At 69.7% G+C, this 102,581-nt stretch carries 84 protein-coding genes; 53 read left to right on the top strand and 31 right to left on the bottom strand.

All coding sequences use genetic code 11. The annotated features are described in order from the left end of the window. Positions 1-140 precede the first annotated feature (140 nt). Complete coding sequence (locus IPN47_21530) at positions 141-572, top strand: hypothetical protein (GenBank protein ID MBK9410580.1); 432 nt, start codon at positions 141-143, stop codon at positions 570-572. Between the two features lie 33 nt (positions 573-605). Here IPN47_21530 and IPN47_21525 read toward each other — a convergent pair whose 3' ends face one another. Further along, a complete protein-coding gene (locus IPN47_21525) occupies positions 606-1,031 on the bottom strand; it encodes a type II toxin-antitoxin system VapC family toxin (protein ID MBK9410579.1) in 426 nt (141 codons plus the stop codon). A 2-nt stretch (positions 1,032-1,033) separates the two neighbouring features. Beyond that, complete coding sequence (locus IPN47_21520; GenBank protein ID MBK9410578.1) at positions 1,034-1,327, bottom strand: type II toxin-antitoxin system prevent-host-death family antitoxin; 294 nt, start codon at positions 1,325-1,327, stop codon at positions 1,034-1,036. A 286-nt stretch (positions 1,328-1,613) separates the two neighbouring features. Here IPN47_21520 and IPN47_21515 point away from each other — a divergent pair, with 286 nt between their 5' ends. Both IPN47_21515 and IPN47_21510 read left to right on the top strand, forming a co-directional pair. Beyond that, on the top strand, positions 1,614-2,051 hold the full coding sequence (locus IPN47_21515) for a hypothetical protein (GenBank protein ID MBK9410577.1): 438 nt from the start codon (positions 1,614-1,616) through the stop codon (positions 2,049-2,051). A gap of 151 nt (positions 2,052-2,202) precedes the next feature. Further along, positions 2,203-4,170: a S9 family peptidase gene (locus IPN47_21510; protein ID MBK9410576.1), complete on the top strand. Its 1,968-nt coding sequence runs from the start codon at positions 2,203-2,205 to the stop codon at positions 4,168-4,170. 71 nt (positions 4,171-4,241) lie between these two features. Here IPN47_21510 and IPN47_21505 read toward each other — a convergent pair whose 3' ends face one another. Beyond that, positions 4,242-5,804 carry a hypothetical protein gene (locus IPN47_21505; protein ID MBK9410575.1) on the bottom strand — a complete coding sequence of 521 codons (1,563 nt, stop codon included), beginning with the start codon at positions 5,802-5,804 and terminating at the stop codon, positions 4,242-4,244. Between the two features lie 916 nt (positions 5,805-6,720). Here IPN47_21505 and IPN47_21500 point away from each other — a divergent pair. From IPN47_21500 to IPN47_21490, 3 genes are read left to right on the top strand one after another with little or no spacing between them, the layout of a single operon-like run. Beyond that, positions 6,721-7,923: a glycosyltransferase family 2 protein gene (locus IPN47_21500; GenBank protein ID MBK9410574.1), complete on the top strand. Its 1,203-nt coding sequence runs from the start codon at positions 6,721-6,723 to the stop codon at positions 7,921-7,923. Continuing rightward, the gene (locus IPN47_21495) at positions 7,920-8,777 is read left to right on the top strand and encodes a glycosyltransferase family 2 protein (GenBank protein ID MBK9410573.1); all 858 of its coding nucleotides are present in this window, start codon (positions 7,920-7,922) and stop codon (positions 8,775-8,777) included. Before IPN47_21500 ends, IPN47_21495 begins: the two co-directional genes overlap by 4 nt. Before the next feature lie 29 nt (positions 8,778-8,806). Further along, positions 8,807-9,865 carry a hypothetical protein gene (locus IPN47_21490; protein MBK9410572.1) on the top strand — a complete coding sequence of 353 codons (1,059 nt, stop codon included), beginning with the start codon at positions 8,807-8,809 and terminating at the stop codon, positions 9,863-9,865. A gap of 17 nt (positions 9,866-9,882) precedes the next feature. On the opposite strand, the gene IPN47_21485 is transcribed toward IPN47_21490, so the two are convergent. The 5 genes from IPN47_21485 to IPN47_21465 all read right to left on the bottom strand — a co-directional run bounded on the left by IPN47_21485 (position 9,883) and on the right by IPN47_21465 (position 16,212). Then, entirely contained in the window at positions 9,883-10,632 is a 750-nt protein-coding gene (locus IPN47_21485; GenBank protein MBK9410571.1) for a glycosyltransferase family 2 protein, read from the bottom strand. A gap of 30 nt (positions 10,633-10,662) precedes the next feature. After that, positions 10,663-12,444: an ABC transporter ATP-binding protein gene (locus IPN47_21480; protein ID MBK9410570.1), complete on the bottom strand. Its 1,782-nt coding sequence runs from the start codon at positions 12,442-12,444 to the stop codon at positions 10,663-10,665. 17 nt (positions 12,445-12,461) lie between these two features. Beyond that, positions 12,462-13,499, bottom strand: coding sequence for a glycosyltransferase family 1 protein (locus tag IPN47_21475; GenBank protein MBK9410569.1), 1,038 nt, complete (start codon positions 13,497-13,499; stop codon positions 12,462-12,464). A 9-nt stretch (positions 13,500-13,508) separates the two neighbouring features. Further along, positions 13,509-14,666 carry an alpha/beta hydrolase gene (locus IPN47_21470; GenBank protein ID MBK9410568.1) on the bottom strand — a complete coding sequence of 386 codons (1,158 nt, stop codon included), beginning with the start codon at positions 14,664-14,666 and terminating at the stop codon, positions 13,509-13,511. A gap of 73 nt (positions 14,667-14,739) precedes the next feature. Further along, positions 14,740-16,212 (bottom strand): Ig-like domain-containing protein, encoded by a 1,473-nt coding sequence (locus IPN47_21465; protein MBK9410567.1) that lies wholly within the window; start codon positions 16,210-16,212, stop codon positions 14,740-14,742. Between the two features lie 189 nt (positions 16,213-16,401). Here IPN47_21465 and IPN47_21460 point away from each other — a divergent pair, with 189 nt between their 5' ends. Both IPN47_21460 and IPN47_21455 read left to right on the top strand, forming a co-directional pair. Beyond that, positions 16,402-17,157 (top strand): hypothetical protein, encoded by a 756-nt coding sequence (locus IPN47_21460; GenBank protein MBK9410566.1) that lies wholly within the window; start codon positions 16,402-16,404, stop codon positions 17,155-17,157. A 103-nt stretch (positions 17,158-17,260) separates the two neighbouring features. Then, complete coding sequence (locus tag IPN47_21455) at positions 17,261-17,854, top strand: hypothetical protein (protein MBK9410565.1); 594 nt, start codon at positions 17,261-17,263, stop codon at positions 17,852-17,854. Between the two features lie 30 nt (positions 17,855-17,884). Here the strand turns inward: IPN47_21455 and IPN47_21450 are convergent, their stop codons facing one another. Next, positions 17,885-18,730, bottom strand: coding sequence for a hypothetical protein (locus IPN47_21450; protein MBK9410564.1), 846 nt, complete (start codon positions 18,728-18,730; stop codon positions 17,885-17,887). A gap of 330 nt (positions 18,731-19,060) precedes the next feature. Here IPN47_21450 and IPN47_21445 point away from each other — a divergent pair, with 330 nt between their 5' ends. Continuing rightward, positions 19,061-20,113 carry a formylglycine-generating enzyme family protein gene (locus IPN47_21445; GenBank protein ID MBK9410563.1) on the top strand — a complete coding sequence of 351 codons (1,053 nt, stop codon included), beginning with the start codon at positions 19,061-19,063 and terminating at the stop codon, positions 20,111-20,113. A 5-nt stretch (positions 20,114-20,118) separates the two neighbouring features. Next, positions 20,119-21,603 (top strand): sulfatase-like hydrolase/transferase, encoded by a 1,485-nt coding sequence (locus IPN47_21440; GenBank protein MBK9410562.1) that lies wholly within the window; start codon positions 20,119-20,121, stop codon positions 21,601-21,603. A 33-nt stretch (positions 21,604-21,636) separates the two neighbouring features. Here the strand turns inward: IPN47_21440 and IPN47_21435 are convergent, their stop codons facing one another. Together IPN47_21435 and IPN47_21430 are read right to left on the bottom strand one after the other, a co-directional pair. Next, complete coding sequence (locus IPN47_21435; protein ID MBK9410561.1) at positions 21,637-22,992, bottom strand: hypothetical protein; 1,356 nt, start codon at positions 22,990-22,992, stop codon at positions 21,637-21,639. A gap of 245 nt (positions 22,993-23,237) precedes the next feature. Next, complete coding sequence (locus IPN47_21430; protein MBK9410560.1) at positions 23,238-25,787, bottom strand: glycoside hydrolase family 95 protein; 2,550 nt, start codon at positions 25,785-25,787, stop codon at positions 23,238-23,240. 258 nt (positions 25,788-26,045) lie between these two features. On the opposite strand from IPN47_21430, the gene IPN47_21425 reads away from it, so the two are divergent. The 7 genes from IPN47_21425 (at position 26,046) to IPN47_21395 (ending at position 35,258) form a co-directional block, all read left to right on the top strand. Then, positions 26,046-27,569 (top strand): hypothetical protein, encoded by a 1,524-nt coding sequence (locus IPN47_21425; protein ID MBK9410559.1) that lies wholly within the window; start codon positions 26,046-26,048, stop codon positions 27,567-27,569. A 176-nt stretch (positions 27,570-27,745) separates the two neighbouring features. Then, the gene (locus IPN47_21420) at positions 27,746-28,261 is read left to right on the top strand and encodes a dCMP deaminase family protein (GenBank protein MBK9410558.1); all 516 of its coding nucleotides are present in this window, start codon (positions 27,746-27,748) and stop codon (positions 28,259-28,261) included. Positions 28,262-28,270: 9 nt separating this feature from the next. Next, a complete protein-coding gene (locus tag IPN47_21415) occupies positions 28,271-29,401 on the top strand; it encodes an alpha/beta hydrolase (GenBank protein ID MBK9410557.1) in 1,131 nt (376 codons plus the stop codon). Positions 29,402-29,486: 85 nt separating this feature from the next. Next, positions 29,487-31,979 (top strand): glycogen/starch/alpha-glucan phosphorylase, encoded by a 2,493-nt coding sequence (locus IPN47_21410; protein ID MBK9410556.1) that lies wholly within the window; start codon positions 29,487-29,489, stop codon positions 31,977-31,979. Between the two features lie 161 nt (positions 31,980-32,140). After that, on the top strand, positions 32,141-33,382 hold the full coding sequence (locus IPN47_21405) for a citrate transporter (GenBank protein ID MBK9410555.1): 1,242 nt from the start codon (positions 32,141-32,143) through the stop codon (positions 33,380-33,382). Positions 33,383-33,590: 208 nt separating this feature from the next. Continuing rightward, positions 33,591-34,415: a VOC family protein gene (locus IPN47_21400; protein ID MBK9410554.1), complete on the top strand. Its 825-nt coding sequence runs from the start codon at positions 33,591-33,593 to the stop codon at positions 34,413-34,415. A 168-nt stretch (positions 34,416-34,583) separates the two neighbouring features. After that, a complete protein-coding gene (locus IPN47_21395) occupies positions 34,584-35,258 on the top strand; it encodes a hypothetical protein (protein MBK9410553.1) in 675 nt (224 codons plus the stop codon). 81 nt (positions 35,259-35,339) lie between these two features. On the opposite strand, the gene IPN47_21390 is transcribed toward IPN47_21395, so the two are convergent. Continuing rightward, the gene (locus IPN47_21390; protein ID MBK9410552.1) at positions 35,340-36,113 is read right to left on the bottom strand and encodes a hypothetical protein; all 774 of its coding nucleotides are present in this window, start codon (positions 36,111-36,113) and stop codon (positions 35,340-35,342) included. 288 nt (positions 36,114-36,401) lie between these two features. Continuing rightward, positions 36,402-38,123: a gamma-glutamyltransferase gene (gene ggt, locus IPN47_21385; GenBank protein ID MBK9410551.1), complete on the bottom strand. Its 1,722-nt coding sequence runs from the start codon at positions 38,121-38,123 to the stop codon at positions 36,402-36,404. A gap of 561 nt (positions 38,124-38,684) precedes the next feature. Between ggt and IPN47_21380 the strand changes: the two genes are divergently transcribed. Beyond that, entirely contained in the window at positions 38,685-41,429 is a 2,745-nt protein-coding gene (locus IPN47_21380) for a glycoside hydrolase family 2 (GenBank protein MBK9410550.1), read from the top strand. Between the two features lie 37 nt (positions 41,430-41,466). After that, on the top strand, positions 41,467-42,627 hold the full coding sequence (locus IPN47_21375) for a galactose mutarotase (GenBank protein ID MBK9410549.1): 1,161 nt from the start codon (positions 41,467-41,469) through the stop codon (positions 42,625-42,627). A 113-nt stretch (positions 42,628-42,740) separates the two neighbouring features. Here IPN47_21375 and IPN47_21370 read toward each other — a convergent pair whose 3' ends face one another. Further along, positions 42,741-44,324 carry an amidase gene (locus IPN47_21370; protein MBK9410548.1) on the bottom strand — a complete coding sequence of 528 codons (1,584 nt, stop codon included), beginning with the start codon at positions 44,322-44,324 and terminating at the stop codon, positions 42,741-42,743. Between the two features lie 480 nt (positions 44,325-44,804). Here IPN47_21370 and IPN47_21365 point away from each other — a divergent pair, with 480 nt between their 5' ends. From IPN47_21365 to IPN47_21345, 5 genes are all read left to right on the top strand, one after another. Continuing rightward, positions 44,805-45,023 carry a hypothetical protein gene (locus IPN47_21365; GenBank protein MBK9410547.1) on the top strand — a complete coding sequence of 73 codons (219 nt, stop codon included), beginning with the start codon at positions 44,805-44,807 and terminating at the stop codon, positions 45,021-45,023. A gap of 72 nt (positions 45,024-45,095) precedes the next feature. Then, positions 45,096-45,644, top strand: coding sequence for a copper chaperone PCu(A)C (locus IPN47_21360; protein ID MBK9410546.1), 549 nt, complete (start codon positions 45,096-45,098; stop codon positions 45,642-45,644). Further along, the gene (locus tag IPN47_21355; GenBank protein MBK9410545.1) at positions 45,641-46,621 is read left to right on the top strand and encodes a copper chaperone PCu(A)C; all 981 of its coding nucleotides are present in this window, start codon (positions 45,641-45,643) and stop codon (positions 46,619-46,621) included. Before IPN47_21360 ends, IPN47_21355 begins: the two co-directional genes overlap by 4 nt. Beyond that, entirely contained in the window at positions 46,618-47,103 is a 486-nt protein-coding gene (locus IPN47_21350; protein MBK9410544.1) for a copper chaperone PCu(A)C, read from the top strand. The genes IPN47_21355 and IPN47_21350 overlap by 4 nt, the downstream gene beginning before the upstream one ends. After that, positions 47,100-47,690, top strand: a complete 591-nt coding sequence (locus IPN47_21345) for an SCO family protein (GenBank protein MBK9410543.1) — start codon at positions 47,100-47,102, stop codon at positions 47,688-47,690. The genes IPN47_21350 and IPN47_21345 overlap by 4 nt, the downstream gene beginning before the upstream one ends. Before the next feature lie 248 nt (positions 47,691-47,938). Here IPN47_21345 and IPN47_21340 read toward each other — a convergent pair whose 3' ends face one another. Beyond that, a complete protein-coding gene (locus IPN47_21340; protein MBK9410542.1) occupies positions 47,939-49,465 on the bottom strand; it encodes a M20/M25/M40 family metallo-hydrolase in 1,527 nt (508 codons plus the stop codon). 250 nt (positions 49,466-49,715) lie between these two features. On the opposite strand from IPN47_21340, the gene IPN47_21335 reads away from it, so the two are divergent. The 4 genes from IPN47_21335 to IPN47_21320 all read left to right on the top strand — a co-directional run bounded on the left by IPN47_21335 (position 49,716) and on the right by IPN47_21320 (position 57,423). Then, entirely contained in the window at positions 49,716-50,609 is an 894-nt protein-coding gene (locus IPN47_21335; protein MBK9410541.1) for an ATP-binding cassette domain-containing protein, read from the top strand. Then, positions 50,609-54,058: a hypothetical protein gene (locus IPN47_21330; protein MBK9410540.1), complete on the top strand. Its 3,450-nt coding sequence runs from the start codon at positions 50,609-50,611 to the stop codon at positions 54,056-54,058. The genes IPN47_21335 and IPN47_21330 overlap by 1 nt, the downstream gene beginning before the upstream one ends. A gap of 148 nt (positions 54,059-54,206) precedes the next feature. Beyond that, positions 54,207-56,975, top strand: coding sequence for a DUF3372 domain-containing protein (locus IPN47_21325; GenBank protein MBK9410539.1), 2,769 nt, complete (start codon positions 54,207-54,209; stop codon positions 56,973-56,975). Between the two features lie 88 nt (positions 56,976-57,063). Then, positions 57,064-57,423, top strand: a complete 360-nt coding sequence (locus tag IPN47_21320) for a hypothetical protein (protein MBK9410538.1) — start codon at positions 57,064-57,066, stop codon at positions 57,421-57,423. A gap of 182 nt (positions 57,424-57,605) precedes the next feature. Here IPN47_21320 and IPN47_21315 read toward each other — a convergent pair whose 3' ends face one another. Next, positions 57,606-59,204, bottom strand: a complete 1,599-nt coding sequence (locus IPN47_21315) for a S8 family serine peptidase (GenBank protein ID MBK9410537.1) — start codon at positions 59,202-59,204, stop codon at positions 57,606-57,608. Between the two features lie 327 nt (positions 59,205-59,531). After that, positions 59,532-60,071, bottom strand: a complete 540-nt coding sequence (locus tag IPN47_21310) for a DsrE family protein (GenBank protein ID MBK9410536.1) — start codon at positions 60,069-60,071, stop codon at positions 59,532-59,534. 219 nt (positions 60,072-60,290) lie between these two features. On the opposite strand from IPN47_21310, the gene IPN47_21305 reads away from it, so the two are divergent. The 7 genes from IPN47_21305 to IPN47_21275 all read left to right on the top strand — a co-directional run bounded on the left by IPN47_21305 (position 60,291) and on the right by IPN47_21275 (position 70,389). Continuing rightward, positions 60,291-61,016, top strand: a complete 726-nt coding sequence (locus tag IPN47_21305; GenBank protein ID MBK9410535.1) for a GntR family transcriptional regulator — start codon at positions 60,291-60,293, stop codon at positions 61,014-61,016. Continuing rightward, positions 61,013-61,945: a 3-hydroxyacyl-CoA dehydrogenase gene (locus IPN47_21300; protein ID MBK9410534.1), complete on the top strand. Its 933-nt coding sequence runs from the start codon at positions 61,013-61,015 to the stop codon at positions 61,943-61,945. Before IPN47_21305 ends, IPN47_21300 begins: the two co-directional genes overlap by 4 nt. Positions 61,946-62,053: 108 nt before the next feature. After that, positions 62,054-62,863, top strand: a complete 810-nt coding sequence (locus IPN47_21295; protein ID MBK9410533.1) for a 3-hydroxyacyl-CoA dehydrogenase family protein — start codon at positions 62,054-62,056, stop codon at positions 62,861-62,863. A 41-nt stretch (positions 62,864-62,904) separates the two neighbouring features. Then, positions 62,905-65,352: an amino acid permease gene (locus tag IPN47_21290; GenBank protein ID MBK9410532.1), complete on the top strand. Its 2,448-nt coding sequence runs from the start codon at positions 62,905-62,907 to the stop codon at positions 65,350-65,352. A 125-nt stretch (positions 65,353-65,477) separates the two neighbouring features. After that, the gene (locus tag IPN47_21285; protein ID MBK9410531.1) at positions 65,478-68,558 is read left to right on the top strand and encodes a PD40 domain-containing protein; all 3,081 of its coding nucleotides are present in this window, start codon (positions 65,478-65,480) and stop codon (positions 68,556-68,558) included. A gap of 104 nt (positions 68,559-68,662) precedes the next feature. Further along, positions 68,663-69,586 carry an ATP-binding cassette domain-containing protein gene (locus tag IPN47_21280; GenBank protein ID MBK9410530.1) on the top strand — a complete coding sequence of 308 codons (924 nt, stop codon included), beginning with the start codon at positions 68,663-68,665 and terminating at the stop codon, positions 69,584-69,586. After that, positions 69,583-70,389, top strand: coding sequence for a hypothetical protein (locus IPN47_21275; GenBank protein ID MBK9410529.1), 807 nt, complete (start codon positions 69,583-69,585; stop codon positions 70,387-70,389). Before IPN47_21280 ends, IPN47_21275 begins: the two co-directional genes overlap by 4 nt. Positions 70,390-70,434: 45 nt before the next feature. Here the strand turns inward: IPN47_21275 and IPN47_21270 are convergent, their stop codons facing one another. Next, a complete protein-coding gene (locus IPN47_21270) occupies positions 70,435-71,487 on the bottom strand; it encodes a hypothetical protein (protein MBK9410528.1) in 1,053 nt (350 codons plus the stop codon). Positions 71,488-71,738: 251 nt separating this feature from the next. Between IPN47_21270 and IPN47_21265 the strand changes: the two genes are divergently transcribed. From IPN47_21265 to IPN47_21240, 6 genes are all read left to right on the top strand, one after another. Beyond that, positions 71,739-72,497 carry an SGNH/GDSL hydrolase family protein gene (locus IPN47_21265; protein MBK9410527.1) on the top strand — a complete coding sequence of 253 codons (759 nt, stop codon included), beginning with the start codon at positions 71,739-71,741 and terminating at the stop codon, positions 72,495-72,497. A gap of 44 nt (positions 72,498-72,541) precedes the next feature. Then, positions 72,542-73,030 carry a DUF1801 domain-containing protein gene (locus IPN47_21260; protein ID MBK9410526.1) on the top strand — a complete coding sequence of 163 codons (489 nt, stop codon included), beginning with the start codon at positions 72,542-72,544 and terminating at the stop codon, positions 73,028-73,030. 138 nt (positions 73,031-73,168) lie between these two features. Then, positions 73,169-75,907, top strand: a complete 2,739-nt coding sequence (locus IPN47_21255) for a UPF0182 family protein (protein MBK9410525.1) — start codon at positions 73,169-73,171, stop codon at positions 75,905-75,907. A 128-nt stretch (positions 75,908-76,035) separates the two neighbouring features. Further along, on the top strand, positions 76,036-76,377 hold the full coding sequence (locus IPN47_21250) for a PadR family transcriptional regulator (protein ID MBK9410524.1): 342 nt from the start codon (positions 76,036-76,038) through the stop codon (positions 76,375-76,377). Between the two features lie 168 nt (positions 76,378-76,545). Next, positions 76,546-77,148, top strand: coding sequence for a hypothetical protein (locus IPN47_21245; protein MBK9410523.1), 603 nt, complete (start codon positions 76,546-76,548; stop codon positions 77,146-77,148). Beyond that, positions 77,145-77,768 carry a hypothetical protein gene (locus tag IPN47_21240; GenBank protein MBK9410522.1) on the top strand — a complete coding sequence of 208 codons (624 nt, stop codon included), beginning with the start codon at positions 77,145-77,147 and terminating at the stop codon, positions 77,766-77,768. The genes IPN47_21245 and IPN47_21240 overlap by 4 nt, the downstream gene beginning before the upstream one ends. Positions 77,769-77,780: 12 nt before the next feature. Here the strand turns inward: IPN47_21240 and IPN47_21235 are convergent, their stop codons facing one another. Continuing rightward, complete coding sequence (locus IPN47_21235) at positions 77,781-78,578, bottom strand: HAD-IA family hydrolase (GenBank protein ID MBK9410521.1); 798 nt, start codon at positions 78,576-78,578, stop codon at positions 77,781-77,783. A gap of 85 nt (positions 78,579-78,663) precedes the next feature. Between IPN47_21235 and IPN47_21230 the strand changes: the two genes are divergently transcribed. Then, positions 78,664-79,281, top strand: a complete 618-nt coding sequence (locus tag IPN47_21230; protein ID MBK9410520.1) for a DUF2238 domain-containing protein — start codon at positions 78,664-78,666, stop codon at positions 79,279-79,281. Here IPN47_21230 and IPN47_21225 read toward each other — a convergent pair. After that, a complete protein-coding gene (locus IPN47_21225) occupies positions 79,269-79,541 on the bottom strand; it encodes a hypothetical protein (GenBank protein ID MBK9410519.1) in 273 nt (90 codons plus the stop codon). The two genes, IPN47_21230 and IPN47_21225, sit on opposite strands and share 13 nt — an antisense overlap. Positions 79,542-79,678: 137 nt before the next feature. On the opposite strand from IPN47_21225, the gene IPN47_21220 reads away from it, so the two are divergent. Continuing rightward, positions 79,679-80,167, top strand: a complete 489-nt coding sequence (locus IPN47_21220; protein MBK9410518.1) for a hypothetical protein — start codon at positions 79,679-79,681, stop codon at positions 80,165-80,167. 28 nt (positions 80,168-80,195) lie between these two features. Here the strand turns inward: IPN47_21220 and IPN47_21215 are convergent, their stop codons facing one another. The 5 genes from IPN47_21215 to IPN47_21195 all read right to left on the bottom strand — a co-directional run bounded on the left by IPN47_21215 (position 80,196) and on the right by IPN47_21195 (position 87,159). After that, positions 80,196-84,212, bottom strand: coding sequence for an AAA family ATPase (locus IPN47_21215; GenBank protein MBK9410517.1), 4,017 nt, complete (start codon positions 84,210-84,212; stop codon positions 80,196-80,198). Positions 84,213-84,378: 166 nt separating this feature from the next. Then, a complete protein-coding gene (locus IPN47_21210) occupies positions 84,379-85,527 on the bottom strand; it encodes a hypothetical protein (protein ID MBK9410516.1) in 1,149 nt (382 codons plus the stop codon). 14 nt (positions 85,528-85,541) lie between these two features. Next, positions 85,542-85,973 carry a hypothetical protein gene (locus tag IPN47_21205; protein ID MBK9410515.1) on the bottom strand — a complete coding sequence of 144 codons (432 nt, stop codon included), beginning with the start codon at positions 85,971-85,973 and terminating at the stop codon, positions 85,542-85,544. Positions 85,974-86,125: 152 nt separating this feature from the next. Further along, positions 86,126-86,764: a DUF1501 domain-containing protein gene (locus IPN47_21200; protein ID MBK9410514.1), complete on the bottom strand. Its 639-nt coding sequence runs from the start codon at positions 86,762-86,764 to the stop codon at positions 86,126-86,128. Then, entirely contained in the window at positions 86,761-87,159 is a 399-nt protein-coding gene (locus tag IPN47_21195) for a hypothetical protein (GenBank protein MBK9410513.1), read from the bottom strand. The genes IPN47_21200 and IPN47_21195 overlap by 4 nt, the downstream gene beginning before the upstream one ends. Positions 87,160-87,293: 134 nt before the next feature. On the opposite strand from IPN47_21195, the gene IPN47_21190 reads away from it, so the two are divergent. Beyond that, positions 87,294-87,449 (top strand): hypothetical protein, encoded by a 156-nt coding sequence (locus IPN47_21190; protein ID MBK9410512.1) that lies wholly within the window; start codon positions 87,294-87,296, stop codon positions 87,447-87,449. 97 nt (positions 87,450-87,546) lie between these two features. Here IPN47_21190 and IPN47_21185 read toward each other — a convergent pair whose 3' ends face one another. After that, on the bottom strand, positions 87,547-88,881 hold the full coding sequence (locus IPN47_21185) for a DUF1800 domain-containing protein (protein ID MBK9410511.1): 1,335 nt from the start codon (positions 88,879-88,881) through the stop codon (positions 87,547-87,549). Between the two features lie 504 nt (positions 88,882-89,385). Between IPN47_21185 and IPN47_21180 the strand changes: the two genes are divergently transcribed. After that, entirely contained in the window at positions 89,386-89,757 is a 372-nt protein-coding gene (locus IPN47_21180) for a hypothetical protein (GenBank protein MBK9410510.1), read from the top strand. 22 nt (positions 89,758-89,779) lie between these two features. Here the strand turns inward: IPN47_21180 and IPN47_21175 are convergent, their stop codons facing one another. From IPN47_21175 to IPN47_21165, 3 genes are all read right to left on the bottom strand, one after another. After that, positions 89,780-90,097, bottom strand: a complete 318-nt coding sequence (locus tag IPN47_21175) for a GGDEF domain-containing protein (protein ID MBK9410509.1) — start codon at positions 90,095-90,097, stop codon at positions 89,780-89,782. Next, entirely contained in the window at positions 90,046-90,963 is a 918-nt protein-coding gene (locus tag IPN47_21170; GenBank protein MBK9410508.1) for a diguanylate cyclase, read from the bottom strand. Before IPN47_21170 ends, IPN47_21175 begins: the two co-directional genes overlap by 52 nt. A 90-nt stretch (positions 90,964-91,053) precedes the next feature. Next, positions 91,054-92,856 carry a serine/threonine protein kinase gene (locus tag IPN47_21165; protein MBK9410507.1) on the bottom strand — a complete coding sequence of 601 codons (1,803 nt, stop codon included), beginning with the start codon at positions 92,854-92,856 and terminating at the stop codon, positions 91,054-91,056. 432 nt (positions 92,857-93,288) lie between these two features. On the opposite strand from IPN47_21165, the gene IPN47_21160 reads away from it, so the two are divergent. From IPN47_21160 to IPN47_21145, 4 genes are read left to right on the top strand one after another with little or no spacing between them, the layout of a single operon-like run. Next, a complete protein-coding gene (locus IPN47_21160) occupies positions 93,289-94,422 on the top strand; it encodes an AAA family ATPase (protein ID MBK9410506.1) in 1,134 nt (377 codons plus the stop codon). 38 nt (positions 94,423-94,460) lie between these two features. After that, positions 94,461-95,666 carry a hypothetical protein gene (locus tag IPN47_21155; protein MBK9410505.1) on the top strand — a complete coding sequence of 402 codons (1,206 nt, stop codon included), beginning with the start codon at positions 94,461-94,463 and terminating at the stop codon, positions 95,664-95,666. Further along, on the top strand, positions 95,638-96,660 hold the full coding sequence (locus tag IPN47_21150) for a DPP IV N-terminal domain-containing protein (protein MBK9410504.1): 1,023 nt from the start codon (positions 95,638-95,640) through the stop codon (positions 96,658-96,660). The genes IPN47_21155 and IPN47_21150 overlap by 29 nt, the downstream gene beginning before the upstream one ends. A 5-nt stretch (positions 96,661-96,665) precedes the next feature. Continuing rightward, entirely contained in the window at positions 96,666-97,307 is a 642-nt protein-coding gene (locus IPN47_21145) for a hypothetical protein (protein ID MBK9410503.1), read from the top strand. A gap of 523 nt (positions 97,308-97,830) precedes the next feature. On the opposite strand, the gene IPN47_21140 is transcribed toward IPN47_21145, so the two are convergent. Both IPN47_21140 and IPN47_21135 read right to left on the bottom strand, forming a co-directional pair. Next, the gene (locus tag IPN47_21140; protein MBK9410502.1) at positions 97,831-98,073 is read right to left on the bottom strand and encodes a DUF2188 domain-containing protein; all 243 of its coding nucleotides are present in this window, start codon (positions 98,071-98,073) and stop codon (positions 97,831-97,833) included. A 106-nt stretch (positions 98,074-98,179) separates the two neighbouring features. Beyond that, positions 98,180-98,881, bottom strand: coding sequence for a hypothetical protein (locus IPN47_21135; GenBank protein ID MBK9410501.1), 702 nt, complete (start codon positions 98,879-98,881; stop codon positions 98,180-98,182). Positions 98,882-100,154: 1,273 nt separating this feature from the next. Here IPN47_21135 and IPN47_21130 point away from each other — a divergent pair. Genes IPN47_21130 through IPN47_21115 form a run of 4 tightly spaced genes read left to right on the top strand, consistent with a single transcriptional unit; the run spans position 100,155 to position 102,117 of the window. Continuing rightward, on the top strand, positions 100,155-100,841 hold the full coding sequence (locus IPN47_21130) for a hypothetical protein (GenBank protein MBK9410500.1): 687 nt from the start codon (positions 100,155-100,157) through the stop codon (positions 100,839-100,841). Further along, a complete protein-coding gene (locus tag IPN47_21125) occupies positions 100,838-101,185 on the top strand; it encodes a hypothetical protein (protein ID MBK9410499.1) in 348 nt (115 codons plus the stop codon). Before IPN47_21130 ends, IPN47_21125 begins: the two co-directional genes overlap by 4 nt. A gap of 39 nt (positions 101,186-101,224) precedes the next feature. Beyond that, entirely contained in the window at positions 101,225-101,713 is a 489-nt protein-coding gene (locus IPN47_21120; GenBank protein MBK9410498.1) for a FecR domain-containing protein, read from the top strand. Next, on the top strand, positions 101,710-102,117 hold the full coding sequence (locus IPN47_21115) for a hypothetical protein (protein MBK9410497.1): 408 nt from the start codon (positions 101,710-101,712) through the stop codon (positions 102,115-102,117). The genes IPN47_21120 and IPN47_21115 overlap by 4 nt, the downstream gene beginning before the upstream one ends. The last annotated feature ends 464 nt before the right edge of the window (positions 102,118-102,581 follow it).

Below are 102,581 nucleotides of genomic sequence, written 5' to 3'. Positions count from 1 at the left end.
GTCATCGCCGTGCTCAACCTGCGGGGGACGCCGGCGTCGGGACAGTCGTTGGTCTCGCGGGCGATCGGGCTCCCGGCGGTGACGCTCGCCTCGGCCTATTCCCTGGACAATGAACTCCTCGCGTGGGGGGACGGCTCTCAATGAAAGCGGAGACCAAGTCAGCGGCGATCCTCGTCGCCACGCTGGCGCTCGGCGTCGTGCTTGGCATGGTGACCCAGGGGCTGCTCATGCGGCAGCTTGGCGCGCGGGCGGGGGGGCTGCGGCGCCCCGGCGGTTTCGTCTCGCATCTGGAGGAGGTCATCGAGCCGACCGCGGCACAACGCGACACCGTGCATGCCCTGCTCGAGCGCACCGCGGCACGAAACCAGACGGTCATCGACGGGGCGCGAGGCGAACTGCGTGCGCTGCTCGACAGCTTGCAGCTGCAGCTGTCGCCGATTCTCGACGAGGGGCAGCGCGACCGACTGGCGCGGATGAGCAGGCTCCCGGATCCCTTCAGGCCGCCACCGCGGGATGGGCGTCCGCCGCGCGAGGGGCCGCCGCCGGATGGCGGGCCCCCCCCGCGCCCTTGAGCCGTCCGGTCCCTACCTGTCGACCATTCCGCGTCAGGCTGGCGCGACCGGGATGGTGAGTGCCGTGGCGTTGTCGCGCACGCGTTGATCGAGGCTGAGCATCGTGAGCTGCGGCCACGCCTCGCGCGCGAGCAAGGCGCTGGCGAGGTGCAAGGCGTCGAGCGCCCGGATCGGTTCGACGGGATACGGCGCCGACGCCAGCCGCGAGACACGATCCCCCACGGCCAGGTGCTCCCATTGCGCCGACGCGTCACGGAAGTCGCGAAAGAGGGCGGTGCGCTGCTCGAGCGAGAGCACGCCTAACGCGCGCGCGCGATGCAGCACGCGCGCGCACTCGATGGCCGTGAGTTGCGACGTCACCACGTGCTCGGCGGACTCCAGCAGCGTGCGCACGGCCTGCGCACGCGGCTCCCCCAGCAACCAGGCGAGGACGGCGCTGGAATCGGCGTAGACGACCATGCCTAACGCTCGCCCCGCACCCAGTCGAGCAGCTCGGACGCGACCCCCTCAGGGAGGGTGATGTCGCTCCGGCGATACGGGGCGCGAGGCGCCTCCGCGGCGCGCAGTTCGCCTGACGCGAGCATGGCGCGCCGAGCCGAGTCTTCGGGGGTCAGCGCCGCGGCCTCCGAGCCGGGGGGACGCAGCTCCGCCACGACGCGCCCGCGATCGGTGACGAGATAGAGCTCCCCGCGCTGCACGTCACGCAACGTCTGGCTCAGGTGGGCCTTGAGGTCACGAATGCCGATGGTGCGCATAGAATGTGGTTACAAGTGACTACATTGTAAGCGATCTTGAGTTGTGGCGCAAGAGGATCGCGACGCACCCCGACACACGGAGAGCCCGCATGTCTCTCAGGAACCGGACCTCGGCCAGGGTGGCGCGGCAGTAGGCCCAGGCAGAGCGGGTCTCGGCCACGCATCCCCCGATCGAGACGGAAGCTCCGCTGCTCGCGCTGTCGGACCGTCCGCACGGCGTGCACGTTTGACTGGATCGTGCACCAGACCGAGTCGACGGACGTTCACCCGATGGTCCAGCAACGCCATGCTCTTCCGCAGCCGAAGTGACGTTAGGCAGGTCCCGGGGCCGGCGGCGCTGTTCGTGACGGCCGGCGTCCTGCACTTTGTCATTCCCGGCTTCTTCGAACGCATCGTCCCTCCGTGGCTCCCCGACTGGCTCCCCGGGCCGTCGGCGCTGGTCGCCGTCAGCGGAGTCGCTGAAGTGGCGGGAGGCCTTGGCCTGCTGCTGCCCGCCACGCGGCGGGCTGCGGCCTGGGGGCTGCTCGCGCTGCTCGTTGCCGTCTTCCCGGCGAACGTCTTCATGCTGATCGACGCACGAGCCCACGGCGTTTCGGCGATGTACGAGGCGGGGCTCTGGATCCGGCTCCCGTTGCAGCCGCTGCTCATGTGGTGGGTGTGGGCGAGCGCGGGGCGACGGGTGCGGCGGGCCGGGGAGCCGCAGGAGCGGGCGCGGGGGCGTTAGGCCGGGGAAGGGCGGGCGCTCTTCCTCCTCGTTCGTCGCGACTCTGCCGCCTCTCTCGTCAATCCCGGACATCCCCAACGGCCCCCAGCGCTGGCACGCATCGCGCGTTCCTCCATATTCGTCCGCGCCACTTCCCACAGCCCAGCCGTCCATGCGCCTCCGCCTCGTCTCGCGTCTCAGCGTCTCGCTCCTCGCCTCGCTCCTCGCCGCGAACACCGCGCGCGCGCAGTCGTTCGGACTCGAGCACTACGCCAAGGTCGCCCGCGTCAGCGACGTGCAGGTGTCCCCGCTAGGCGACCGCGCCGTCATCGTGCTCGCCTGGCCCAACTACGACGCGAACGCCTGGGAGTCGGAGATCGTGCAGGTCGATCTCACGACCCGCGCACGCGTCACCCTCACCCAGCGCAAGACCGCCAGCACGCCACGCTGGTCGCCGACGGGCGATCGGCTCGCCTTCATGGCAGCGGTCGACGGTCGGACGCAGCTCTTCGTCCTCCCAGCGAGCGGTGGCGAGGCGCGACAGGTGACGCGCTCGCCCACTGGCATCGTCGGCTACGCCTGGAAGCCCGACGGCTCCGCCTTTGCCTATCGGGCGTTCGAGGAGCCGGCCAAGCGCGAGAAGTTCGATGACGCCTTCGAGGTCAACGCCAACGACTACCTGACGCTTGCCGCTCCCCGCCAGGTGCACCTCTGGGTGGTGGGCGCCGAGGGCGGGGAGGCCAGGCCGCTGGCGCGCGGGAGTTGGTCGATTCCGACGCTCTTCGCGACCACCGCCTGGTCGCCCGACGGCACGTCGATCCTGTTCACCAAGCAGAATGTTGCCGGCACCCGGGAGTGGGAGAATCGCGAACTCGCCCGCCTCGAGGTCGCGGCCGGGCCCACGGCGCTCCCCACCCCCATCGCGGGGATCGAAGGGCGCCGCTGCGGCGCCGGCTGGATCTCCCCCGACGGACGTCACCTGGCCCTCACCTGTCCGGTCGACGGACATGTGAAGAACCAGACAGAGCTGGTCCTGCTGCCGTCGGCCGGTGGCACGCCGCGCCGCCTGACGAGCAGCATCGACCGCAACTTCAGCTACGCGATCTGGCGCCCCGACTCGAAGGGCGTGGTGGCTGGCGTAGCCGATGGTACGGCGAGCGCGCTGTGGGAGATTCCCGTCGAGGGTGCGCCCATCAGGCGCGACGTGGGGCGGATCGGGGTCGCCGACGTGTCGCTGACGCCTGATGGGACCATCATCTTCATCGGAAGCGAGGCCAATCGTCCGTCCGAGCTCTACGCGCTGCGCCCCGGCAGCAGCACGCCGGAGCGCCTCACCAACTTCCACGACGCCATCGCCGCCCTGACGTTAGGCAAGGTGGAGGCGTTCCGCTGGACGAGTGACGACGGCCTCCCGCTCGACGGCATCCTGACGCTCCCCCCCAACTTCGACGCGGCGCGCAAGTACCCGCTCCTCCTCAACATCCACGGCGGTCCCTGGGGTTCGTCGCGCGAGACGTTCTCCACGCGCTCGCAGCTCCTGGCGTCGAAGGGCTTCCTCGTCTTCGAGCCGAACTACCGTGGGAGTGACAACCACGGCAATGCGCTCTACTCGGCCGTCTACCGCGATCACGGCGCCGGACCGGGACGCGACATCATGGCCGGGCTGGCGATCCTGAAGAAGCGCGCCTACGTCGACACCACACGCATTGGCGTCAGCGGCTGGTCGTACGGCGGCTACATGACTACATGGCTCATCGGGCACTACGACGGGTGGCGGGCCGCCATGGCCGGTGCAGCCGTCATCGACCTGGTGGACGACTACAACCTCAACGACCTGTCGCTCTTCATCCGCGCCTACGGCGAGACGCTCACCTTCCCGAAGGACCTGGCGCTCATGAAGGAGCAGTCGCCGGGCACGTACGTGGACCGAATGAAGACGCCGCTCCTCCTCCTCTCCAACACCGGCGACGTCCGCGTCCCCGTCACCCAGTCATACAAACTCTATAATGCGCTCAAGGAACGGGGGCGCGACGTGCGCATGAAGCTCTGGCCCGTGGCGGGTCACTTTCCTGGCGACCCGTGGCGCGCCCGCGACATCGACCGCGAGTGGGCCGCGTATTTCGAGGAGCGGCTGCGGTAGGCGTCGCGGCCGACCATGTCCGTCCATGGCCGACCGCGACGGTCGCGTCTCGCTTCAGGTGCTGATCGGGCTCATCGTGCGCTGGCCCTGATCGGAACGATCACGGAGCGGTTCAGGACACGGCCGGCGGCGTCCTTCATGGCGGTCAGCTTCACCTGATACGTCACACCGACCTTCGGGAAGACGTGCTCGCGTGTGAAGAGTGTGCTTGGCGCGTAGCCCACGTCGGCGAGACTGCTGCCGTCGCCCCACGCGATGCCGTAGGTCATGGTCTGCGCGTAGGGCCAACAGGGACGCATGCGACCCTTGAAGCTGTACGACGTCCCACTCGCCCCGGCGACGTAGAACATGGGATCCATCGCGGTCGAGCCGATGAGGTCGTAGAAGCCGACGAAGTAGTCGTCACGGACCCGCCAGCTCCAGTTCCCGACCTTCACACCGACGAATGCGGCGCTCGCCACCAGGTTGAGCCCGAGGCGAGCGTCGAGCGTCCTGGCCTGCACCTGCTCCGGCGTGCCGTCGTTGTTCGCGTCACCGCATGTGTTGCCGGAGTAGGACCAGACATCGTTCTTCAGCGTCGTGCGAAGGCCGACCTGCCCGGACACCACGCCCAGGTAGAGTGCGAGCTTGACGCTCCCCTGGACCCACGGCGAGATCGTCGCGCGCGCGTCGAACGTTGGCAGCCGGTTGTTGGTCCAGCGCGTTGTCGTCGCGGTGTTCCTGGTAGTGCTGCACTTGCCAGACACACAGGTCATGTCGAAGTCGCCGTGGGCCTCCGCGGTGGCCTTCCCATCGAACTTGACCTTCGCGTTCCCATCGATGCCAACGTCGATCGGGATCTCGACCGTCACCAAGACGGGGAAAACGCTGATGAAGACCACCCCGGCGTAGATCTGGGGGCTAATGATGGTAAGAGACGTCCTCCATTCCTTCTGGAACGCGCCCTTGATGTCAGCACTGCCGCTGACGTTCACCCCGCCGCTCAGTCGCAGGCTCTTCACGGTGGCGGCGATGGGGACGCACAGCGGCCACACACCCGTATGGAAGATGTTGAACGTTGCACTCGCCGAGACCGTGGGGCTTGCCGAGCCCGCGAATGCCGCTGCGCCCACGAACGAACCGGGCACGGAATACTGCGTATAGCTGACGTTCTTGCGAGTCGTGAAGGTCTCGGACCACTTGCTGGTGCCGATCTCGCACTCCGGCCACCGCGCGGTCGCGGGTGCCGCCTTGAGTTGCTGCGCGGCGGCCATGCTGACGATGATTGGACCGCGCTGCTCGGACGCGGGGAGCCTGGCGAACGACGACTTCACCTCGCTCTTGGCGAGCGCGGAGATCGGTGCCTCCTCGAGCGCCGCGAGCGAGTCCGCCACCAGGATGTCCTCATTGACCATCCTCGTGATGCCATTGGCTGCCGGCGCCGCGCCGGACAGGTGAAGGACCCGCCAACCGGTCCCCGACGCGACGACCTGCTGCGTCGCCTGGTCGGCGCCTATCGCCGCGGCCGGCGTCGAGGCGTCAGGCGCGGACGCGGCATCGCGTACCGGCGCCGTGGGCTCCCCGACGCAGCCCGCGAGCGTCGCGAGTGCCAGGGAGGTGATGACGGTGCTGGAGAATCGGGACATCGTTTTCATGTGTGCCCTCCTCTCGATAGGCGAGCCGCACGGCCGCTCGCCTCGTAGCAGGGACAACCCGGGCGCCGGTGTGCGCCCCGCCACCTCCGCGCTCGGTGGCGTCTACATTCGATCTGTGGGACTCATGGTCGGCGGCCAGCGCTCGCACGTCGCCTTCACGACGCGCGTCGGCGCACTCGCCGACCGGACGCACCACGGACACGCTTCCTCCCGAAGCGGAACAACGGGCAGGCGGGACCGATCGCCGGTCGGCTGCCGATACACGGTTGCTTGAGCGACGGAGACCTGCGGGCTCGGACCGGTCACCGTGGCGGCGTCATGCACGCAGCACGGGAGAAACCCGGTGAGGAGGCGGCCGAGTGAGCTCAGGCGGTCAGCATACAAACACTGGGGTGCAGGCATCGCATCTCCACGCCTGCAGGCGACCGGACGATGGCGACCTGCGCGGCGCCTGACAATCGGCATTCTCCTGAGAAGTCCCACGCGGTTTGGAACTGGTGCGATGCGCGGACACGCGGGCGCTCCGGATGAGATGTGGCCCGTTCGTCAGGCGCCTGCACCTGTCACAGCCTCCGCGTCATGATCACGCGCCCGCCTTCACGACCAGGAACGCGCAACGCTTCCTCGAGACGCAAGGCCTCGCGTTGCTCGGATCGGGGGGCGAATCTGGGGTCAGCGCACGGCGCTGACCCCAGCGCTGCCCCGCTCCGTGACGCCACCCCATCCCCAACCATCCTCCAATAGCATCCCCATCCCCCCGCACTCGACCTATCCTTCCAGCACCTCCTCACGCCGTCCAGCCCGGCAATCCCCGGCATCCTTCACCGGTATTCCCCGCACCGCTGCCCCCCTCGCTCGTCATGCCCCCGCGCCGCGCGCCGCTGCCTAACGCCGTCCGTCCCTCCGGCCCCAGGCCATGATCACCGTCATCGAGACGCTCGTGATCGTGGCCATCCTGGCGCTGACGGCACGCCGTTGCGCGTACCTGCTCGCCGCGCTCCGCCCCCCGCGTCCCCTTCCTCCCGCGACTGACCTCCCTTCGGTCACCGTCCTCGTCCCTGCCCGCAACGAATCCCCGGTCGCTGGCCGCGTCCTCGACGCCCTCGCGCGCCTCGAGTATCCCGCCGACCGTCTCTCCTTCGTCCTCGTCGCCGACGGCTGCACCGACAACACCCCGGCGCTCTTCCACGCGTGGGCGGCAGCGCGCAGCGACACTCAGGTCGTCGTGCAGCCGACGGCGCACGGCAAGGCGGCGGCCCTCAACGCCGGGTTGTTGGTCGCGAACGCGGACATCGTCGCGGTGGTCGATGCCGACTTGCAGCCGCTCCCCGACTTCGTGCGCGAGCTCGTGCGCCCCTTCGCCGACGACGCGGTCGGCGGCGCTGCGGCGTATTTGGCTCCGGTCAACCACGATGAGAACATCGTGACGCGCTACGCGGCGGTGACCACCTGGGTACACCAGCTGGTGACGTCCGCGGGGACCGACCGCCTGGGACTCAACCCGCCGACGCTCGGTGCCTCGGCGTATCGCCGCACCGCACTCGACGCGATCGGCGGCTTTCCGCTCGTCCCGGTCGGCGTGGACGTGGCCACCAGTGCCCGCATCTCGCGGCGGCACTGGCGCATTCGCTTCGTTCGCTCGGCGGTGGCAGGCAACACGCTGGTCGCGAACCTGCGCCAGTACTGGCGGCAGCACGTCCGCTGGTCGCGCGGCGCCTTTCAGATTCGCCACCGGTCGGGGCCCACGGCCACCACACCACCTGAGGCGTTGGCGTCACGCACGCCTTCGACGCTGTCTGCGCCATCACTCGCGCATCGCCTCGAAGCGGCTTTTGCCTCGCTCGGCTACGCCGACCGCCTCGTCTTCGCCCTCGCCGCCGCCGGCGCCGCGTTAGGCATCGTCCCGCTGTGGGCGCCGCTCCTCTATCTCTCGATTCCCGGGCTCGGGATCCTCGCCGCGCTCTACAAGGCGGGGGTCCTGGGGAGCGCACCGCGCTATCTCGCGGCGACGATCGCCTTCTTCGCCGTCGACCTCGGCGCGTCGGTGGTCGGGGTCGCCTCGCAGGTGGCGCAGCTGCCGGCCCGCTGGCATCACCCTCGTCAGGCAGCGTCGCCATGACGGCGCACCTCGCCTGCGTGGTGATGTCCTATCGCGATGAGCCCTTCATCGCCGACGCGGTGCGGTCGGTGCTGCAGCAGGAGCTGCCGGTGGAGGTGATCGTGGTCAACTCGGGCGGGGGCGACCCGGCAGCGCGCCTTCGCGCGGCGGCGCTCGACGTCCCGGTGCACAGTGTGAGCCATCGCCTCTATCCGGGGGCGGCGCGCAACGTCGGCATCGGCCTGACGAGCGCGCCCTACGTCGCCTTCCTCGCCGCCGATTGCCTCGCCGCCCCGGGGTGGGCGGTGGCCCGCCTCCGCGAGCACCACGCCGGCGCTGCTGCGGTCGCCAGCGCGATGACCAATGCCTACACGGAGTCTGCCGCCGCCTGGGCGGCGCTCCTCCTCCTGCACAACCGCCGGCTCGGCGTCACGCACCCCAGCCAGCGCCTCTTCTACTCCCTCTCCTACGACCGGCGCCTCTTCGAACGGCTTGGCCTCTTCCGCGAAGACCTGCGCGCCGGCGAGGACTCCGAGTTCAATGCGCGCATCCCAGCAGACGATCGTTTGGTGTTCGCCGCCGATGCTCTCACGGCGCACCGCTATCCGGTGACCGCGGGCGCGATGCTTCGCGACCTCTTTCGGCGCGGGCGGCTGCACGCGGCCACGCAGGGATCGATCGAGAACCGCGGGCCACAACGCGCGCGCGTCATGCTGCGCGCTCCGTGGAACGTGGGACGTTCAGTGATCCTCGCCGCGCGGAGCGCCCCGCCCGAACGCGCGCACCTCTTCCGCGCGCTCCCCTTCGTCGTCGCAGGGAGCGTCGCCTATGCTGCTGGCGCCCTCACGACGTCCGGCACGGCGGTGAGAGATTGATCAACTCCGAGAGCAGTCTTCGCCCCCTCGTGCACGACCGCGACGGCACGCGGATCAGCCTCCTGGCAGATCCGGCGCTGAGCGACGCCGACGCGGCGCAGGTCTTCGACTGCCTACTCGGCCGGAAGCCGCGCCGACACATCCTGGACGGCGACCGCTCGCTCATCATTCCGGCGCTCGGCTCGTCGTTCCACGGCGGGATCAAGATCAAGGGCGCCGGCTATCAGGGCGGCCCGGTGCGCATGGGGCGACAACACGACAAACCCTATCCGCTCCCCCGCTACGACGCCGAAGGGGCGGCAACGCTGGACGCCGCCAAGGACCACGGACGGGCGTTCGCCGGCGCGATGTCGTACCAGCAAGCGAGGCACGAGTTCATCGTCTCGCGCTACCTGCACCAGCAAGGCGTGCGGGTCTTTCCGGCGGTCGGCTATGGATCGCTGGTCCGTGACGGTGCCAGCAGCTGGTTCTGCCTGCTCGACTGGCCATTCGGCGAGGTGCGGGACTGGTGGATGCACACGCGGGAGCGTTCCTCCGTCGAACGCATCGCCCAGGCATTCGGCGATACGCAGCAGGAGCTGGCGCGTCGGCAGGTCTACATGCTGCTCAGCGGGATGGTGCAGCTGGGCGACGAGCTGCTGCGCAAGGACTTCCACACGGCCCACATCACCGGGCCTAACGACTCCTTCCTCACTCGCCTCTCCTACTACCTGTTCGACACCAACTTCCTGCTGGCGCAGTTCGTCCACGACCGGCACATGCCGGACATCGCCGATCACCGGACGCTGGCGAAGTCGGTCTACCTCCGGGCGCTCACGGGACAGGAGCACAGTCTCGCCAAGATCGATCGCTTCAAGAGCCTGCTGGTTGAGCTCAAGTACGCGGACTGGCGGATGGAGCAGCGCATCGACCGGCTCGCCGCCGATCCGGTCGGTCGAACGTTGCTCGAGCGCTTTCTCGCCGAGAGCGGGGAACAGCAGCTGTTCGGGGAACTGCGCGCCGTCAGCGACGAGCCGCCGCCGCCCGTCGCGTCGCCTCCAGCGCAGCGGTCACGACACTGGCTCGACTGGTTACGCCGCAAGCGATAGCCGCCGCCGCGAGACGTTCAGTCGGTGAAACCGCGCCCCCGCGGCAACGTGCGCAGCTGCAACCCGTTCGTGTCGGTCAGGTACGTGTACCCGATCCGCTGCCACCGGTTGTCGGGATCGGCCTTCTCATACCGCGCCCGGCGCGCCGCGCGATCGTCGGCGTGGAGCATCGCCAGGTGATAGATCGTGAGGTCGGCCTTGGGAAAGCGCCCGTTGCGTAGCCCCTGCATCGGCGCCTTGTGTGCGTGCAGCTCGCGGGGGTCGAACTCGTGGTCGGCCCTAAGGCGAAAGAAGCGCGCGACCATCTTGCGCCCCCAGATCCCGTCGACGCGGTACTGCTCGGGACTATCCCACATGTCGCGCAGGCGCAGCGCGTAGGCCGAGTGGCCAAGCAGCTTCCCGCGCGCGATCACGCGCTCGGCCCGCGCGCGGAACTCCTCCTCCAACCGCTCGTCGGCATCCACGCACACCACCCAGTCGGCGGCGTGACGGAGCGCAGCGGCAATCAGCGCCCGGTGATTGCCCACTTCGTCCCACGCCGCGCGATCCACCGGGTTTCGCAACAGCTCGAGCACGGCACCGTGTCCCGCCAGCAGCTCGGCAGAGCCGTCGGTCGAGCCATCGTCCAGCGCGACGATCCCGTCAACCTGCGGGGCGACATTGCGCAGGAAGCCGGGGAGGTAACGCATTCCGTTGCGCACGGCGAGCAAGGCCAGTAGCCGGTTGCGCCGCGCGCCGGTCCATGGCGGTCCCCACGAAGGAATCATGTCGACAGGACGATCATGTGGACGGGACCATCATCCGGTCGTCCCCAGCTCGTACAACTCCTCCATGCGCAGGTGCTGCACCGACGCCCAATCGGCCTGTGCAGACACTCGCCCATCATTCAGCACCACCACGCGGTCGCAGACGGAAATCGTGCGATGATGGTGGCTGATGAGCAGTGTGGTCGAGCGCCCCGAGCGCGCCTTGATGGTCTCGAGGATTGCCGTCTCCGAGACGCCATCGACCGCATTGGTCGCCTCGTCGAGCACCAGGATCTCCGGCTCGCAGAGAATCGCCCGTGCCAGCGCGATGCGCTGCCGCTGTCCCGCCGACAGGCGAGTGGCCCCGGCACCGATCAACGTCGCATAGCCCTGCGGCAGGGCGGCGATGAAATCATGCGCCTCCGCCAGTCGGGCCGCGCGCTCGACATCGGGCTGCGAGGCGTTAGGCAGTGCGTAGGCGATGTTCTCGAACACCGTCGCGTTCACCAACTCGAGGTCCTGGCTGGCGACGGCAATGCGTCCGCGCCAGGTGGCGGGATCTATCTCACCTAGGGCGATGTCGTCGACACGAATCACGCCATCACTCGGCTCCACGAGCCGCGTGAGGAGTTGCACGATGGTCGTCTTCCCTGCGCCGGAGCGCCCGATGAACCCCGTCGCCTGCAAGGCAGGAACGACGAAGCTCGCCTCGCGCAGCACGTCGGCGGTGCGCGCCACGGTGTCGTAGGAGAAGGTCACCCGGTCGAAGGTGATCGCGCGCGTGAGGGGAGCGCGCGTCACGCTCCCCGTCGGCGCCGTCGCCTTGCCGTCGGTGTCCAGCAACCGGGCCACCGATTCCAGCGCACCGCTCCACCCCCACAACTGTCCCCAGCTCCCCTGGAGGTTGCGCACGTACGGCTGCAGGCGATGGAGCAGCACCATGAAGGTGGCGACCAGCGGAAAGCTGAACCCCAGGCGCCACGCCGACACGATGATGACGAGGAAGACCCCCGCAAAGAGGATCTCGCTCAACGGCGCCAGCAAGCCGGAGCGCACGTGCAATCGCAGCACGCCAGCGCGCACGGTGTCGGACGCGGTGTCGAAGCGCGACTGCTCGCGCGACTCCTGGTTGAAGAGGCGGATGAGTTGCGCCGCATGGATGATGTCGAGCATGCGGGCCGACAGCTTGCCACTTTCGGCGCTCACCAGGCGGCTGGGCGCACGCAGCCGTTTGGCCAGCACACCATGCACCAGCAGCATGAAGACCAGGGCCACGGTGATGATCAGTGCCAGCTTCCACGAGAGCGCGAGCAGGAAGCCGTAGAGGATCAACGCCGCACAGGCGTTCACGAGCACGTTGAGCGTCGCGTTCACCGCATCGGCCGCGCGCCACGACTCGTTGGAGAGCACGTTCATGAGCGCGCCCGGCTCCTGGTCGCGCATGAACGGATAGTCGGCGGTGAGCAGCCGCTGGGCGAGTGCGGTGCGGATGCGATGGCCGGCCTGGCCGCAGACGTAGGCCGAAAGCGCGGCGTTGGCGGCGGCGAGGAGGTTCTTGAGGAGGATGAGGGCGAACATCACGAGCGCGATGGTGCCGATGCGCGCCGACGGCTCCATCTCCCCCGCGAAGCTCCGCAGCCACGTGGCCACCCCCGATCCGCCGATGTCGCCCGACCCGGTCACCACCGCCAGCAGCGGGATCACGAGCCCGATGCCGAGCCCCTCGAGGGCCGCGGCGGTGAGGCCGAGGACTACGATCACGGGGACGAGCACCAGCTGCCGCTCGGAGAGCCGCCAGATGGGGAGGAGCCGGTGCCGCACGAAGTCCAGCATGGCTGACGATGATCCGATTACGGCGTGGAGCGCTGCAGCCGGCGGACGATGGCGTCACGCAGCGCTCGCGCCCGGTGTGCCCACGTGTGCTCGGCGTGGGCGAGCCTCGCCGCGGCCGCTCCCATCGCCTGTAGCGTCGCCGGGGCGTTGATCGCGGCCCGCAGCTTGTCGACGAGTTCGGCGTGTGAACGAAACGTGAGGCAGGTGTCGCCGTCGCGAAAGCCAAGCGCCGCCAGGTCGTCCATGGCGTCGGCGATGGGACAGCAGCCGGCCCCCGCCGCCTCGAAGAACTTGGCCATCGGCTCCAACCCCGGGTGCATCGGCACGTCGCGGGCAAGCGAGCCCTCCGGCGAGCGTTGCAACGAGCGCTCGCGCGAGCGTTGCATGCCAAGCACGAGCGCCGCGCGCTGCTCCGGGGGGACCTCGAGCTCGGAGGAGATCGCCAGGCATCCCAGGAACTGGTTGAGCCGAGCCCCCAGCTGCACGTACGAGGTGGTGTCGAGGCGTGTGAGCGGAATCGCTTCGTCTCGCAGCGCACGTTCGGCGACCTGTCGGCAGGCGTAGGCGCTGCCATAGGTCGCGATCCCGGAGCGCCTCCCGGATCGCGTGGGAAAGCGCGCCGGCTCAAACCCCTTGGGGACCCAGTCGGCCGCGATGCCGTCAGCTGCCAGCCGTTCCTGCACCGTGCGCCCAGACGTCACCACCGAGTCGAAGCGATGCCGATGAAAGACGGGGGGCCACGCACCGCCCAGCGTCGCGTCGAAGATGTCGCTGTAGTTCTGGATGATGTCGTGATCCATCAGCACGCGGAGACCGGTGAAGTCTCCCCATGCCAGGGTCGGCGCGGCACGCAGTCGCTTGAACGCGACGAAGACGATGACGGCGTCGTAGTCGGTGAGTGCGACCGGTCTATCGCTCGACGCCAGCGCCCCCGCCTCGAGCGCGTTCACATCGGCGGCGACGACGTCAAACTCGGGGAGCTCGGCGACGCGATCGACGAAGTCCTGCTCGAAGCGTGGGTACGTGTAGGGGTGATGGAGGAGCAGGGCCCGCATGGCGTCGAACTACGTGCAGGAGAGCGGCACCAGCGCACGCCTCACTTCTTCCCCCGCACATAGTCCTGCGTCGCGCCCAGCATCGTCCCCTTGAGCTTCGCGATCTGTCCCTTCGCGTCGCGCACCGCCACGAACTGCGCTGACATCGTCCCCGCCGAGAAGAGCGTATCGCGCGAGGCGGCGGCGAGCGTGTCGACCATCGTCTGCCCGCTGTAGGTGAACGAGATCGAGACCCCTGGCCGTCGGCCGCAACCTCAGCGACAGCCCGGTCCCCGTCCATTCGCCGGCGTACTCCGCCTTTGCGGCCGGCGACAGGGCGACCGTCGGGCGTCCGAACTCACCATACAGGAACCGCAACGCGCGACTGATGGCCCCCCCCACCACCGACCCGTGGCTCTCGTCGGGGTAGACCTGCGACCCGACACGCAGCTCGGGGAAGTTGCGCTTGAGCTCCACCGCCATGCGCTGCATCGGCGGGACCATCACGGCGCTCTCCTTGGCGCCCACGGTGAGGTAGGCACGCCCGTGCGGCTGTGTGGCGCCCGCCTTGACCTTCGGGACCCACGAGAAGGAGAGCTGGTTGTCCCACCAGAGCGACGGCGAGCCGATCCAGTAGCGTGAGAAGAACCCCGGCTCGTGCAGCAGGGCGTAGGTCGCGAACAGGCCACCTAACGAGTGCCCTCCGAGCCCGCGCCGCGTCGGGTCGGCGCGATACTTCGCCTCCATCATCGGCACCAGCTCGTCCTTGAGGAAGGCGAGGAAGGCCGCGCTCCCGCCGCCCCCGGGCATGCCGGCGGCGTTGGTCGGGGTGTAGTCGCGCGTGCGGTTGACGATGTATGCCGGCGTGTACCCGCGCCCATCCGTCTCCGGATACCCCACCCCCACGACGATCACCGGCGCCATCTCCCCGCTGATCCCCAGCATCGTCACCGTCTCGTGCACGGTGTTGAACGCCAGGTTCGCGTCGGTGACGACGAAGACCGGTGGTCGCACACTCATGGTGTCGAGCCCCGGCGGGAGCGAGACGTCGACGCGGTACTCGACGCCATTGCTGCGCGCCTTGAGCGTGAACCGGTCGGTCCCCGAGACGGAAACGGGGGTCTGGGCGGGAAGGGCGGAGGCCAGTCCCACGAAGAGGACGGCGGCGACAAGTGGACGAGAGCGCATGGGGAGGGCGGGGAGGTGAGACGGCGAAGCTACCGCGACGGTGGGGGATCCGCCACGCGCCTCGTCCGCCAGCTCACCGCTCCCACGCCACCGCATCGAGCCACCACTCACCCGTGGTGCTTCGATATACGGGGCGCGACGCGTCGGCCGCTGCCAACCAGAGCACGTGCCCGTGCGTCACGAGGGCCAGCGACGTGCCGTCGGGCGACCAGCGCGCGCTGTTCGCCGGGAGCAGGTAGTGATCCGTGAACGGTCGTGACGAGGCCCCCAATGTGTGCACCGACACGGCGCCGCACAGCGTCACGACCGACGCGCCGTCGGGAGACCAGTCGGGGTTGAAGCCGCACGAAGTCAGCCGGGTCCGCACTCCCGCGGTGAGCAGGCAGACGCTGCCGTCACCGTAGGGGGAATACGGAAGCTCCATCTCGCAGGCGTACAGCAGTCGGTTGTCGAAGCTGAGCCGTGCATGCCATGCGGGTTCGGTGATGGCCGGCGGAGGAAGGAGCGTAGCTTGACGGGCGGCCACGCGCCGGAGCCCTCCCACCCGCGTCGAGAAGAGGATCGTCCCGTCGGGGGCCCAGTTCGGGGTGTACGCCCCCTCCGGTGCCACGTAACGCCACGCCGGTGCCCCAACGCGCGACAGCAACACGAACGCCTGGCCGCTGCTGGAGTACAGCAGGTCGTTGCCATCGGGAGACCAATCGAGCCCTGCGTTCATCAGCCGAAGGCTCGACTCCGCATCGCCGGGGATTTCGCCGGCGAGCAGCACCTGGTCGGGCGTGCCGGCCAGGCTCCACGACTCGAGGCGCGCCGTGCCAGCGTCCTGGTGCCGCAGGGCGACCGTTAGGCGTCGAGCGAGCGGCTGGACGGTGATCACACCGCGAGCGATGAGGCGATCGTTCAGGCGGACCCGGAACGTGGTGCTGCCGTTCCGACGCCCGGCCACGGACCAGACGCCCGGGATCGCTCCGTGTGCGGGGGAGGCGACGGTCGAATCGTCGGTCTCGACCGTGACCGAGGCCGCGGGCTCGACGAGATTCCGCAGGCCGTCGGTGCAGACCGCCACGGGCGCACTCCATCCCGCCGGGACGCTGAGCGTGTCGACGACGACATCCAGCGTTGTCGCCGCCAACGGATCCAAGCTAGGCGCTCGGCAGCCGGCCCGACCCAGCGTGACGCGCGACGAGACGCGAACCACGGCAGACCGTGACACCAGTCCCACCGACGCCAGGATGACCGTCTCTCCCGACCGGAGGGCGGTGACGACACCACTGGACGAGATGGTGGCGATCTCTGGTGACGACGACTTCCAGGTGGCGAGGGCGGGAGAGGTCACGACCCCGGTTGGCGATTTCGTCGTGGCGACGAACCGTACGGTGTCTCCGATGTCCACCACCGCTGAATCGGGGGCGACCTCCACGAGACTCACGCTCGGCAGAATCCCCGGCGCGCCGGCGTCGCCGCACGCCGCCAGCGACAACGGCAGCCCGGCGAGCAGCAGGACCTGTGCGATGCGCGAGCGACGGGTACGCGGAGAGGGTCGCATGGAGGAGGGGGGCGGGGAGGCGGAGGAGGAGCGGTTGGTGTGCGGTCGCGATCTCACCGCGCCAAGGTACGGGCGAGCTGTCTGGAGACTGTCTGGCGCGGCGTCCGCGTGCACGAGCCGAGGCTCGTCGCCGCGACTGGCCCACGCGCCCGGTTGGCGGTAGCGTACAGCGACCCCACTCTCTCCCCAATGCTCATCGCCCTCCTTCTGCCGGTCCTCCTGCAACCCAGGGTCGCTGCCCCCAAGCCGGCCTGGACGGGCGACTTCACCATCACCATGAAGGGGAGCGGCACCATCGACCAGCGCACCTCGACGGGGGTGAACCAGCAGGTCACGTGGAAGGTGGATCGCGTGGCCCGCGGGCGCATCGTGCTCGACCGCTCGTTCAAGGGGGGCGGGATCGCCGGGACGCCTAACACGCGCGACACGCTGCGCTACGAGACCTGGATTGCCGACAGCAAGCAACCGATCGAGATGCAGGTGAGCGATAGCGGGACCTACTTCGGCCCGATCGTCACGCCGAAGAACATCACGCTCGATGTGGCGCGTTACAGCTGTCCCGCGAAGGAGGCGAAAGACCCCAAGGGGCAGGTGCGCTCGTCGATCCTGCAGTTCGACTTCGAGCAGGGGACCTACGCCTGGGAAGCGCCACGCTTCTTCTCCCGCTGCGACGTCAGCTACCTGCGCACCCCCAAGCGGGGGCCAGCGGAGTGGATGGCCAAGGCGCCGTTCGACCTCGAGTCTGGGCCGGTGGAGCTGGAGTTCGAGATGGTGCACAAGATGAACCCGCTCGACGAGTGGCGCGTGATGAAGGGGACGTTTGCCAAGGGGGGGACGGAGGTGGTCCTCAGTCGCTCGTTCGTCTTCGAGTGGATGCACCCGATTGCCGGGCGCAAGGCGCCGGTAAACGTCGACTTGCAACTCGTGCTTCGCCGCAGCAACTGAGCACGCCGAACCATTGCGGCTCCGTACGGCGCGGGTAGTTTGGCCAAGGATCGACAGGTGACCTGCTCGTGATGCGATCCCCCCCTCTGCCCAACGAACCGCGATGTCCATGCGCCCCCTGCTGGTCCTGCCGTTCCTCGCCGCTGCCTGTTCCGCCGGTGGCTCCGCTGGTGGCTCCGCGAGTGGCTCCGCGGGAAGCCCCGCCACGTCGCTGGCGCCCGCCCATGCCAGCGCCATGCGCGACAGCGTCCAGCGCTTCCTCGACGCCTACGCCGCGGACGTCAGTGCGCCGCCGGTGGGGAAGAAGGCGCGCGACGCCATGGCCCCCTTCTTTGCCCCGGATATCGTGATGTCGGCGGACCTTGCGCCTGACGAGCCGGTGCTCGTGCAGACGATCGACTCGCTCATTCCCCCGGACGAGGTGGTCACGGTGCCGGGATGGATCAAGTCGACGCGGCTGTCGTGGGGGACGATGATCATCACCCCACTCGCGCCGGGCGTGGCGACCTACACCGCCAAGTACACGGAGTCGGTGACCGACACGAGCGGCACGGTCACGGTGCTGCCTGGGGTGCAGCACGGCGTGGTCCGCAACGGGGCCAGCGGCTGGCGCTTCGCGACGATCCAGTCGTCGCATCCGATGCTGATGCACCAGCGACAAGCGGAGCTGGTGGCGCGGGTGACGGGGGCCAAGTAGGGGCAGCGCGCGGGTGGGGCCACGACGCACCTAACGCATCGCCGCGCAGTCGATACGGGACAAGCGCACCGCCAGCAGTCGCGAGCGGAATGGCTCGCCGCCATGGACGTTCTGCAACCATCGCCCACTCCCCACCAGATCAGTACCAGCGAGTCGGAAAGTACCGGCGAACCCGTACTGTCCTTTGTGCGACCATAGCACGCGGAGGGAACGCGAATTGGCGCGCCACCACCCAGGCGTGCCCTCGGGCGAGGTGATCATCGCCTCGCCCCAATACGGCCCCCCCACGGGCGACCTCGTGTCGCGACGCGTCGGGAACTGCGGCTCCTCGGGCTCGACCCAGCGGGCCGTATCAAGGCGTGCGGCTGACGGAGGCCACGATTCGTTGGTCCAGTGCAGCAGGGCAGGGCCGCGGTGCACTCGATAGCACCCGGCCACCTGCGCGCGCCCTTCGGGGGTGTCGAGCACAGGAGCTGAGAAGACACGCCACGCCTGATAGGCGCCCCATCCGGTGACGCCGAGCACCGCCACCATGGCCAAACGTTGCCACCGCCGCGTCGCGAGCGCTCTACCGCTGGCCAAGAGGGCGACCGCGCCGAGCGCGACCAACGGCGGCAGCACGTGCGCCGTCACGTGCAACGTGTCGCCCCGCAGGCGAAGCGGGAGCGCCAGTGCGACCAACGGTATGGCTGGAAGGGCGCAGAGGGCGAGGTAGTACGGGTGGCCGCTGACGCGATACGATCGCCAGGCGAGCCACAACTCTACCATGAAGAGCACCACGACGTGATCGGCGGCCGCGGAGCCGAACACGACCATCAATCCCGACGACACCAGCGCCCACGCGCACCAGCCGACGGCCAGCCGCGCGCATCGCACCGACTCGAAGAGAGGGGCGTACGGCGGGGCGGAGGTAGGAGGAGGGGTTGAGGATTTGGCCACAATGGAAAGGGTCGTCCTCCATGGCGCGTGGGACAACCCCCCGCGCGCTGTTTCCCTAGCGGCCGACAGCCATATCACGCCGCAACCGTGACGTCGCGCCCACTTCGTGCCCTCGCGCCGCGCGCGGGCGCCCTCTCCCGGCCGTGGAGCGCGCACCGTAACTTCGTCCCTCCCCGCCACCCCCTCCTCCTCCTCGAGCGCACGTTGCTGACCGTTTCGCCTCGCCCCCGTGCGTTCGTGCGCGCCGCCCTCTGTGTGGCGGCGCTGATGGGGTGCGCGCCGCACGCGGAGCGTGCCGACACGCCGGGGGGAGGGACGCCCGATTTCGTGTCGCCGGTAGACGCCCCTCCAGGTGACGCCCCGCCGGGGATGGTCTGGATCGCGGGGGGCGACTTCCTCATGGGGAGCGAGGACCAGTTCTCCAAGGGCGACGAGCGCCCGGTGCACCGCGTGCGCGTCGACGGCTTCTTCATGGACGTGCACACCGTCACCAACGCGCGCTTTCAGGAGTTTGTCTCGGCCACCGGCTACGTCACCGTGGCCGAGCGCGCCCCCGATGTGGAGGCGCTCCTGGCGCAGCTCCCCGCGGGCGCCCCTCGCCCTGACTCCGCGCTCCTGGTTCCCGGCTCACTCCTCTTCACCCCGGTCGCCGCCCCCGTGGACCTGCGCGACTGGTCTCGCTGGTGGAAGTGGACTCCCGGAGCGGACTGGCGTCACCCCGAGGGGCCGGGGAGCGCGATCGATGACCGGCCCAATCATCCGGTGGTGCACGTGGCCTGGAACGATGCGGTCGCGTATGCCACGTGGGCGGGGCGTCGACTTCCCACCGAGGCCGAGTGGGAGCGCGCGGCACGCGGCGGCGTCGCGTCGCGCGCGCATGCCTGGGGTGATCACGCGTACGATCCCGAGCATCCGCAGGCGCACATCTATGACGGCGCCTTTCCCAGCCACGCCGCCGCCCCAGTCCCCGTGGGGACGTATCCGCCTAACGGCTACGGCCTGTACGACATGGCGGGGAACGTGTGGCAGTGGACGCAGGACTGGTATCGCCAGGACACGTATGCGCGCGATGCCACGCGTGGCGAGGTGGCCAACCCCACCGGTCCCCCGCGCAGCCTCGATCCGCGCACCGAGGGGGAGCCCGCCCGCGTGCTGCGCGGCGGGTCATACCTGTGCAACGACGACTATTGCCGAGGTTACCGCGTGAGTGCGCGCAGCCCCGGCGCCCCCGACACGGGGACCTCGCACGTCGGCTTTCGCACCGTGATGACCGTGGAGCAGTGGAAACAATGGAAGGCACACCAGGGAGCGTCGTCATGAGGGGAGTGCGTCGTCGTGTGTTCGTCACCGCGGTGCTCGCCTGCGCGGGGCTGACCGCCTGCGCGCGTGCGGGAGTGGGCGGGGGGGCGAGCGAAGGTGCACCGAGCGAGCGTGCGACGGGTGAGCGGCCGCCTAACGTGGTGGTGGTCCTCGTCGACGACCTCCGGTGGGACGACCTCGGGATCGAGGGCCACCCCTTTGCCGAGACCCCGGCGATCGACCAGCTCGCGCGCGAGGGAGCACGCTTTCGCAACGCCTTCGCCACCACCCCGCTCTGTTCACCGAGCCGCGCGGCAATCCTCACCGGGCAATACGTCCACACCAACGGCATCATCGACAACACGGCGCGCGATTCGGCGAGCCACCAGCTGCAAACGTTCGCGCGCCCGCTGGCCCGGGCCGGCTACCAGACCGGCTTCTTCGGCAAGTGGCACATGGGGAACGACGACTCGCCGCGCCAGGGATGGACGCGCTGGGTGGCGATGAAGGGGCAGGGGGAGGCCAACGATCCGAAGTTCAACGTCGACGGCACGCGCATCGAGGCGAAGGGCTACGTCACCGACCTCCTCACCGACCGCGCCGTGGGCTTCATGCAGGAGTCGCGAGGGAAGCCGTTCCTCGTCTTCCTGGCGCACAAGGCGTTGCACCCGAACATGACGCAGCGCGCCGACGGGAGCGTGGTCCCGGTGGCCGGGCAGGCGGCGGGGTTCGTCCCCGCCGAGCGGCATCGCGGACGCTATGCCAATGCGGTGGTGCCGCGCCGCGCCAATGCGAGCGCCCCGGTGGTGGGCAAACCGGCGCTGCAGCGCCCGCTGGCGGGGGTCTCCGCCATCAACGACGACCCGGGGACGCCGGACCAGGACGTGCGCGACCGCCTCGAGATGCTCCTGGCGGTGGACGAGAGCCTCGCGCGCATCGTGCAGGCGCTCAAGACGATGGGCGAGTACGAACGCACCGTCATCATCCTCACGAGCGATCACGGCTACTTCTACGGCGAGCACCACCTCAACGAGGAGCGGCGACTCGCCTACGAGGAGACGGTGCGCATCCCCCTCATCGTGCGCTACACGCCGGCGGTGAAGGCGGGTGCAGCGCCGGTGCAGATGGTGCAGACGATCGACCTCGCCCCGACGATCCTGGCGCTGGCGCGCGTGGCCGATACCGTGACGCGCCACGGCACGTCGCTCGTCCCCCTGCTCGCCGGCGCGAGCGTGCCGTGGCGCAACTCGGTGCTGATCGAGTACTACAGCGACAAGGTCTTCCCGCGCATGCAGAACATGGGCTACCAGGCCGTGCGCACGGACCGCTACAAGTACATCCACTATCTCGAACTGCCGGGGATGGACGAGCTGTACGACCTGCAGACGGATCCCTTCGAGCTGGACAACATCATCGCAGCGCCACGCGGGCGAGCACTACTCCCGACGCTGCAGGCCGAGTTGGCGCGGCTCCAGGCGGCCACCGGGTACCAGGCAGGGCGGAGCCCCTGAGGGTCAACGCCCCGCCCGGCAACCGCGGTCGCCCTACTCGATCACGAGGATCGTGAAGTACGCGTTGGTCGGCGCGAACGAGTAGCGATTGAAGCACTCCACGCGCACCAGGAGGTCGGCCCCCGCGGTCGCCGTCCCCGTCGTGGTCGGGACGCAGGTCACGACGCCACTGGAGTAGGGCGAGACCTGGATGTTGTGGGTGGCAGCCGCCAGGGCGCCGAGTCCCGGAAAGCGCACGTCGTAGACGCCCTGGGTCACGCCGTTGACCTGGACGCGCGTGACGAGTGGCATCTGGCCGTTCGAGCTCCCCGCCCAGCTGGGCGAGACGGCGATCTCGCTGCCAAGCGCGCCGTTGACGTTGTCGTTCCAGCCGTAGGCCCAGCGGCGTCCCGCCCGCCCCCCTTCGACGAGCTGCATCACGAATCGTGCGTCCGTGCGCGCGGCCCCGAAGGCGTAACACTCCACGGAGCTCGAGGTGCCGACGTTCCAGCCTGCCAGGTTGCAGCTCGCGGCGGCGGGGCCGACGGTGGTGACGAAGTAGTTCTCGGTCTTGCCGGCGGAGCGCGGATTGCCCACCGTCACCGAATACAAGCCCGCGGACTGGCGGGTGATCGTCATGGCGTTCCCCGCGCTGTTGAACGACTTGGCCGGGTCCGCGGCGTGGGTGGCAGCCGCGTCGGTGCTCTCCACGAAGCTGTGACGCCCCTCGAGCGCACCGTTCCCGAAGACGAGGATCGCGAAGGTCCCGGGGAGCCGCGATCGATCGGTCGCGTAACAGGCCACCGACACCTCGAGGTCACGGCGGTTGGCCGCGGTGGCCCAGCCATTGAGGTGGCACGTCGTGGCCAACGATCCGGTGCGGGTGATCATGACGGTCTCGCGCCACGTGGACTCGGCGCGGCCGAGGCGCTCGAGCGTGACGATGGCGTCGCCGGCCCCGTTCGTCGTCGCGCGCACGCTGCCGCCGGTGGCGTTGTAGCTGGCCGAGGCGGTCGCCGATGTCGCCGTCTGCGTGATCTGTGCGTAGGCGAACCGGTTGGCGGCGCGCGTGAGGATCCCGCGCCCGCTGGCGCTCCCACTCTTGCCTTCGCTCGTGGCCGTCACCGTGAAGGGCCCGTGCCCAACGATGGTGAGCGCCCCCGTGGCCGCGACGGTCGCGGCCAACGTGTCCGAGACCGTCCAGGTGACGGTTCGCCCCGTGAGCGCGTTGCCCGCCGCGTCTCGTGTGGCCGCCGAAAGCGCGATGACCTCGCCCGTGTTCGCGGAATCGGGGAGTCCCGTTATCGCCACGGTCGCAACCGGGGCCGGGGGCGGTGGTGCAGCGGCCTCGTCGCCGCCGCAGGCGGCGAGCAGGGCGAGGAGCATCACGGCTGAGCGTCGCGAGATCATGGCAGAGGTCGGGTGCGTGTGGGGGGCTCGTCGTTCCCTCCTTCGACGGCTCTCGCGAGGGATCGTCACGGGCGAACGGACGTCGTCCCCCGTCCCCCCGGTGGCCTCAACGGTTCTGGAATGGCAGCGCTCGCCTCGGCGCCGACAGTGTGTTTCGGCTCTGACCCCAGCTGACCCCAGCTCTGACCCCAGCTCTGACCCCAGCTCTGACCCCAGCTCTGACCCCAGGCTCCGCCCCCGTCCGATCAGCTCCCCAGCTGCACCTCGTAGCGCTCCCCGGCGCGCGCGTCGAACGCCACCACCCCCGGCGCCAGTCGCGTCACCCTGACACGCTGCCCCGCGTGCGCCACGCGCAGCGCCGTGGCGGCGCGCAGCACCACTCGCCCCGGCCGCGACGCCTGCACCACGCCGCGCGTTAGGCGTCCGTGCTCCCACGCCATGTCCACCGTCACCCCGCCGCGGGCGCGCAGCCCCTGCACCGAGCCACTCCGCCAATCCGCGGGCAACGCCGGAAGCAGGTGGATCGTCCCGTCATGCGACTGCAGCAGCAGCTCGGCGATCGCCGCCGTCGCCCCGAAGTTGCCGTCCACCTGGAAGGCGCGCCCGCATAACGACACCAGGTTGGGGAGCGACGACCGCCCGAGCAGGGCGCGGAGCTGCGCCCATGCGCTGTCCCCGTGAAACAGCCGCGCCCTGAGCCCCATCTTCCACGCGTACGACCAGCCGCACCCGCCGGTGCCGCGCCGGTCGAGCGTGACCTCGGCGGCCCTGGCGAAGACCGGCGACGCATCCGGGGTGATCTCGCGGCCGGGATACAGCCCCCACAGCGGCGACAGGTGCCGGTGCTGCGGCTCGATCTCGTCCCAGTCGTCGAGCCATTCTTGCAGCTGGCCGTGCTTTCCCACCTGGTTGGGGGCCAGGCGCGCCCGCGCGGCGCGCGCCTCCGCCGCCAAGGCGCTGTCGGCACCTAGTCTGATGGCTGCCTCATCGAAGGCCCGAAAGACCTCGCGGATGATCTGCATGTCCATCGTGGGGCCGGCGGCCATGGTCCGCGCCGTCAGCTCGATCCCGCTCACCTCGTCGAAGAAGGTCCCGTTCCCGGGCCACGCGGGGAAGTTCTCCGGCGAGTTGGAGGGGGCGGTGACCAGCCAGCGCTTCTTCGGATGCTCGACGAGGATGTCGAGCAGGAAGCGCGTCTGGTCGCGAAGCAGGGGATAGATGGCGCGCAGGTCGCGGTCGTCGCCCGAGTAGCGATAGCGCTCGAAGAGGTTGGTCATCAACCACGCCCCGCCCACGGGCCACGCCCCCCACGACGGACCGTCCATCGGTGCCGTGGCGCGCCAGAGGTCGGTGTTCTGGTGCACCACCCACCCGCGCGCCCCCCAATGCTCGCGTGCCGTCGCGGTTCCCACCTCCGCCACGTCGCGCACGAGCCGCTCCAGCGGCTCCACCAGCTCGGCCAGGTTCCCGCTCTCGGCCGGCCAGTAGTTCATCGGCAGGTTGATGTTGATGGTGTACTTCGAATCCCACCACGGGTTGGGGTTGTCGTTCCAGATCCCCTGCAGGTTGGCCGCCTGCGTGCCGGGACGCGAGCTGGCGATCAGCAGGTAGCGGCCAAACTGGTAGTACAGCGCGGCGAGCGCGGGGTCGGGGCGCGGATCCACGCGTTGGGCGGGGTCCCTGGGCGGGGCCAACCGCCGGATGCGTTCGTCGGTCGGGAGCGCCGCGACGTCGGCGGGGGACTCGCCTAACGACATGGCGACCCGGCGAAACCAGCCGCGATGCTCCGCCAGGTGGTCGCGTCGCACGGTCTCGAACGGGCGATCGCCGACGCGCGCCAGGGTAGCGCGCACGCGCTCCGCCGGATCGGCGCTCACGTCGCGGTAGTTCACGAAGTTGGTGGCAGCGGCAAGGAGCAGCACCACGGTATCGGCCCCGGTCACCCGCAACGTGCGGTCGTCGACGTGCATCGTCCCCCCCGACGGGCGTGCGACGAGCCGTGCGTCGTAGCGCAGGCGCCCGGCGATCCCCAGGTAGTCGGAGCTCTTCCCCGTCAGGCGCAAGCCATCGGGGGCGACCCCGTCCATCTGGAAGTAGTCGGTGCCGTAGTTGGAGTGCGCCGGATTGCGTGCCCCGCGCAGGACGGCAGAGACGGTGATGGCCCCCGGGCGGTCGGCGGTGAGGCGCACGACCAGCACCTGGTCGGGGGCGCTGGCGAATACCTCCCGCGTGTAGGTCACGCCGTCCGCGCGGTACGACACACGAGCTACCGCCTGGTCGAGATCGAGCTCGCGCCGGTAGTCGGTCACCGTCCCGGCCGCGGGGAAGTCGAGGAGCAGGTCGCCCAGCGGCTGGTACTTCATCTGCTCGTACGGCTTCCCCATCATGCGGCGCCCGAAGAGGTCGTGCGCCTTCGCAATGTCGCCCGCAAAGAGGAGGCGGCGGATCTCGGGGAGCGCCGCCGCGGCGCCGGTGACCACGGGATCGTACGGCCCGCCGCTCCAGAGCGTCTCTTCGTTCAACTGGAGATGTTCCTGCGCCACACCGCCAAAGACCATGGCGCCCAGTCGCCCGTTCCCGATGGGGAGTGCCTCGTTCCAGCTGGCGGCGGGGGTGCGGTACCAGAGCACCGCGGGGGAGGCGGTCGGCGGCGGCGCCTGCGCCTCGGCGCTCGATGCGAGGCCCGCGAAGAGGGTCGCCACAAGGGTCGCCGAGAGGGGCGAAGCGAAAATCGCCAGGACGCGCGACGGGAGCACGAGGTGCAACGCGGCCGTGCGGAGCCGGGGATGTGACATGCGCGTCTCCGAGCGTGTATCGGGAATGCGGTGGGGTCAGGCGAGACTGGTCGGGGGTGGCGGTGGTGTCAAGGCGACGCCCCCTCCAGACGGCTTCCAGACGGGTGCCACGTACGCTTGGCCGGCGCGCAACACCCGCACCGAGGGCGGTGTGTCCGCCGCGCGACCGCCCCTCGACACGGCACGAGCGGCGATAGACTGTTAGGGGCGCGAACCCACTCCTCCCGGATGTCATCGCCGTCGCCGTTTCGTCTTCGCGTGTTGGGGCCTGTCACCGTGAGTCTGCGCGGCGACGGGAAGTTGGAGTCGCTGGTCTCCCAGCCTCGCCCGCTCGCCCTCCTCACCTACCTTGCCCTCGCACGTCCCCGTGGGCTGCAATCGCGCGAGGCGGCGATGGCGCTGCTGTGGCCACAGCACGATGCCGAACGCGCACGGCGCGGACTGCGCAATGCCCTGCACGAACTCCGGCGCACCCTGGGGCGCGATGCGGTGATCTCCATCGGCGATGGGCTCGTGGGGATCGACCCGACCCATGTGGACTGCGACGCCTATGCGCTCGAGCGTGGCAGCTGGGCGCCGGATGCCGGCGACGACGCGCATTCCGTTGACCCGCTGCATGGGCTGCACGTGGACGACGCGGCGGAGTTCGACCGCTGGCTGTCGGCGGAACGCACGCGCCTGCGCGACCTGCTGCGCGAGGCGCAGTCCAAACGCGCGGCGGCTGATGGGGCAGCGCGTCAGGCGCGCACGCCGCCCTTGCCGGGCGCACCGCACGGCGGCGACGTGACGGCGATGTACATCCGCGGCCACTACTGCTTCCTGCGCGCCGCGCACGATGGCGAGGCGACGACGCTGCGCCACGCGCGCACGTACTACGAACGCGCCCTCGCACTCGACCCCGACTTCGCACCGGCGGTGGCGGGTTTGTCCAACTTCTACGCCGTGGCGGCACGCCGCGGGCTGCTCGTCCCCTTCGAGGCCACGTGGGACCAGTGCCTCGCCTACTCGCGGCGCACGCTGGAGCTCTCCGATGCCATCGGGATCCCGCACGTGCACTTCGGGACCGACGCGCTGTACCTGCGCGACGACTTCGACCGTGCCGGTGCGGAGTTCGCGCGCGCCGTGCGCAAGGACCCCGAGTACGCCGAGGGGCATCGATTCCTCGCCGTGTGGATGGGGATCGCCGGCCGCTCGCGCGAGGCGATCGAGGCCGCCGAGACCGCGGCGCGCCTGGAGCCCGACATCGTGACGATGGTCAATACGCTGGCGGCGGTGCGCATTGCGGCTGGCGACCTGGTGGGGGGCGAGGAGGCGTTGCGGGCGACGCTCGAGCTCGAGCCGCGGCACGCGCCGTCGCGCGAGCGGCTGCTGCGCCTGCTCGAGCGGCAGGAGCGCCTGGCCGAGGCGGTGGAGGAGCGCCGACGCGCCCCCGCCGCCTTCCGCGGCGAGCAGTTCGCGCGCGCCTGGGCCGAGCAAGGGGTGGACGGGTATCGCGCCGAACGGCGCGGCGAGCTGCGCGACGAAGTCGAACGCATCGAGGCACGGATGCACGAAGCGAAGCCCTCCTCGGTGAACGAGCGTTACGCCCCGCCGGTGCTGCGCCTGGTGGCGGCCTACGCCGAGCTGGGGGAACGGTCCAAAGTGCGCACCTGGCGCCTGCAGGCCACTGCGTCGCGCCCCGTGCTCGCGCACTGGTTCGCGAGCATGCCCGAGCTGCAACGGGCGCCCGCCCTCGCCCCGCCTCCGTCCAAGGGGGCATCGGGGCGTCCGCCGGGGCGCTGACGGGGCGCTGAACGGGCGTCGACGGGGGCGGTCGTACGACGGCGGTGACGTGTCGCGTGAGGCGGCATCGCGCCTAGCCGCGACAGGGGGGGCGCGTAGCTTTGGTGCGAGCCGTTTCATCGCCTCACCTCGCCCACATGCCCGCCCTCGTCCGCCCCGACCGCAATACCTACTTCATGGGGATCGCCCTCGCCGTCCGCGCCCGCGCCGACTGCACCGGGCTCAAGGTCGGCGCCATCATCGTGCGCGACCGCCGCATCGTCTCCTCCGGCTACAACGGCACCCCCGAAGGGATGACCAACTGCTCGGCCGGCGGCTGCCATCGCTGCGCCAACCGAGAGAAGTACCCGTCGGGGACGGCCTACGACCTCTGCATCTGCGTGCACGCGGAGCAGAATGCGCTACTGGCGGCGGCGCGCTTCGGGATCGCGGTGGAGGGGGCCACGCTCTACACCACCGTTAGGCCCTGTTTCGGCTGTACCAAGGAGATGCTGCAGGCAGGGATCCACAAGGTCTACTACCTGCACGACTGGCAGCATCCGGACGCCGACAAGCAGCAGCAGTACGAGGTGTTGCAGGCGCGCTTCGCCGGCGGCATCGACCGGTTGGACATGGAAGATCCCGACGCCAAGTGGGCGGGGGCGCGGCCGTCGATCGCCGCCGAGATCACCGACGAACACGGGCACCGCTGACACGTGACGATGCATACCCGACTCCTCATCACGCTCGCCCTCACGGCGGCCGCCCTCCCGCCCTCTGCGACGGCCCGCGCCCAATCGGGCCAGCCCGTCCCCGAACGCCCCTACATCACCGGGCGACTCGCGCAGCTGCAAAAGGTGCGGACCCCCGAAGGAATCGAGTCGCTGGAGCAGGTCGAGCTCGGGGGACTCAAGCAGTGGATCTCGATTCGCGGTCAGAACCGGCAGAACCCGGTGCTGCTCTTCATTCACGGCGGCCCTGGCTCGCCGGAGATGCCGCAGCGCTGGCTCTGGCAGCGCCCCATCGAGGACTACTTCACCGTCGTGCAGTGGGACCAGCGCGGGGTAGGGAAGAACGCACTCACGCACGACTCGGCGACCGTCTATCCCACCCTCTCCCTCGACCGCATCGTGCAGGACGCGGCCGAGCTGTCGGAGCTGCTGGCGCGTCGCTTCGGGCAGCGCAAGATCGTGGTGATGGGGCACTCCTGGGGGAGCATGGTCGGCCTCACGCTCGCCAGCCGTCGCCCGGAGCTGATGCACGCCTACGTCGGGATCGGGCAGGTGGTCGCCACCGCGGCCGAGCACGACATCTGGGTGGGGGCCCGTGAACGGGCACTAAAGGCAGGAAACATGGACGGGGTGCGCGAACTCGACAGCATCGCCCCCTATCCCGCTGCCGATGGGCGCTTCGACCTCGCCAAGGCGATGCTGGCGCGGAAGTGGGGGACGTTGTACAACGGGCTCTGGTACGGCGTCCCGACGAGCGACCTGATGTTCGAGATCGGCGACTGGGGGCCGGAGTACACGCCGGAGGACATCGCGGCCAACAGCCGCAACGGAAGCTGGGCTGGCGGCAAGCTGCTCGGCGAGCTGGCCGCCTTCGACTTTCGCACGACGGTCCGCTCGGTGAAGGTCCCGGTCGTGATCATCCAGGGGCGCTGGGACCTGCTCACCGCGTACGCACCGGCCGAAGCTTACTTTCGGCAGATCGAGGCGCCGCGCAAGACGCTGGTGACCTTCGAGCGCAGCGGGCACCTCCCGATGATCGAGGAGCCTGGGCACTTCCTGATGACGCTGGTGAACGAGGTATTGCCGCTGGCGGGGGGACGGGTGGTCTTTCCGCGGCCGTAGCCGGCGCGGGCGCGACGGCGCGGACCGGGCGCCAGTGGGGAGCCGCGACGTGTGTCCTGACCGGCACGATTACTAGGTTCAATCCATGACGACCTCCGTATCTCCGACCGCATTCGAGGGCGAAGGGCCCGGACGCGACCACGATTCGCTGCGCCGGTCGATCACCAACCGCCTCCTCTATTCGCTCGGCAAGGACCGCGTCACGGCGACGCCGCGCGACTGGTTCCACGCCACGGCGCTTGCGGTGCGCGATTGTCTGATCGAGCAGTGGATGAAGTCGATGCACGTGGCCAACGCGCGGCCCGGCAAGCGCGTCTACTATCTCTCGGCCGAATTCCTCACGGGGCGGCTGCTGTCCAACAGCCTCCTCAACATCGGACTCGACGCCGGCTTCCACGAGGCGCTGGCCGACCTCGACGTCGACCTCGACGATGTGCGGGCCATCGAGCAGGACGCGGCACTCGGCAACGGCGGGCTGGGGCGACTGGCGGCGTGCATCCTCGATTCCATGGCCACGTTGTCGCTGCCGGGGACGGGCTACGGCATTCGCTACGAGTACGGCCTGTTCTATCAGGCGATCGAAGGCGGGGCGCAGGTGGAGCATCCCGATACCTGGCTCCGCTACGGCATCCCGTGGGAGCTGCCGCGCCCGGAGGTGCTGTACCCGGTGAGATTTGGTGGACGCACGGTGCACATCCCCGACGAGCGTGGCCGCCAGCGGGCTCGGTGGGTGGACGCCGAGACGGTCTTCGCCATGGCCTACGACACGCCGGTGCCGGGCTATGACACCGCCACCGTCAACAACCTCCGACTCTGGTCGGCCAAGGCGACGCGCGACTTCAACCTGCAGCGGTTCAACGAAGGGAACTACTTCAAGGCCGTCGAGCAGAAGACCGAATCCGAGAACCTGTCCAAGGTCCTCTATCCGGATGACTCGACGCAGGTGGGGCGCGAGCTGCGGCTCAAGCAGCAGTACTTCTTCGTTTCGGCCTCGCTGCAGGACATCGTCCAGCGCTTCCTGGCCACGAAGGAGCCGTTCGACGCCTTTCCCGATCACGTCGCCATCCAGCTCAACGACACGCATCCGGCGATCGGCATTCCCGAGTTGATGCGCCTGCTGGTGGACGAGCACGATGTGGAGTGGGAGCGGGCCTGGGAGATCACGCGGCGCACCTTTGCCTACACCAACCACACGCTGATGCCCGAGGCGCTGGAGACGTGGCCGGCGTCGCTCTTCGAACGGGTGCTCCCGCGGCACCTGGAGATCATCTACGAGATCAACCAGCGCTTCCTCGACGAGGTGCGCCGGCTCCATCCGACCCATATCGAGCGCATCCGCCGCATGTCGATTGTCGACGAGGAAGGGGGGCGGCGTATTCGCATGGCCAACCTCGCGATCATCGGCAGCCACCGCATCAACGGCGTGTCGCAGTTGCACACTGACTTGATGCGCACCAGCGTCTTCGCCGACTTTCACGCGATACGCCCGGACGCGTTCGTGAACATCACCAACGGCATTACCCCGCGCCGTTGGCTGCATCACGCCAACCCGGAATTGTCGGCGCTCATCACGGAGCACATCGGCGATGGGTGGGTCACCGACCTGCGGCAGCTGGAGCGCCTGGAGCCGCTCGCGGAGGATGCGACGTTCCGCGGGCGCTTCCTGCTGGCCAAGGCGGCAAACAAACAACGACTGCAGGCGCTGATTCGCGACCGGGTCGGCCTGGCCGTGTCCGTCGAGTCGCTGTTCGACATCCAGGTCAAGCGGATGCACGAATACAAACGGCAGCTGCTCAACGTGCTGCACGTCATCACACGCTACAATCGCATTCGCTCGGGACGTGTGGAGGGACTCGTCCCGCGCACGGTGATCTTCAGCGGCAAGGCGGCCCCCGGTTACGCCTTCGCCAAGCTCGTGATTCGCCTCATCCACGGCGTGGCCGACGTGGTGAACCACGATCCGGCGATCGACGACCTGCTCAAGGTCGTCTTCATCCCCAACTACAACGTGTCGAACGCCGAGATCATCATTCCCGCGTGCGACCTCTCGGAGCAGATCTCGACGGCCGGGACCGAGGCGTCGGGGACGGGGAACATGAAGCTGGCGCTGAACGGCGCCCTCACCATCGGCACGCTGGACGGCGCCACGCTGGAGATGGCGCAGGACGTGGGCGACGAGAACATCTTCATCTTCGGCATGACGGCCGCGGAGGTCGCCGAACGGCGCGCGGCAGGATACAACCCGTGGAACGTGTATGACGCCAACAGCGAGGTACGACAGGCGCTGGACATGATCGCATCGGGGTACTTCTCGTCGTCGGAGCCGTCGCGCTTCCGCGAGGTGTTCGAGCGACTGACCGCGGGCGGAGACCAGTACCTGTTGTTAGGCGACTTCGCCTCCTACGTCGCGTGCCAGGAACGTGTCGATGCACTCTATGATCGGCCGGACGAATGGGCACGGCGTGCCGTGCTGAACGTCGCCCGCATGGGGCGATACTCGAGCGACCGCACGGTGAGCGACTATGCGCGCCTCATCTGGCAGGTGACGGCGACGGCGGGCGACGGTCGGGCGACGTAACCGATATATCGCAACACTCTCTCCTCAACCCATCCGCGCCAGGCACCACGCGCGGTCCTTTCCACGTGATTATGCGCGCCCTGCGTTTCGCGGCGGTCCTGCTCCTCTCCCTCCCGGCCACGGCATCGGCAGCGGCCTTCGCTGGTCCCGCCGTCGGCCCCATCCCGGTCGAGTTCATCATCTTCGCCCTGGTGCTGGCCGGCGTCGGCCTCTTTCACCACCACACGTTCAAGATCGGCGTGACCGGCGCGACCGTGCTCGCCATCTACAAGATCCTCTTCTCCCCCTTTGTGGCGGGTGCCGGAGTCGGCGGCTTCGTCCGTCACCTTGGGCACGAGTGGGTGATTCTCTCGAATCTCTTTCTCCTGCTCATGGGCTTCGCCCTCCTCGCCAGGCACTTCGAGGAGAGCGGGGTGCCGGGGATGCTGCCACGCTTCCTCCCCGATGACTGGAAGGGGGCCTTCGTCCTGCTCGTGGCGGTGGCCTTTCTCTCGAGCTTTCTCGACAACATCGCCGCAGCGCTGATTGGCGGGGCGGTGGCGCGCACAGTGTTCAAGGGGAAGGTGCACGTTGGCTACCTGGCGGGACTCGTCGCCGCCTCGAACGCGGGCGGCGCCTTCAGCGTGGTGGGCGATACGACGACGACGATGATGTGGATCGCCGGGATCAGCCCGCTGGAAGTCATCGAGGCCATCGTCGGCACCGTCGTCGCGGTCGTCATCTTCGGCATCCCACTCTCGATGACGCAGCAGAAGTACCAGCCCATCCAGGCCGACCCGAGCTCGGACGTCCGCATCGACTGGACGCGCGTGGGTGTCGTGTTGAGCATCCTGGCGCTGGCCATCGCTGTGAACGTCGTGATCAACACGCGGTTCCACGAGATCTCCGACCTGGCCCCGTTCCTTGGCGCCGCCGTCTGGGTGGCCATCCTGGCTACCGCCGGGCTGCGCAAGCCCGAGTGGAAGCTGCTGCCGGAGACGGTGCAGGGCTCCCTGTTCCTTCTCTCGCTGGTGCTCTGCGCCAGCATGATGCCGGTGGAGAAGCTCCCCACGGCCTCCTGGCAGACGGCCTTTGGACTCGGCTTCATCTCCGCCGTCTTCGACAACATTCCGCTCACCGCCCTCGCCCTCAAGCAGGGGGGATACGACTGGGGCTTCCTCGCCTACGCGGTCGGCTTCGGCGGCTCGATGGTCTGGTTCGGGTCGTCGTCCGGGGTGGCGCTGTCGAACAGCTATCCCGAGATGCGCGACACCAAGGACTACCTGCGCAAGGGGTACTGGGTGGCGATCGCCTACACGGTGGCCTTCCTCGTCATGTTGCAGCTGCTGGGTTTCCATCCCGGATCCCGGCCCAGGACGGTGCAGGACGCATCGGCGGTGGAAGCGGGGGCGGTGACGCACTGAGCGCGGCGCTGCGTGCGCTCGCGCGCCGGCGTGTGGGCGCTCGATGCGCGCGAGTTCGAGGCGCGCGCCTTCGATGCGCGCGCAGACGGCGTGCCTCTTGAACATTGCCGCGCCGCGCGCTCAAATGACGAAGCGGCCGGGATCGCTCCATTCCGGATCGCGTGGCGCTGTCTCCCTGGCCGCTTCGCTTCGGCACCGTGTTCCTCGCATGCCCATCATCCCGACCATTCGCTGCCGCCACATGGCCACGTCGCTGGCGTTCTACACGAACGTGCTCGACTTCACGTGCATCGGTGGTGACGACGCGGTCGCCGACCCGGCGTTCTGCGCCCTCGAGCGGGAAGGGGAGCGGGTCTATCTCTCCAGCCACCGAGGAGATGGCGAGTTCGGGCAGGCCATCGCGATCGAATGTGACGACGTCGATGTGATCGCTCGAACATTGCGCGCACGCGGGCTCGTCACGCCGGGCAACCCCGACGCGCCGACGATGGTGCACGAGGGGCCGATCGACCAGAGTTGGGGGACGCGCGAGTTCTACGTCGACGATCCGGACGGCAACACGCTGCGGTTTGTCTGTGTGCCGGGGGAGCACGCGTCGGCCGCCGCGCGCCTGCCGCACAATCGCTCCATTCCCGACGCGTACGTGATCCCGGTGCGCAGCTATCCGCAGTTGGATGGCGCGGTGCGCTGGTTGCGCGACGTGCTGGGATGCCGGGAACGCCTGCGCATTCCGGGGGAGCGCGTGCAGCTCACGCTCGGCACCGGCGCCGTGGTCGTCGCCGCGTGGGACGCGGACGCTGTCCCGCCCACGGGGGGACGCCCACCCGCCACCCTGATGGTGCGCGTGCCGGATGTCGACGCCGTGTATGCACGCGCCCTTGCCGCGGGAGGGAGCGGTGTCAACGAACCGGCCGACATGCCGTACGGCGAACGCCAGGCGGTTGTTCGCGACCTGGCGGGACATTCGTGGACGCTGACGCAAACCATCGCCGATGTGGATCCGGCCGTGTGGGGGGGCGAGTTGGTGGAGTGAGGGGAGCCGTGTCGGGCGCTCGTGTGTTGCGGCTGGGGGAGGAGCGACGCCTGGATTAGGACTGGAGTCGAAACCGGGTCAGGGCCCGGGGTGGAGCGGCTCGGGGTCGGGAACAGGCGGCATGTGTCGCAGAGTTAGTCGCGACACGCCATCGTTGCACACGACCGCATGCCCACGCGCGCCCGGCTGACGCTCCCCTCCATTCGCTCGCTCGTCGACTCCGCGCGCCCGGCGGTGTGGCCGGCGGTGTCGGTCGGCTTCGTGCCGATCGCGCTGGTCGCCGCCGCCAGCGTCGTGCTCGGAATCGAAGTCCAACTGATGACGCGCGACGTCGCCGCCATCGGCGAGGTTCATCCGCTGGCCGGTGTGCTCTCCAGCCTCGGCGTCCTGCTCTGGTGGACCAGCGCGACCATCTGGCTCTTCTCGGCCAACGTCTTTCGGACGCAGGGGCGGCCGGACGATGCGCGCTTCGCGCTCGGCGGGGGGGCGCTCTCCGCGTACCTGGCGCTCGACGATCTCTTTCAGTTCCACGAGGCGCTCGCCCCCACCTATCTCGGCATCCCCGAGGCGGTCGTGTACGCCGCACTGCTCGTGGCGTTCGTCGCCTACTTCGTGGCGTTCTGGGGGCGCATCCTCGAGCACGGCGCCCTCTTCGTGTTTGTCGCGGTTGGGATGCTGGCTGCGTCGGCCTCGGTCGACGTGGTGCTCGACAAGTACCTCGGGCGCCTCGGTCACTGGAACTATCTCTTCGAGGACGGGCTCAAGTGGCTAGGGATCTGCTGCTGGTTCGTCTTCGCGGCGATGCGCTGTCGCGCGGGGCTGCTGGCTCGGCGGGCGGTCTAGCCGGCTAGGGACCGGCCGGGGTCAGAGCTGGGGTCAGAGCTGGGGTCAAAGCCTGGCTCTGACCCCAGCGTCCACCACAACCTACGGCTTCTTCCGCCGACCGCGGTTGGCCAGGTCCAGCTCCCAGGGCTCGCCGTTGATCGTGGCGGTGGGCGTCGAGGTCCCGTTGAAGGTGATCACGACCTCGCGGGTCACGGACTTGCCATCGTTAGGTCCGCCGGTGATGACCACGGTGTACTTCTTGGTCACGGTTCCGGAGAGGGGCCAGCTGGTGGCGGTGCGGGGGACGGGGATCACGACGTTGTCGCGCTTGACCGTGAAGGTCATGTCGTACTGCCGCGTGCTCCCGTCCTCGGTAGTCCGGACGCGGGAGATGGTCCCGCTCCCCGTCCCGTTCCACGTCGCCTTGGTCTCCTGCCCCACGAGCCCCGAGACGGTGAACTCGGCGTTGCGGTCGACCGTCATGGTCACCCGTTCCCGGGCGATCGTCCCTTCCACAGAAGCGCGGACCGAGACCGACGCGGTGGTGAGCGAATCGTAAGCGCTCTGCACGTTCCCTGCCGCATCCTTGTAGGTACAGATGCGCGAGATGGTCAATCCGTCGCGACCGGCGTTGGTGCACTCGAAGTTGCCGCGGGCGGCGGCGAGGCCAAGTCCGAACGTGCCGCCGGGGCCTCGCATGAGTTCGACGTCCTGGCCGAGCGTCTCGACGGTGACCGTCGCCACGTCGGCGTTGACGAGGGCGTTGTTGACTTCGGACAGCGGGGCGGAGGTGGTGGAGTCTGCGGAGCACGCCGTGACCGTCGCGAGGAGCGCGAGTACCGCCGGGACGGTGTACGGGGCGAGGGGTCGCATGAAACGCATGGTGAAGGCTCCTGAGGTGTGGGGATGGGGTCGGTCGACGTCATGCACGCCCCCACGCGCCGGGCGCGTGAGACGCATCACAACGATCGATCGGTCGCTACACCCCCGGGCCCGGTGGCGGCTGACAAGCGTCCATGTCGCGACGCTTCGAACGGGGAGACGACGGTCGGCGCGCGGCGTTAAGGCGGCATAATCTGCTGGCAGCGTGGCGCCGGTCTCGCGCGCGCCGCTCCCGCCCGGCGCTCCGCTCGCGCCCGCCGCTCAGCTCCCGCCGAGCGCTCAATACCCCTTCGCCAACCCCGTCCCCCTCGGTTCGCTCACCCCCTCCCACCCCGTCCCTCGCCGCTTGATGCTCTGCACCCAGGCCAGCGACCCCCACGGCGACACCTTCACGGCGTGGCCCAACGGCGCCATCACCGTTGCCGCCGTGTCGGCCCAGGCCCCGCGCTCCACCAGCAGCGAGTCGGGGACGTCCTGGTGATGGAACTGCGGCGCCGCCATCGCCTCGCCTAACGGCTTGCCGTAGTCGATGACGCTGACGATGAGGTGCGCCACCGCTGTAATGATGTAGGCACCGCCCGCCGCCCCGGTCACCAGCATCGGCGCCCCCGCCGAGTCGAGCACGATGGTGGGCGTCATGCTCGAGAGCATGCGCTTCCCCGGGGCGATGGCGTTCGCCTCGCCCTGCACGAGCCCCATCTGGTTCACCGCTCCCACCGCCGTCGTGAAGTCGTCCATCTCGTCGTTGAGCAGGAACTGCGCGCCGGGGACGGTGAAGGCCGCGCCGTAGCTGTTGTTGATCGTGGTGGTGATGGCCACGGCGTTTCCCATGGCGTCGACCACGGAGAAGTGCGTGGTGTGCTTCTTCTCCTTCGGCGTCGGCGCCGGCGGGCTTCCCGACGACTTCTCGCCGATCTCGGCGCGCAGCGCCGCCGCCGTGTCGCGACTCAGGAACGAGGCGGTGGGGATCTTCACGAAGGCGGGGTCTCCCAGCAGCGTGTTGCGCCTGACGAACGCACGCCGCTCGGCCTCGGCCAGCAGATGGATCGACGCCGGCGTGCGCCATCCCAGCGACGCGAGGTCCTTCCCCTCGACGATGCCGAGGATGAGGGCAAGGGTCAGTCCGCCTGACGAGACGGGGGGCATGGAGACGACGCGATGCCCGCGATAGCCGAACTCCACTGGGGTGCGCCACGCAGGCTGATACGACGCCAGGTCGGCCTTGCTGATGATCCCGCCGCCCGACTTCATGCTGGCGACGATGAGGTCGGCCGTTTCGCCGGTGTAGAAGCCGTCGCGTCCGCGTTCGGCGATGCGCCGCAGCGCGGCGGCCAATCCCGGGGCACGCCACAAGGAGCCGATCGGGCGGAACTTGCCGTTCTCGAGGAAGAGCGCGGTGCTCGTGGAGTCGAGCGCCATGCGCTTGGCCGTCCCCTCGTCGTCATCGCGAAAGGCGCTGTCGATGGCGAAGCCCGAGTCGGCGAGTGTGATGGCGGTCTGCAGCAGCTCACGCCACGGGCGCGTGCCGTACTTCCTGTGCGCCTCGTACAGCCCGGCGACCGAGCCCGGGACGCCGGCGGCGAGTGCCCCGGTCACCGAACGATCGGTCGGTTGGCCATTGGCGTCGAGGTACATGTCGCGCGTTGCGGCTGCCGGCGCCGTCTCGCGGAAGTCGAGGGCGACGTTGGTCCCGTTGATGCGCGCCACCATGAAGCCGCCGCCGCCGAGGTTGCCGGCCGAGGGATAGGTCACGGCGAGCGTCATGGCCACCGCGACGGCGGCGTCGACCGCGTTGCCCCCTTGGCGCAGGACCGCAAGACCGGCCTCGGTGGCGAAGGGGGAGGCGCTGGCGATCATCGCCGAGTCGGCGGTGGCGACGATGGCGGGGCGCTGGTCGCTCCTGCCGGGCGACGCCTCACTGGCAGCTGGCGGCGTCTCGGTGCCGCGGCAGGCCGAAAGTGCCAGGAGGAGGAGCGAGGAGCGGGCGGCGAGCGAGCGCATGGGGGCGTGGGGCGAGGGGAGGTCGGGCGCCCGCAAAGCTGTGGGTGGAGGGGTGCCGTGAGCGCCGTCCACCGGCACGCGCGCCCGGCGAACGGCCGAGGCCCCCCCCACGAGATGAGGTGAGGGACCGCCCGAAGCAGCAGAGCGAGCCGAAGAAGGTACGCCCCCCCCCCCCCCCGCCCCCCCCCCCCCCGGTCCCCTCCCCGGGGGGGGTTGGACGACGCCGCTCCCGTCTGATGGGACGTCGCATGGCACGACGTCGCAGCGCCCTTGGTCGTTCCCAGCAACATTGAGCAGCACGGGGGCGGGGAAGAGCCCCCGGCGCGGAAGAACGGAAACCGGGCGAGCGCCGAGGTGCCTAGTCGCGCGAGTCGTCCGAAGACAAACCGGGAGCACGTAGAACAGCTCTCCGGATCCGCGATGACGGCGACCTTCAGCGCTTCCATCCCAGGGCCGATGGGGGGGGGGGCGCGCCGCGTTTCGGGCAGTGTCTTGACCCCTGCCCTCGTGAAACCCCCACCGGCGCATGCCCCTTCTCCCCGGCGCCCGGGGGAGGACCGCGTGCGACGCCCCACCGACATCCCGTTGCCGGAGCATCCGCGTCCGGACTTCGAACGCAGCGAGTGGCTAAACCTCAACGGGCGATGGCGCTTTGCCTTCGATGCGGCGGACGTCGGTGAGCGCTCGCGCTGGATGGAAGCCGACCTCCCCGGACGTCGCGAGATACTCGTGCCGTTCTCGTGGGGTGCCCCACTGTCGGGCGTTCCTGACAGCGCCGAGATCGGGTGGTACGCGCGCCCCATCGACATCCCGGCCGCGTGGAGCGGGCGACGCATCTTCGTGGTGTTCGGCGCCTCCGACTGGCGCACCTCGGCGTGGATCGACGGTGTGCCGATCGGCACGCATCAGGGTGGCTACACGCCATTCTCGTTCGAGGTGACCGGCGCCGCACGTGCCGCGGGGCCGCACCGATTGACCGTGCGCGTGGACGACGCGCCGCATGCGTTCAAGCTCGAGGGGAAGCAGGGGTACGGAAAGGCGCGCGGGATGTGGCAGACGGTGTACCTCGAGGCGCGTGGCAGCACACCGCTGGAAGCGGTGCACTTCACACCGCGTGCTGATCTCGCCGGCGTCGGTGTCGATGTGCGACTGCGCGAGCCGGCGCCGCGCGACCTCACGGTGCGCCTCGCCTTCACCAATCGGGCGGGGCAACCGGAGCAGTCGGTGCGCATCGCCAGAGGGCGCGCGGCGGCGCACCTGGAGGTGTCGCTGCCTAACGCCCGTCGGTGGTCGCTGGACGATCCGTTCCTGCACGAGGTGACGGCGACGGTGGCCGGTGACGGCGTGGTGGAAGATCGGGTCAGGAGCTACTTCGGTTTGCGCACCATCTCCGTGGTCAACCTGCCGGGGACCGACCATCCGTACGTGAGCATCAACGGCCAACCGGTGTACTTGCAGCTGGCGCTGGACCAGGCCTACCACCCCGACGGCTTCTACACTTTCCCCACCGACAGCGTCCTGCGCCACGAGATCCTGCTGGCGCGACAGATCGGGCTCAACGGGCTGCGCGAGCACATCAAGATCGAGTCACCGCGCAAGCTGTATTGGGCCGATCGGCTGGGAGTGCTCATCATGGCCGACGTGCCCAACTGGTGGGGACCGCCGGACTCCGCGGCCTTCGCCGAGCACGAGACGGCGATGCGCGGCATGCTCGACCGCGACTACAATCATCCCTCCGTCTTCAGCTACGTGATGTTCAACGAGACGTGGGGGCTGCAGACCAAGGTCGACAATCGCGAGCGATACACGCCGGAGACGCAGCAGCAGGTGGTACGCGTGGTGCGCCTGGCCAAGTCGCTCGACCCAACGCGGCTGGTGGAGGACAACTCGATCTGCTGTGGCGCCGGCCATACCGAGACGGATCTCAACACCTGGCACGAGTACCTGCCGGGGTGGCGATGGGCCGAGTACATGTCGCGGCTCGACGACAGCACCTTCACCGGCTCGCCCTTTCACTTCGAGCCCGGCTACAAGCAGGGGCGCCAGCCCATGTTCAACTCCGAGTTCGGCAACGTGTGGGGGTACACGGGGAGCACGGGCGATGTGGATTGGAGCTGGGACTACCGGCGCGCCATGGATGCCTTCCGGCGCCACCCGAAGCTGGCCGGCTGGCTGTATACCGAGCACCACGACGTGATCAACGAGTGGAACGGCTACTGGCGCTTCGATCGCACGTGGAAGGAGACGGGCTTTGGTGCGTTGGTCCCCGGCATGTCGCTGCGGGACCTGCACGCGCCGTTGTACCTAGCGGTGGGCGATTCGCTGCTGAGCCACGAGGTGAGCGCCGGTGCGCGCGTCGATGTTCCGCTCTACGCGTCGTTCCTGTCAGGCTCCACCGCATACGGCGATTCGCTGACGATTCGTGCCGAGCTGTCGGGCTGGAACAGCTTTGGCGAGCGGAAGACGTATGGCACGTACGTGCGACGCATCGCGTACCGGCCGTGGCTGACCGCCACGCTCGCCCCGCTGTCGATCACGACGCCGCCCGAGGCGAGCGTGTCGGTGCTCGCGGTGCGGCTGGAGGATGCGGCGGGGACCGTACTGCATCGCAACTTCACGACGTTCATCGTCTCGGGCGAGGAGCCGTCGAGTGGCGTGCTGGCCGACGGGCGCCGTGTGCGCGTGTCGCGCGTGGGTGCGACCGATGCACGCGACGCCCAGTGGTCGCTCAAGCAGTGGCGTGTGTTAGGCGACCGGAAGCTCAACGGGACGGGGAGCGGCTACACCGAGTATCGCATCCCCTGGCCGGCAGGGCTTGCCGCGCGGGATGTGGCCAGTGCGACGTTCCTGGTCGAGGCGTCGGCCAAGCGACTCAACGGCAAGGACCGCGACAGCACCGTGGTCGGGAGCGGCGACTACATGCGGGGCGGCGGACTGCAGGATCGCAGCCAGAACAAGAACAGCTACCCGATGACGAGCGCGCACGCCTTCCCGAGCGCGGTCACCATCCGCGTGAACGGCGAGGTGGCGGCGCGTCATGAGCTCGCCGATGATCCGGCGGATTCACGCGGCATCCTGAGCTGGAACGCACAGCCATTCGATCGCACGCTCACCGAGGCCGGGTCGTACGGCGAGCTGCTGCGCGTTCCGATCAGCGCCGCCGCGATTGCCGCCTCGGCGACGACGGGTGAGATCGTGGTTCGGCTCGAGGTGAGCGACGCGCTGCCCGGGGGGCTGGCCGTCTACGGTGCACGCTTCGGTCGATACCCTGTGGATCCCACGGTGTTGTTCGTGCTGCGCGACTAGGACTACGATGCCTGAGCGCTCCTCAATCGACACTCACATGGAGACCCGCATGCGCCTGCTGTTGCGCGCCGGCATTCGATGTTCGCTCCTCGTCACGCTCGTTGCCGCTGGCGGGTGCCGCATGAGCGAGCGACCGGTCCCAAGGGCGTCGTTGACGCGCGAGCCGTTCGGAAGCACGCCCGCTGGGGAGGCGGTCGAACTGGTCACGTTGACCAACGCGCGCGGGATGGAGCTGCGCGCCATGTCGTACGGGGCGATCATCGTCTCGCTCAAGGTGCCCGATCGCGCCGGCGTGCTGGGCGACGTGGTGCTTGGCTACGACTCCCTGGCCGGGTACGTGGCCTCGTCGCCCTACTTCGGGGCGGTGGTGGGGCGCTATGGCAACCGCATCGCAAAGGGCAAGTTCACGCTCGACGGACAGCAGTACACGCTCGCGGTCAACAACGGGCCTAACGCACTGCACGGCGGGCTGCGCGGCTTCGACAAGGTGGTGTGGGGGGTGGACACGTCACACACGGCCGAAGGGAGCCGGGTGACGTTCCGATACGTGAGCAAGGATGGCGAGGAGGGGTATCCCGGCACGCTGACGGCGGCGGTCTCGTACACCCTCACCGATGCAAACGAGGTGCGCATCGCATACGAAGCGACGACCGACAAGGCGACGCCCGTCAACCTGACGCAGCACACGTACTTCAACCTGGCCGGCAGCGGCGACATTCTCGGGCACACACTCACCTTCGCGGCCGATCGTTACGTGCCGGTGGATTCGACGCTCATTCCGACCGGCGAGCTCGCCCCCGTGGCGGGGACCCCGTTCGACTTCACCAGCGCCCACGCGATCGGCGAGCGGATCGACGCGGATCATCCCCAACTGCGAAATGGTGGTGGATACGATCACACCATCGTGCTGACGCGTGCCGACACGGGACTGGCGCTGGCCGCCACGCTGCGGGAGGCGACGACCGGTCGCACGCTGCAGGTGCACACGACCGAGCCTGGCGTGCAGTTCTATACGGGCAACTTTCTCGACGGGACGCTGACGGGGAAAGGCGGCGTGGTCTATCGGCGCCGGAACGGGCTCTGCCTCGAGACGCAGCACTTTCCCGATTCACCGAATCGTCCGTCGTTCCCGAATACGATCCTTCGGCCGGGCGACGTGTATCGCTCGCGCACGGTGTGGATGTTCGGGACGGAGTGAGCCGTCGAGGGCTTCGCGATACGAGGGCGGTGTGTCGCGGAGCGCGTGTGGAGCCGCCTCTCCGCGCGTGCGCGAGATGCGACGCGCCACCGCGCTCGCAAGTCGCTGCGCTGTCAGGGCGCCACGACCGGCGCGACAAACCGCTTCGACTGCCGCTCGTATGCATGCGCCCACGCCAGCACGCGCGCATCCTCGCCCGGGAGTCCAACGATCGACAGGTTCATCGCCGGCATCCCGTCGGCGCCGTACCCCGCCGGCACCGACACCTCCGGCAGCCCGAGCCAGTTGCCGTAGCTTAGCGTCGTGCGGACGTCCGGCCACTTGTCGACCGCGCGCGGGGCATTGAACGGCATCGTGGGATAGACCATCGCCGCGACGCCCGCCTTCTGCATCGACGCCACCAGCGCCGCCACCACCTCGGCACGTGAGCGCGCGAAGGAGAGGGTGGCGGGGTCCTGCGTCATCGGCTGGTCGAGCAGCGGCACGCACGCCTCGTACGTCTTGGGGAGCACGTCGTAGAACGACTGGAACGCCGCGTAGCCGCGCCGAATCGCTCCGCGCGGATCGTCGGTGCGTCCGGTGAAGTAGTGCAGCAGGGCGTTGGCGGTTGGTGCCGGCGCGTTGGCGTCGACCGCGACGTCGCCACGCGCGCGCGCCGACTCGGCGAAGGCGTCGCGGAAGGTCATGCGGGTGACCGTCGGCGTGAACGACTCGACGACGGCCCCAGCGAGGCGCAGGTCGCTGACCGCACGATCCCAAACCGCCAGCGCCTCCGCCGTCATCTGCGATCGCGCGACGTTGGGCTCGGCGAGGCCGAGCCTAACGCCGGCGAGGGCGTCGTCCCGCAGCGCGGCGAGCGGGGCGCCGTTCCACGCCGCGGTCAGCGCGAGCGGATCCGAGGCATCGGCCCCCGCGAGCACGGCGAGCATGAGCGCCGCGTCGGCCACAAAGCGGGAGAGCGGGCCGTGCGTGTCGAGAATCGGCCAGGTCGGGATGACTCCCGTGCGCGGGACGAGCCCAAAGCTCGGCTTCATCCCCACCACGCCGGTGAACTGCGCCGGGATTCGATTGGAGCCGCCGTCGTCGGTGCCGAGGGCGGCGAAGGCCATTCCGGCGGCCGCGGCCACGGCGGAGCCGGCGCTGGAACCACCAGGGGTGCGCGTGCCGGATCGATCGTAGGGGTTGAGGACCTGCCCGGTGTGGCTGCTCGTCCCGTTCCCTCGATAGGCGAAGTCGTCGGCGGCGGTCTTGCCGAGTACGACGGCCCCGGCGGCACGCAGGCGCGCGACCTCGAGGGCGTCGCGCCCCACCACCTCGGGAAAGAGCCGAGCCCACTCGGTGCTCGATGCGGTGGTGGGGAGCCCCTTCATGTCGTAGATCGACTTGGCGAAGACGGGGACGCCGTCCATCGGGCCGCGCAGTTTTCGCGCGCGTTGGCGCACATCGGAGGCCTTCGCCTCGGCGAGCGCCGACTCGGCGAGTACGTCGATGGCGCGCCACGTCATCCCGTCCCGGCGACAGCGGGCCAGCGCGGCCGCGGTCACCTCGGCCGCGCTCCAGCGTCCGCGGCGGCGCCCCGCCTGGTAGTCGGCGATAGTCCCGTCGAGCGGGTTGCTGCTGACGGACTGCCGATCCAGGCGTGGAAGCATGGCGAGGGCGGCGAGCTGGACGAGCGCTTCGCGGCGGGTCGGGGACATCGGGGGGCGGGACGGGGAGAACGACCGGGCACCGAACGAGGCGAACGATCCGTCCTGGCGCGGGGAGCTTCAAGGGGGAGAGCGGGCAGGCACCGAACGCGGGACCAGGTCGCGTGCCTCGCGGCGCGCCCTTCTCCCTTGACACCACCACGCGACACCGGCGAGTATCGAAGGACCATGCGCCGCGCTCTCCGCCACCTCATCGCACGCGTCGCCAGGACGGGGTTACTCCTCGTCTTCGCGTTGGGGTCGCCTGCGGTTGGGGGGGCCTTCCGATGCTGCAGCTCCGGGGAGCATGGTGCGGGGGCCACTCACGCGATGGGGAAGGGGACTGGCCCCGCGGTCGCGAGCGCGTCGACGAGTCACGAGTCGGCCCTCGCGGCGCAGCCTTCGGGGCATGAGCACCATCGCGCCGCTCGGTTCGCGGAGGACGCCGCGTCGAACGAGGACGCGCACGCTCGCGCTGATGCCCGGGAGGAGGTGCCGCCCGCCGATGCGCCGTCCGGTCCGTGCGACTGCATCGGTCACTGTTGCGCCGCCCCCGCGCTCGTCCACGTTGCACCTGCCACGCGCCTGGCCGTCGAGCTGCGCGTGGTCTCCGATGCCCCCGTCGTTGCGCGTGGCGACCGTCGCCCGCACGATCGTGTTGGCTTCCTCCTGCCGTTCGCCAACGGCCCACCGGCGCTCCTGACCGCGTAGCCCCCTCTACGTGGCAACGTCGTCGCCCGCCAATGCGGGGACCACGTGCCATCCCACGGTCTGGAGTCCCACATGCGCACCGTTTTGGTGATCGCGGTGGCGCTCGTGATGTCGTCGTCCGTCGGCTCCGCGCAGCAGGGCGCCATTCTCCTGCGAGAGGCATACACCTATCCGGTCGCCGCCGGCAGCAACGCACACGTGTTCCTCGCGATCGACAACTTCAGCACCCTCCCGTTGGCCATTCTTCGAACCTCCACCTCCGACGCACTGGCGGTCAGCTCCATCGGACTCGGCGCCGAAGGGAGCGCGGGCGAACAGGTCGCCAGCGCCTTCTTCGTTGCCGCGGGCCGCAGCATTCGCATGGCCCCGAGTGGCCCCCACCTCCTCCTGCTCGATGTCGGGCGCGAGCTCAAGGTGGGCGACCGCATCTCGCTCACGCTGCACGCGCTGGGGGATGTCGAGATCCCGGTGCGCGTCACCGTGCGACCCCCACCGGGGACCGTCGGTGTATCACGACGCGCATCGCGCTCGCGCCTCGTGGCGCCGTTTGTCGCCGTGACGCAGCGGCGCGACCGTGTGCCATCGCGCGGCGTCGCGCGTTCCCCAGATTCGACCTCATGACGCTTCAACGGTGGTGGTTCGCCCGAGGGAAACGCACGGCGCCGCACACGGTGCTGCACACGGCACTGCGTTGCGTCGCGCTGTTCGTTTTCCTCGTGGCGGCCACTGCCTGCTCGTCGGAAGACGCGTCGCTCCCGCTCCAGCGCCTGGTCGTGGTCATCCCGGTGGGGAACGAGTCGGCGGCGCTGTATGGCGTGGTGCGCAACCCTGGTACGGAGACCGACACGATCGTCGGCATCGAGGTCGAGCTCGCGTTGCAGGCGGCGTTGTTCTCGAGCCGCGAGCACCTGCTCCCCACGAGCGCGGCGGCGGCCGGGGAGGCGACGGGCAATCGCGCGACGGTCGTCCGGGCCGAACTCGCGCCGGGAGCGAAGCTGCGCTTCTCGCCCGATGGGCTGCACGCCTTGCTTAGTGGGCTCCGGCGCCCGCTGGTACGCGGTGACTCGACGCGCGTCACCGTGCGCTTCGCGCGCGGCGCGCCGGCCTCGGCTATGGCGCGCGTGATCGCCTATGCCGACCTCGATTCGATCGTCTCGCCGGAACTCAGCATCGAGGCGGTGCGCAACGTGGCGGCGCGCTTCCAACCCATCCACGACGACTCGCCGCTCGATAGCAGCGCCGTGGGGCCGTCGGCGGAGGAGGGGCGGGCCCTCTACCGCGCGAACGGGTGCGGAAGCTGCCACGGCCCCAGCGGCTGGGGCGACGGACCGGTGGGGAAGACGCTCAATCCGCCGCCGCGCGACTTTCGCGACGCCAACGCCTTCAAGAACGGGACAGCGGTGGAAGCCATCGCCCAGACCATCGCCACCGGGATCATGACCGGTGGCGCGATGCCACGCTTCGTCCACCTCACCAACGCCGAGCGCGAGTCGATCGCGCTGTACGTGATCTCCCTTCGCAGCATCCCACGGCAGTCCTTGCCGTCAGCACCCCCTCGTTCGTCGTCACCACCACCTCCAACACGAGAACCGAAATGAAACCGATATCCTCCCCGGCGCGCACGCTGCGCCCCTCCCCGATCGGCGCGCTGGCCGCGGCGCTGGTGGCATTCGCCGTGTTCGCCGCGCCCGTGCAGGCGCAGGGCGCCAAGGTCACGGCGAAGGACGCCTGGGTGCGCGAGGCAACCGGGGCGCGCAAGGTCACGGGGGCCTTCCTCGTCCTCGAGAACCCCGGGACGGTGGCACGCTCCGTGGTGAGCGGCACCGCCGATGTGGCCGAGAAGCTCGAGCTGCATGAGATGGTGCGCGACGGCACGATGATGAAGATGTCGCCCGTGAAGTCGATCGAGATCCCCGCCGGCGGCAAGACCGAGCTCAAGCCGGGCGGACTGCACCTGATGCTCTTCGGCCTCAAGCGTCCGCTTGCGGCTGGCGACTCGATCCACGTGACGCTCACGCTGGACGACGGATCCACCGTCATGCTCATGGCCGGCGTGCGCAAGCCCGGAGCGATGCCGTGATCGGGCGGCGCGGCTCGTGGGGGCGCGCGCTCGCGCTCGTCGCCCTCACGGTGGCGGCCGGCGCATGCGACCGGAAGCCGGCGCTCCCCATCGAGCCCATCGGCGGCGACTTCTCGTTGACCGACCACACGAGCCAGCGCTTCGAGCTCGCCTCGCAACGGGGCAAGGTGGTGCTGATCTTCTTCGGCTACAGCTTCTGTCCCGACGTCTGCCCCACCACCCTTTCCAAGCTCTCCTCGGTGACACGCCGCCTGGGAGAGGATCGCCCGAAGGTGAAGACGCTCTACATCACCGTCGATCCCGAGCGCGATACCCCCGAGGTGCTCAAGGCCGACCTCGACCAGTTCGACCTCGACGCCCTGGGCCTCACCGGGACGCGCGAGGAAGTCGACACGGTGGTCAAGTTGTATGGGGCGAAGTACGAGATCGTCCCGACGCCTGAGTCGGCGGCGCCGTACACGGTCTCGCACTCCACCACGCTGTACGCGCTCGATGCCAAGGGGCGCGTGCGACTGCAGTTTCCGTACGAGGCCACGGTCGACCAGATCGTGGCGGGGATCCGGCAGATCCTGGCTGACGAATCGTAGCCAGGTCCCGGGCGTTCCGGCTTTTGCACGTTGGGGTCAGCGCCATCGAATAGATCGTTCGATGAGGCTGACCCCAACGTGTTGGTGGGCGGCGGTGAGGCCGGCCCTCACACGCCCGCGCTCCTATTCCGAGATCGGCTTCGCGCGCTTGTCCTGCACGACGATCGGCCAGCCAGCCTTGCCCGGGAGCTTCGTGCTGCGCTGCGCGGCCTGCCACACGAAGCCCGCCACCACCGCGGCATTGTGCTTCATGTCGTCGGGCACGAGCCGCTCGAAGAGGTCCTGGTTGCTGTGGTGCGTGCGCGTGTCGTAGTCCACCGGGTCCTGGATGAACTGCCAGCCCCCAGGCCGATGGCGTCGAAGGCCTGATGGTCCGTGCCGCTCGTGTTGGCCGGGGAGACGGTCGTGACCCCCTTGTCCTTGAGCGGAGCGATCCACGCCGAGAAGGCGTCCTTCACCTGCGTGTTCCCCTGCAGGTACACACCACGAATCTTCCCCGTCCCATTGTCCACGTTGAAGTAGCCGGCGTGCTTCTCGTAGGCGGGGAGGGCTTGCACGGTATCGGTAGGGGTAAAGCCGTTCGAGTCCACGCGAAACACGCGTTCGCCCAGGTGGCGCGCGACGTACTCGCGTGAACCGAATAGCCCCTGTTCCTCTCCCGTCCACAGGCCGATGCGGATCGTGCGGCGCGGCTTGAGCCCGCTCGTCTTGATCAGGCGCAGGGCCTCCATCATCACCGCCGTCCCGGCGGCATTGTCGGTGGCGCCGGTCCCCGCGTGCCACGAGTCGAAGTGCGCCCCCAGCATGACCACCTCGTCCTTGAGCGCCGGGTCGGTCCCGGGAATCTCGGCAACGATGTTGAACGATTCGGCCTCGGGCGTCACGGTGTTCGCCATGTCGAGGGCGATTGTGACCGGGATCCCCTTTTCGAGGATGCGGGCGATGCGCCCGTAGTGCTCGCCTGCCACGTGGACCATGGGCACCTGGGCAACGCCGGGGGTGCGCGGCGAGCCGTTGTCGGTGAAGATCGTGCCGTCGTCGCCGCGTGCCGGGAGCAGGATCGCCGCGACGCCCTGGCGCGAGAACCAGCGAAGCGCGGCCGTGTCGTTCGCCGGGCGAAGCGTCGTGCCGGCGAAACGACGCGCCATCGCCCCCATCGCGGCCGGGTTGCGCGGAATCGCGAAGCCCCCGGAGCGGGGATCGGGGACGCCTGCTGCGGCCATCTTGTCCAGCTCCTCATCCGTGTACCGCTTGGCGTCGGCCTTGAGGTGCGGCGCGAGTTGCGGGGGGGCGCCCAGCAGGACGAGCGCGCCGCGCAACGCCCCCGCGTACTTGGTCGTGTCGCCCCAGCTCGTCATGATCACGAGCTTCGCCTCGCCCTTGACCGGTCCCGAGGTGCCGGCCGACCACGCGCGCGGTGCCGCGTCGACCTCGAAGGGGGTCGGCGAGAGCACCTGCACCGTGAGGCGGTCGTTGCGCCACCCGGGGAACCGGGGGCTCCAGTACTCGAACCCCACGTTCGACAGCCCCCACTCCTTCATCGTCTTCACCGCCCATTCGCCGGCGGCCTTTGCGCCTGGCGACCCCGTGAGGCGGGGGCCATGGACGTCGGTGAGCCAGCTGGCGATCGACATCACCTGCCCGCTGGTCCACTCCTCCTGGTAGAAGCGGCGGAGCGTGGTGCTGTCGACGACCTCCTGCTGCGCGGCGAGCGGGGTGCTCGCGGCGATGACGAGTGCGCTGGCGAGCAGCGTGCGGGTGCGTGCGGCGGACATATGGGGGAGGGAAGGGCGAAGGGAGCCTCGCGGGGCGAAAGACCCTGCGCGAGCGAGACGGCGTGACGCGGCGACCAACGTACGAATGTAGGGGCCCAAGGCCGGGTTGGGGACGCCGCCGTGCACGAAGATAGGACAAGCGTCCCGCACCTGAGGGGGGTGAAACGCCCCATCGTCACCCAGCGTACGATCGCACACCCGCCCGTGCTCGACACGTTCCCCCCTCCTCCTCGCTGCCTCCGCCGCCGCCATGCTCGAGATCCGCGCCCTCGCCAAGTGGTATCCCGGTCCCGTGCACGCGCTCCGTGGCACCTCGCTCGATGTCCCCACCGGGATGTTCGGCCTGCTGGGCCCTAACGGGGCGGGGAAGACGACCTTCATGCGGATCCTCGCCGGGCTGCTCGAGCCGTCCGCCGGGCACATCATCCTCGACGGCGACGACATCACGGGGCACCCGGAACGCCTCTGGCCCAGGCTGGGCTACCTCCCGCAGTACTTCGGGTTCTATCCGCACCTGACGGGGCACGCCATGCTGCGCCACATGTTGCAGCTGAAGGGGGTGTCGCACCCGGGCGGGATCGATGCCCTCGTGGAGGCGCTGCTCGAACGCGTGAACCTCGGCGCGGCCGCACGACGACCGGTCCGGAGCTACTCGGGCGGGATGCGCCAGCGACTGGGGATCGCGCAGGCCATCGCGGGCGACCCGCGCCTGATCATCGTCGACGAACCGACGGCCGGTCTCGATCCCGAAGAGCGCCTTCGCTTCTATCGATTGCTGGCCGAACTCGCCGAGTCGCGTATCGTGCTCCTGTCGACGCACATCGTGGACGACGTCGCCGTCCTCTGCCCGCGTTTTGCGGTGCTGCACCAGGGGACGATCCTCGCCTCCACCACGCCGTCGGCTGCACGCGACGCGCTGGCCGGGGCGATGTTCGAGGGCGAAGTGGGGCGCAACGCCCTCGAGGCGATCAGCGCGCGCTTCCACGTGACCGAATCGTACCTGGTCGAGGGGCGCCATCGGCTGCGCGTGCACGCCCCGGACGGCGTGGTCCCCGACGGTTTTCACGGCGTCCAGGCCAAGCTCGACGATGCCTACCTGCTCCTGACGCAATCGCGACATCCGTCGCTGCGCGGTGTGGCGTGATGCCACGCGCGCGTATGCAGGCGATCGCCTCGCTCGAACTGCGCACGCAGCTGCGTGGCGCGCCGTTCTGGACGCTGCTCCTGATCGTCGTGGCGGCCACCAGCACGCTCAACCCCGTGGCGATGATTCGCGGCGGTGGGGAGACGGTGGATGGGGTGCGCGCCTTCGCCAACTCGGTGCACGCGCTCGCCCCGACCTTCGCGATGAGTGCGTTCTTCGTCTATCCCTTCTTCGTCGCGCTCATGGCCGGGCTGACCGTCCTGCGCGACGACGAAGTGGGGATGACCGATCTGATCGGCAGCTCACCGGTGAGCACGCGCGAATACTTGGTGGCCAAGCTGGCGGGCGTCGTCGCGGCCCTGCTGCTCGCGTTAGGTGTGCACCTGCTGGTCGTGATGGCCTTCCGGGAGTTGGGGGTCGGCGGCGTGGCGCGCGGCCCCTTCTCGCTGGCGTCGTACGTCGTCCCATTGGTCGTCCTTGCCCTGCCCGGGGTGCTGTGGATGGCCGGTCTTGCCTTCTCACTCGGTGCCGCCACACGCCGCCCGATGCTGGTCTACGCACTCCCGACCGCGCTGTACGTGGCGCAGTTCGCCCTCTTCTGGAACTGGCACCCGGTCGGGATCGCGCCGTGGCTCGATCATACGCTCATGGTGCTCGATCCCACCGGGCTGCGCTGGCTCTCCCATTCGCTCTTCGCCGAGGATCGTGGCCTCGGCTACTACAACACCGCACCGTTGGCGCTCGATGCCACGATTGTCGCGGGCCGCTTGCTCACGCTGATGGTCCCCGCCGCCGCGGTCTGGGCCCTCGGCGTGCGGCGCGCCCGCCGCACGGACGCGCCGCCGTCAGGCGCAGCGACGGCCGTCACCGCGCGTCCCACCCGTGCGACCTTTGCCCCGTTGGGTGAGTTGCGGATGCAGAGCCGCGCCCCAGGGTGGTTTACCGGGCTCCGCACCGTGCTCACCGCCGAGTTGCGCGAACTGCGTGCGCAGCCGGCGGGGTATCTCTTCGGGCTCGCCCTCCTCGCCATCGTCATGGAGGTGGGCGGGGGCGAAGTGGACGACTACGGCCTCCCGCTCCTCACCTCGGCCGGTGACTTCGCGGTCCGCACCATCCCGGTCGTCACGGTACTCGTCTGCCTCTACCTCCTCTTCACGGTGGTGGAGATGATGCACCGCGATCGCGCCACCGGCTTCGAGTCGCTCGCCCTGTCGTCGCCGATCCCCACGACCGCGATGCTCAGCGGGAGGGGAATCGCGGCGCTCACCCTCGTCGTCGTGCTCCTGGCGGTGTGCGTCGTCGGCGGGATCGGCGCCGCGGTGCTGCAGCCCGGAGCGCGCATCGAGGCCGGGCCTCTGCTGCTCGTCTTTGGCCTCGTCCTCGCCCCCACCTTCATCCTCTGGACGTCGTTCGTCATGGCGGTGATGGTGGTCGTGCGACAGCGCACCAGCGCGCTGGCGATCGGCCTGGCCACGCTGGTGCTCACCGCTGCGCACTTCATGGGCGGCGGGATGACCTGGCTCTCCAACTGGCCGCTCTGGGGAGCGCTGCGATGGACCGACTTCGGCCCGTTCCCGCTCAACGGTCCCCCCCTGCTGCTCAACCGCCTGCTCGCGTTAGGCTCGGCGGCGCTCTGCTTCGCCGTCGCCAGCCGCGCCTTTGCGCGCACCGAGCGTGACGTGTCCCGCGGGAAGGAACGCCGGCGCCCCGTGCATGTCCTGCGCGCCGGATGGCGCCTCGCTCCGCTCGCGGTCGTCCCCGCCGTCGCCGCCGGGTTGTTGGCGGTGCGCATCGACCGCGCAGCGCCAGCGCGCGGGGCGAGCGTGGCATCAGCAGCGAGCGAAGGCCTGCCGGCCACCGGTGCGCGGGAGGGTGCACCGTTCGGGACGCGCCTCGCACACATCGACCTCACCATCGAACTGGAGCCGCAGGCGCACACGATGGGCGCGCGCGGTACGTACGACGTCGAGAACAGTGGCGCCTCGACGCTGCAGTCGCTGCGCTTTCACGTCCCCGCCGTCCTCGGCGAGGTGATATGGGAGGGCGGCGCCGAGCGCTCGACGGGACGGCGAGTGCGCGACACCGTAGAGGTGGCGCTCACCGCGCCGCTGCGTCCGGGCGAGCGCGTGCGCGTCGGCTTTCGCTATCGGGCCACCATGCCGGCCCGCTACACGCGCAACGGCGGCGGCGCCTCGAGCTACATCCTCCCCGAGGCGACGGTCCTCTCCACCCATCGCGGGGCCTTCCTCCCGGCACTCGTCGGCGCCGAGCGCGACGCGCGTGGCTTCACGTCGCGCATGACCGTGAGCGCGCCAAGCCAGTACACGGTGAACGGTGTCGGCGACCTGGTCGCACAGGAAACCGTGGGCAACCGTTCGACCGTCACCTGGGCCACCGAGCACCCGGTCGGCGCGCTCTCGCTCATGGCGGGACGGTGGAACGTGGCGCGCGCCCCGGGGGCCGCCGTCTTTCACCTGGCGGCGCACGCGTCCAGGGCGCCTAACGTCCTGCACGCGCTCCGGGCGGCGCGCACTCGCTACGCCGAGTGGTACGCCCCGTATCCGTGGCAGGAACTGCGGCTGGCCGAGTCCCCGGACCTCGAGACGCAGGCCACCGCCTACCCGACGACCATCGCCGTCTCCGAAGGGTTAGGGTGGCGCACACCGGAGGGGGTGCGTGGCGGGCTCGCCTTTGCCGTCGCGGCGCACGAAGCCGCGCACCAGTGGTGGGGGCACCTGCTCAACATTGCCGAAGGCCCGGGAACCGGAATGCTCGCCGAGGGACTGGCCGACTACTCGGCGCTCCTCCTCATCGACGCCGAACTGGGCCCGCAGGCGCGCATGGCCTTCGCCCGTGCGCTCGAGGCACAGTACCTCGCCGGGCGCTCGACGAGCAGGGAGCGACCCATTCTCGAGACGTCGGAAGACGGGACGGCGGACGAGTCCGTGCTGCAGAAGCGCGGGGCGTGGGCCATGTGGATGCTGCACCAGCACCTTGGGGAGCGGCGGACCTTCGCGGCGTTGCAGCAACTCATCGCGCGGCACCAGCGGCTGGGGACCGCGGCCACTCCGGCCTCATTGCTCGAATCCCTGCGTGCGGTGGCGCCAGACCCCGTGGCGCTGGAGCTCGAGGTGGCGCAGTGGTTAGGGAGCACGGCACTCCCCGAGTTGGCCATCGACCGAAGCCAGTGCCAGCGGCAGGGGACGGCATGGCGTTGCGACGCCGTCATCCGAAACGCCGGAACCGGGACGATCAGCGTCGATGTCGACGCCAGGCGGAACGGCGAGGCGATCGCTGACGGTCGACAGCGGGTGATGCTCGGCGCCGGTCGAACGGCGCGCGCGCAGTGGACGCTCTCGTCGCGTCCGGACGAGTTGGTCATCGATCCGGAGGTGCGCGTGCTGCAGCGACATCGTGAACGGGCACGGGCCACGATATCCGAACGCTGAGCGGCGCGCCGAGACGTCGCCCCGTCGTGCGTATGGCCGAAGCCGCGGAGGCCAGTAGCTTGAAGTCATGCCGCCACTCTCGTCGCCCGCTTTCCTCCTCGCCAAAACGATGTCGCGCGTGCCCCGATCGGTCTGTTCGACGCGCGCGATGACCCTGCGCGCGTCGGTCCTTCGCGTGTTGGCGCCGTGCGCGCTGTTGCTCCTGCCGACCCCCTCGCGCGCGCTCGCCTTGCCCCAGCAGGGACTGGCGCAGGCGTGCGTCTCCCCCGCGCTGGCCGACACGCTGGTGCGCGTGCGGTACGCCGAGACCGGCGCGTCGGCCTACTGGCTCTCGCGGCAACAGCTGCAATGGCCGGGGGCCCCCGCCGACGGGCGCTATGCCCTCTACAAATCGGCGGGGGCAACGCTGCAGGTGGCGCGCGGCGCCGCCGTCGAGGGGGCCGATGCCCGCATTCCGCTCGCGCGCGATCCGTCGCCACTCCCCGCCGAGGTGGCGGAGCGCTTTCGCTTCCTCGCCGCGGGGGTGCGCCTAACGCTTCCCGTCGAGCGCCGGGACCAGGTGGCTGGTTTGCTTCGCGACCAGCACGTCCTGGTCCGGGAGGATGCGGACGGGCGCGTGCTCGAGGCGACCGGGATCCAGCTTCCGGGGGCGCTCGATGACCTGTATGCGCGCGCCGCCGACGCCCCGGACCTCGGGGCGACGCTGCAGGCGCTCGGCACGGCTGGCGGAGGGCTCGCCGTGTGGGCGCCGACGGCGCGCGCGGTCGCGGCCTGCGTGTATCCGCGCGCCACCGGCGACTCCGCCACGGTCGTGCCGCTCGTGCGCGACGAGACGACTGGCATCTGGCGCGCGCCCCTGCGCGGCCACGTGCGCGGGGCTGGCTACCTCTATGTAGTGGAGCTGTTCGTCCCCGGCGTCGGCATCGTGCGCAATCGCGTCACCGATCCGTATGCCGTGGCCCTCACCGCGAACTCCAGGCGGAGCGTCCTGCTCTCGCTGGACGACCCGCGCACGCAGCCGAATGGGTGGCGCATGGCGCGTCGGCCAGCACCGTTGCGCGCCGCCACCGACCTCACGGTCTACGAACTGCACGTGCGCGACTTTTCGGCGCAGGACTCCACGGTGCGTGCGGCGTGGCGCGGGAAGTACCTCGCCTTCACCGAGCCACGGTCGGCCGGGATGCGCCACCTGCGCGCGTTAGGCTCGGCGGGCATCACCGACGTGCACCTCCTCCCCGCGTACGACCTGTCGACCGTCCCCGAGGTGGGGTGCGTGGTCCCCGCGATCCCGTCGGCGGCGGCCAACTCCGAGCAGCAGCAGGGGGCCGTGAGCGCGGTGCGGGATCGTGACTGCTTCAACTGGGGCTACGACCCCTTTCACTACACGGTCCCCGAAGGGAGCTACGCCACCGACGCCGATGACGCGGCGGGTCGCGTGCGCGAGTTCCGCGCGATGGTCCAGGCGCTGCACGCGGCGGGGCTGCGCGTCGGCATGGACGTCGTGTACAACCACACCTTTGCCGCCGGGCAGGCCCCCAAGTCGGTCCTCGATCGCATCGTCCCCGGCTACTACCACCGCCTGAGTGCGAACGGGGCAATGGAGCGCTCCACCTGCTGCGAGAACACCGCGACCGAGCACGCGATGATGGCCAAGCTCATGGTCGAGTCGACGGCGACGTGGGCGCGCCACTATCGCATCGACTCGTTCCGCTTCGACCTCATGGGGCACCAGCCGCGAGGAGCGATGGCCCAGCTGCAACGCGCCGTCGACGCGGCCGCCGGGCGCCACATCCCGCTCCTGGGGGAGGGATGGGACTTTGGCGAGGTGGCGAACGGGGCGCGATTCGTCCAGGCATCGCAGCGATCGTTAGGTGGGAGCGGAATCGCCACCTTCAGCGACCGCGCCCGCGATGCGCTGCGCGGGGGGGGCTGCTGCGACGGGGGTGAGGGGCTCGTGGCCAACCAGGGGCTGCTCAACGGACTGCTCGATGCCCCCAATGCCCCGAATGCCGGGCGCGACCGCCGCGCCGACGGGCTCAGGGCCGCCGACCTGGCGCGCGTGGGGCTCGCCGGGACGCTGCGCGACTACGAGATGACCGGCGCCGACGGGGTGCGCCGCCCATTGTCGCGCTTCGACTACGGCGGCCAGCCCGCCGGCTATGCGCAGGAGCCGAGCGAGGTCGTCAACTACGTGGAGAACCACGACAACCTCACGCTCTTCGACCTCAATGCCCTGCGCCTCCCGCGCGGGACGTCGCGCGAGCAGCGCGCCCGCAGCCAGCTGTTGGGGATCGCCTTCGTCGCGCTGAGCCAGGGGATTGCCTACCTGCACGCCGGGATCGAAATCCTCCGCTCCAAGTCGCTCGATCGCGACTCGTTCGATTCGGGCGACTGGTTCAACCGCCTCGACTGGAGCTACACCACCAACGGCTTCGGTGGGGGACTCCCGCCCGCGCACCGGAACAAGGACGATTGGCCGGTGATGCGCCCCGTGCTGGCCGATACGAGCATCGCCCCGACGTCGGCGGAGATTCGCTGGACGCGCGATGCCGCACTCGACCTCCTGCGTATCCGCGCGAGTTCGACGCTCTTTCGCCTGCGCACGGCGGCAGACGTCTCGAAGCGCCTGCAGTTCCGGAACGTTGGGGCGACGCAGGACCCGACGGTGATCGTCGGGCACCTCGATGGCGCCGGGTACCCTGGGGCGCGCTTTCGCGAAGTGCTCTATCTCGTGAATGTCGCCGCCGAGGAGCGCGTGCTCGACCTGCCGGAGGAGAAGGGGAAGCGTTGGGTCCTGCACCCCGTGCATCGGGCTCCAGCGGCCGCCGATCGATCGGCGGCGACGGCGCGCGTCGAGACCGCGAGCGGACGCTTCACGATCCCCGCACGAACGGCAGTGGTGTTCGTGGTGGAATAGGGTGGCACCGGGTGCGGGGAGTGCACGGCGGCGAATCGGCGTCCCGCCGACGCCGCGTGCCGACTCCTATCAGTAGTATGTGATCGACATGAAGCTGGAGACCTCGCACTCTCCCTCGGCCGCGCGCCTGCGCACGGTGAAGCTCGTCCACACGGTGGCGTGGACCTTCTTCGTGCTGTGCATCGTTGGTATTCCGGTCGCGACGTGGCTGCGTCGCTTCGACGTCGCGTTCGTGCTCAGCGGCATCGTGGCGATCGAGGTGGTCGTGCTCGCGCTCAACAAGTGGCACTGTCCGCTGACCGATGTCGCGGCGCGCTACACCGACGAGCGGCATCCCAACTTCGACATCTATCTCCCGGTCTGGGTCGCGCGGTACAACAAGGAGATCTTCGGGCCGCTGTACGTCGTGTGCGTGGGATATGCGCTGATGCGTTGGTACATGGGGTGACGTCGGGGCACACTGGGCGTTGTTGCAGACTGGCACCGCCGGGCGAGCGAACTGGGGTCAGCTCCATCGAACCAGATGCTCGATGATGCTGACCCCAATGTGGTGACCGAGGCGACGACTGCTCGCTGCAGCTGTGTGGACCCCGGCTGACTCCGAGTGGCCCACCAGTTGGCGACGCGCGGCTACGCCTTCACGACCACCGTCTTTGAACTCGTCGTCAGGCGCCCCGACGCATCGAGCAGGTCGAGACGCAGCGTGTACGTCCCCGGCATCCCGTAGCGCACCGTCAGGCGCTGGAGCCCGGTCCCGCGCACCACGGCGCCGGGAGCCAGCGTCCAGGTGTACGTCGCTCGTAGCGCCTCGGTCCCCGTCGCGGTCGCGGTGAGCGTGCAGACCAACCCCGTGCAGGAGGCATTGAATGCTGCGCTCAGGCCGGCCGGGGTGGTGGGCGTGGGGGTGACGGGGGTGGGGGGCGGCGTTACCGGCGTCGGCGCCGTAGTCGTCCCCGTGAGGGTGACGTTGGCCACGCGCAGCAGCCGGTTGGGGGTCCCAGCCGGAAGCCCGGTGATGCGTCCGGTGCTCGCATCGCGCACGACCCAGGCGGCAAGCTGGGCCGGCTTCGCGGTCAGGTTGGCGGCCAGTGCGGTCGCGACCGCCCCTGCCGTGATGGGCGAGGAGAACGACGTCCCGCTCGCCAGCGCCTGTGCGGCGTCGCTCGCTGCGCTGGCAATCAGCACCTGCACTCCCGGGGCAAAGACGTCGACGCACGAGCCGATGGCGCTGAAGGTCGCGCGCGCGTCACGCGCGTCGCTCGCGCCCACGGTGATGGCGGCCGGAAGACGCGCTGGCGAGGTGCGACATGCATCTCCGGCATCGTTGCCGGCAGCCGCAACGACGGCGATCCCCGCGTTCACCAGTCGGGCGACGGTGCTGTCGATCAACACGCTCCCGCCGGCGAAGCCGAGCGAGAAGTTGGCGACGACGGGAATGGTGGGGTTCTTCTTGCGCTCGGCGAGCAGGAAGTCGACGCCGCGCACCAACTCGACGCTCGTCCCGCTCCCCTGGGCATTGAGCACGCGGATGTCGAGGAACTTTGCCGCGGACGCGAGCCCCAGCGTGGCGCCACCGACGGTGCTGGCGACCGCGGTCCCGTGCCCGTGCGCATCGCCCGACCCCTTGGCCTGGTTGGTGAAGCCGTCGAAGCCGGCGATGACGCGACCGGCGACCTCGCGATGCGTCCAGCGAATGCCCGTGTCGAAGATCGCCACGCGCACGCCGGAGCCCGCGGTCGCCAGGCGCGTCACGTAGCCGTCGAGCGGGAGCGCCACCTGATCGACGCGGTCGAGCGCCCAACTCGTGGTGGCGCTGCGGGTGGTGGCGAGTGCCTGCGCGTACTTGACCGGCTCGACCAGCAGCACGCCGGGGTCGGTCGACACGAGCTGTGCGTCGGATTCCGTCAGGCGCAACACGGCGCCGCCGAGTGCGTGCAGCGGCTCGATGGGCGCATCACCCGCGTCGAGCACGCGCGCGGTGACACCGGGGGTGAGGTCGCGCGTCGAGACGCGCAGCGACGGGACGTTCGACGCGAGTCGGTCGAGCGTCGCCGAGGCGGCCGCGGAGTCGGCGGGGCCGGGGAAGAGCACGACGTACGCGCGCGTGTCCGGCGGGGGGGCGACGTCGACGACCTGGGAGGTCGAAGGAAGGGCAGTGGGATCGGCGCAGGCGGCCGCGAACAGCGCGGCGGCCGCGGCCGAAAGTCGGCGAGCGGAACGGACCAGCATGGGCGAGCTCTCCCGTGGCAGGTACAGGGTGGGCGTCGCCCATGGGGTGCCACTCGGCAGTCCCATGAACCGTGTCGCTTCGGTCACCGCCCGGTCTCCTCACCGACTGGGCGAGGAGATGGCTGGCTTTGCGGACCGGTGTCGCCACCGGGGTGCTCTTGTCGGACGACGCACTATGTGACGGAGCGTATCGACCGATGGCGGGGAGAACTTGAGCGTCGGGGCGAAACTCGCCTCTTCCCCTCGTTCCACCCGCGGCCGAAGCTCGCCCTGTTCGACCGCCGGGTGAGCCGGCCTCCCGGTCCTGTCTCGGTCTTCGCCGCCCCCCTACTGTCCGAAGGTCGCGTACCCTTGCGCGGCGAGCGTCGCGCGCGCCATCGACGCCGACGTCGCGACCTTCACGAAGGGGAGGAGCTGCTCGCGAGTGATCTTGAGCCGAGCGAGCGCCTGTCCGCAGACGATGACCTGGACGCCGGCCGCGTCCAGCGCCTCGAGCAGCGCAACGCTCCCGTTGTCGACGCCGGTTGCCGCCTTGTAGGCCACTGCATGCATCAACGACTTGGTGGCCGGGCCATAGACGATCACCGCCAGGTGCACCTGTGCGCGTGGCACCCCCTCGGTGTCGGTCATGTACAGGAAGTTGGCCGGACGCCGAAAGCCATCGGCCAACTGATCGGGCTTCTCCGGCGCCGCCGTCACGCTCCACGCGATCTTGTACGTCAGCGCCTTGTCGGCGGGGAAGGTCGGGTTGGGGACCGGTGCGCTGGCGCCGAGCTTCTTGATGAGCGCCTCACCGGTCTGCGCCTGTGCGATGGAAGGGGCGGCGAGCAGCAGGGCAACGGCGAGTGCGGTCAGCGGGCGACACATGGGATCTCCGGGGGGCGCGAGTAGTGGCGCATCAACAGGGCTGTCCCGAAGATGCAGGGGAACCGACGCGGTGTCACGCACTCCACACCACGGGAAATGCGGAGTCTTGTCTGTCACTTCTTGCGGCCCCACTCGGCGGCCGTACTTTATAAAATCATGCCCCCCTCTATCAAATCGACTGCCAAGTGCGCGCCGCGAACTCCCGCGCGCCGCCCGCGGGTGCGACGCGACGGACGACCGAAGGGTGTCACCGCGGCCGCCGCCACGACGAACGTCACGCCCCCCACGGCCGCCGCGGCGGCGATCGTCACCCTGGGCGAGTCGGCGTACCAGCAACTCAAGCAGATGCTGATGCAGGGCGCCTTCACCCCGGGCGAGGCGATCACGGTGCGCGCCGTGAGTGAAGCGCTGGGGATCGGAGCGACCCCCGTGCGCGAGGCGCTCCAACGGCTCGCGGCCGAAGGGGTGCTCGAAGGGTCGGCCAACATGGGAGTCCGCACGGCACGACTTGAGCGCGCCGAGTTGGAGACGCTGTACGAAACGCGCATGCTGCTCGAAGGCGAAGCGGCGGCCCTCGCCGCGCGGCGCATCACCGCCGCGGAGCTGGTCGACATCGAGGAGACGTTTCGTCGGGTCGTCGCCGCCGCCGACCGGGGCGACGCCGCCGCCTGCCTGGCGGCCAACATGAGCTTCCACTTTCGCATCTACGCGGCCTCGCGCCTTCCGCTGCTCGTGCGATGCATCGAGCAGATGTGGCTGCGCATCGGCCCTGTCCTCATGGAGCGCGCCCGCAGTCGTCCGCTGACGGCCCGCAACTTCTTCGGCTCCTCGCGCGCGGCCCACGAGCGACTGCTCAAGGCGCTCAAGCGGCACGATGCCAAGGGGGCACGCGACGGCGTGCGCCAACTGTTGTACGTGGGCTACGACGTCGAGGGGCGCCCATGACCGTGCCGAGCGAAGCGACGCGGAAGCCCGCGGTCGCGGTCGTCGCGTGTGGCGTGATCGGTCGGAGCTGGGTGCGGGTCTTCACGCGCGCCGGCCACCCGGTGAGGCTCTGGGATCCTTCCCGCGATGCGATGGAGGCTGCGCTGGCGTGGCACACCGAGGAGTGTGCGCGCGACGGGCGACCGAGTGCCGAGGTGCAGCTGTGCGCGTCGATCGCCGACGTGGTGGACGGCGTGGTGTGGGTCCAGGAGAACGGCCCCGAGTCGCTGGACGCCAAGCGCGCGATCTTCGCCGCGCTCGACGCGGCGGCGGCCCCCGATACGATTCTCGCGTCGAGCACCTCCACGCTCGACATGACCGCGATCGCGCGCGACCTCGCCGGCGCAGATCGCTGCATCGTCGCCCACCCGGTCAACCCGCCGCACGTGATCCCCGCGGTCGAGGTGCTGGGCGGCGAGCACACGAGCGAGGCGACACGCGCGCGGACGGTCGAGATGCTGCGCGCGGTTGGGCAGGTCCCGGTCGAGCTGCGGCGCTACGTCCCTGGCTTCCTGCTCAACCGCCTGCAAGTGGCGCTCATCCGCGAGGCCATCGCCCTGGTCGAGAGCGGGGTGGCCGGCGTGGACGAGGTGGACGCGGTGGTGCGCGATGGGCTCGGACTGCGCTGGGCGCTGATGGGGCCGTTCGGCGTGGCCAACACTAACGCCGATGGCGGGGTGCGCGAGTACCTCACGCGCTTCGGCGGCTCGATCTCGGGGCTCATGAACGATCTCTCGCCCACGCCGGCGCTCACCGCTGCACTCATCGAACGCCTCGGGAGTGCCACCGACGCGATGGTCGGCGACGCGACCACGGCAGCGCAGCGTGCGTGGCGCGATCGCATGGTCGCACAGATCACGGCACTCAAGCGCGAGGGAGGGGCGCCATGACCACCGGGGCGACGACGACCGGCGGCACGAAGGCCGGCGCCACGGTGGCGGTGATCGGCGCCGGGACTATGGGGCGCCGCCTCGCGTTCGACTTCGCACGCGCGGGGTGTGGTCACGCTGTACGACGCGGCGGACGGCGTGGCCGAGTCGGCGCTGCGCTGGCTCTCGGAGCACCTGAACGCATGGGAAGGATCGGGACGCCTGTCGGCGGGCACGACGCAGGCGAGCCTGGCCCGATTGCGCACGGCGCAGTCGGCGGCCGAGGCGGTCGACGTCGCCGCGTTCGTCTTCGAGAACGTCCCCGAGCGCCTGGCGCTCAAGCGCGCGCTGTTCGCGCGGCTCGCACCGCTGCTAGCCGACGAGACCATCCTCGTGTCGAACACCTCGTCGCTCCCCGGCTCGCTCATGGCCGACGCCTCGGCGCGCCCCGATCGATTCGTCAACGCCAACTTCTCTCATCTCGGGCACCAGAAGGTCGAGGTGATGCCGAACCCCGGTTCGTCGAGCGACACGGTGCTGCGCACGACCGACTTCCTGCGTGCCACGGGGTTCGTCCCGATCCTCCTTCGCCAGGAGCAATTCGGCTACGCCTCCAACCGCGTCTGGCGTGCCGTCAAGAAGGAGGTGCTGCGCCAGGTCGCCGCCGGAGTCATTGCGCCGCAGGACCTCGATCGCGCCTGGATGCTCGACTGGGAGGTGCCGATGGGGCCGTGCGCGCTGATGGACCGGATCGGACTGGACGTCATTCGCGACATCGAGCACGCCTACGCCGACCATACGCACGACCCGTCCGATCGACCGCCCCAGTTCCTCGAGCAGATGGTGCAGGACGGGAGGTTGGGGGTGAAGTCGGGCGAAGGGTTCTATCGCTATCCCGACCCCGACTTCGCCCGTCCGGACTTCCTGCAGCACGCCTAACGACCGCCCCGCCGTTCCTCCCGTCTCCCGCCTCCCGTCCCATGTCTCACTTCTGGCGCTACGCCGACACCTTCGAGTACCTCGAGCGCGTGGGGAAGATGCCCCCGCTCATCATCTGCTGCGCCTGCAACGGCGGGGTGCAGGGAAAGGAATCCAACCTCGCCCTCCCCGAGTCGGCCGAGGAGATCGCCGAGTCGGTCGGCGGGGCGTATGACGCCGGCGCGTCGATGGTGCACGTGCACGCGCGCGACCCGAAGTTTCCTACGCGCCCGGCGACGACCACCGAGGTCTGGCTCGACGTCAACACGCGCATCCGTGCGCGCTGCGCCGAGATCATCATCAACAACACCACCGGTGGCGGGCCGGGGATGACGATGGAGGAGCGGCTGCAATGCCTCCCCGCGCGTCCCGAGGTGGCCTCGCTCAACCTCACCCCCGACATGAGCAAGTTCAAGCTCAAGGCGCGCCCCGACACACTCCCCGACCCGCACGGCGAAATCATCTACGACGAGTGCGTCCCGTTCTCCTACAAGCTCGTCTCCCAGTTTGCCGCGCGCATGAAGGAGTACGGCGTGAAGCCGGAGATGGAGACGTACCACAGCGGCGGGTCGTGGGTCATGCGCGACCTCATCCAGCAGGGGCTCATCGAGGCGCCGTACTGGATCCAGACGGTGATGGGCTACCAGACGTCCAGCATGGCGACGCCGGAGAACGTGATCAACCTGGTGCGCGAGTTTCCCGATGGGGCGATGTGGCTGTGCTCCGGCATCGGGCCGCACCAGCTTCCCATGACCACCCTCGCCATCATCCTCGGCGGGCATGTACGCGTGGGGCTCGAGGACAACATCTACTATCGTCGCGGCGAGCTGGTGAAGAGCAACGCGCAGTTGGTGGAGCGCACGGTGCGGCTCGCGCACGAACTGGGACGCGAGGTGGCGACGCCGGCGCAGGCGCGCGCGATGCTCGGACTCTCGCCACCCCCACGGCGTACTGACGACACTGGAAGATCGCACGACCGTTTCGCTCGACCGCCGCAGGGCCCCCTCCCTCGACCCCTCCCGATCGTGAGCCAGCTCAAGCGCGACGTCGGCGCCTTCCAGTTCTTCGCCTTCGCCTTCGGCGCCGTGGTGGGCGTGGGGTGGGCCGTCGTCCTCGGCGACTGGTTGCGGCAGGCGGGGCCGATCGGGGCCATCGCCGGGCTTGCGGCTGGCGGGTTGTCGATCATCCTCATCGGCTATTGCTACGCCGAGGTGACGGCGCTCATCCCCGCGTCGGGCGGGGAGATGGCCTTTGCGTATGAGCTGTACGGCGAGCGGGTCGGCTTCCTGGTGGGGTGGATGCTCGCCTTTGTCTACATCGTCGTTGCCGGCTTCCAGGCCATCTCGATCGGCTGGATCATCACGGCCCTCATCCCGGGCATCGAGGGGCCGGTCCTCTATCGCTCGCTCGGGACCGAGGTGCACGCCGGGACGCTCGCGTTAGGCCTGACCGGGATGGCGGGACTCACCTGGCTCAACTACCGCGGCGTGAAGGGGTCGGGGCGCGCGCAGTACGCCCTCGTCGTCGTCCTGCTGGTGATGGCCACGGCCTTCGTGCTCACCGGCATCCTGCGTGGGAACGTGGCCAACCTGCAGCCGTACTTCCAGCGCTCGGAGAGCGGATCGATCTGGCCCGGTGTGCTCGCCCTCTTCATGACGGCGTCGTACTGGTTCGGCGGCTTCAACGTCATTCCCGTGATGATGGAGGAGAGGTCGAGTGCCACCAGCTACAGCGCGGTCGGGCGCATGATCGTGCTCTCCATCGTCGTCGGCGTCGTCTTCAAGACGGCGGTGGTCCTGTCCGCGTCCATGACGGTCCCGTGGCGGGAGCTGATGACGATGAACATCCCCGCCGCCACCGCATTCGAGAAGGCGTTCGGCTCGGTGGTGCTGGGCAAGGTGGTCCTGCTCACCGCGCTGCTCTCGCTCCTCTCCACGTGGAACGCGATGATGGTCTGCGGGTCGCGCATGCTCTTCGCGATGGGACGGTCACACTTCATCGCCTCGTGGCTGGGTGAGGTGCACCCTGTGCATGGGTCGCCGGCGAATGGCGTCCTGTTCACCGGCTTGGCAGGGACCGCGGTGACCCTGCTCGGGCGCAATGCGATCCTCCCCATCGTGAACTCGTCGTCCACCTGCCTGGGGATCGCCTACGTGCTCACCTGCTACGGGGTGGTGAAGCTGCGCCGCAGTCGTCCCGACGCGCCGCGTCCCTCGCGCGTCCCCGGGGGGATGCCGACCGTCGTGCTCGCCCTCGCCGGGTCGCTCTTCGCCTTCGGGCTGTCGCTCTACCAACCGTGGGCCGACGCCAAGGGGAAGGTGCCGCTGGAGCCGGTGATGCTCGCGATCTGGATCGCGTTAGGCGCGGTGGCGTGGATCGTCGGAGGACGGGCGCGCGCCGCCTTCTCGCAAGTGGAGCGTCGTCGCATCATCGTCGGGGCGACCGAGTAGGGCATTTCGGCCGCCCCCACCGCAGGTCGCACGCCCTTCCTTATTCCGGAGCGTCCGTCGCATGTCGCCACAGCCTTCATGTTCCCCGCGCGCCAGGCGGAGTGCCTGGGCCAGGTGAGGATTCGGTGCGCGGCCCCACCACCACGCTCGACTTCACCGCCACGGAAGGGACGTGGATGAGCGTCGACGTTGCCCCTGACGGGCGGACCGTCGTCTTCGACCTGCTCGGCCACCTCTACGAGATGCCGATCACCGGGGGCGACGCGACGCCGCTCACCCGCGGGCGCTCGTTCAACCACCTGCCGCGCTACAGCCCGGACGGGCGGTCGATCCTCTTCACCTCCGACCGCAGCGGCAAGGAAGAACTCTGGCTGCTGCATCGCGGGACCGATTCGCTCGAGCAGGTGTCCCGCTTCGACGTGCGGGCCTATCAAGGGAGCTGGTCTCGCGACGGCAGGGCGATGTACGTCTCCACGCAGGACCTCGGCGCGCGCGGGGCCGCGTATCGCATCGACCGGCTGGGGTCGCGCACGCAGCTCACCCTCAACGGCGTCTTCAACAATCCCACGCACTTCAGCGAGCATCCCACCAACAGCAAGGTCTACTTCTCCGAGCCTGGTGGACCCATCTACCAGCGCGGACTCATCATCAGGACGTACGACCTGCGCAGCGGGGAGCTGGCCACGTACCTCGAGCGCCCCGGCGGCGCGGGGGATCCCGTGGTCTCACCCGACGGCAAGTGGCTCGCCTATGTACATCGCGAGGACCTCGCGTCGGTGCTCGTCCTGCACGACCTGTCCTCCCAGCGTGAGCGGACGTTGCACCTGCTGGACCGCGACCGCATGGAGTCAGGGTCGGGGACCACGTTCGGCATCTACTCCAACTTCTCCTGGACGCCGGATTCGAAGGCGATCGTGGTGGCGTGGGGCGGGGCGCTGCACGCCGTGTCCATCGACAACGGGGCCGTGCGCGACATCCCCTTCCGCGCTCCCGTGAAGCGTGTGCTCGCCGAGACCATCAAGTTCCCGGTGCCGATCCCGACGAGCGGGAAGGGGCGCTCGCGCGCCTCGCGCTGGGGCGAACGCACGGCGCAGGGCGTGCTCTTCGAGTCGCTCGGCGACATCCACCTGAAAGGCGATGGGGCGCCGGTCAACCTCACGCGAAGTGCGGCGCTCGAATCGAGCCCGGCGTACGACGCGACGACCCGGACCGTCTATTACGCCTCGTGGACCGACGACTCGCTCGGGGCCGTCTGGTCGCTGGCGCTGCCGCCTAACGCGCGACGGGCGACGCCGATGCGCCTGACGACGCAGCCGGCGCAGTACGGCTCACTGGCGCTCTCGCGCGACGGCAAGACACTCGCCTTCCTGCGCGGCGGTTCGGCCATCACGCGCGGGCAATCGCTCGAGGAGCAGGAGCGCTTCGACCTGGTGATCGTGGGGAGCGACCGGGTCGAGCGCGTGGTGACGTCGGTCCCGTGGCTCAACACCAACCCGCTTGGCGCGCGGCGCCCCCCCGATGTCTCCTTCTCCGCTGACGGGGAGACGCTGTTCGTGAGCGAGATGGAGCGCGACACGCTCTTCCTGCGCTCCGTGCGGCGCGACGGAAGCGCGAAGCAGACGCTGTACGCGCTGCCGCATGCGGTCGCGGTCTCGCGTTCGCCCGACGGCGCGTGGATCGCCTTCCGTGAGTACACCAAGTCGTTCATCGCGCCGGCGAGCTTTGCCGGCAAGACGGTCACGCTCTCCGCGCACGATGGCATCGGCACCACGCGGCGCATCGACACCAGGGATGGCGAGAACCTCCGTTGGTCTCCCGACGGCCAAGGTGTGTCGTGGACGCGCGGCGCGACGTTCTTCGAGAAGTCAGTGGCTGCGATCGTCGCGAAGCAGGCGGACGGCGCGCGTGCCACCGACCTCGCCGTCGAGTATGACCTCGCCGAGCCGGCGGGGACGGTAGCGCTCACCAATGCGCGCGTCATCACGCAGGACGCGAGCGGGCGCGTGCTCGAGAATGCGACGATCGTCATCGAGCGGAGCCGAATCGTCGCGGTAGGGACGAACGTGGCAGTGCCGGCCGGCGCGCGCGTCTTCGACCTGCGCGGGAAGACGGTGATGCCGGGGATGATCGACGCGCATGCGCACTACAGCCCCGATGGCTCCACGCTCAACGTGCTCGAGCAGCGGCACCAGGGATTGCTGGCCAACCTCGCCTACGGCACGACCACGATGTACGAGGTGTACGGCAACAACCTCAAGGATGTCGCGGTGAGCGACCTGCAGCGCGCCGGACTGGTGAACGGCGCGCGCCTCCTGACCGTCGGCGCCCCGATCTACGGGCTGCGCAGCTTCCGTCCCAAGCTCTTTCGCCCGATTCGTTCGCAGGAGGAGGCCGACGAGGTCGTCGCGTCCAACGCCGACTACGGCGCGACGGCGCTCAAGGACTACGTGCAGTTCAACCGCTCGGCGCGCATGCAGCTCTACGATGCGGCGCGTCGCCGGGGGGTGAACGTCGTCGCGGAAACGGCGGTCGACTTCCAGATGGACTGGACGATGCTGATGGACGGGGTGAGTGGCCTCGAGCACACCGTCGGCCTCACGCCGCTGTATGGTGACGTGATCAGGCTGTGGGCCGCGACGAAGGCGGGGAACACCCCGACGCTCATCGTCAGCTACAACGGACCGGCCGGCGAGCAGCTCTTCCATCAATCCGAACGGCTCTGGGACGACCCCAAGCTCCTCACCTTCTTCTCGAAGGAGGAGCTGCTGCGCTTCCGGCGCCCCACGCACTACTTCGACGACGACCGCTGGGCGGAGCAGATGTCGCGCGAGGTGCGCAAGCTGGCGGTTGCGGGGGTGTCGCTGCAGGTCAGCGGGCATGGCCAGATGCACGGCATCGACAAGCATTGGGAGCTCGAGCTCTTCACGCGCGGCGGCTTCTCGCCCGCCGAGGCGATCGCGGCCGCGACGATCAACAGTGCGCGCTATCTCGGGCTGGACCGCGATCTGGGGTCGATCGAACCGGGGAAGGTGGCCGACCTGGTGATCCTCGACGCCAACCCGCTCGAGGACATTCGCCACTCGCGCCGGATCGACCAGGTGATGCAGGGCGGAGTCCTCTATCGGGGCGCTGACGCATCGCGGCTGTACCCCAACCCCGAGCCGGGCGGCAGTATCGCTTTTGGGGGAACGGGCGAGGGGCCATGATGATCGATCGCGACGGCGGGCACTGACAGTCACCGGGACGCGGACGAAACAAATCGCCGCGCGCCCCCGTCCTGCCCCCGTCGGCCAACCCCAATCATCCCGCCATGCACGTCATCGAGACACGGGGACTCACCAAACGATACGGCGATGTCCTCGCCGTCGACGACATCTCCTTCTCCGTCGAGCAGGGACAGGTCTTCGGCTTCTTGGGTCCCAACGGCTGCGGCAAGACCACGACCATCGGCATGCTCCTGGGGATCATTACCCCCACCGCTGGAGAGGTGCGACTGCTCGGCCTCACGGGACGCGATGGACTGCACGCGGCCCGTCAGAAGATCGGGGCGACGCTCGAGACCCCCAACTTCTATCCGTATCTCAGCGGGTGGGACAACCTGCGCATCGTCGCCAACCTGAAAGGGGTGAGCGACAGGACCATCGAGGAGACGCTCGAACTGGTCGGGCTCCTGGCGCGACGCAAGGACAAGTTCCAGGGCTACTCGCTCGGCATGAAGCAGCGCCTGGCCATCGCCGCCACGCTGCTCGGCGATCCGCAGCTCGTCATCCTCGACGAACCGGCCAACGGGCTCGATCCCGATGGGATGCGCGAGATCCGGGAGCTGATCGTGGCGCTGGGGGCGCGCGGCAAGACGGTCTTTGTCTCGTCGCACCTGCTCAACGAGGTCGAGCGCACCTGTACGCATGTGGCGATCCTGCGAAAGGGGACGATCGTCCGGCAGGCGAGCGTGCACGACCTGCTCAAGACAGCGACCATCGTCGAGTTGCGAGGCGACGACCCGGCGCGTATGCATGCGGCGGCGGAGGGCTATCCCAGGGCGGCGCGCGTGAGTTCGCGGGACGACGCGGTGCTGGTGGAGTTGCAGGACGACGATGCCGCGTCGCTCAACCGGTGGCTCGCCGGCCAGGGCGTCTTCGTCGCGTACCTGGCCCCGCAGCGCCTTTCGTTGGAAGAGGCGTTCATCGACCTCACGCGCGACGATGTCGCCACCACCACGGCAGGTGTCGCATGAGAACCGGGATCCTTGTCCGCAACGAGTGGATCAAGACGCGGCGTCGCACGGCGTTCTGGGTGGCATCGCTCGTCTTCGCGGGGCTCATGTCGCTCATCTTCGGCGGGATGTTCTCGCAGGGGCTGCGCAAGCCCGAGCGCGCGCTCACGCTCCCCGCGGCGTGGGGAGAGGTGATGGGTGGTCCCGGCGTGCTGGCCGCCTTCTTCGCCTCGATCGTGCTCATCCTCCTGGTGAGCAGCGAGTTCACCTGGCGCACGTCGCGACAGAACGTGATCGACGGCCTGTCGAAGGAAGAGTTCTTCGGCGCCAAGCTCTTCCTGCTGCCGGGCGTTGGGTTGTTCTTCTTCACGGTGATGGTGCTTGTCGCTGGCGGCTTCGCCTTCGCCGGGACCGTCGCCAAGGGCGTGCTGGGTTCCACCGGCGCCCTGGTGCGCCCGGCCGACCTCGCCCTCATGGGGGGCTCGATCATCGGCCTGCTCGGCTGGGCCTCGCTGGCCTTCCTCCTCGCCATCGCCATACGATCGTCAGGCTCGGCGATCGGGGCGTTCTTCCTCTACTTCATCGTCGAGCAGATCCTCGGCCAGCTGGCGGGGGCGCTCGGCCCCACGGCGGGGGAGCTGTTCCGCTTCGCGCCTAACGCCGTCTTCAAGGCGCTGTGGGAGCCGGCGCGGTACGGGGCGGTGCCCCTCAAGGCGGGGCAAGCGCCGGCGATTGCCACGGAGTGGTACCTGGTGGCCGGGCTCACGTACATCACGCTGTTCGTGCTCACGGCGTTCCTGCTGTACCGGCGGCGCGACCTGTAGCGTGCGGACCTGGGGGCGACGGCGTTCCCGCGCCCCCGTTCCCGCCTAACGCTCCCCCTTCAACCGCTTGAACTCCGCCTCGACCGACTCGGGGACGAAGAGGTTGTCGGCGATCGCCGCGACCTCTTCCGCGTCGGCCCAGGCGCGTTCGAGCTCCTCGAGTTCGCCCTCCAGTGCGCGCCGCTCGGCCTCCTCGTGCAGCGCCATCTCCATCGCCAGCCGTTGCGGGGCGGGGAGCGAGAAGAGGCCGTATTTGTTGAATTCCATCTGGCGCGACTTGGCCTTGCGCGGCGAGACCCCGTCGGTCATCGACTTGATCGCGCCTTGCGCCTGACGACTGGCCTCGCGCAGGAATCGCTCGGAGTTGCCCACGGACTCGATGCGCTGGACCGCATCTGCCACCTCGGACTTCTTCCCCCCGAAACGGTTGACCTTGGGGAGGACGATGGCGGCGATGCGCTCGGCCTCGGGGCCGGTGAATTCCTCCGAGCCGTGCTTGAAGCGCAGGAACAGGCGCAGCCGGCCGTCATCGGTGGTGGCGATCGATGACTCGGCCAGGTGGCGGCGCCGCACGTCGACGACGCCATGACGCTCCGTGCGAACACGAGCCACCACGGTTTCGCCGCCTCCATAAATGAGGCTGCGCCCCACCTGCACGTAGAGAAAGCCGAAGCTCCCGACCGCCACGCCTGCGGCGGCTCCACCGGCCATGAGGGCGGCCACGGCGGCGATCCCACCGCCGGCCGTGAGGATCGCGCGATTGCGGCGGCGGCCGAACTGATCGCCGTACCGCCACGCGGCGAACTCGGGACGCTGCGGCTCGCCGATGCGCACGAGCGTCGCCCCCGAGGCGAGCTTGGCCAGCCCGATGTTGTCGGTCGAGACTCGGCGCCTCGTGTCGCGATACAACTTCTCGGCTTCCTCGATGGCTTCCCAGCGCTCCTCGAGCGGGGAGAGGTTCCAGCGTTCGCAACTGCGACACACCACCCAGAGCCGTCCACGCGCCGGATCGAACGCCAGGCGTTCGCCGACGGGAAACGTCTCGATCGATTCGTTACGGCCGAGCGGTTTGTTGCAGAAGATGCAGGTCGAGAACATGGGGATGGGGTGGTCGCGTGCTGCAAACTACGTGGGGAGGGGGGCGCGGGGTTCAGGGGAGGGGTTTCGGGGGGGCTGGGGGGCAGAATGGGTGCGGATTCGAGCCGGTTGGGTTCGCCCTCCCTGTTTCCGCGCAGGCGTGCTGCCCCTGAGGTCGCCTCGACCCTTGTTGACGGTCTCCGAGCGTGTCAGGTTCGGGCCCGGGGAGCGCGTCGGCTCCGCCGGCCCAGTCGCCTCTCGTCCCGCCAGGCATGCTACCCTCTCGTGTTCTCCTCCTGTCCCTCGGAGCCCTGCTCGTTCTGTCGCCCGACTCGTCCGCGGCCCAGGCGTCGTCGCAGCCGTCGCCTTCCCCCAAGCGCACCGCCGACGAGGAACGCCTGCGGGCCGACTGGGCCAACCTGGCCCGCTACCGCGCCGACAACGCCGCCCTGGGCGCCCCCGCCGCTGGCGAGCAGCGCGTGGTCTTCATGGGGAACTCGATCACCGAGGGGTGGGCGCGCTACTTCCCCACGATGTTCCCCGGCAAGCCCTATGTGGGCCGAGGGATCGGTGGCCAGACGACGCCGCAGATGCTGGTGCGCTTCAGGCAGGACGTGATCGCGCTCAAGCCGGCGGTGGTGGTGATTCTCGCCGGGACCAACGACATCGCCGGCAACACCGGGGCGTCGACGCTGGAGATGATCGAGGACAACCTGGCCTCGATGGCGGAGCTGGCGAAGGCGAACGGAATTGCGGTGGTGCTTTCGTCGGTGCTCCCGGTTTTCGACTATCCCTGGCGTCCGGGGCTCGAGCCGGCGCCGAAGATTGTCGCGTTGAACGCGTGGATGAAGCAGTACGCGGCCGCGCACGGGGCGGTGTACCTCGACTACCACTCGGCGATGGCCGATGCGCGGCAGGGGATGCGCGCCGACCTGGCTGGCGACGGAGTGCACCCTAACGACAAGGGGTATGGACTGATGGCGCCGCTCGTGGAACGGGCGATCGCGGAGGCGTTGCGGGCAAGGCCATAGCGCGCGCCCCTTGCGTCTCGCGATCTCGCGCCCGATGATCACGCATGGCTGAACCCAAGACCACGCGCACCACCGCCAGCGTCGCCGCCTTTCTCGCCGCCATCGAAGATCCGAAGCGGCGCGCCGATGCACTCGCCGTCAAGCGCCTCATGGAGCACGCATCCGGCGAAAAGGCCGCGATGTGGGGGACCGCGATCGTCGGCTTCGGGAGCTACCACTACGTGTATGCCAGCGGGCAGGAAGGCGACTGGCCGCTCGTGGCCTTCTCCCCGCGCAAGCAGAACCTCGTCCTGTACATCATGCCGGGGTTCGATCGTTACAGCGAACTCATGGCGCGACTGGGGAAGTGCAAGACCGGGAAATCGTGCCTCTACCTCAACTCGCTGCGCGACGTGGATGTGAGTGTGCTCGAGGAGTTGGTGCGTGCGTCGGTTCGTCACATGGCGACGAGCAAGGGGGCCGCCGCGGCGACGCGGGAGACCTCCGGCAAGACGACCAAAGCGGCGGCGAAGCGGTCGACCAAGACGAAGTAAGCGACCGCGCGCGATTCGCCGATCCGGCGCGCCCTTGTCCTTGCCGCGCCCGGTGGTGATGCTGAAGGCAGTTGCTGCGCCCAGCCCATTGCTCCTCCCACCCAGGCGCGCCGTCCTCCCGACACCCTGAGGTGTCACGTGCGTCGAGGCAGAGCTCCCCTGGTGATCGCCGTCGCGATCGCCTTCCTCCTGTTCATCGTCGTTCCCGCCGCCAGCGGCTTCTTTGCCGATCTCTGGTGGTTCCGCGAGATCGGCTACGACGTCGTCTTCGTCCGCACCGTCACCACGCGGCTGCTGCTCTTCCTCGTGGCGGGCGCCGTCGGGAGCGCGGTGTTGTACCTCAACCTGTCGATCGCGCAGCGGGGCGTCGTCCCCGAGCCGGTCATGGTGCGGATGGGCGAAGCCGTGGCGCCCGTCGATGTGGCGGGGGCGACGCGTCGGCTGCGCCTACCGATCTCCATCCTCTTCGGCATCGTCTTCGGGCTGGGCGTGAGCGCCACCTGGCAGGTGCTGCTCCAGTGGCTGCACCGCACGCCGTTCGACGTCGCCGACCCCGTCTTTTCACGCGACATCGGCTACTACGTCTTCTCCCTCCCGGCGCTCTCGGTCGCGTTAGGGATGATCCGCACGCTCGCCTTCGTCTCCCTCCTCGCCACCGTTCCGACCTACTTCTTTCGGGGCGACGTGGTCGTCTCGCCGCGACGCTTGCGCATCGAACCGTCGGCCGGCGTGCACCTGGCGATTCTCCTGGCGGTCCCCTTCGTGGTGACGGCGCTTCGCCTCTGGTTCGTGGACAGCGCCGAGCTGCTGTACTCCACGACTGGTCCGCTGGTGGGGGCGAGCTACACCGACCTGCACGCGACGCTCCCCGCCATCCGCGTGTCGGCAATCGCCGCCCTTGCCGCCGCGGTGGTCGTGCTCGTGGGCGGCGCGCGGCGGATGCTGGGGTGGTACGGCGTGCTCGCCGTCGGCGGCTACGTGTCGGTAGCCATCCTGGGACGCGGGATCGTGCCGGCGATCATGCAGAAGTTCGTCGTCGCCCCCACGGAGCTCACGCGCGAAACCCCCTACTTGGAGCGCCACATCGCCGCCACGCGACGCGCGTGGGGGATCGACAGCGTACAGTCGCGCGACCTCGAGGGGGTCCCGACGCTCACGCTCGCCTCGCTGCGCGCCAACGCGGCCACCATCGAGAACGTGCGGCTGTGGGATCGCGCGCCGCTGCTGCGCACCTTTGGGCAGCTGCAGGAGATCCGCACGTACTACGACTTCGTGTCGGTCGACGACGATCGGTACTGGATCGATGGCAAGTACCGCCAGGTCCTCCTCTCGCCGCGCGAGCTCAACGCCCAGTCGCTGCCCACGCGCACGTTCATCAACGAGCACCTGACCTTCACGCATGGCATGGGGCTCACGATGAGCCCCGTCAACCAGGTCACCACACAGGGGCTCCCCGTCCTCCTCATCCAGGACCTGCCGCCGGCGACGACCGGGTCGCTCAAGGTCTCGCGCCCGCAGATCTACTACGGCGAGCTGGCCCAGGATTTCGTCTTCGTGGGGACGCGCCAGAAGGAGTTCGACTACCCCGCAGGGGAGGCCAACATCTACACCGCCTATGCCGGCAAGGGCGGCGTCCCGGTCGGAAACATCTTCCGGCGCATGCTCCTCGCCCTCCACTTCGGCAACTCGAAGGTCCTGCTCTCGGGCGACATCACCAGTGAGAGCCGCGTCCTGTACAACCGCAACATCGTCACGCGCATCCGCAAGGCGCTCCCCTTCCTCAAGCTCGACCGCGATCCCTATCTCGTGGTCGCCGACGATGGAACGCTCAAGTGGATCCAGGACGCCTACACGACCTCATCCCGCTATCCCTACTCGTTTCGGTCGCCGGACGGCGTGACCTACATGCGCAACAGCGTGAAGGTCGTGATCGACGCGTACGACGGGACGGTCACCGCCTACGTCAGCGCCCCCAACGATCCGTTGGTGCGCACCTGGGCCAAGGTCTTCCCGGGGATCTTCGTCCCCATCGACAGCATGGCGAAGGACCTGCGCGCGCACGTGCGCTATCCCGACGACATGTTTCGCGCCCAGACCGCCCTGTACTCGACGTATCACATGGACAAGCCCGAGGAGTTCTACCATCGGGAAGACCAGTGGCAGGTGCCGGTGGTGACGCGCCCCGATGAGGCGGTCCCCTTCATGCGGCACATCATCATGCGCCTGCCTGACGAGCCCGAGGCGGAGTTCATCTACATGGCGCCGTTCACGCCGCGCGGGAAGGACAACCTCGCGGCATGGATGGTCGCCCGCAACGACGGCGCGGAGTACGGGAAGCTGCGCGTCTACAAGTTCCCGCGCCAATCGCTCGTATTCGGCCCTAGGCAGATCGAAAACCGCATCAACCAGGACACCGAGATCGCACGGCAGGTCTCGCTCTGGGACCAGCGCGGGTCGGAGGTCATTCGCGGCGACCTTCTCGTTATCCCGATCGATCACGCGCTTCTGTACGTGCAGCCGCTCTACCTCCAGGCCGAGGGGGGCCGCATCCCCGAGCTCAAGCGCGTGCTGGTGGCCTACGAGAATCAGGTGGTGATGCGCGAGACGCTGGAGCTGGCGCTCCAGGCGCTCTTTGCCGGCGGGGGCGATGCGCCTATCACGCAGGCAGTGCCGGTGACCGGTGCCGTGGCGCAGCGCCCCGCCGCAGGGGCCGACACCGTGGTCGGCGCCGCGAGCGCCGAACTGCAGAGCCTCGTGGTGGAGGCTCGGCGCCGCTACCAGGCGGCGATCGAGGCGCAACGCGAAGGCGACTGGAGCCGCTATGGCGCGGAGATTCGGCGACTGGGCGAGTTGCTGGAGCGCATGGGGCGCAAGTGATCGTGGCAGATGAGGGCGTGGTGGGTCGTCAGCGTCGACTAACGAACCATCGCGACGGCGCGCCGCGTCACCGTTGCGTGCTCGCCGGCTCCCCGCTACCGTCATCTTGGCATCCAATAGGACGATGCATGCCGGAGAAACTCGACATTAAGCAGGGGACCCTCGCCCTCATGATCCTCAGGACGCTCGACGTCCTGGGACCGCTGCATGGATACGGCATCGCGCGCCGCATCGAAGAGACGAGCAGGAACCGCCTCGCCCTCAACTACGGCACGCTCTATCCCGCCTTGCTCAAGATGGAGCAGGAAGGGGCGATCGCCGCCGAGTGGCGTCCGTCGGAGAACAACCGGCGTGCGAAGTACTACACGCTCACCCCCGTGGGGCGAAAGCTGCTCGCGCGCGAGACACGCGAATGGATTGAGACCGCCGACCTCATCGCCGCCTTCCTCAACCTCCGGCCGGAGTCCTGAGGCGGTTCGTCCGTCTCGAGCTCGCGCGCGGACGCGTGATCCAGAATGCTTGTGCAGCGCGGCGGCTTTTCTCCCTGGTGGCGCGGCGAAACACGGATGTCGAGTGTCGCGTAGCAGAGGTAGAATGCGCCATTCACGGGCATGCGACGACTCGGCGTGAGATCCTCGATGCGATACCACTGTCTGCTGGCGACCGTTGCGGCACTGTCATTCACCACACTGGCGCGTGGGCAGTCGCCCGCCCCGACGCGCATTCGCCTGAGCCGCGACACCGTCGTCGCCGGGATTCGTTGCGGTCCCACCGGTCGCGCCTACGCTGCACTGCACGCCAACGGCACGCTGGAGGAATGCCCGCTCGCGGCCGACTCGCTCGTCGAGGGGAACCTGCTGGCCAAGGGGAGCTGGATTCGCCTCACGCCTGAAGGCATCCTCGACGGCGCATGGTTGCTGCGCGACGCCCAGCTGCAAGGCATTCCCTGCAAGGGGACCGGCTACAAGGGGTGGGCGGTGCGATTTCATCCGGACGGTCGGCTCGCGCTCTGCTATCTCTCGCGCGAGGCGACCATCGACACCATCCCGTGCAAGGCCGGGGCGTTCATCAGCGAACTGTCCGGGTCGACGCAGGTCATGCTGCACCACAACGGCAAGTTGCAGTCGTGCCGGGTGGCGCGCGACGTGACGTACCGAGGGGTGGCACTCAGGGGAGGGAAGCGTGTGCGACTCTCCCCCGATGGCGCGCTCGTCGCCGCCCCGGCATCGCCGGGCGCATGACCGGCACCCAGCCGTCGCCCGACCGTGTGCCGATCGCCATGCGCGGCTGGCTGCGGGCCACGTCGTTAGGTTGGCTGCTCGGCGTCCCCTGCATCCTCGTGTTGGCGCTCGTTGGTGAGGCGATCGAGATCGGGGGGGCACAGGTGCTCGTCGGCCTGGGGATGGGGAGCGCGGTGGGGCTGCTGCAGGGGCGAGCGATGCGCCCCGTGCTTGGTGACGCGTGGCCGTGGGTGGTGGCCTCGGGGGTGGGACTCGCGCTCCCCTTCCTCGTCGCCGATATCGCCGCCCTTCGGGAGTGGGAGCTGCGCTACTCGCTGCAGTGGTGCGTCACGATCGGCGGGGTGATCGTGGGCGCGTGGCAGGCGCTGCTCCTTCGCGCGCGGGTGCGCGGCACCGCGTGGTGGCTCGCGGCGAGTGCCCTCGGCTGGACGCTCGCCGGTACGGCGGCGCGCGCGGCCGATGCGCTCACGGGCACAACGTCGGCGCGCGGGATTGCCGGTGCGCTGCTCTTCCTTGTGATCGTGGCGGCAGGAGGCGTCGTGCTGGGGCTCGTCACCGGGGCCGCGCTCCCTCGCCTGGTACCGCGGGGATCAGGCGGGCGGGTCGCTGCGGAAGGTTAGGGAGACGACGGGCTAGCGCGTCGTCGTGCACCACCGCGCGAGGTCGTCCAGCGTGACCGGTCCGTCACCGTCGGACGCGTCGCCGTCCGGCACGAGCGCCGGCGTCCATCCGCGGCGCGTGTGCAACCCGGGGCCAACGGCGGTCGCCCCTTCGATCGGCGTGTCCGCGAAGTAGATGCTGCGCGCCACGACCACCGGCACCCCCGCCCCTCGTGCCGACGCGACGCCGGCCGGGGAATCCTCGATGGCGACCGCCTCGTGCGCCTCCACCCCCAGCAGCTGCAAGGCGCGCTGGTACACCTCGGGGTCGGGCTTCTTTTGCGTCACGTCCTCGCCGCCGAGGACGACGGCGAACCAGTCGCGCCACGCGGCGCCCAGGTGCTGCGAGAAGAGCGCGTCGATGTTGGCACGACTGGTGGTCGTGGTGATCGCCATCGGCACGCCGCGGGCGCGACACTCCTCGAGCAGGGGGCGCACACCGGGGCGAAACGAGATCCCACCCTGGGCGAGCCGCGCCGCATAGGCGACGTTCTTGGCCGCGTGCAGGGTGCGCGCGAGCGCCTCACGCTCCGCGAGGTCGGCAGGCGCATCGGGGCGCGACGCCATGTCGTGCAACAGGCGTTCGCGACCGCCGGCGACTACCAGCAACTCACCGTAGTGCTCCACGCTCCAGCGCCACGGAATGCCGTGCGCCTCGAACGCCTCGTTGAAGGCGACGCGATGCCCATCGCGTTCGGTCTCGGCGATGGTGCCGTCCACGTCCCAGAGGACGGCCTTGAGCACTGTCGTGTGGCGAGGTGAGGCGGTCATGCGGAGAAATCAACTAGCCTCGCACGTGGCGCGCCACCAACTTCCGTGGGCCGTCGCCCGAGCCCCCTCAGCCGCAACGCCCCTCATGACCGATCGCACGCTCGTCATCACGCTCGGCGTGGTGCTCGCCATCCTGCTCGCCTGGTCGGGGATTGCGCCGTACGAGCGCAGTACCTGGCTCATGGAGGTGGCGCCGATCTTCATCGCCGTCCCGGTCATGGCGTACTCGTACCGCCGCTTTCCGCTGACGCGACTGCTCTACGCGATGATCTTCGTGCACAGCGTGATCCTGCTGGTGGGCGGGGCATATACGTATGCGCGCGTCCCCTTCGGCTTCTGGATGCAGGAGGTGCTGGGGATCGACCGCAATCCCTATGACAAGATCGGGCACTTCGCGCAGGGCTTCATCCCGGTGCTGGTCGCGCGCGAAGTGCTGTCGCGCGGTGGCTACGTGCGGGGGAAGAAGATGCTGACCTTCATCTGCATCTCGATCGCCATGGCGATCAGCGCCTGCTACGAACTGGTGGAGTGGGGGGCGGCGCTGGCGCTGGGGCAGGGGGCCGAGGAGTTCCTCGGGACGCAGGGCTACGTGTGGGACACGCAGTCGGACATGTGGTACGCGCTGCTGGGGGCGAGCAGCTCGTTGCTGCTGCTCTCACGCCTGCACGATCGCGAGATCGCTCGGCTCGGTCAGCGCAGGTAGCGCCGCGCCACCTGCTCCAGCCGGTCGTCCTTGGCCTTCTCGGCCTCGACGAGGATCTCCTCGACATACGCACGCAATGTCGGCTCGCCCCACAGGTAGCCGGTGGCCCGCTCGGCGAGCTGCGTCTCGTTGACGCGCGCGGCCTCGAGCAGGGCGCGCGCCGCGGCGCGGTCGTAGCCCGGGTCGTCCCGCTCGGGGAGGTCGTAGTGGCGGCGGGGCATCTCCCCTTCCGCGTCGTCTCTCAGGAATGCGCGCGACATGTGCGGATCGGCTCTCGTGTGCGCCGTGGCGACTGGTTCCCGGGAAAGGTAGCGCCGGTGCGGGGTGGAAACCCTCCCGGGCCTACACGTGTCGAACCTCCGACGTCGATCCCTTCAACCTTTCGGAGCCTTCATCCATGACGCCACTCGTTCGGGCCGCCCTCATCGCCGCGGCCGTGATCGCCCCCGCTGTTTCCGCCGTCCCGTCACAGGCGCAGGGCGCCTCCGCGCTCGTTGGCGCGTGGACCCTCTCCTACGAGCGCGGGCGCCGAGTCGAGAACGGAGTCGTGTCGCCGATCATGGGCGAGGCCAAGTTCGAGGTCGCCCAGTCGGGCGACTCGCTCCTCGCGACGCTGGCCCCCGGGGCGCGCCCCGATGGAACGATCCCGCCCCCCGCCACCTTCGGCGGTCGCATCGCCGGCGACTCGGCAGTCTTCGTGCAGAAGCAGAAGGCCACGTTCAACATGAACGGGGAAGAGCAGACACGCGACATGTTCCTCACGTGGGTGCTGCGCGCGAGCGGCGACGCCTTGACCGGGACGATGGCGCGCGAGATTCCCGGCATGGAGGCCGTGGGCGACATGACGGCACCGGCACCGGTGAAGGGCGTGCGGGTCAAGCGTTAGGCGGCGCGCCGCGCGTCGTCCCCCGTGGTCAGCGCTGCATCAGCTGCGCCTTGGACCAATCGATGTCGGCGGGGACGCCTTCGAAGACCTGGAGGCGTCCCGCCAGCATCTCGGTCTGGTACATGTTGCCGGAGACACGCACACGGGCGCGCCCCGGCGTCTGCCGCCCGCTCGCGGTGATCGCCAGCGGGACCCCATCGATGGCGAGCGCGCAGCGACCGTCCGGCAGGTACTGCAGCCGGATCGTGTACCAGGCGCCGCGCAGCAACGAACGGTTGGGGATCGGTACCCGCACCGTCTCATGCGACGTGAGCGTGAAGATCGGGAGATCCCCGAGGCGCATCCCTTCGATCGGATAGCCGACGTTGCACAGCAGTGCCTGCGGTGGGACGAACGGTGAGACGTTGCGATCCTTGGCGCGCTCGTACCGCGCCACATCGAGTCCCGAGAACACGCCGAGTTGCATGGCTTGCCATTGCGACATCGTGACCCTGGTGGAGACCCGCAGATCGACGGCGAGGCCCAGTGACGGATCGAATTCGTCCCGCGACAACGCCCCGCTCTCGAACGAGCCTTCGCCATTGTTGCGCATGACCGCCGAGCCGTCGGCGGCGCGTCCGGTGGAGGGCGAAGGACGTCCGAATGGGGACCAGCGCGACATCGACGTGTCGGTCCACTCTTCGACGAATCGTGGCTGCGCGGTGGCGGGAGCGACCCGTATCAGCAGCGAGTCGCGTGCCGACCGTCCCGAGGCCGCGCGCACCACCGCCTGTGGTGCGCGTCCGTTGAGCATGAGCAGTCCGCTGATGGAATCGATCGTCCCGGCGCTGGGATCGGCGAGCGTCCACCGCACGGAGCCCGGGTAGCGGATCTCGCGATCGTGCGCGTCGGTGAGGGTGGCGCGCAGTCGAGACGGTACGCCAACGGGAACGCGCGACGGTCCCTGGATGCGCAGGCGTGCGGCGCCAACGGAGGCCTCGCTTGAGATCCAGAACGGGTGAACGGAGGCCGAAGCGAGCGCCTCCGGCAGCTGCAGCGCTCGCACGAAGGACGGAGAGAGCAGGGGAAAGACGGCGGGACGTTGCCGTCCGTCGGCCGCGACCGCGCACACGCAGTACGCCCAGTGCGCATCCGGGCTCACGTGATACGAACTGGCCGGTCCGTCCGTGATGGCGATCGTCTCGCCGGTCGACCATTGCAGGGCCACGAGGCGCCTGCGGTTCTCCTTGAAGACGACCGCCAGGATGCGATCCTCGTCGATCCACGCGGTGGGGAACGCCTCGTCGGCGTCGTCGACGTGACGGCAGGCGACGGTGCGCGTGCCCTCCAGCTGCACCACGCACAACTCGTTGGGGACGACCCCCCAGTTGTGTCGGCTGAAGGCGATCTGTGTGGCGCTCGGACTCCACACGGCGTTGTGATCTGTGGAGGGCCCCGAGGTCAGTGGAGTGACCGGGCCGCCGGACATGGGGGAGAGCGCGAGGTCGTAGTGCATCAACGAGTCCCAGCGCGACGTGGCGAAGACGAGGCGCGACCCGTCGGGCGAGATGCGTGCCGTCCCGTCGTCGCCGCCGGCCGACAGCAGGCGTTTCGCCGGGGCGCCGCGTTCACGCACGAAGAGGTCGATGCCTCCGGGCTCTTCGGTCGATTCGCTCGTGACCAGCTGTCGTTGGTTGGGGTGGAGCGCCACCTCGAAGGCATTCGTCGACGCGAGCGTGAAGCTCTCCATGCCGTCCCATGCCGCGGTGGCCAGCGGCTGCAACGGGCTCCACGCATCCTCACGCAGCTCCACCTGCTGGAAGGTGACGCGACCGGCGCTGTCGACGAGCGCCAGCCCCAGCACGGCGTCGGGGGGAGGCAGGGCCTCATCACGCGTGATAACGAGCGCGCCAACGATCAACAGCGCGACTGCGGCGGCGGCCGCGAGCGCCTGGCGCATCGGGGTCATGAGGCCGACGCGCCAGCTCAACGGCGCCGACCGCCGGATGGCGCGCAGTTCGCCGTCACGGATGGACGGGCCGAACAGGTCGGCGGCGAGGGCATCGAGCCCGCGGCGATCCCCGAGCGCGAAGCGCTGCGCGGCGAACCGTCGAAAGAGTTCGCCGCGTGCCGCGTCGTCGCCGCTGGACCGGAGCAGGCGCGCGCCACGGCGGGCGCGACGCTCGTCCCACGCCCCCGTGGCGAGCATGGCCCGACCGAGCCGCGCCGAGGCGAGCGCCAGGCCGTCGGCCGATGCGACGCGCACGATCTCGTCGGCAATCTCGTCGTGAGCGACCTGCCAGCCGTCGCCCGAGCGCACCGCCAGCGCCCGCGTTTCGAGGGCACGCAGCCGCGCGAGGACTTCGGTCGATGGGCGCTCGCTCGCTTCCACCAGCGTCTCGTCCTCGACGGGGGCACCGGCGGCAGCCAACAGCGTCAGGAGCCACCGGTCGGTCCGTTCCATGTCCTCCAGTCGCCCGCGCAGGGCGTCGCCGGCGCGCAGCTCGGCGAGCAGCGCCTCGGGATGATCGGCGCACCAGCCTCCGTCGGCCCGTCGCAGCTCGCCACGATCCTCCATCAGCTGCAACGTCTCGAGCGCGAGCAACGGGGACCCGCGAGCGGCGCGCCAGAGTTCCACGGAGAATTCGGCGGCCCACGGCTCGGCCGGGAGCGCGGCGATCCCGAGGACGAGTTCCTCCACCTGCGGCGCCGTCAGCGGGTCGAGCGTGACGTGCACCGTCTCCGCGTGCGATGCGACCGCGACCTGTCGCGCCTCCTTCCGCCCAGTGGTGACCAGGAGGATGCGCACGTCGCGCAGTCCATCGGCCAGTGCCCCGATCAGCGCCGCCGACGCATCGTCGACCCAGTGCAGGTCGTCGATGAGGATCGCCACCGGGTGTTCGAAGGCTACCGCGGTCGCCAGCTCGCGGATGGCCAGCGAGCGCTCCCGCAGCGCGTCGTCGGGGGTGGCGATGCGGGGGGCATCGTCGAAGTAGGTGGAGAGCGACGGGTTGAGGCCGATGAGCGTCGCGGCAGACGCCGGCGCAATCGCTCGTTTGCCAGGCAGCTGGGCGAGCGCGGCGGCCAGATCGCCGGCCACGCCGAACGACATGTCGCGTCCGCCGTACGTCCCGCCCACCGAGACGACGCGCCCGCGCATGGCACGAAGGCGGGCCTCGAAATCGCGCAGGAGGCGCGTCTTGCCCAGGCCGGCGCGCGCGGTGACGTGCACGCGCCGGATCGCCCCCGCGCGCACCTGCTCCCATGCCCCCAGGAGCTGCGCGAACGCCTGCTCGCGCCCCACCAGGGCGTCCGACTGCAGCGCGCGGGTGCCACTCGCCGTCCCCTTGCCATTGTCCGCTCCCGAGGCGCGGGCCACGCGCAGCAACGCCCGCGTCGCCGGCTCGAGCTGCAGCTCCTCGCGCTCCGCCAGCTGCACCAACGCTTCGGCCTCGGCACGCGTGGCGAGTGCGTCGTTGGCGGACGCGCACACCTCGAGCAGGAGGCGCCACCCTCCCTCATCGTACCGATCCTGGTCGCGCAGGCGACGCGCCAGGTCGAGCGCGGCACGCGCGTGCCCCCGCGACAGCTCGGCGGCGATGATCGACTCGGCGGCGTGCCGAAAGACCTGCAGCAGGCGCCGGCGCTCCAGCGCGCACCATTCCTCGAATCCGCTCCCCCCGGGGGTGGCGAACTCGGGGACGAACGGCCCCACATATCGCGACACCACCTCTTCGTGGCGTCCCTCCGCCGAGGCGGCGAGCAGGAGGTCGCGGTCGACCTCCACTTCGGGGAGGAGCTGGAGGGTGTCGCCCGCGGCGGCAATCACGTCGCGCCCCGTCTTCCGCCGCAGGTACCAGAGCGTTTGCCGCAGCGCGTGCTTGGCCGCGTCGGTCTCCAGGTCCGACCAGAGCAGCGAGATCAGGAGGGAGCGCGACGCCGAACGCCCCGGGGCCGCCGAGAGGTAGATCAGGAGGGCGAGCGGCTTGCCCAAGCCGAGCACCGGGGCCGGCGTACCGGCCTCCCCGTTCCGCAGTTCGACCGTGCCGAGTGTGCGAAGGAGCAACGGAAGCCGCGGCGACGTTGAGTGGACGTCTGGCACGAGGCGGAGCATTCGCCCTGACGGCGAGGCGCGCAAGCAGCACTCGCCTGATGTGCAACATGGCGCGGCGCGTCAGATCGGCGTCAGAGTGCGCCCGTTGCTTGCCTCCGCGGTAGCCGATCAGCCGGTGCTACGGCTTCACCTCCACCACCCCGCTCATCCCGGGGTGGATGGTGCAGTCGTAGCGAAAGGTCCCCAACGTCGGAAAGGTGCGCGAGACATCCTGGTCGTTGGTGATGTTGATGTCGGCAGGGGCCCCCGCCGAAACGCCGAAGATCACGTTGTGCGGCGTCGCGCCGAACCGCCACGTCACCGTCCCGCCGCGCGCGAGCTGCACGAGCAGGGGGACGAAGACGTTGCCGGGCATCGTCACGAGCACGGACGAGGGAAAGCCGGCCGGGTCGACGGTGAGTGAGAGCGCGGCGGTGACCCGCTGCGTCCCGCTGCGCACGGTGATGGCGACGGACGTGGTACCGGCCGCTGTCGGTGTACCGTCCACGAGACCGGCAGGGGACAGCGAGAGTCCGGCGGGGAGCGGCGCGCCGCTGTCGATCGACCAGGCGTTGCCTCCCACGCCCCCCGCAGCCTGCAGCTGCACGGTGTAGCGCTCCCCGACCTTCGCGTTGGGGAGCGCCGCGGTCACGATGCGCAGAATGGGCGGCAGCACGCGCAGCGTGTAGCCACGTTCGGCGCTCAATGGGCCGCGCTCGGCGCGCACACGAATGGTCGCGTCGCCCAGCGCGGTCGGGTTCCCCAGAATCACGCCGCTGGTCATCAGCGAGAGCCCGGCGGGGAGCGCGCCGCTTGCCAGCGACCAGGTCACCGGGCCGCTCCCGCCGCTCACGTCGAGGAACGCGTTGTAGGACACGCCTAACGTCGCATCGGAGAGCGCCGTCGTGGTGATGGCCAACGGGGGCGGGACGACGGTGAGGGTGAAACCGGTCGTACTCGTCACCGAGCCACTGCTCACCTTCACCGACAGCGACTGCGTCGCCACCTGCAACGGCATCCCCGACAGTCGCCCCGCCGCCGTGAGCGTGAGACTGTCGGGGAGCGTCCCGCCCATCAGCTCCCAGCTGTACGTCCCCGTCCCCCCGGTCGCGGCCAGGGAGACGTCGTACGGCACACCAACCGTCGCTTGCGGGAGCGCGGCGCTGGTGGTGATCACGACTGGCGGCGTCACGGGGACGACGGCCTTCTCGTCGCCCCCGCAGCCGGAAAGGGCCACGACGAGCGCGACGACGAGCGCGCTGCGCCAGACGGCGCGCAGGCGACGCATCGCCGCGCTCGACCTCACCATACGGCGAGGATGTAGTAGTAGTCGCCCTCGATCCCGTTGATGATGGTGATCCCGGGGTTCGGTGTTCCGATCCCGGTGACGCCGCAGTAGGTGTCGCTCGCCGAGACCGGGACCTGCGCCACCGAGATCCAGGTCTGCTGGTTGGTGCTCACGTAGCAGGCGATGAACGGCAGCGTGTTGTTGGCCACGGCGCTCGCGGGCAACGGCATGGTGAAGGTTCCCGACGCGTCGAAGCGTCCGGTGGCCTGCATGCGGTTGGCGGTCGGCCCGGCAGGTCCCTGCGGCCCGGCGGGGCCTGCGGGGCCGGTTGCACCTGCCGGCCCCTGCGGCCCGGTGGCGCCGGTGGGCCCGGGGGCCCCTGTGGGACCCGTCGTCCCGGTCGGCCCTGCAGGGCCGGCAGGTCCTGCGGGGCCCGCCGGGCCCATCGCCGCCCGCGGGGCCCTGGCAGGCGGCAACGATGGCCGCGACGAGGAGCGAACGCAGCACGGGGAGAAACGGCGGACGAGGCATCAAGCGAGTCCTCCGGCGCGCGCGCCGGCGTGGTGACAAACGATGGAGAGGAAGTCCGGCAGGTGCATCAGGCGCCCGGCCCCTGGCGCAGCAGGCTCCGGCGGCGCGGGAGGGCGCTGGCCGGCGCGGCGGCCCCCGTGGTGGTGATCCCGCGCTCCACCGGGACGTAGCCGGGGAAGATCGTCGTGAGGTTGGGGTTCCCCAGCCGGTACTTCACGATCTCGGCGAGCAGGTCGCGATGGTCGATGGTGACGCGCAGGTCCTGCCCGTCCTCGAGCTGGGCGCGCTGCAACCCGGGCCACTGCGCCATCACGCGACCGCCGGCAATCCCCTGGCCCATGAAGAAGGCGACGCTGGCCCGCCCGTGGTCGGTTCCCTGCGACCCGTTCTCGCGCGCGTTGCGCCCGAACTCGGAGAAGACGACCACCGTCACGTTGTGGCTGCCGGCCCCCTGCATCACGTCGGCCCAGAAGGCGCCGAGCGAGTTGGAGAAGTCCTGCATCAGGGTGTGCATCGTCCCCGACGTCGGCCCCTGGTTGGCGTGCGTGTCCCATCCGCCGATGTCCAGGTGCGCCGCCTCGAGCCCGGCATCGCCCTTGATGATCGCCGCCAGCGCCCGCAGCCCCTTCCCGAAATCGGTCTGCGGATAGACCGCGCCGTTGGCGGGGACGTACTGCGAGAAGCCGATCGCCTTGAGCAGGTTCACTGTGCGCAGCGCATCCCTCCGCCGAGTCGCGCACCGGGGCCAACCGCCGGCGAACATGCGATCCAGACGCTGTCGTCAGGCGCGTAGTGTCGGTAGTTCTCCGGCTGCGGAATGGGGAGCGTCTTGGGGGCCCCGGTGAGCGTGAGGCGCGTCCCCCCCCACCCTAACGAGATCCCGCGCAGTGGCGCCGTCGGCTTCAGCGGCGCCGAGGTGAGCAGGTGCCGCGCCAGCCACCCGGTGGCGATCCCGTAGTCGGCCGGCTTCCCGGCCTCGAGGTAGCGCTCGGCCTCGAAGTGCGAGCGTGAGTTGGTCGCCGACTGCCCCGTCGCGTGCACGATGAGGAGCTGGTTGGCCAGGTAGGCTGGCCGCAGCCCCGCCATCCCCTGCGGCAACATGAAGAAGTTGTCGAGGGCGATCCCCGCTGCTGCGAGGCGGCGTCGGGGCGAGGATGGCGATGGTCGGGCGCCCGCAGTAGTACGCGGCGTCGCCGAACGGGGCGACGAGCGAGAGCCCGTCGGCGTCGCCGCGCATGAAGATCGAGACGATCACGTCGCGCGAGCTGTTGGCAGACTGCGCCCAGCGCACCTCCGGGAGCCACCCCGGCATCCCCGAGGGGAGGGCGAGGGCCATGACGTTCAACCCGGCGGTCACGAAGCCGCGTCGCGACAGCTCGCGGTACTCCTGACAGCCGCACTCGTCGTGTGGATCGGTCATGTCCCTGGGCTCAGTAATACTGGAAATCGGGGGAGCAGGCGGCGTAGTACACGGCCTGCTGCACTCGGCTATTGGACGTTGGGTTCACCTGCAGCCAGCGCGTGAGTTCGGTGGACAGCGACATGGTCATCTCGCCGCCGAACATGCGCCGGTTGATCTCGGCCACGACCCCGCGGTCGTCGGCCCCATCCATGGAACCGCGGGGAGAGCGCGGATACTGCCCCGGCTGTCCCCAGTTGCCCACCACCGACGACATGGCATTCCAGCGGTTGACCATCAGCCCCGCCCAGTACTCGGCGCGGTCGGGATAGCCGTCGGGGGTCTGCCAGGCGAAGATCTGGTGCGCCAGGTCCCAGAGGCGCCCCTCCCCCCTCCGAGTTGTTCCAGTCGCTCCACGGATCGACCGTCACCCCGGTGGTGCGCAGCGCCGAGACGTAGTAGTGGAACGGACGCTTCAGCTTGGCCGGGGCGTTTGCCAGGTTGTTGCGCGTGAGCACGGCGCGCAGCATCGCCTTGATGTCGCCTCCGGTCGCGGTGTACGCGGCCGCGACGGCGTTGATCTGCGTGTTGGTCGGGTCGGGACGAATGAACCAGCGCAGCAGCTTGGTGGCGATGTGGCGCGCGGTCGCCGGATGGTTGATGAGGAACTCGGCGAACGTCATCGCCTCGTCCATCCCCGCCGTCCCCCCCGCCTGCGGACGCGCCGGGAAGTCGACCCCCATGACCGTCTTGGCGCCGAAGTCGTGATAGTCGGCGCGATACAAGAAGTTGCGGTTACCGTCGATGGTCCAGCCGGTGAGGACGCGGGCGAGTTCGTGCACGTCCTGCTGCGTGTAGCCCCCGTTCCACCCCACGGTGTGCAGCTCCATCAGCTCGCGCGCGTAGTTCTCGTTGACCCCCCACTTGGTGCTCCACACCTGGTCGAGGTAGATGAGCATCGCCGGGGAGCGCATGCTGGCGCGCACCATGTCGCCGAAGTTGCCTAACGCGTGCTGCCGGATCACGTCGCGGTAGTCGACCAGCCGGGGCGGGGAATTGGCGATGTTGAAGTGGTCGGTCCAGAACTCGGTCATCCGCTCTTGCAGCTGACGCTTCGAGAAGGCCCCCCGCTCGACGATGGCCCGCTGCACCGGGGCCACCACCTCGTTCCAGAAGACCGACTCCTTGGCCAGGAGCGTGGCCTGCGAGTAGGCGAACTGCGGGTAGCGCGTGGCGATGCGCGTGTCGCAGGCGGTGTCGTCGATGCTGGACGGCGTGAGCTGCTCCTCCAGGTAACGGTCGAAGCCGATCGCCTTGACCGCCGTGACGTCGCTAGCAGTCATGCCGAGCGTGATGCGCCGTAGCAGCCGCAAGTCGAGGTCCTTCCACTCGGCACGCTGCCCCAGCCGGTCGATGAAGCGCACCGTAGGGGCGCGCGCCCCTGCGCCTCCCCCTCGGCGGGGTGCGACGACCGTCGCCCTACCGCGCCGGCGGCATCGCGGCGCCGAGGTGCCGAGAAGGCGCGGCGCGACGGCGGAACGGGGCGCTCCGTCAGGGGCGTCGGTGCGTAGGAGTGCAGTCGGACGACTCCTCGTCTCGGTTGTCCAGTTCGTCCATCGGCAGTTGGCGTGTGAGGCGCGTCTCCAAGGGACCGATCGCCCCGGCGATGGGTCACGACCCGCAACGATAGCGCCCCCGGAGTCGCCGCAAAGCGACGTAGCGCACACCGGCGTGTGGCGGCACATGTCGCCGTGAGGGTGTGCGGGCGCACAGCTCCGACCGCCCGGCCGTGCCGCTGCCGGGGCTCCGCCGACGCGAGGTGCGGGAGGCGGGGGGTAGCGGGAGCCGGTGATGTGATGCAGGATGGCGGGGCCCCCGCCGTGCGCCTGCGGCGATTCGCGGGGGCGGCCCTCGCACCATCCCAGTCCATGTCCCCAGCCAACACCATCCTCTTCGGCGGCATCGCCGGGATCCTGGCCCTCGATACCCTCTCGGCCGCGGCCGCGAGGTGGCTCAAGTTCCCCTACAAATGGTCGATGGTCGGGTCGGTGGCGATCTACGTCGCCGTCGGCTGGTTCACCGCCTTGTCGTCACCCACGGCGCAGCCCGCGATGGCGGCGGCGTGGGTGGGGGTGGCCGAGTCGACGTTAGGCTGGGGGATCTCGTGGGCACTGGGGCCGGGGAAGCCGGCGACGATGAAGAACCTCAAGTCGCAGATCTTCGTGGGAATCCTTGGGGGGGCGGCGATCGCGGCGGCGGTGGGATGGTGCGCGGGATTCGCGGCGCGTCGCTGGGGATGACCCCCCAGGTTGACGTTAGGCGCTAGGCGCCACGGGCCAACGCCGGGGCCGAACGCGGCGGACCCACCACGCGATTGCGCCCGGCTTCCTTGGCCGCAAAGAGGCGACGGTCGGCTTCGGCCACGATGTCGAGCGCCGTCTCCCCATCGTGCGGACGGTCGGCGACCCCGATGCTCACCGTCATGCGCGTCGGCTCCGCGCGGTCGGGGAGGACGTCCTCGCGCGACACGAGGTGCCGCATCTGCTCCAGGCGTTCGAGCGCCTGCTCGGCGGTGGTGTCGTGCAGGATCACGACGAACTCCTCCCCCCCGTAGCGCGCCACGAGGTCGCTGCGACGCACCGCGAGCTGCAGCGCGTGCGACCGCTACAGCGCCTGGTCGGGCCCCGTGCGAAGCGGTCGTTGAACTGCTTGAAGAGGTCGACGTCGATCATCGCCACCGCCAGCGGGCGCGACGCGCGGGCGGCACGGGCCACCTCGCTCTTGAGGTAGTCGTCGAAGAAGCGGCGGTTGAAGACGCCGGTGAGGGCGTCGGCATTCGACAGCTTGCGTTGCTGCTGGATGCCGTCGACGATGAAGACGTTGAGCGTGGTGGCACAGCCCAGCAGGATGACGCGCGAGAACTGGTCGGCCCACTGGAAGCGCCCGTAGATGCTGGCCCCGCCCACGATGTCGAGCGGGAAGCTGTTGGCCACCCAGGCGATCGTCGCCAGGAACTGCACCATCGCCAGCACGCCGGCGCCGAGCGCGACCCGCTTGTCGTAGCGCAGGCAGGTGGCGGTGAGGGCGATGAAGTAGGTCTCGAAGGTGACCTTGCTGTTGACCACGACCTGCGGATCGGTCTGCAGGGCGAAGATGACCTGCGCCGTCGTGATGAGCGTCACGTCGAAGCACGACGTGGCCATCGGGAGCCACGGTTGCCGGCGGTCGCGCGAGACCATCAGAGGGATCGAGGCCAGGACTGAAAACGGCGAGTTGAAGTTGAGTCCCAGCAGGTGATGCCGGCGCTCCTGCAGGGAGGCGAAGGCGACGTTCAGCAGCGGGATCAGCATGAGCACTGCCGTCAGCGCCACGCGCACCCGCGCGATGATCAGCTCCCCTTCGCGTCCCGCGTCCAGCAGGTACTGCTCCGGGGCCTCCCACAGGCGTTGCGTCGTCGTCGGTGACGCGGGCGCGTGCGCGAGTGTGGGGGGAGCGATGCTCGTCATCCGGCGGAGAAGTGGAGAGTCGTTCTGCTCCGTGAAGGACGGTTGGCGGGTTGCAGGCGCAACGATGCGGCGCGCGGGGGCGGGCCCCGGTCAGTCGGTGCCGCGAAGTCCTCCGATGCGGAGCGGGCGCTGCGGCGGAGCGGACGCTCCGAACAGCTCGAGGGCCCGCAGGCTCCCGGCGACCGCATCGAGGGCGCGTCCCATCTCGTCCTCCGCCCGGCGGACGGCGCCGCGATACGAGGACCGATAGAGGGCCATGGTCCCGGCGGCGATCACCGCGCCGGCGCCGACCGCGGGGAGGGCGATCCCCAGCGCGCCCAACGCCACGAGTGCCTTGGCGCCGATGGCCGCCGCCAGCCCGCCCCCGGTCGCGCCCAGCGTCCCGGAGAGCCATGCGGACGCATTGACGTTGCGGCGTACCCCGGGGCGCAGGTCGGTGTACATGGTGACCTCGGTTGATCCGGGGATCCCCGGCGCCTCACGCAGCGTGACCTGCAGCGATCGCGCCTCCAGCTGCAATCGCGTCCCGTACCAGGTGAGGTTGAGCCCACTCGCGACGCCGAGGGTGGAGACGGCGCCGGGAAGGTCGAAGACGAGGACCCCGCCGTCGAGCGGGTGTCCCCCGACCGTCCCGCCCAGCACCAACTCGAAGGGCGACTGCTGCAGCACCTGGCCGAGCGCCTGGAGGACGCGTGATGGTGGGGCCGGGATGACACGCGTGGCTGCGCAGCTGCGCTCGGCGGTGCCGAGGAGCTGCGTGGCGCGCCGCTCCTGCCACCCGCCGATGGGGGCGGGCGAGAGCGCCGTCCCGGCCGTGCCGCCGCGCTGCGCGCCACCCAGCTCGGCGAGGGCGAGGGCGACAAACTGCTGGGAGATGCCGGCCTCGATGGCCGCGGCCTGCACGTGCGCGAGCCGATAGCCCTCGGCCGGCGTGCCGTCGCGGGGCGCCGCCGGCGACCCGGTGCGGGAGCCTCCCTGCGCCAGCGTCGGGGCGATCGCGGTGGTGTCCACGCGGCGGAGGGCGTCGGCTTGCAGCTGCGCGGCGCGCTGCCAGAGCGCCAGGGCCTGCGCCTCCGTGAGCCGTGCGTCGGCCGTGGGGGGGAGCGCCGCCGCGTCCTGCTCGGCAGCCGCCACCGCCGAGCCTAACGCGTCGGCCAGCGCCTCGCCGGTGGCGGGGCGGTCCTCCGGCGCCTTGGCGAGGCACGCATCGACCACCGCCGCCACCTGCCGGGGAACGCCCGGGGCGATGGAGGCGAGCGAGGGCGCGAGGCGCGTGGCATGCGCGACGAGGATCGCCGAGGCGACGTCGCCCTCGAAGGGGAGCCGCGCACTCAGGAGCTGGAAGCCGACCACGCCTAACGCGTAGAGGTCGCTGCGCCCGTCGAGCGGCTCGCCCGCCACCTGCTCGGGGCTCATGTAGTGCACCGTCCCCAGCACGTGCCCAGTCTGCGTGAGCCCGTCGGCACGCGCGGCGTCGCGCGCGATCCCGAAGTCGGTGACCATCACCCGTCCCGTCGCGCGGTCGAGCAGGATGTTCTCGGGCTTGATGTCGCGATGCACGACGCCGCGGGCGTGCGCGTACGCCAACGCCCAGGCCGCCTCGCGCAGGTAGCGCACCGCCTCGGCGACTGGGAGCGCCCCGCGCGCGCGCACCCGGTCGCCGAGGTTTTCGCCGTCCACGTAGGCCATGGCGAAAAAGGCGAGGTCGCCGACCGCGTCGGCGTGGTGGACCGGGACGATGTTGGGGTGGGAGGGTTGGGCGGCGGTCCGCGCCTCGCGAAGAAAGCGCCTGGGTCTCCGGATTCCGGGCGAGTTCGCTCGGCAGGACCTTGAGGGCGACCAGGCGATCGAGGGCGATGTCGCGGGCGAGGTACACCACCCCCATGCCGCCACGTCCGAGTTCGCGATCGATGGCGTAGCGACCGGCCAGGGCGTCGCGCAGGGAGTCGACGGACACGAGTGGTATGGAGGGGGCGGAGTATGGCGTTGCCGGTCGAGCGTTCCCGACCGTCGAAGAAACGTACGCCACTCAGCCGCGGGCTGTTTCCGTGAATCGATCACGGAGCCCCGCAAACGCACGTGCCTCCGAGAGGCTTTCGCCCCCCGGAGGCTTCCGGTTCACCACGTGCCTTCCCTCATCCACTTCTCAACCCTAGCTTCTCGCTGCCCAGCTCGAAGCGTAACCGGCACGGGTGACCGGATGACGTTGGATTCCGACAATCTGGATCTCCACCGTCTTCTGAGCGTCACATGACGTCCGACGCCGTCATTTCTCCGTCTTCCGACTCCCATCTGACGCTGCAGACGATGGGAGGCGCTCGGCTCATGTCGTCGCTCCGGGGTGAGAGCGAGAAGCCCCTGCTCGACGGCGGCAAGCCGGTGGCGCTCATCGCCTACCTCGCCTCGGCGCCTTCCCGCCAGGCCCGGCGCGACCAGCTCGTCGACCTGCTCTGGTCGGACCTCGAGCCCGACGCCGCCAAGCACGCGCTCCGGCAGACGCTCTGGTACATCAAGAAGCGGGTCGGCGACGCGATCCTTCTTGCGGCCGGCGACACGCTGTCGGTCAGCGACCGCCTGCAGGTCGATCGCGACGTGCTGCTCCGCGCCGCGGAGCAGAACGACCATGAGGGGGTCCTCGCGGCGTACACCGGCGACTTTCTCCCCGATTTTGCCGCCCCGGGTGGCGCCGAGTTCGAGGGGTGGGCCGACGTGGAGCGCCGGCGGCTGCGATCGCTCTTTCATCGGTCCAGCGAAGCGAGCGTGCGCGAGCTGCTCGGGCGCGGCCGTAGCCGCGATGCGGTCGCACGGGCGCGGCGCGCGCGCGATCTCGATCCCACCCATCAGTCGAGCTGGCGCCTGCTGCTCGAGGCGCTGATTGCGGCGCAGGACTGGGCGCAGGCTCAGGGCGAGGGGGAGGCGCTGGAGCGCATGGTGGCGGACGAGGAGGTGGAGCTCGAGCCCGCCTCGCGTTCGCTGCTGCGCGTGGCGCGACAAGGAGGAACGGAGCCGACGGAGCAGGAGGAGGGGCGCCGCGGGATCGTCGCCGAGCTGGTGGGGCGGGAGCGTGAGTTCGCCCTGCTGCTCGATGCCGCGTCGCAGGCGCAACGCGGACGGGGCGAGCACGTGCACCTGCGGGCCCCCGCGGGGATCGGCAAGTCGCGCTTGTTAGGCGACCTGATGGCGCGACTGCGCAGCGCGCGCGCGCGGGTGGTCCTCGTGCGATGCGACGTGGGGTCGCGCGAGCTGCCGTATGCGGCGGCGAGCGAACTCGCCTTGATGCTCGGACGACTTCCTGGGGCGCGCGGCGTGTCGCCTGACAGTGCGTCCGCCCTGGTGGCAATGGCGCCGGCGTTGTCGACCTTCTTCACCGTACCGCACGACCCGAGCACCGACCAGGAAGTCTTCGGTCAGCGCAGCCAGGCGTTGCTGGAGCTTGGCGACCTTACCGCGGTGTCCTGAGGAGCAGGCGTCGTCGTCCTCATCGACGACGTGCATTGATGGATGCGCGGTCGCGCACCGTGCTGGGGCAGCTGGCGACGCGGGTGCACGCCTTGCACCTGCTCATCGTGACGACCGGGCGGCCGGTCGTGGAGGGGCGGCTGGACGACCCCGAGGCGCGGGTCGTGGAGCTCCCGGTGCTGACGGAGCTGCAGTGTGCGGAGCTGGTGGCCAGCATCGCCACGCTGGGGCAGGCGGAGTGGGGGGGGCGCTTTACGCAGGAACTGTGGCGCTCCACCGGCGGGTCGCCGCTGCACGTGCTGGAGACGTTGCAGCTGCTGCGCGAACGCACGCTGCTTCCGCCGGATGGACGGGGAGTGGCGCTCGCCCGATCCCGGGGGGTTGCCCTTGCCCTGCTGCGCGAGGGTGGGGCGCTGGCGCGTCGCCTGGACTCGTTGCCACGCGACCAGCGGTGGCTCCTGCTGTTGCTGGCGGTGGCCGGGTCACCGTTAGGCGAGGTACGACTCGCCGCCGCCGGGGGGCGGGACGTGACGGCCGAGTCGGCGCTGCACGAGCTGGAGGCGCGCGGGCTGGTGGCGCGCACGGCCGATGGCTGGATGATTGCCCATGACGAGATGACGACGACGGTCCTGGAGCACGCGAGCGCCGAGAGCGTGCGGGCGGCGCACGCCGCGTTGGGGCGGGCGCTGTGGCAGGAAGGGACCGACGACCTGGCGACGATGCGCCGCGCCGGCCAGCACCTGGTGCGAGGCGGGGAACGCTCGGCGCTGCACGCGCTCTTCGGCGGCTTTGTGCGCCGCCTGCGCGCGTTAGGCGACACACGCGCGATCCCCGCGCTCGCCGACGACCTGCTCGGGCGCCCAGCGCGCGGGACGTGGTGCGTGGTACGGTCGAGGCGCGCCGTGGCACGTGCGCGCGGGGCTCACGTCGGGGCGACGCGTGGCGGCGGTCGCGGCCGTCTTGCTGCTGGCGGCGAGCATCCCCACCGCGGCGCTGCTGGTGCGGTCGGCTCCGCCGCCTGCGCCTCCGCCGCCCGTCGCCGAGTTACTGCTGGTGTCGACGGATGGGGCCACGAGTCGGTCGTGGCGCGTCCCGCTGCGGGCGGGCGAGTGGGTCCCCGGGCGCGACATCGTCCTCCCCGATTCGCAGGGGCGAGTGGTCGTCGGCGATCCGCGCGTCTCGCGGCCGGCCATTCCGCTTCCGGGAACGTCGGACGTGGGTCTTTACTCGCACCCATGCGCTGACAGCGGCGGCATCGAACTCGTGGTCGAGCGCGCCGGTTCGGTGCGGCGACTCACACACTCGCGCGGCGACGACCTCATCGGCGACGTATCGCCCGACGGGCGCTTTGCGGTGATCGCCACGGCGCGATGGAACACCGACTCGCACTACGATCTCGCCGTCGTCGACCTCCGCACCGGCGCATACCGACAGGTGACGCAGGGCGATGACACCGATCAACACGCGCACTGGAGCCAGTCGGGCGATCGACTCGCCTTTCTCCGCAACTCGTGGGCCGAGGAGACCTCGTATCTCTGTCTCGTCAATCCCGATGGGAGCGACCTGCGATGTCCGACGGAGTGGAAGGCGCTGGGCCCCCCCGTTGGGTGGATCGACGACGATCGGTTGCTCGTCCAGCGCAAGGTGGGGAGCATGAACGAGATTGTCGTGGCCGACGTGCGTGACCAGCGCCTCACCTCCCTCGGCGAGCAGGTGAACGTGGCGTCGCTGTCGCCGGATGGGCGATGGCTCGCGTGTCGCTGCGAACGGATCGGCTATCGCTCCGGCTCCTGGTTCGTGATGCCGGTGGGGCGCTCCAACGAGGCGCGTCCCATTGCCGTGCCGGCAAACGTCGTACTGACGAACGTGACCTTCGGTGACGTGGGACGGCCACCGGCGAGCAGCGAGATGACCGTCGACGTGGGGCCGTCGATGCCGGTCGTCGGGGTGCCACACCGCCTAACGGCACATGCCAACCTTGCGAGTCGGCGCACCGAACCGCTCGAGCGCGTGCGTTGGCGCTCGCACGATCCCGATGTCCTGACCATCGATTCGCTCACCGGGGAGGCGCAGCCGCTTCGCCCGGGGAAGACGCGGGTGACGGTGGTCGCTCCCGGTTGGGCACAAGCGGAACGCGAGATCGAGGTGCGCACCGACGTGCCAGCCCTGATCGGCGAGGAGAGCTGGGAGGCGACTGGCTCGAACGGTGGTACGACTTCGGAAAGCCGCGCCCCGTGACGGTGGTGCGCGACGGGGCCCTGGCGCTCAACGTGAATGGGGACGAGTCCTTTCAATCCGGGGCCATTCGGAGGCAGGAGCTGTCCGACGCGCGCGGCATCACGGTCGAGACGCAGCTATCGGTGCGCATCTCGCGGGCGCAGTGGCAGTCGATTCGCGTGATGCTGCGCGACGCCAGCGACCTGCAGCGCGTCACGGACGCCGATCGCGAGGATGGGTTGATCGGTGCGCTGGGCGTCCCGCGGCAGGAGTGCGCGGTGGCGGTGCCGGCTGGCGAGGGGAGAACGATGTCGAGTCGACTCGCGGCGTACATGGGCGACGACAACGTGTATCTCCCGCTCCCTCCCGGGGTTCGTGAAGGGCGCTGGCTTCCGGTGCGGCTGACGATTCGTCCCGACGGGCGATGTGCTGTGGCGTTGGATGGGCGTCAGGTGTTCGTGAGCCGCGCGCGCGTGGAGACGGGAGGGCTGGTGCAGCTGCAAGTGCATGGGAATGCCGTCGGAACGGAGTCGATGGTGGGGCGGGTGAGGATTTGGCAGGGGGTGGCGATGGGGCAAGAGGTGATGGGAGTGCCGAGCGCGAAGCCGGGGCCGAGAGCGGAGGTGACGGCGCCGGCGAGGCAGGGGGGCTTGCCGGGCTGGCCGTGAGCGAGGCGCCATGTCCGATCTGGGCGAGGAAGGGACACCGGTGCGACTGGAGATCAATGGCGAGAAGTGTCGTGGCGAGGGGGCGCGGGTGCGCTTGGTCCGCGCCCCTGATACATCAAAGATCGAACGACCCGGTCGCGTCGTGGCGCGACGTCACGGGCGACGCTGACGTCGCAATCGCCGCGGTGCGAGGCCTCCCAAGTCGAGCAATCCGGAACCGACAAGCGCGAGCGTTGCCGGCTCTGGAGTGACGGTCGTACCAGTCACTGGCTTGAAGGTCGCTTAGAAGCGCTCGACATTCCCCGATTGATAGCCCGTATCGACCCGGGCGCTTAGTTGCATTCGCGAGAGCATGGAGCTGCATGACAGTGGGACCATGAGGACGTTCCCGCGGAGATTGCAGTGCGGGTCCGGCGCCTCACCGGACCCGTAGTCGCTTCCAGCGAGAACGATCTCGCCGAATGGGCGCGCGGCCCCTTAGACCGCGCGCCCACCCGGTTCACCCGCTAGTGCTTCGTGTCTTTCACCTGCGGCGAGTCGTTGCCGTAGCTGTCGGTGCCAGAATGCGCCTGTCGGCGCGATGGATGACCACCTCGCTCCGGCGCGTGCGTGCCTCGGGGATGGCTGCGGCGATGGCCTGCGTCTGCGTGGTGGGTTCGGTGAGCGGCGAGGCGTCGCCCGCGACGCGGGCCACGAAGGTGGTGCGCTTCGACTTGGACTTTCCGCTCGGAACCACGTGCACGTTGCGTCGCGTCTTTCTGGACATGGTCATTCTCCGTGATGGAAGTTGGTGATGCGTGGTGACTGGACACGGCGCGAGCGGTGCTTGGAGCGGCCCGCGCCGCGTCTGGTGGAGAGGCGCAACACGAACGCTAGGCTGCCTGGCTCACCGGGTCCTGGGTGACCGTCGCAGGCACGTTGCCCCCCTCGGTCGTGATGGTCGCACTGCGGACAAACCGCACGATGCTGCGCCACTCGGCGAGGTTCTCCGGCTCACCCACCAGTCGCGGGGCGAGCATGAGGTCGAGCAGGCGCACGAGGTCGCGCCCGCGCGACAGCTCGGAGAGCATTCCCGCCGTCGCCGCCGAACGACGGGCGAGGTCGAGCGACCGGTTAGTGAGGGTGTCGCGGAAGGTGTTGGTCGCCTTGCGCAGGCGATCGACGAGATCCTCGGCGAGTCCGCGTGCGGCGAACCGGTCCTTGAACTCCTCCACGCGCTCGGCGAACGCGTTGGCCGCCTGGATCAACCCTTCGTCGTCGCGCGCCGCCGGCACCACGAACGCCGAGCGAAGCTGCGCGTCGTTGGCGAAGAGGCGACGCGCCACCACGGAGATGGGACGGAGGTACTCCTGGCGCAGCTCGCGCGCCATCGCGCGCTTGGTGTCCGTGGCGGCGCGAGCCGCGTTGGCGCGGGACGCCTGTTCGGTGGCGAACTGCTCGAGCCGGACGACGAGGGAGTCGAGCGCCTCGATGTGCGGCTTGAGCTCGCCGACGGCGACGGGGACGGCCTTCCCCGCAAGGAAGGCGTGGGCGCGTCGCAGCGTCTGCAGGCCCAGCTTGGTCTTGAGTTCCATGGTCTGCTCTCCCTTCCATATGGTTGTGGGACGCGTGATGAACAGCGGGCAGGTGCGCGTCCCTTCACCTGCTCCGCGCCTTCGTTGACACATCGGTGACGTCGGTGCGATCGGGAGCACTGACGCTCCGTGGCGTTACACTGCGCTCCGTCGAACACGTGCGGTCGCTCGCTCGCCGTGCGCTGTGGATCGTGCGTTTCGCGCTGCCGTTCGGGCGCGGTGCGCTGTACGTCGTGCGCCGCGCGCGGTAGGCCGTTGGCGGCGGTCAGTCGTCCGGTTACACGTACACGTCAGCCGTTGGTGCTGGTCGGTCGATTATGCGTGCTGCACGGCGCTTCACCTGCGCCGTCGAGCGCTCCGTCGACAACGCGAGATCGTTCATCGACGGTGATCGCTCGACCGTCAGCAGTGCTCAGTGGCGTGGCGGTCTCACGTCGGCGTCCGGTGCCGGCGTTCGGTCGTCCGGGTCAGGTGTGGTCACTTCTCGGTGCAACGTGCGCCAGCTTCGACCGTTCCGCACCGTCGATCGCTCGTGCGGCAGCTGACCGATGGTGTTGGTCAGTGCCTCGACGTGAGCGCACAGCCACCCGGCGGCGCCGCGCGGTCGTCCATGTGCGCCGCGCGTTCGTCCGTGCGAACGGCGAGATCGTTCCCTAGCACCGCGCAGTGGTTCGTCGCGCTCGCGTCATGCTTCGAGCGCGGTGGTCACTCGATCGTGCGCGAAGGTGACTCAATCGATCGCGCCGCGCGGTCGATCGTGTGTGCTTTTGCCACTTGCCCCCCCGCCAGGCGCGGACCACCGGCGCTGCGCAGTCGGGTCCGGAGAGCGCCGCGCAGTCGAGTTACTGGCGTCGGAACCTCGTTCATGCCTACCGCGCAGTCGTCCGTGAGACGAGCGCAGTGGGTCCTCTCAGCACGGCGACGCGGGCGGGTGAGCGCGCCGGCTGCGGTCAGTAAGGGAATCCGGAAGGCCCGAGTCGCGACACGTCGGGCAACCGGAGGAGGGCCGGAGGCTCCGGGAGATTCGTCGATCACACACCCCCTCACTTAAACCCCCGGCACCCCCCTGTTTGTCAAGGGGGTCTGTCTGTTCACGGCTTGGAGGGCGCGTGACCGTTCGGAATCGGGAGGAGTTCCGTGAAAGTTCGGAAATTGACCCTACGATTTGCCTGAGCCCGGGGGTTATAGGGGGGGCAAAACGGACCAGAATCTCGCTCCCCCATTCAGGCGGTCGAGTTTCCCCAACGCCCTAGGGGGGCTGGACGGCGACCATATGATTGGGCCGACCACCCCGACGGGAGGAGAACGGAGCGTGGAGACGGAGCATCGCGGGCTGTCGCTCCATCGCGCGAGCACGACGCAGCTGGCGGAGGCGGAGCTGGCGCCGGTCTTTCGACAGGCACAGCGCCACCTCACGCGATACGCGGCGCGTCTCGTCGAGGAGGACGAAACGGAGGATGTCGTGCAGGAGACGCTGCTCAAGTTCGTGATGCAGCGACGGCGGGAGAGAGACACGGGGGGCGGCCGCCCTCGCGCGCGAGAGCGTGCGGAGCCCCTGCCGCCGCTCTCGAAACGCGACGTGATCATCCGCCTCACGGTCATGCTGAAGGATGTAGTGATCGACCGGGAGCGCGCGCGTCGCAAGGAGACGAAGATGATGCGCTTGATCTCCGGGGCATCCGCGACCATTCGCCGTCACATGAGTACCCGGCGGCGCGTGGAGGACGACGAGATCCGCTCGGCGATCCAGTACGCGCTCTTGCGACTCCCGGCCTACATGCGCGAGCCATGGGTGATGGTCAAGGAGCAGGGGTTCTCGGTGGACGAAACGGCGCACCACTTCGGAATCACGCGTGCCAGCGTGCGCGCCGCGATGGCCGAGGCAAACCGGGCGATGCGCCCGCATCTCGAACGTTTCGGCATCACGCCCGACATCATCCGGGGGAGGGACATCGAATGAGGGTCAATGACTGGCTGGTCCCGGCTGGCGAGGCGCGGGAGCTCACACGTGCCGAGATCGAGGCGGGGCTGTACGCCGATCCGGAGGTGACGCTCATCTCCGACTACTTGAGCAAGACGCTGGACGACGCTCAGGCGCGCGATGTGGAGCGTCGGCTGCGCGACGACGAGGGATTCCGCACGAAGGTGGGCCCGATCGTCGCCGCGGAACGCGTGGCCCACCGTCGACGACATCGAGATCGCGGACGACCGGATGGAGGCGTCGTGGAAGCGCCTCATGCAGAGGGTGGAGCGCCAGGGAGACGGGGACGAGGATCGTGCGGAGCGGCGGCACGCGTCGGCTGACGCGGCCGGGGATCGTCGGTTCATCCGTCAACTGCGGCGGTGGCAGCTGGCGGTGGGAATCGCCTGCGTGGGGTTGCCGGCGGCACTCTTTGGCTGGGGGGGACGTACGTCAGGCGTTCGGCGCCGCCGCCGCAGGTCCACATGGTCGATGTGCCGGCGCGTGAGTCGCAAGTGGCGCGCGTGAGCGACGACTCCTGGGCCGTGGTCTCTGCGGGGTCGCGCCTCACGTGGCGTGACGCGGCCACCGAGGGTGGCGTGCGCGAACTGGTGCTCGATGGCGAGGCGCGCTTCAGCATGACGAAGGTGCAGGCCGGCCACTACGTGGTGGTGACGCCTGCGGCGCGGGTGATCGTGACGGGGACGGAGTTCACCGTGGATGCGACCGACCCCGTCTCCACCAAGGTCCGGGTGACGGAAGGGCGGGTGGTGCTGGCGAGCCGAGGAGTGGACGCGGCCGAGCCCGTGGCGTTAGGCGTGGGGGAGCGGGGGGTGGCGACCTGGGGACAGCCGGCGCGGAGGGCGCGATGATCCCGCACACTCCACTGTTGCTGGTGACGGCGGCGCAGGCGCTCGCCCGCCAGGCGCACCGCGTAGTGCGCGAGCGCCAGGACGTCCCCTGTTCGCTGGAGTTCATGCACACGCTGGGGTTTACGGCGCACCTGGACCTTCGCGTGGGGTTGTCGAGTTGGCCGGTGGAGCGATTGGGGTCGTTCGATGCCCTGCGCGAGATGGCGCGATGTCGCCGGTGGGAGCGGGAGCGGCTGGCGGCGGGGGACCTGGTACTGATGCGCAACGACCCGGTGGGGGCGAGCGCCTCGGGCAGCGATGCACCACGCGAGGAGGTCGGCGTGGTCCTCCAGGTGCTGAGAGGCGAACCGGAGACGACGGGGGACGATTCGGCTGTGCGCCGTGGTGGTCGCACGCCCAGATGACGAGGGCGGAATGCAGGTGATGGAGTGTCATCGCTGGTGCGACACGCGGGAGCGCGACCTTGGTATCCGGTGGTACGCGACGTTCGACGACATCGAACGGGCGGCGTGACGACTCGGCGACCGTGCACGATGTGCAGCAGCCGAGTGCAACGAGCAGAGGCAAGCGGGCCAACGTGGACGTGCGACGCGCCAGCGACGGCGTGGCGAACGTGACGATCACTGCTGACTGAGCCTGGGAACCGGGAGGAGGTCGGAGATGCGCGAGACATGGAGCGGGTGGCGGCGCGCGCTGTGGGCAGTCGGGGCGCTGCTGGTGGTTGGGGGCGTGGGGACGTTGTACGTCCTGCGCGATGCGCGGCGCCTGGTGGTAATGCCAAACTTGCTGATGCTTGTGCCGCGAGACAGCGCGGCACCCTTCCTTCGCGATAGTGCCTATCTGGTCCGGTTGGGGGGACCGGACGAGG

It is taken from the genome of Gemmatimonadota bacterium (assembly GCA_016719105.1).
GTDB lineage: Bacteria > Gemmatimonadota > Gemmatimonadetes > Gemmatimonadales > Gemmatimonadaceae > SCN-70-22.
Note: the sequence above shows the minus strand (reverse complement) of the source record. Positions and strands in the feature narration are given on the sequence as shown.

Bases quoted from the DNA above. Each gene is read 5' to 3' on its own strand.
- IPN47_21530 (MBK9410580.1), top strand. From the start codon at position 141: ATGAAAGCGGAGACCAAGTCAGCGGCGATCCTCGTCGCCACGCTGGCG.
- IPN47_21525 (MBK9410579.1), bottom strand. From the start codon at position 1,031: ATGGTCGTCTACGCCGATTCCAGCGCCGTCCTCGCCTGGTTGCTGGGG.
- IPN47_21520 (MBK9410578.1), bottom strand. From the start codon at position 1,327: ATGCGCACCATCGGCATTCGTGACCTCAAGGCCCACCTGAGCCAGACG.
- IPN47_21515 (MBK9410577.1), top strand. From the start codon at position 1,614: ATGCTCTTCCGCAGCCGAAGTGACGTTAGGCAGGTCCCGGGGCCGGCG.
- IPN47_21510 (MBK9410576.1), top strand. From the start codon at position 2,203: ATGCGCCTCCGCCTCGTCTCGCGTCTCAGCGTCTCGCTCCTCGCCTCG.
- IPN47_21505 (MBK9410575.1), bottom strand. From the start codon at position 5,804: ATGAAAACGATGTCCCGATTCTCCAGCACCGTCATCACCTCCCTGGCA.
- IPN47_21500 (MBK9410574.1), top strand. From the start codon at position 6,721: ATGATCACCGTCATCGAGACGCTCGTGATCGTGGCCATCCTGGCGCTG.
- IPN47_21495 (MBK9410573.1), top strand. From the start codon at position 7,920: ATGACGGCGCACCTCGCCTGCGTGGTGATGTCCTATCGCGATGAGCCC.
- IPN47_21485 (MBK9410571.1), bottom strand. From the start codon at position 10,632: ATGATTCCTTCGTGGGGACCGCCATGGACCGGCGCGCGGCGCAACCGG.
- IPN47_21480 (MBK9410570.1), bottom strand. From the start codon at position 12,444: ATGCTGGACTTCGTGCGGCACCGGCTCCTCCCCATCTGGCGGCTCTCC.
- IPN47_21475 (MBK9410569.1), bottom strand. From the start codon at position 13,499: ATGCGGGCCCTGCTCCTCCATCACCCCTACACGTACCCACGCTTCGAG.
- IPN47_21470 (MBK9410568.1), bottom strand. From the start codon at position 14,666: ATGCGCTCTCGTCCACTTGTCGCCGCCGTCCTCTTCGTGGGACTGGCC.
- IPN47_21465 (MBK9410567.1), bottom strand. From the start codon at position 16,212: ATGCGACCCTCTCCGCGTACCCGTCGCTCGCGCATCGCACAGGTCCTG.
- IPN47_21460 (MBK9410566.1), top strand. From the start codon at position 16,402: ATGCTCATCGCCCTCCTTCTGCCGGTCCTCCTGCAACCCAGGGTCGCT.
- IPN47_21455 (MBK9410565.1), top strand. From the start codon at position 17,261: ATGTCCATGCGCCCCCTGCTGGTCCTGCCGTTCCTCGCCGCTGCCTGT.
- IPN47_21445 (MBK9410563.1), top strand. From the start codon at position 19,061: ATGGGGTGCGCGCCGCACGCGGAGCGTGCCGACACGCCGGGGGGAGGG.
- IPN47_21435 (MBK9410561.1), bottom strand. From the start codon at position 22,992: ATGATCTCGCGACGCTCAGCCGTGATGCTCCTCGCCCTGCTCGCCGCC.
- IPN47_21430 (MBK9410560.1), bottom strand. From the start codon at position 25,787: ATGTCACATCCCCGGCTCCGCACGGCCGCGTTGCACCTCGTGCTCCCG.
- IPN47_21420 (MBK9410558.1), top strand. From the start codon at position 27,746: ATGGGGATCGCCCTCGCCGTCCGCGCCCGCGCCGACTGCACCGGGCTC.
- IPN47_21415 (MBK9410557.1), top strand. From the start codon at position 28,271: ATGCATACCCGACTCCTCATCACGCTCGCCCTCACGGCGGCCGCCCTC.
- IPN47_21410 (MBK9410556.1), top strand. From the start codon at position 29,487: ATGACGACCTCCGTATCTCCGACCGCATTCGAGGGCGAAGGGCCCGGA.
- IPN47_21400 (MBK9410554.1), top strand. From the start codon at position 33,591: ATGCCCATCATCCCGACCATTCGCTGCCGCCACATGGCCACGTCGCTG.
- IPN47_21395 (MBK9410553.1), top strand. From the start codon at position 34,584: ATGCCCACGCGCGCCCGGCTGACGCTCCCCTCCATTCGCTCGCTCGTC.
- IPN47_21390 (MBK9410552.1), bottom strand. From the start codon at position 36,113: ATGCGACCCCTCGCCCCGTACACCGTCCCGGCGGTACTCGCGCTCCTC.
- ggt (MBK9410551.1), bottom strand. From the start codon at position 38,123: ATGCGCTCGCTCGCCGCCCGCTCCTCGCTCCTCCTCCTGGCACTTTCG.
- IPN47_21375 (MBK9410549.1), top strand. From the start codon at position 41,467: ATGGAGACCCGCATGCGCCTGCTGTTGCGCGCCGGCATTCGATGTTCG.
- IPN47_21370 (MBK9410548.1), bottom strand. From the start codon at position 44,324: ATGTCCCCGACCCGCCGCGAAGCGCTCGTCCAGCTCGCCGCCCTCGCC.
- IPN47_21360 (MBK9410546.1), top strand. From the start codon at position 45,096: ATGCGCACCGTTTTGGTGATCGCGGTGGCGCTCGTGATGTCGTCGTCC.
- IPN47_21355 (MBK9410545.1), top strand. From the start codon at position 45,641: ATGACGCTTCAACGGTGGTGGTTCGCCCGAGGGAAACGCACGGCGCCG.
- IPN47_21350 (MBK9410544.1), top strand. From the start codon at position 46,618: ATGAAACCGATATCCTCCCCGGCGCGCACGCTGCGCCCCTCCCCGATC.
- IPN47_21340 (MBK9410542.1), bottom strand. From the start codon at position 49,465: ATGTCCGCCGCACGCACCCGCACGCTGCTCGCCAGCGCACTCGTCATC.
- IPN47_21335 (MBK9410541.1), top strand. From the start codon at position 49,716: ATGCTCGAGATCCGCGCCCTCGCCAAGTGGTATCCCGGTCCCGTGCAC.
- IPN47_21330 (MBK9410540.1), top strand. From the start codon at position 50,609: ATGCCACGCGCGCGTATGCAGGCGATCGCCTCGCTCGAACTGCGCACG.
- IPN47_21325 (MBK9410539.1), top strand. From the start codon at position 54,207: ATGACCCTGCGCGCGTCGGTCCTTCGCGTGTTGGCGCCGTGCGCGCTG.
- IPN47_21320 (MBK9410538.1), top strand. From the start codon at position 57,064: ATGAAGCTGGAGACCTCGCACTCTCCCTCGGCCGCGCGCCTGCGCACG.
- IPN47_21315 (MBK9410537.1), bottom strand. From the start codon at position 59,204: ATGCTGGTCCGTTCCGCTCGCCGACTTTCGGCCGCGGCCGCCGCGCTG.
- IPN47_21310 (MBK9410536.1), bottom strand. From the start codon at position 60,071: ATGTGTCGCCCGCTGACCGCACTCGCCGTTGCCCTGCTGCTCGCCGCC.
- IPN47_21300 (MBK9410534.1), top strand. From the start codon at position 61,013: ATGACCGTGCCGAGCGAAGCGACGCGGAAGCCCGCGGTCGCGGTCGTC.
- IPN47_21290 (MBK9410532.1), top strand. From the start codon at position 62,905: ATGTCTCACTTCTGGCGCTACGCCGACACCTTCGAGTACCTCGAGCGC.
- IPN47_21280 (MBK9410530.1), top strand. From the start codon at position 68,663: ATGCACGTCATCGAGACACGGGGACTCACCAAACGATACGGCGATGTC.
- IPN47_21275 (MBK9410529.1), top strand. From the start codon at position 69,583: ATGAGAACCGGGATCCTTGTCCGCAACGAGTGGATCAAGACGCGGCGT.
- IPN47_21270 (MBK9410528.1), bottom strand. From the start codon at position 71,487: ATGTTCTCGACCTGCATCTTCTGCAACAAACCGCTCGGCCGTAACGAA.
- IPN47_21265 (MBK9410527.1), top strand. From the start codon at position 71,739: ATGCTACCCTCTCGTGTTCTCCTCCTGTCCCTCGGAGCCCTGCTCGTT.
- IPN47_21260 (MBK9410526.1), top strand. From the start codon at position 72,542: ATGGCTGAACCCAAGACCACGCGCACCACCGCCAGCGTCGCCGCCTTT.
- IPN47_21250 (MBK9410524.1), top strand. From the start codon at position 76,036: ATGCCGGAGAAACTCGACATTAAGCAGGGGACCCTCGCCCTCATGATC.
- IPN47_21245 (MBK9410523.1), top strand. From the start codon at position 76,546: ATGCGATACCACTGTCTGCTGGCGACCGTTGCGGCACTGTCATTCACC.
- IPN47_21240 (MBK9410522.1), top strand. From the start codon at position 77,145: ATGACCGGCACCCAGCCGTCGCCCGACCGTGTGCCGATCGCCATGCGC.
- IPN47_21235 (MBK9410521.1), bottom strand. From the start codon at position 78,578: ATGACCGCCTCACCTCGCCACACGACAGTGCTCAAGGCCGTCCTCTGG.
- IPN47_21230 (MBK9410520.1), top strand. From the start codon at position 78,664: ATGACCGATCGCACGCTCGTCATCACGCTCGGCGTGGTGCTCGCCATC.
- IPN47_21225 (MBK9410519.1), bottom strand. From the start codon at position 79,541: ATGTCGCGCGCATTCCTGAGAGACGACGCGGAAGGGGAGATGCCCCGC.
- IPN47_21220 (MBK9410518.1), top strand. From the start codon at position 79,679: ATGACGCCACTCGTTCGGGCCGCCCTCATCGCCGCGGCCGTGATCGCC.
- IPN47_21210 (MBK9410516.1), bottom strand. From the start codon at position 85,527: ATGCGTCGCCTGCGCGCCGTCTGGCGCAGCGCGCTCGTCGTCGCGCTC.
- IPN47_21205 (MBK9410515.1), bottom strand. From the start codon at position 85,973: ATGGGCCCGGCGGGCCCCGCAGGACCTGCCGGCCCTGCAGGGCCGACC.
- IPN47_21195 (MBK9410513.1), bottom strand. From the start codon at position 87,159: ATGTTGCCGCAGGGGATGGCGGGGCTGCGGCCAGCCTACCTGGCCAAC.
- IPN47_21190 (MBK9410512.1), top strand. From the start codon at position 87,294: ATGAAGATCGAGACGATCACGTCGCGCGAGCTGTTGGCAGACTGCGCC.
- IPN47_21180 (MBK9410510.1), top strand. From the start codon at position 89,386: ATGTCCCCAGCCAACACCATCCTCTTCGGCGGCATCGCCGGGATCCTG.
- IPN47_21170 (MBK9410508.1), bottom strand. From the start codon at position 90,963: ATGACGAGCATCGCTCCCCCCACACTCGCGCACGCGCCCGCGTCACCG.
- IPN47_21160 (MBK9410506.1), top strand. From the start codon at position 93,289: ATGTCGTCGCTCCGGGGTGAGAGCGAGAAGCCCCTGCTCGACGGCGGC.
- IPN47_21155 (MBK9410505.1), top strand. From the start codon at position 94,461: ATGGATGCGCGGTCGCGCACCGTGCTGGGGCAGCTGGCGACGCGGGTG.
- IPN47_21140 (MBK9410502.1), bottom strand. From the start codon at position 98,073: ATGTCCAGAAAGACGCGACGCAACGTGCACGTGGTTCCGAGCGGAAAG.
- IPN47_21135 (MBK9410501.1), bottom strand. From the start codon at position 98,881: ATGGAACTCAAGACCAAGCTGGGCCTGCAGACGCTGCGACGCGCCCAC.
- IPN47_21130 (MBK9410500.1), top strand. From the start codon at position 100,155: ATGATTGGGCCGACCACCCCGACGGGAGGAGAACGGAGCGTGGAGACG.
- IPN47_21125 (MBK9410499.1), top strand. From the start codon at position 100,838: ATGAGGGTCAATGACTGGCTGGTCCCGGCTGGCGAGGCGCGGGAGCTC.
- IPN47_21115 (MBK9410497.1), top strand. From the start codon at position 101,710: ATGATCCCGCACACTCCACTGTTGCTGGTGACGGCGGCGCAGGCGCTC.